Source organism: Microbacterium sp. P5_E9, from assembly GCF_054049175.1.
The window spans coordinates 56,871-140,835 of the sequence record NZ_JBFUMV010000009.1; the positions used below are offsets into that span (position 1 = coordinate 56,871).

The 83,965-nt window shown below is 66.8% G+C and carries 83 protein-coding genes, 2 tRNA genes and 4 pseudogenes (1 of these 89 running past the window's edge); 46 read left to right on the forward strand and 43 right to left on the reverse strand.

From position 1 onward, the window contains the following. Positions 1 to 737 carry the 3' portion of an ABC transporter substrate-binding protein gene (locus tag ACXJ3V_RS12550; RefSeq protein WP_457100648.1) on the forward strand. The gene continues 1,027 nt to the left of window position 1, outside the view, so only the last 737 of its 1,764 coding nucleotides appear in the window; its start codon lies off the left edge, out of view; its stop codon occupies positions 735 to 737. 51 nt (positions 738 to 788) lie between these two features. Here ACXJ3V_RS12550 and ACXJ3V_RS12555 read toward each other — a convergent pair whose 3' ends face one another. From ACXJ3V_RS12555 to ACXJ3V_RS12565, 3 genes are read right to left on the reverse strand one after another with little or no spacing between them, the layout of a single operon-like run. After that, the gene (locus tag ACXJ3V_RS12555) at positions 789 to 1,397 is read right to left on the reverse strand and encodes a DUF624 domain-containing protein (RefSeq protein WP_457100649.1); all 609 of its coding nucleotides are present in this window, start codon (positions 1,395 to 1,397) and stop codon (positions 789 to 791) included. Between the two features lie 10 nt (positions 1,398 to 1,407). Continuing rightward, on the reverse strand, positions 1,408 to 2,403 hold the full coding sequence (locus ACXJ3V_RS12560; protein WP_457100650.1) for a LacI family DNA-binding transcriptional regulator: 996 nt from the start codon (positions 2,401 to 2,403) through the stop codon (positions 1,408 to 1,410). Then, complete coding sequence (locus tag ACXJ3V_RS12565; protein WP_457100651.1) at positions 2,397 to 4,781, reverse strand: glycosyl hydrolase family 95 catalytic domain-containing protein; 2,385 nt, start codon at positions 4,779 to 4,781, stop codon at positions 2,397 to 2,399. Before ACXJ3V_RS12565 ends, ACXJ3V_RS12560 begins: the two co-directional genes overlap by 7 nt. A 70-nt stretch (positions 4,782 to 4,851) precedes the next feature. Between ACXJ3V_RS12565 and ACXJ3V_RS12570 the strand changes: the two genes are divergently transcribed. Beyond that, positions 4,852 to 6,912 carry a beta-galactosidase gene (locus tag ACXJ3V_RS12570; RefSeq protein WP_457100652.1) on the forward strand — a complete coding sequence of 687 codons (2,061 nt, stop codon included), beginning with the start codon at positions 4,852 to 4,854 and terminating at the stop codon, positions 6,910 to 6,912. Continuing rightward, positions 6,909 to 9,413, forward strand: a complete 2,505-nt coding sequence (locus ACXJ3V_RS12575) for a glycoside hydrolase family 3 C-terminal domain-containing protein (RefSeq protein WP_457100653.1) — start codon at positions 6,909 to 6,911, stop codon at positions 9,411 to 9,413. Before ACXJ3V_RS12570 ends, ACXJ3V_RS12575 begins: the two co-directional genes overlap by 4 nt. Before the next feature lie 116 nt (positions 9,414 to 9,529). Here the strand turns inward: ACXJ3V_RS12575 and pgm are convergent, their stop codons facing one another. Both pgm and ACXJ3V_RS12585 read right to left on the reverse strand, forming a co-directional pair. Next, complete coding sequence (pgm, locus tag ACXJ3V_RS12580) at positions 9,530 to 11,173, reverse strand: phosphoglucomutase (alpha-D-glucose-1,6-bisphosphate-dependent) (RefSeq protein ID WP_457100654.1); 1,644 nt, start codon at positions 11,171 to 11,173, stop codon at positions 9,530 to 9,532. A gap of 45 nt (positions 11,174 to 11,218) precedes the next feature. Continuing rightward, positions 11,219 to 11,737, reverse strand: coding sequence for a flavodoxin domain-containing protein (locus tag ACXJ3V_RS12585; RefSeq protein ID WP_457100655.1), 519 nt, complete (start codon positions 11,735 to 11,737; stop codon positions 11,219 to 11,221). A gap of 104 nt (positions 11,738 to 11,841) precedes the next feature. On the opposite strand from ACXJ3V_RS12585, the gene pheA reads away from it, so the two are divergent. Then, on the forward strand, positions 11,842 to 12,801 hold the full coding sequence (gene pheA, locus ACXJ3V_RS12590; RefSeq protein WP_457100656.1) for a prephenate dehydratase: 960 nt from the start codon (positions 11,842 to 11,844) through the stop codon (positions 12,799 to 12,801). Positions 12,802 to 13,049: 248 nt separating this feature from the next. Here the strand turns inward: pheA and ACXJ3V_RS12595 are convergent, their stop codons facing one another. Continuing rightward, the gene (locus ACXJ3V_RS12595; protein ID WP_457100657.1) at positions 13,050 to 14,111 is read right to left on the reverse strand and encodes an MsnO8 family LLM class oxidoreductase; all 1,062 of its coding nucleotides are present in this window, start codon (positions 14,109 to 14,111) and stop codon (positions 13,050 to 13,052) included. A gap of 108 nt (positions 14,112 to 14,219) precedes the next feature. Between ACXJ3V_RS12595 and ACXJ3V_RS12600 the strand changes: the two genes are divergently transcribed. The 5 genes from ACXJ3V_RS12600 to ACXJ3V_RS12620 all read left to right on the forward strand — a co-directional run bounded on the left by ACXJ3V_RS12600 (position 14,220) and on the right by ACXJ3V_RS12620 (position 20,707). Next, positions 14,220 to 15,227 carry a LacI family DNA-binding transcriptional regulator gene (locus ACXJ3V_RS12600; RefSeq protein ID WP_457100658.1) on the forward strand — a complete coding sequence of 336 codons (1,008 nt, stop codon included), beginning with the start codon at positions 14,220 to 14,222 and terminating at the stop codon, positions 15,225 to 15,227. A gap of 252 nt (positions 15,228 to 15,479) precedes the next feature. After that, positions 15,480 to 17,189, forward strand: coding sequence for a glycoside hydrolase family 13 protein (locus ACXJ3V_RS12605; RefSeq protein WP_457100659.1), 1,710 nt, complete (start codon positions 15,480 to 15,482; stop codon positions 17,187 to 17,189). Between the two features lie 31 nt (positions 17,190 to 17,220). After that, complete coding sequence (locus ACXJ3V_RS12610; protein ID WP_457100660.1) at positions 17,221 to 18,639, forward strand: ABC transporter substrate-binding protein; 1,419 nt, start codon at positions 17,221 to 17,223, stop codon at positions 18,637 to 18,639. A gap of 137 nt (positions 18,640 to 18,776) precedes the next feature. Next, positions 18,777 to 19,748 (forward strand): carbohydrate ABC transporter permease, encoded by a 972-nt coding sequence (locus ACXJ3V_RS12615; RefSeq protein WP_457100661.1) that lies wholly within the window; start codon positions 18,777 to 18,779, stop codon positions 19,746 to 19,748. After that, entirely contained in the window at positions 19,745 to 20,707 is a 963-nt protein-coding gene (locus tag ACXJ3V_RS12620) for a carbohydrate ABC transporter permease (RefSeq protein WP_457100662.1), read from the forward strand. The genes ACXJ3V_RS12615 and ACXJ3V_RS12620 overlap by 4 nt, the downstream gene beginning before the upstream one ends. Positions 20,708 to 20,713: 6 nt before the next feature. On the opposite strand, the gene ACXJ3V_RS12625 is transcribed toward ACXJ3V_RS12620, so the two are convergent. Next, a complete protein-coding gene (locus ACXJ3V_RS12625) occupies positions 20,714 to 21,712 on the reverse strand; it encodes a diacylglycerol/lipid kinase family protein (protein ID WP_457100663.1) in 999 nt (332 codons plus the stop codon). Between the two features lie 54 nt (positions 21,713 to 21,766). On the opposite strand from ACXJ3V_RS12625, the gene serS reads away from it, so the two are divergent. The 6 genes from serS (at position 21,767) to ACXJ3V_RS12655 (ending at position 26,909) form a co-directional block, all read left to right on the forward strand. Then, positions 21,767 to 23,032, forward strand: a complete 1,266-nt coding sequence (gene serS / locus ACXJ3V_RS12630) for a serine--tRNA ligase (RefSeq protein WP_457100664.1) — start codon at positions 21,767 to 21,769, stop codon at positions 23,030 to 23,032. Beyond that, positions 23,029 to 23,937, forward strand: coding sequence for an HAD family hydrolase (locus ACXJ3V_RS12635; RefSeq protein WP_457100665.1), 909 nt, complete (start codon positions 23,029 to 23,031; stop codon positions 23,935 to 23,937). The genes serS and ACXJ3V_RS12635 overlap by 4 nt, the downstream gene beginning before the upstream one ends. A 116-nt stretch (positions 23,938 to 24,053) precedes the next feature. Then, a tRNA-Ser gene (locus ACXJ3V_RS12640) sits at positions 24,054 to 24,138 on the forward strand. A gap of 52 nt (positions 24,139 to 24,190) precedes the next feature. Then, complete coding sequence (locus tag ACXJ3V_RS12645; protein WP_457100666.1) at positions 24,191 to 25,456, forward strand: LCP family protein; 1,266 nt, start codon at positions 24,191 to 24,193, stop codon at positions 25,454 to 25,456. Between the two features lie 2 nt (positions 25,457 to 25,458). Beyond that, complete coding sequence (locus ACXJ3V_RS12650) at positions 25,459 to 26,748, forward strand: LCP family protein (protein ID WP_457100667.1); 1,290 nt, start codon at positions 25,459 to 25,461, stop codon at positions 26,746 to 26,748. A gap of 72 nt (positions 26,749 to 26,820) precedes the next feature. Further along, positions 26,821 to 26,909, forward strand: a tRNA-Ser gene (locus tag ACXJ3V_RS12655). Between the two features lie 166 nt (positions 26,910 to 27,075). Here ACXJ3V_RS12655 and ACXJ3V_RS12660 read toward each other — a convergent pair. The 5 genes and pseudogenes from ACXJ3V_RS12660 to ACXJ3V_RS12680 all read right to left on the reverse strand — a co-directional run bounded on the left by ACXJ3V_RS12660 (position 27,076) and on the right by ACXJ3V_RS12680 (position 31,032). Then, positions 27,076 to 28,320 (reverse strand): NYN domain-containing protein, encoded by a 1,245-nt coding sequence (locus ACXJ3V_RS12660; RefSeq protein ID WP_457100668.1) that lies wholly within the window; start codon positions 28,318 to 28,320, stop codon positions 27,076 to 27,078. A 179-nt stretch (positions 28,321 to 28,499) separates the two neighbouring features. Beyond that, entirely contained in the window at positions 28,500 to 28,943 is a 444-nt protein-coding gene (locus ACXJ3V_RS12665) for a DUF4333 domain-containing protein (RefSeq protein WP_457100727.1), read from the reverse strand. A gap of 162 nt (positions 28,944 to 29,105) precedes the next feature. Beyond that, a pseudogene (locus ACXJ3V_RS12670) lies at positions 29,106 to 29,216 on the reverse strand (DUF2510 domain-containing protein); the annotation flags it as partial. A gap of 99 nt (positions 29,217 to 29,315) precedes the next feature. Next, positions 29,316 to 30,437 carry a tyrosine-type recombinase/integrase gene (locus tag ACXJ3V_RS12675; RefSeq protein WP_457100669.1) on the reverse strand — a complete coding sequence of 374 codons (1,122 nt, stop codon included), beginning with the start codon at positions 30,435 to 30,437 and terminating at the stop codon, positions 29,316 to 29,318. Next, on the reverse strand, positions 30,430 to 31,032 hold the full coding sequence (locus tag ACXJ3V_RS12680) for a hypothetical protein (RefSeq protein ID WP_457100670.1): 603 nt from the start codon (positions 31,030 to 31,032) through the stop codon (positions 30,430 to 30,432). Before ACXJ3V_RS12680 ends, ACXJ3V_RS12675 begins: the two co-directional genes overlap by 8 nt. 112 nt (positions 31,033 to 31,144) lie before the next feature. On the opposite strand from ACXJ3V_RS12680, the gene ACXJ3V_RS12685 reads away from it, so the two are divergent. The 5 genes from ACXJ3V_RS12685 (at position 31,145) to ACXJ3V_RS12705 (ending at position 33,756) form a co-directional block, all read left to right on the forward strand. Beyond that, positions 31,145 to 31,396: a hypothetical protein gene (locus tag ACXJ3V_RS12685; RefSeq protein ID WP_457100671.1), complete on the forward strand. Its 252-nt coding sequence runs from the start codon at positions 31,145 to 31,147 to the stop codon at positions 31,394 to 31,396. Next, positions 31,393 to 31,668, forward strand: coding sequence for a glutaredoxin domain-containing protein (locus tag ACXJ3V_RS12690; RefSeq protein WP_457100672.1), 276 nt, complete (start codon positions 31,393 to 31,395; stop codon positions 31,666 to 31,668). Before ACXJ3V_RS12685 ends, ACXJ3V_RS12690 begins: the two co-directional genes overlap by 4 nt. A 285-nt stretch (positions 31,669 to 31,953) precedes the next feature. Then, positions 31,954 to 32,712 carry a hypothetical protein gene (locus ACXJ3V_RS12695; RefSeq protein ID WP_457100673.1) on the forward strand — a complete coding sequence of 253 codons (759 nt, stop codon included), beginning with the start codon at positions 31,954 to 31,956 and terminating at the stop codon, positions 32,710 to 32,712. Beyond that, on the forward strand, positions 32,709 to 32,996 hold the full coding sequence (locus tag ACXJ3V_RS12700) for a hypothetical protein (protein WP_457100674.1): 288 nt from the start codon (positions 32,709 to 32,711) through the stop codon (positions 32,994 to 32,996). Before ACXJ3V_RS12695 ends, ACXJ3V_RS12700 begins: the two co-directional genes overlap by 4 nt. A gap of 541 nt (positions 32,997 to 33,537) precedes the next feature. Next, complete coding sequence (locus ACXJ3V_RS12705) at positions 33,538 to 33,756, forward strand: hypothetical protein (protein ID WP_457100675.1); 219 nt, start codon at positions 33,538 to 33,540, stop codon at positions 33,754 to 33,756. A gap of 37 nt (positions 33,757 to 33,793) precedes the next feature. Here the strand turns inward: ACXJ3V_RS12705 and ACXJ3V_RS12710 are convergent, their stop codons facing one another. From ACXJ3V_RS12710 to ACXJ3V_RS12720, 3 genes are all read right to left on the reverse strand, one after another. Next, entirely contained in the window at positions 33,794 to 34,810 is a 1,017-nt protein-coding gene (locus tag ACXJ3V_RS12710; RefSeq protein ID WP_457100676.1) for a zeta toxin family protein, read from the reverse strand. Then, positions 34,807 to 35,064, reverse strand: a complete 258-nt coding sequence (locus ACXJ3V_RS12715) for a hypothetical protein (protein WP_457100677.1) — start codon at positions 35,062 to 35,064, stop codon at positions 34,807 to 34,809. Before ACXJ3V_RS12715 ends, ACXJ3V_RS12710 begins: the two co-directional genes overlap by 4 nt. 447 nt (positions 35,065 to 35,511) lie before the next feature. Beyond that, positions 35,512 to 35,667 (reverse strand): hypothetical protein, encoded by a 156-nt coding sequence (locus tag ACXJ3V_RS12720; RefSeq protein WP_457100678.1) that lies wholly within the window; start codon positions 35,665 to 35,667, stop codon positions 35,512 to 35,514. 319 nt (positions 35,668 to 35,986) lie between these two features. Here ACXJ3V_RS12720 and ACXJ3V_RS12725 point away from each other — a divergent pair, with 319 nt between their 5' ends. Continuing rightward, positions 35,987 to 37,621, forward strand: a complete 1,635-nt coding sequence (locus ACXJ3V_RS12725) for an N-6 DNA methylase (RefSeq protein WP_457100679.1) — start codon at positions 35,987 to 35,989, stop codon at positions 37,619 to 37,621. After that, positions 37,614 to 38,723, forward strand: coding sequence for a hypothetical protein (locus tag ACXJ3V_RS12730; RefSeq protein WP_457100680.1), 1,110 nt, complete (start codon positions 37,614 to 37,616; stop codon positions 38,721 to 38,723). The genes ACXJ3V_RS12725 and ACXJ3V_RS12730 overlap by 8 nt, the downstream gene beginning before the upstream one ends. Before the next feature lie 89 nt (positions 38,724 to 38,812). Here ACXJ3V_RS12730 and ACXJ3V_RS12735 read toward each other — a convergent pair whose 3' ends face one another. Then, positions 38,813 to 40,831: an ATP-binding protein gene (locus ACXJ3V_RS12735; RefSeq protein WP_457100681.1), complete on the reverse strand. Its 2,019-nt coding sequence runs from the start codon at positions 40,829 to 40,831 to the stop codon at positions 38,813 to 38,815. A 142-nt stretch (positions 40,832 to 40,973) separates the two neighbouring features. Then, positions 40,974 to 41,441: a hypothetical protein gene (locus ACXJ3V_RS12740; protein ID WP_457100682.1), complete on the reverse strand. Its 468-nt coding sequence runs from the start codon at positions 41,439 to 41,441 to the stop codon at positions 40,974 to 40,976. A 363-nt stretch (positions 41,442 to 41,804) separates the two neighbouring features. Here ACXJ3V_RS12740 and ACXJ3V_RS12745 point away from each other — a divergent pair, with 363 nt between their 5' ends. From ACXJ3V_RS12745 to ACXJ3V_RS12760, 4 genes are all read left to right on the forward strand, one after another. Further along, on the forward strand, positions 41,805 to 44,849 hold the full coding sequence (locus ACXJ3V_RS12745) for an AAA family ATPase (RefSeq protein WP_457100683.1): 3,045 nt from the start codon (positions 41,805 to 41,807) through the stop codon (positions 44,847 to 44,849). Between the two features lie 326 nt (positions 44,850 to 45,175). Further along, positions 45,176 to 45,772 (forward strand): hypothetical protein, encoded by a 597-nt coding sequence (locus ACXJ3V_RS12750; protein WP_457100684.1) that lies wholly within the window; start codon positions 45,176 to 45,178, stop codon positions 45,770 to 45,772. Between the two features lie 969 nt (positions 45,773 to 46,741). After that, positions 46,742 to 47,380, forward strand: a complete 639-nt coding sequence (locus tag ACXJ3V_RS12755; protein WP_457100685.1) for a hypothetical protein — start codon at positions 46,742 to 46,744, stop codon at positions 47,378 to 47,380. Next, a complete protein-coding gene (locus ACXJ3V_RS12760; protein WP_457100686.1) occupies positions 47,377 to 47,886 on the forward strand; it encodes a hypothetical protein in 510 nt (169 codons plus the stop codon). Before ACXJ3V_RS12755 ends, ACXJ3V_RS12760 begins: the two co-directional genes overlap by 4 nt. A 666-nt stretch (positions 47,887 to 48,552) precedes the next feature. On the opposite strand, the gene ACXJ3V_RS12765 is transcribed toward ACXJ3V_RS12760, so the two are convergent. Genes ACXJ3V_RS12765 through ACXJ3V_RS12815 form a run of 11 tightly spaced genes read right to left on the reverse strand, consistent with a single transcriptional unit; the run spans position 48,553 to position 59,256 of the window. Then, entirely contained in the window at positions 48,553 to 49,005 is a 453-nt protein-coding gene (locus ACXJ3V_RS12765) for a single-stranded DNA-binding protein (RefSeq protein WP_457100687.1), read from the reverse strand. 34 nt (positions 49,006 to 49,039) lie between these two features. Beyond that, on the reverse strand, positions 49,040 to 49,516 hold the full coding sequence (locus ACXJ3V_RS12770) for a hypothetical protein (RefSeq protein WP_457100688.1): 477 nt from the start codon (positions 49,514 to 49,516) through the stop codon (positions 49,040 to 49,042). Next, positions 49,513 to 49,905, reverse strand: coding sequence for a hypothetical protein (locus ACXJ3V_RS12775; protein WP_457100689.1), 393 nt, complete (start codon positions 49,903 to 49,905; stop codon positions 49,513 to 49,515). Before ACXJ3V_RS12775 ends, ACXJ3V_RS12770 begins: the two co-directional genes overlap by 4 nt. Beyond that, positions 49,902 to 51,707, reverse strand: a complete 1,806-nt coding sequence (locus tag ACXJ3V_RS12780; RefSeq protein ID WP_457100690.1) for a type IV secretory system conjugative DNA transfer family protein — start codon at positions 51,705 to 51,707, stop codon at positions 49,902 to 49,904. Before ACXJ3V_RS12780 ends, ACXJ3V_RS12775 begins: the two co-directional genes overlap by 4 nt. Before the next feature lie 12 nt (positions 51,708 to 51,719). Beyond that, on the reverse strand, positions 51,720 to 52,997 hold the full coding sequence (locus tag ACXJ3V_RS12785; RefSeq protein ID WP_457100691.1) for a nucleotide-binding protein: 1,278 nt from the start codon (positions 52,995 to 52,997) through the stop codon (positions 51,720 to 51,722). Further along, on the reverse strand, positions 52,994 to 54,595 hold the full coding sequence (locus ACXJ3V_RS12790) for a hypothetical protein (RefSeq protein WP_457100692.1): 1,602 nt from the start codon (positions 54,593 to 54,595) through the stop codon (positions 52,994 to 52,996). Before ACXJ3V_RS12790 ends, ACXJ3V_RS12785 begins: the two co-directional genes overlap by 4 nt. Continuing rightward, positions 54,595 to 56,085, reverse strand: a complete 1,491-nt coding sequence (locus ACXJ3V_RS12795; protein ID WP_457100693.1) for an SCO6880 family protein — start codon at positions 56,083 to 56,085, stop codon at positions 54,595 to 54,597. Before ACXJ3V_RS12795 ends, ACXJ3V_RS12790 begins: the two co-directional genes overlap by 1 nt. Further along, positions 56,082 to 57,581, reverse strand: coding sequence for a hypothetical protein (locus ACXJ3V_RS12800; RefSeq protein ID WP_457100694.1), 1,500 nt, complete (start codon positions 57,579 to 57,581; stop codon positions 56,082 to 56,084). Before ACXJ3V_RS12800 ends, ACXJ3V_RS12795 begins: the two co-directional genes overlap by 4 nt. Continuing rightward, positions 57,581 to 57,880, reverse strand: a complete 300-nt coding sequence (locus ACXJ3V_RS12805) for a hypothetical protein (protein WP_457100695.1) — start codon at positions 57,878 to 57,880, stop codon at positions 57,581 to 57,583. Before ACXJ3V_RS12805 ends, ACXJ3V_RS12800 begins: the two co-directional genes overlap by 1 nt. A gap of 22 nt (positions 57,881 to 57,902) precedes the next feature. Then, entirely contained in the window at positions 57,903 to 58,514 is a 612-nt protein-coding gene (locus ACXJ3V_RS12810) for a M23 family metallopeptidase (protein ID WP_457100696.1), read from the reverse strand. A 1-nt stretch (position 58,515) separates the two neighbouring features. Further along, positions 58,516 to 59,256 carry a hypothetical protein gene (locus tag ACXJ3V_RS12815; RefSeq protein ID WP_457100697.1) on the reverse strand — a complete coding sequence of 247 codons (741 nt, stop codon included), beginning with the start codon at positions 59,254 to 59,256 and terminating at the stop codon, positions 58,516 to 58,518. Between the two features lie 218 nt (positions 59,257 to 59,474). On the opposite strand from ACXJ3V_RS12815, the gene ACXJ3V_RS12820 reads away from it, so the two are divergent. From ACXJ3V_RS12820 to ACXJ3V_RS12840, 5 genes are all read left to right on the forward strand, one after another. After that, entirely contained in the window at positions 59,475 to 59,792 is a 318-nt protein-coding gene (locus ACXJ3V_RS12820; RefSeq protein WP_457100698.1) for a winged helix-turn-helix transcriptional regulator, read from the forward strand. Between the two features lie 267 nt (positions 59,793 to 60,059). Beyond that, positions 60,060 to 60,482, forward strand: coding sequence for a hypothetical protein (locus ACXJ3V_RS12825; RefSeq protein WP_457100699.1), 423 nt, complete (start codon positions 60,060 to 60,062; stop codon positions 60,480 to 60,482). Positions 60,483 to 60,546: 64 nt separating this feature from the next. Next, the gene (locus tag ACXJ3V_RS12830) at positions 60,547 to 61,011 is read left to right on the forward strand and encodes a hypothetical protein (RefSeq protein ID WP_457100700.1); all 465 of its coding nucleotides are present in this window, start codon (positions 60,547 to 60,549) and stop codon (positions 61,009 to 61,011) included. Further along, positions 61,008 to 62,009, forward strand: coding sequence for a hypothetical protein (locus tag ACXJ3V_RS12835; RefSeq protein WP_457100701.1), 1,002 nt, complete (start codon positions 61,008 to 61,010; stop codon positions 62,007 to 62,009). The genes ACXJ3V_RS12830 and ACXJ3V_RS12835 overlap by 4 nt, the downstream gene beginning before the upstream one ends. Continuing rightward, complete coding sequence (locus ACXJ3V_RS12840) at positions 62,006 to 63,151, forward strand: alpha/beta hydrolase family protein (protein ID WP_457100702.1); 1,146 nt, start codon at positions 62,006 to 62,008, stop codon at positions 63,149 to 63,151. Before ACXJ3V_RS12835 ends, ACXJ3V_RS12840 begins: the two co-directional genes overlap by 4 nt. A gap of 258 nt (positions 63,152 to 63,409) precedes the next feature. Here the strand turns inward: ACXJ3V_RS12840 and ACXJ3V_RS12845 are convergent, their stop codons facing one another. Beyond that, complete coding sequence (locus ACXJ3V_RS12845; protein ID WP_457100703.1) at positions 63,410 to 64,081, reverse strand: TetR/AcrR family transcriptional regulator; 672 nt, start codon at positions 64,079 to 64,081, stop codon at positions 63,410 to 63,412. A gap of 86 nt (positions 64,082 to 64,167) precedes the next feature. On the opposite strand from ACXJ3V_RS12845, the gene ACXJ3V_RS12850 reads away from it, so the two are divergent. The 3 genes from ACXJ3V_RS12850 (at position 64,168) to ACXJ3V_RS12860 (ending at position 65,670) form a co-directional block, all read left to right on the forward strand. Beyond that, a complete protein-coding gene (locus tag ACXJ3V_RS12850; protein WP_457100704.1) occupies positions 64,168 to 64,368 on the forward strand; it encodes a helix-turn-helix domain-containing protein in 201 nt (66 codons plus the stop codon). 93 nt (positions 64,369 to 64,461) lie between these two features. Continuing rightward, positions 64,462 to 64,917 carry an organic hydroperoxide resistance protein gene (locus ACXJ3V_RS12855; protein WP_457100728.1) on the forward strand — a complete coding sequence of 152 codons (456 nt, stop codon included), beginning with the start codon at positions 64,462 to 64,464 and terminating at the stop codon, positions 64,915 to 64,917. After that, positions 64,918 to 65,670: a 2-oxo acid dehydrogenase subunit E2 gene (locus tag ACXJ3V_RS12860; RefSeq protein ID WP_457100705.1), complete on the forward strand. Its 753-nt coding sequence runs from the start codon at positions 64,918 to 64,920 to the stop codon at positions 65,668 to 65,670. A 197-nt stretch (positions 65,671 to 65,867) separates the two neighbouring features. Here ACXJ3V_RS12860 and ACXJ3V_RS12865 read toward each other — a convergent pair whose 3' ends face one another. From ACXJ3V_RS12865 to ACXJ3V_RS12885, 5 genes and pseudogenes are all read right to left on the reverse strand, one after another. After that, positions 65,868 to 66,116 (reverse strand): lipoyl domain-containing protein, encoded by a 249-nt coding sequence (locus ACXJ3V_RS12865; RefSeq protein ID WP_457100729.1) that lies wholly within the window; start codon positions 66,114 to 66,116, stop codon positions 65,868 to 65,870. Then, positions 66,109 to 66,387 (reverse strand): transketolase C-terminal domain-containing protein, encoded by a 279-nt coding sequence (locus ACXJ3V_RS12870; protein ID WP_457100730.1) that lies wholly within the window; start codon positions 66,385 to 66,387, stop codon positions 66,109 to 66,111. Before ACXJ3V_RS12870 ends, ACXJ3V_RS12865 begins: the two co-directional genes overlap by 8 nt. Next, positions 66,376 to 66,822 (reverse strand): annotated as a pseudogene (locus ACXJ3V_RS12875) (alpha-ketoacid dehydrogenase subunit beta); the annotation flags it as partial. The gene ACXJ3V_RS12870 and the pseudogene ACXJ3V_RS12875, both read right to left, overlap by 12 nt. Positions 66,823 to 66,857: 35 nt before the next feature. Next, positions 66,858 to 67,145 (reverse strand): hypothetical protein, encoded by a 288-nt coding sequence (locus ACXJ3V_RS12880; protein WP_457100706.1) that lies wholly within the window; start codon positions 67,143 to 67,145, stop codon positions 66,858 to 66,860. A 134-nt stretch (positions 67,146 to 67,279) separates the two neighbouring features. After that, positions 67,280 to 67,789 (reverse strand): hypothetical protein, encoded by a 510-nt coding sequence (locus ACXJ3V_RS12885; RefSeq protein ID WP_457100707.1) that lies wholly within the window; start codon positions 67,787 to 67,789, stop codon positions 67,280 to 67,282. A gap of 159 nt (positions 67,790 to 67,948) precedes the next feature. Here ACXJ3V_RS12885 and ACXJ3V_RS12890 point away from each other — a divergent pair, with 159 nt between their 5' ends. The 8 genes from ACXJ3V_RS12890 (at position 67,949) to ACXJ3V_RS12925 (ending at position 75,763) form a co-directional block, all read left to right on the forward strand. Continuing rightward, entirely contained in the window at positions 67,949 to 69,025 is a 1,077-nt protein-coding gene (locus tag ACXJ3V_RS12890; protein ID WP_457100708.1) for an amidohydrolase family protein, read from the forward strand. 26 nt (positions 69,026 to 69,051) lie between these two features. Next, complete coding sequence (locus ACXJ3V_RS12895; protein ID WP_457100709.1) at positions 69,052 to 70,203, forward strand: amidohydrolase family protein; 1,152 nt, start codon at positions 69,052 to 69,054, stop codon at positions 70,201 to 70,203. Next, on the forward strand, positions 70,200 to 70,613 hold the full coding sequence (locus tag ACXJ3V_RS12900) for a Rieske (2Fe-2S) protein (protein WP_457100710.1): 414 nt from the start codon (positions 70,200 to 70,202) through the stop codon (positions 70,611 to 70,613). Before ACXJ3V_RS12895 ends, ACXJ3V_RS12900 begins: the two co-directional genes overlap by 4 nt. A gap of 29 nt (positions 70,614 to 70,642) precedes the next feature. Continuing rightward, positions 70,643 to 71,560 (forward strand): alpha/beta fold hydrolase, encoded by a 918-nt coding sequence (locus ACXJ3V_RS12905; protein WP_457100711.1) that lies wholly within the window; start codon positions 70,643 to 70,645, stop codon positions 71,558 to 71,560. After that, the gene (locus ACXJ3V_RS12910; protein ID WP_457100712.1) at positions 71,553 to 72,458 is read left to right on the forward strand and encodes an alpha/beta fold hydrolase; all 906 of its coding nucleotides are present in this window, start codon (positions 71,553 to 71,555) and stop codon (positions 72,456 to 72,458) included. Before ACXJ3V_RS12905 ends, ACXJ3V_RS12910 begins: the two co-directional genes overlap by 8 nt. Before the next feature lie 183 nt (positions 72,459 to 72,641). After that, positions 72,642 to 73,934 carry an NADH-ubiquinone oxidoreductase-F iron-sulfur binding region domain-containing protein gene (locus ACXJ3V_RS12915; RefSeq protein ID WP_457100713.1) on the forward strand — a complete coding sequence of 431 codons (1,293 nt, stop codon included), beginning with the start codon at positions 72,642 to 72,644 and terminating at the stop codon, positions 73,932 to 73,934. A 1-nt stretch (position 73,935) separates the two neighbouring features. Beyond that, positions 73,936 to 74,223: a ferredoxin gene (locus ACXJ3V_RS12920; protein ID WP_457100714.1), complete on the forward strand. Its 288-nt coding sequence runs from the start codon at positions 73,936 to 73,938 to the stop codon at positions 74,221 to 74,223. After that, a complete protein-coding gene (locus ACXJ3V_RS12925) occupies positions 74,210 to 75,763 on the forward strand; it encodes a CoA-acylating methylmalonate-semialdehyde dehydrogenase (RefSeq protein WP_457100715.1) in 1,554 nt (517 codons plus the stop codon). The genes ACXJ3V_RS12920 and ACXJ3V_RS12925 overlap by 14 nt, the downstream gene beginning before the upstream one ends. Before the next feature lie 377 nt (positions 75,764 to 76,140). On the opposite strand, the gene ACXJ3V_RS12930 is transcribed toward ACXJ3V_RS12925, so the two are convergent. The 5 genes and pseudogenes from ACXJ3V_RS12930 to ACXJ3V_RS12950 all read right to left on the reverse strand — a co-directional run bounded on the left by ACXJ3V_RS12930 (position 76,141) and on the right by ACXJ3V_RS12950 (position 78,978). Beyond that, a complete protein-coding gene (locus ACXJ3V_RS12930; protein WP_457100716.1) occupies positions 76,141 to 76,392 on the reverse strand; it encodes a hypothetical protein in 252 nt (83 codons plus the stop codon). A gap of 273 nt (positions 76,393 to 76,665) precedes the next feature. Further along, positions 76,666 to 78,073: pseudogene (locus ACXJ3V_RS12935) on the reverse strand (IS1380 family transposase). Between the two features lie 94 nt (positions 78,074 to 78,167). Next, positions 78,168 to 78,608, reverse strand: a complete 441-nt coding sequence (locus ACXJ3V_RS12940) for a hypothetical protein (protein WP_457100732.1) — start codon at positions 78,606 to 78,608, stop codon at positions 78,168 to 78,170. Positions 78,609 to 78,679: 71 nt separating this feature from the next. Then, a pseudogene (locus tag ACXJ3V_RS12945) lies at positions 78,680 to 78,808 on the reverse strand (hypothetical protein); the annotation flags it as partial. Then, the gene (locus tag ACXJ3V_RS12950; protein WP_457100717.1) at positions 78,748 to 78,978 is read right to left on the reverse strand and encodes a hypothetical protein; all 231 of its coding nucleotides are present in this window, start codon (positions 78,976 to 78,978) and stop codon (positions 78,748 to 78,750) included. The pseudogene ACXJ3V_RS12945 and the gene ACXJ3V_RS12950, both read right to left, overlap by 61 nt. Here ACXJ3V_RS12950 and ACXJ3V_RS12955 point away from each other — a divergent pair. Both ACXJ3V_RS12955 and ACXJ3V_RS12960 read left to right on the forward strand, forming a co-directional pair. Beyond that, positions 78,929 to 79,078 carry a hypothetical protein gene (locus ACXJ3V_RS12955; RefSeq protein WP_457100733.1) on the forward strand — a complete coding sequence of 50 codons (150 nt, stop codon included), beginning with the start codon at positions 78,929 to 78,931 and terminating at the stop codon, positions 79,076 to 79,078. The genes ACXJ3V_RS12950 and ACXJ3V_RS12955 overlap by 50 nt on opposite strands. Positions 79,079 to 79,143: 65 nt before the next feature. Next, positions 79,144 to 79,755 carry a hypothetical protein gene (locus ACXJ3V_RS12960; protein ID WP_457100731.1) on the forward strand — a complete coding sequence of 204 codons (612 nt, stop codon included), beginning with the start codon at positions 79,144 to 79,146 and terminating at the stop codon, positions 79,753 to 79,755. Positions 79,756 to 79,972: 217 nt separating this feature from the next. Here ACXJ3V_RS12960 and ACXJ3V_RS12965 read toward each other — a convergent pair whose 3' ends face one another. Genes ACXJ3V_RS12965 through ACXJ3V_RS12975 form a run of 3 tightly spaced genes read right to left on the reverse strand, consistent with a single transcriptional unit; the run spans position 79,973 to position 81,672 of the window. After that, entirely contained in the window at positions 79,973 to 81,142 is a 1,170-nt protein-coding gene (locus ACXJ3V_RS12965; protein ID WP_457100718.1) for an NAD(P)/FAD-dependent oxidoreductase, read from the reverse strand. Next, positions 81,139 to 81,342 carry a ferredoxin gene (locus tag ACXJ3V_RS12970; RefSeq protein ID WP_457100719.1) on the reverse strand — a complete coding sequence of 68 codons (204 nt, stop codon included), beginning with the start codon at positions 81,340 to 81,342 and terminating at the stop codon, positions 81,139 to 81,141. Before ACXJ3V_RS12970 ends, ACXJ3V_RS12965 begins: the two co-directional genes overlap by 4 nt. A gap of 9 nt (positions 81,343 to 81,351) precedes the next feature. Next, positions 81,352 to 81,672: a hypothetical protein gene (locus tag ACXJ3V_RS12975; protein WP_457100720.1), complete on the reverse strand. Its 321-nt coding sequence runs from the start codon at positions 81,670 to 81,672 to the stop codon at positions 81,352 to 81,354. 88 nt (positions 81,673 to 81,760) lie between these two features. Between ACXJ3V_RS12975 and ACXJ3V_RS12980 the strand changes: the two genes are divergently transcribed. Continuing rightward, positions 81,761 to 82,231, forward strand: coding sequence for a hypothetical protein (locus ACXJ3V_RS12980; RefSeq protein WP_457100721.1), 471 nt, complete (start codon positions 81,761 to 81,763; stop codon positions 82,229 to 82,231). Here the strand turns inward: ACXJ3V_RS12980 and ACXJ3V_RS12985 are convergent. Beyond that, complete coding sequence (locus tag ACXJ3V_RS12985; protein WP_457100722.1) at positions 82,215 to 83,492, reverse strand: TetR/AcrR family transcriptional regulator; 1,278 nt, start codon at positions 83,490 to 83,492, stop codon at positions 82,215 to 82,217. The two genes, ACXJ3V_RS12980 and ACXJ3V_RS12985, sit on opposite strands and share 17 nt — an antisense overlap. Positions 83,493 to 83,742: 250 nt before the next feature. Between ACXJ3V_RS12985 and ACXJ3V_RS12990 the strand changes: the two genes are divergently transcribed. Further along, on the forward strand, positions 83,743 to 83,965 hold a 223-nt coding region (locus tag ACXJ3V_RS12990; protein ID WP_457100723.1), incomplete at its 3' end, for an alpha/beta fold hydrolase.

The window sequence follows — 83,965 nt, forward strand, 5'->3', positions numbered from 1 at the left end:
CGATCTTCTCGTACGGAGCATCGGTCTACGGCGGCAAGCAGATCTTTGCGATCGGCTCGAAGGCCAAGGACCCGCAGCGCATCGCTGCGTTCATCGACTGGCTCTACTCGGCCGAGGGCACGTACTCGAACAACAGCCAGACGCAGGGCGCCGCGGGTCCCGAGGGTCTGACGTGGGACCTCAACTCCAGCAACGAGCCTGAGCTCAGCGACTTCGGCCGCGAGGCGCTTCTCGGCGACGGCAGCGCGAAGGTTCCCGAAGAGTGGGGCGGCGGCACCTACAAGGACGGCGCATCGGCGCTCAACGTCACCACCGTGCTCCCGATCCAGGTCGACGAGGCGACGGGGCAGCCCTTCAGCTATCAGTTCTGGCCGACCTACCAGGAGTCGACGGCGAACCCGGTGTCGACCGACTGGTCGAGCAAGATGGATGACGCCACGAGCACGATGGACTATCTGGTGAAGGCCGATCAGGTCGCGGTGGCGCCCGGTTCCGGCTATGTCGCCCCGGCCGACAGCTCGGAGATCTCGACCCTGCGCAATCAGATCAAGGCGAGCATCGTCGAGCTCTCTTGGAAGATGTCGTTCGCATCGAGCGACAGCGAGTTCGACTCGCTGCTCAAGCAGCTGCAGGACACCGTCAACGGCCTCGGCTACGACAAGGTCCTCAAGGTCGACATGGACAACGCCAAGGCGCAGGACGCGGCCCGCGTCGAGGTGGCCACGAAGTTCGGCTGACCTCAGGTCATTGTGAGCGGGGCCCGGAGATTCGATCTCCGGGCCCCGCTTTCACTCTTCGACGTGGCGCGCGTACACACCGCGGAAGACGAAGGCCGCGCCATACGCGCCGAACGAGAACGCGATAGTGAGGAGGATGACGATGAAGACGGGGAACACGGCCGTGATCGCCACCACCGCGAGCGGGATGAGCACGAGCGCACCCGTGCGCAGCGGCTCGGCGGCCGGCAGCAGCAGGGCGTTCTTCAGCGTCCGCGGGATCGTGGTGTGAAAGTTCGCGACCAGGCCGAGGCCGTGCAGCAGGGCGGCGAACAGGTACAGCGCGCCGAGGAACGCGACGATCGCCGCCGCACCCGAGACGACGCTCGAGGCTGCGACCCAGAACGTCCCGGCGAACAGGAGCGCCGTCATGGGCAGCCCGAGCGCGAGGAAGACGACGGTCCCGCGCAGCGCGTTGCGGCCCATGGCGGGGAAGAAGTCCTTGACGATGCTTCCGCGCTCGTCGTCGGAGTAGCGCAGCATCACCTCGAATAGGGCGCTCGTGGCCATGCCGATCGTGACGACCGGGAGGCAGCACACCAGGTAGACGACGTTCAGCGCGACGAAGGCGATGAAGGCGCTCGCTCCGCTCAGAGCTCTGCTCTCGGGATCGATTCTCATGCGGATGCCGTCACTTCGGGGCGATCGCCAGACCGCCGGAAAGCGCGGGCGGCAGCAGGCGGACGGTCGGCTTGGCGGCGTGCGCGAGGATCTCGCAGATCATGTCGGTCGCCGCGGCGCCCATCGCTTCGGCAGGCACCGCGATGCTGTCGGCGAGCCCCGGCACGGACTTCGCGACGTCTTCGGGGCAGAGCGCGACGACCGAGATCGCGTCGGCGCGCCGACGAGCGTATTCGGCCAGGTGTGGGGCGACGTGCGGCAGCGCGCCCTCGTTGTGGACGAAGAAGCCCGTGATGCCCGGGTCGTCGGCGATCACCTCGTCGACGACGGCGGTCGCCTCCGCACTGCTGGGGCAGGAGTGCACGATGCCGGTGACCTTGTTGGCCTCGCACGCGGCCAGGAAGCCGCGGGTCAGGCGGTCGGCATACGAGGTGTGCCGGGCGATCACCTCGGGCGGCGACCCGATCAGGGCGAGCTTGCGATGGCCGAGCGCGACGAGCCGGTCGACGGCCAGCCAGCCCGCCGCTTCGAAGTCGAAGTCGACGCACGGGATCGCGCGCCGCCCCGACGGGAGGCCGATCAGGACGCTCGGATGACCGAGGCCGATGAGCGTATCGATGCGCGGATCGTCGGACTCGACATCCATCAGCAGCAGGGCGTCGACCATCGACCCCCGCGCGGCGCGCTCGAGCGCCTTCGCGTCGTCACTCGCGAGCAGCAGGATGTCGTAGCCGTGCAGGCGCGCCTGCGTCACCACGCCGGTGACGATCTGCATGATGACGTGCACATCCACGCCAGAGCGCAGCGGCGCCTGCAGCCCGATGACGTTGGTGGAGCGGGAGGCGAGCGAACGCGCTCCGGCGTGCGGGCTGAAGCCCAGCTTGTCGATGGCGAGCTCCACGCGGTCACGGGTCTGCTGCGAGATCGCCCGCTTGCCGCTCATGACGTACGAGACCGTCGAGATCGACACCCCCGCCGCCTCAGCAACGTCCGCGATCGTCACCATGTGGATCTCCGCTCTGCTTCGTCGATCTCGACCATCGCCCCAGGTGCGAGCTCGTAGGTGCCGATCGCCCCATCCGGATCGGTCACCTTCATTGTCGTGGCTCGTGCCGTCGCCTTCAGCCGCGCGCGAGAAAGTCGTCCCTCGTCCCAGTCGATGTCGACCAGCACGCCGTCTCGTGCCCGGAGGCCCCGCACCGAACCGCGCGGCCACTGCGGGGGCAGCGCCGGGAGCAGGGCGATCGTGCCGTGGTGCGACTGCATGAGCGCCTCGGCGATCGCCGCCGTCAGCCCGAGGTTGCCGTCGATCTGGAACGGCGGGTGGGCGCTGAAGAGGTTGGGGTACACGCCGCCGCGGTGCGCGGCCGCGCTCGGCTCGGACGGACGCAGCGCGAGCCGCAGCTGGGCGTGCACGGCCTCGCCGTCGCGGAGCCGGGCCTGCATGGCGGCGCGCCACGCGAGCGACCACCCGCTCGATTCGGGACCGCGCAGCCGGATCGAGTTCGCGGCGGCCTCCGCGAGCACGGGCGTGCCGGTCGGGGTGATCTGCGCGTACGGGAACAGGCCGACCAGGTGCGACAGGTGACGGTGCAGCGGCTCGGACTCGACCCTGGGCCGATCCCACTCGAGCAGGTCGCCGCGTTCGGACACGCTCGGGTCGGGCAGGGCCTCGGTGCGCGCCTCGAGGGCGGCGACCCACGGTGCGTCGTCGCCCAGCACGGCGGCGGCCTGCCGGCACACCGCGGCGAGCTCGCGCAGCAGGGCGACGTCCATCGTCGCGGTCGTGGCGACCCCCCGGACGTGGCCATCGTCGTCGACGTAGTGGTTCTCCGGGGAGGTCGACGGGCTCGTCCACGCGCGCGAGTCGTCGCCGCTGATCCACGACATGGCGAACTGCGCCGTCGAGGTCAGCACCGGCCACGCCTGGTCGCGCAGATAGTCGAGCTCGGCCCCGAAGGCGTAGTGATCCCAGAGGTGCAGCGCGAGCCACACCCCGCCGAGCGACCAGTTCGCCCAGGCCGGGTCGCCGTGGCCGGCGCCCACCGGCGCGGCGTGGGCCCAGGCATCCGAATTGTGATGGGCGACCCAGCCATCGGCGCCGTAGAGCTCCCGGGCCACCGCCGTGCCGGTGGGGCCGGCGAGGCGCTGCACGAATCGCAGCAGCGGCTCGTGGCACTCCGCCAGCCCCGTAGTCTCAGCAGGCCAGTACGCCATCTGCGTGTTGATGTTGACGGTGTAGGCGCTCGACCACGGGCCGGGCAGCTCAGCGTTCCACAGCCCCTGCAGGGTCACCGGGAGGCCCCCCGGCTGCGACGACGCGATCAGCAGGTACCTGCCGTAGTGGAAGGCGAGCGCCGCGAGTCCCTCGTCGGGGCGCTCCTGGGCGCGGTGCACGCGCTCCACGGTGTCGAGGTCCGCGGCGCCTTCGGGAGAGGGGAGGTCGAGCAGGCAGCGCGAGTACAGCGCGCCGTGAGCGGCCGCGTGCGCATCGTGCAGTCCGGCGGCGAAGGCGGGCACATCGGCGTCCGGGAGGATGCTGTCGAGCAGGGTTTTCGCGCGGCCCGCGGCATCGCGCTCGTCGTCGGGGTCACCAGGGAGCGATGGCGCGGTGGCGGTGGCGATGGTGAGCACTTGGGCCGTCGCTGCGGCCGTGGTGAGCGTGCCGTCGGCGATGGCGCCCGTGACGAAGCTGCGCACGACGATCGCGCCGTGGCGGCCGCTGCGCTCGTCGTAGCGGACCGGCTCGGGCGGGCTCTCGTGGCCGGGTGCGACATCCACCGGAAGGAGCCACTCGGCCACCAGGTCGCCGTCGTTCCCGTACGCCGCGGCGCGCCGCCGCAGGAGCGAGTCGATGCGCACGCGCAGCCGCACCGGCGTGGCGGCGGTCACCTCGTGCACGATCGCCCCGGTCACCAGGTCCGCCCAGGTGCGGTGGCGCACGGTCTCGCCGCCGACGCGGTACTCATGGCTCGCGACGCCCGTTGCGAGGTCGAGGCGGCGCTCGGCCGACGGATCTGCGGTGACCTCGGCACCGCCCGCGTCGAGCACGCCGATGTCGATCCCGCCGAGCGGCAGATAGGCCTGTGTCCAGGGGGTCTGCATCCGCATCAGCAGCTCTTCGGCCGTGGCGATGTCGCCATCGGCGATCGCGGTGCGCACATTCTCGAGGGCTGTGGGCCCGCGGTCCGCGGCGCCGTCCAGCGGATCGGCATCGGCCCGGCCCGACCATGCGGTGGTGTCGTTGAGCCACAGGCGCTCGCCGCCCACCAGGCCCGCGCACATCGCGCCGCGAATGCCGTTGCCGACCGGGTAGGCCTCGATCCAGCGGTGCGCGGGCGTCGACGCGCGCAGTTCGTGCAGTTCGCGACTCTGCGTGGACATCCTCACAACCCGAAGTATATGGTCTTGGTGTTGAAGCGCTTCGAAACCACAATGAAGAGGTTCCCGCTCCATGTCAACCCCTACGACACCGTCCCATGACGGCGCACTGGCGACTCTGACGCGCGATCTCGGGATCTGCTTCGGCGGCGACTACAACCCCGAGCAGTGGCCGCGGGAAGTCTGGCGCGAGGATGCCGAGCTCATGGTGCGGGCCGGCGTCAACCTGGTGACCGTCGGCGTGTTCAGCTGGGCCCGCATCGAGCCGACGCCGGGCGCGCGCGACTTCGGCTGGCTTGACGAAGTGCTCGACCTGCTGCACGCGCACGGCATCGCCGTCGACCTCGCGACGCCCACCGCGTCGCCCCCGCCGTGGCTCGGCATCGACCACCCCGAGACGCTCCCGGTCGACCGCGACGGCGTGCGGCTGATCCCCGGGTCGCGCAACCAGTTCACCCCGGCGTCGCGGGTCTACCGCGAGCACGCGCTGGCGATCACGACCGACCTGGCCCGCCGGTACGTCGATCACCCCGCCGTCCGGATGTGGCATGTCGGCAACGAGTACGGCCAGATCGACTTCGGCGAGGAGGCTGCGCGTGAGTTCCGGCTCTGGCTGCGGGCGCGGTACGGCACGATCGACGCGCTGAATGAGGCGTGGAGCACCCTCGTCTGGTCGCAGCGCTGCCGGGACTTCGACGACGTGCTGCCGCCGCGGCGCATGCCGTACCTGGTCAACCCGGCCCAGTCGCTCGACTTCCGCCGGTACACCTCCGACCAGCTGGTGCGCTGCTTCGCCGAGCAGCGGGACGCGATCCGCGCCGCCGGCGCGACCCAGCCGATCACGACGAACTTCATGGGGTTCCAGCCGCTCACCGACCTGTGGTCGTGGGCCGACGAGGTCGACGTCATCGCCGACGACCAGTATCCCGACCACGCATCCGCCACGGTCTCGTCCGACACCGCGCTGATCCAGGACCTGATGCGCTCCCTCGGCGGCGGGCGGCCGTGGGTGCTCATGGAGCAGGCGATCAGCGCCACGAACTGGCGCCCGCACAACCTGCCGAAGACCCCCCCGCGCGCACGGCTCGATTCCCTCCAGGCGGTCGCGCGCGGTGCCGACGCAGTGTGCTTCTTCCAGTGGCGGCAGGCCCGCACCGGCGCCGAGCGGTTCCACTCCGCGATGCTCCCGCACGCCGGCGCCGACACCGAGGTCTTCGAGGGCGTCTGCGCGCTCGGGGCCGATCTGCAGCGCCTGCGGGAGATCACCGGTGCCCGGGTCGAGGCATCCGTCGCCCTGCTCTTCGACTGGCCGTCGTGGTGGGCCGGAACGGAGCCGGGGATGGTGACGGAGCGACTCGACCCCCTCGAGCAGGCGCAGCGGTGGCACCGTGCACTGTGGCGGCGGGGCATCGCCGCCGACGTCGTGCGCCCGGGCGATGACCTCTCCCGCTACCGGGTAGTGCTCCTGCCGCAGTCGTACATCGTCGAGACGGATGCCGCGGCCGCCGTCCGCGCCGCGCTGGAGGATGGCGCGAGCGTCGTTATCGGCCCGTTCTCCGGGGTCGCCGACGCGAACGCGGGGATCCTGCAGGGACGATCGCCTGTCCTGCTGCGCGACCTGGTCGCCGTCAGCGGCGAGGAGTGGGTCGGGCTGACCGACGAGCCGACGGCGCTGACGGTGGAGCCGGACTGGGCGTCGGGGCCGACGATCGCCGTCGACGCGCGCTCGGCGAGCATCCTCGGCGAGCGGCTGCGCGCCGAGGGCGCCGACGTGCTCGCGCGGTTCGGGCCCGGGCATCTCGAGGGTGCGCCCGCCATCACCCGGCACCGCGTCGGAGCCGGCACCGCGTGGTACGTCGGCGCGGTGGTGTCGGACGATGTGCTCGCCGCCGTGATCGACGACGCGCTCGATGCCGCGGGGGTGGTCGGCGTCGCGGCTGACCGCGTGCTCCCGGACGACGTCGAGGCGGTGCGGCGCGGACCGGCGCTCTTCCTCCTCAACCACGGGCCGGAGGTCAGGCACGTGACAGTGTCCGGGCCTCTGCGCGATCTCCTCACGGACGCGGACGTCGACGGCCAGATCACCCTGGCGCCCACGTCCGCCGCTGTTCTCATCGAAAGGCTCCCAGAGTGACGTTCACGTTCCGCCAGATCGACCAGCCCCTCGCCGTTCGCGCCAAGGATCTGCTCGACCGGCTCACCCCGGACGAGCGCCTCGCGATGCTGCATCAGGCGGCCCCCGCGATCGAGCGGCTCGGCCTCGCCGAGTTCCGCACCGGGTGCGAGGCGCTCCACGGCGCCGCGTGGCTCGGCCGGGCGACGGTCTTCCCGCAGCCGGTGGGGCTCGCCGCAACCTGGGATGCCGACCTCATCGCGAAGGTCGGCGAGGTCGCGGCGATCGAGGTGCGTGCGAAGCACGCCGAGAACCCCCTGGTGAGCCTGAACGTGTGGGCTCCGGTCGTGAACACGCTCCGGCATCCGGCGTGGGGACGCAACGAAGAGGGCTACTCGGAGGATCCGCACCTCACCGCGTACTTCGGAACGGCATACTCCCGCGGCCTGCGCGGCGACCACCCGCGGGTGTGGCGCACGGTGCCCGCGCTCAAGCACTTCCTGGGCTACAACAACGAGACCGACCGCTCGGTGACCGACTCCGAGCTCTCGCTGCGCACCCTCCACGAGGAGGAGCTGCCCGCGTTCCGCGGCGCGATCGAGGCCGGGGTCGGCGGCGGGCTGATGCTCGCCTACAACCGCGTCAACGGCGCGCCTGCGCACACCCAGCCCGAGCTCGTGGCCGAAGCTCGGACGTGGAGCGACGAATCCATCGCCGTGGTGTCGGATGCCGGGGCCCCGACTTTCCTCGTCACGACACAGCGCGCCCAGCCCGACCATGTCGCGGCGACGGCGGCCCTCGTCCGCAGCGGTCTCGACTCGTTCACCGACAACGACGCGAATGCCGCCCCGACGATCGGCTACCTCCGCGAGGCGCTCGCCGCGGGGCTGCTGACGACGGACGACATCGACGTCGCCGTGACGCATCTGCTCGAGCTGCGAATCCGCACCGGCGAGTTCGACGGCGACGACGACCCGTATCGCGGGATCGACGTCGATGCGATCGACCTGCCCGCCGCCCGCGAGCTCGCCCGGGAGGCGGCGACGCGCTCGGTGGTCGTGCTGCGCAACGATGCCGGGCTGCTGCCGTTCGCGTCGCCGGCACGGGTCGCTGTCGTCGGGCCGCTCGCCGACCTCGTCCTCACCGACTGGTACGCGGGCACACCGCCCTACGCGATCGGCATCGGCGCGGCGCTCGCCGAGCGGTACCCCGAGGTCGAGGTCGTGACCGGCGCCGACACCGTCGCGCTGCGCGCGTCCTCGAACGGACGCCATGTCGTCGTCTCCGAAGACGGCTCGGTCGTCGAAGCCGCCGCCCCGGCCGCGGGCGAGGAGACCTGGTTCGACGTCACCGACTGGGGCGACGGCATCCTGACCCTCCGCTCCCACGCGAGCGGGCGCCTGCTGACCGGCGGCGCGTGGCCGGTGCGCGCCGACGCTGACCGGGTGGGCGGCTGGGTCGTGCAGGAGAGCTTCCGCCGGCACGTGCACGCCGACGGCACCTGGTCGCTGCTGCACCTCGGCTCGGGCCGCTGGCTGCGGGTGATGCGCGACTCGGGGCTGCTCGCCGCGGAGGCGGTGACCCTCGAGGCCGCCGAGCGCTTCGGCGTCCGCACGATCCGCTCGGGGCAGGCGGCCGTCGCCGAGGCGGCGGCTCGCGCCGATGTCGTGGTCGTCGCGGTCGGCAACGACCCGCACCTGGCGGGCCGCGAGACCGAGGATCGTCCGCACCTCTACCTGCCGAACGCCGCCGTCGGCCTGTGGCGCGCGGCCCGAAAGGCGAACCCCCGCTCCGTGCTGACGATCGTGTCGAGCTACCCGTATGTGCTCGGCGATGGAGTGGCGGATGCCGAGACCGTCGTGTGGTCGAGCCACGGCGGTCAGGAGCTCGGGCACGGTATCGCCGACGTGCTCTCGGGCGACGCTGAGCCCACCGGTCGTCTCGCCCAGAGCTGGCCGGACACCGAGGCGCAGGCCGGTGACCTCTTCGACTACGACACCCTCCGCCAGGGCGCGACCTACCGGCACCAGCCGGAGGCGCCGCGGTTCGCGTTCGGGCACGGCTGCACCTACGGGCGCATCGAGTACGAGTCCGTCGCGCTCGCCGAGGCCGAGGTGCCGGCACCGCCGGCGACGCACCGCCACGCCGGGTTCGAGCCCCGCGCGGACGACGAGGTCGTGCGCGTCGCGGTGCGGGTGCGCAACACCGGCGATCGCGAGGTCGACGAGCTCGTGCAGGTGTACGCGCAGCCGCTCGAGGCGCTCCCGATCCCCACACCGCAGCGCCTGCTCGTCGCGTATCGCCGGGTGCGGCTCGCGCCGGGCGAGAGCCGCGATGTCGAGGTGGTGTTCCCCGTCGCCCGGCTCGCGGTGTGGGACGACGCCGTGCGCCTCGACGGGGCCACCGATGACTGGCTGCACGCCGGCGCGCTGCGCGTGCAACCCGGCGGCTACACCCTCGCATCAGGCCCGAGCGCCTGGGACCTCCCGGTGCGCACCGACCTGCGCGTCACCGCACCCTGACTCGCCCTCCCCCGGCCCACCCCACGAGCCGATACGGATTTGTCGAGCTGATACGGTACTGACGGTTCGGAACGTATCGGCTCGTCAGAAACGTATCGGCTCGCGGCCCGTGAGCGTCAGACTCCGCCGAGGGCGGCGGCGACGACCGCGCGGGCCTCCTCCTGCACCTCGGCCAGGTGCTCCGGGCCGCGCAGCGACTCGGCGTAGAGCTTGTACACGTCCTCGGTGCCGGACGGGCGCGCGGCGAACCAGGCGTGCTCGGTCTGCACCTTGAGCCCGCCGATCGCGGCGCCGTTGCCCGGCGCGTGCGACAGCTTGGCGGTGATCGGCTCACCGGCGAGCTCGGTCGCGGTCACGGCATCCGGCGACAGCTTTCCGAGCGCGGCCTTCTGCGCGGGCGTGGCCGGCGCGTCGACACGCTGGTAGGCGGATGCCCCGAACTCGGCCTCGAGCTCCGCGTACCGCTGCGACGGCGTCTTGCCGGTGACGGCGAGGATCTCCGAGGCGAGCAGGCACAGCAGGATGCCGTCCTTGTCGGTGGTCCACACCGTTCCGTCGAACCGCAGGAACGACGCCCCGGCCGACTCCTCGCCGCCGAACGCGACCGACCCGTCGAGCAGGCCGGGCACGAACCACTTGAACCCGACCGGCACCTCGAGCAGGCGCCTGCCCAGCGACTCCGCGACCCGGTCGATGATCATCGAGGAGACGAGGGTCTTGCCGATCGCGGCATCCGCCGGCCAATTCGGACGGTGCGAGTACAGGTAGTCGATCGCGACCGCGAGGTAGTGGTTCGGGTTCATGAGCCCGGCATCGGGCGTCACGATGCCGTGCCGGTCGGCATCCGCATCGTTGCCGGTCAGGATGTCGTATTCATCGCGTCGAGCGACCAGCGACGCCATCGCCGACGGAGACGACGGATCCATCCGGATCTTCTCGTCCCAGTCCAGCGTCATGAACCGCCAGGTGGGGTCGACGTCGGGGTTCACCACCGTGAGGTCGAGTCCGTGCAGCTCTGCGATCAGGGCCCAGTAGTCGACGGATGCCCCGCCCAGCGGGTCGGCGCCGATGCGCACACCGGCGCGCTTGATCGCATCGATGTCGATGATGTTGACGAGGTCCCGCACGTACGCGTCGCGGAAGTCGTACTGCCCCAGCGTCTCGTCGTCGAGGTCGGCGTAGCGGGTGCGCTGGACGCCGTCGAGGCTCGCGGCGATGTAGGAGTTCGCCTTGTCGGCGATCCAGCCGGTGGCGTCGGTGTCGGCCGGGCCGCCGTTCGGCGGGTTGTACTTGAATCCGCCGTCGCGCGGCGGGTTGTGCGAGGGCGTGACGACGATGCCGTCCGACCGGCCCGGATCATCCAGCGGACGGCCCCGGTTGTAGGCCAGGATCGCGTGACTGAGCGCCGGGGTCGGCACCCACGCGTCGCGCGAATCGACGCGCACATCGACCCCGTTCGCGACCAGCACCTCGATGGCCGTGCGCTCCGCCGGCAACGACAGCCCGTGGGTGTCGCGGCCGAGGAAGAGGGGTCCTGAGATGCCCTGGCTGTTGCGGTAGTCCACGATCGCCTGGGTGGTGGCGAGGATGTGGTCCTCGTTGAAGCTGGTGCTCAGTGCGGATCCGCGGTGGCCGCTCGTGCCGAAGGCGACGCGCTGCTCGGGGACCGAGGCATCCGGCTTTCTGTCGTAATAGGCGGCGATCAGATCATCGATGTCGATGAGGTCGGATGCTTCCGCGGGCTGTCCTGCTCGGCTCATGTGCTCAGTCTGCCCGCTCTCGCCGCGCCGCGACAGCCGAAGTCGTCACGCGTGCGCCGGCTGCAGCTGCTCCGCCACCTCGTCGGCCCACCGGCGGATAGCGTCCCAGTCCCGCGAATCGCGGAACTCCTCGGGGGTGTTGCGCACCATCGAGGTCTCAACGAATCCGTGGGGATCAGTGGGAAGCCGGCCGGCGAACGCGATGTGGCCGCGCACACCGGCCGATTCGGCGAGTTCGAGAATCCGGTGCGGTTCGAGCCACTTCGAATTCTGCTCGATCTCGTCGTCGGCCTTCTCGCCCACCGGGCCTGAGCTGAAGATCCAGAACGGCATCGTCGCGAGGGCGTCGCGGTGCTTCTTGAGGAAGTGCCGCGCTTCGCTGCGCCACCGCCCCATGTAGACGGCACTGCCCAGGATGACGGCGTCGAACGCGCCGAGGCTGGCATCCCCGACGCCGACGCAGTCGGTGTCGAGGTTGCGCTCGCGAAGTTCGTGCGCGATCGCTCGCGCGATCTCCTCGGTGGAGCCGTGCTTGCTGGCATAGGTGACCAATACGCGTGTCATATCTGCACTGTCTCTCCGTCGGCCGCACCGGACAGGGTCGAAGGTCCCCCGGGTCCGGGGATTCCGCTCGCGGGCGCCGACACCCCCGCGGCTAGGCTGATCGGGTGACTGACCAGCCCGACGAGCCCGCCCGCCGCACTTACAGCTACCTCGGGCCCGCCGGCACCTTCACCGAGGCGGCGCTCGCCCAGGTGCCCGAGGCGCGGGGCCACGTGTGGCACTCGGTCCGCAACGTCGGGGAAGCGCTCGCGGATGTCGTCGAGGGCCGATCGGATGCCGCGATGATCGCGATCGAGAACTCGATCGACGGCGGGGTCTCGACCGCGCAGGACGCCCTCGCCACGATGCCCGGCCTGCGGATCGTGGGGGAGTACCTCGTCCCCGTCGAGTTCGTGCTCGTCGCAAGGCCCGGCACCAAGCTCGAGGACGTCTCGCTCATCGCAGCCCACCCGGTCGCCTACGCGCAGTGCCTGCAGTGGCTCACCCAGGCGCTCCCCGCCCACGCGCACATCCCCGCGGCGAGCAATGTCGCCAGCGCCGTCGGACTGATCGATGGGACGAGTGATGCGGATGCCGCGATCTCGCCCCCCGGAATCCTCGACCACCACGAGGTCGAACTGCTCGCCTCGAACATCGGCGACAACCCGAACGCGGTCACCCGGTTCGTGCTGGTTAGCCGCACGGTCGCCGCACCCCCACCGACCGGCGCCGACAAGACCTCGCTCATCGTCGAACTGCCCGATGACCACCCGGGTGCCCTGCTCGAGATGCTGGAGCAGTTCGCGACGCGCGGGATCAACCTCTCGCTCCTGGCGTCGCGGCCGATCGGCGATGCGCTCGGTCGGTACCGGTTCGTCATCGACGCCGACGGGCACATCGAGGACGAGCGGATGGCCGACGCCCTGCTGGGCCTGCGCCGCTTCAGCCCCAAGGTGATCTTCCTCGGGTCGTACCCCCGCGCCGATCGCGCCGTCGTGCGCTACCCCGACCGCTACTCCGACGACGTCTTCATCGAGGCGCGCGACTGGCTGCGCGGCCTCGTCAGCGGCGAGCCCGAGGCCTGATCAGCAGCGGGGCCGGCTCGCGCCGACGCCGCCGCTTATCTGGTCACTCCGCCCTGAGCGACCACGTTGCGAACGGCCGTCATCGTGAGGCCCGGGTTCACCCGGGCTATCGGCGTTTTCGGGTTTGATGTTCTCTCAAACCTCATTGAACTTCGCGCTCACACGAGTGCAGCGAGTCATGTGAACGTGAAGTTCAATGAGGAAAGCGAAGGTATGCCGAGGGGTGGATGGCCCGCCCCGACCGGAATTCAGCCCATCGCCGCGGCGAGCAGCTCGAGCGTCTGCGCGCGGCCGGGCGCGGCATCCGTCGTCTCCCCGTCGTAGGCGCCCGCGATCGGCGAGATCATGACCTCGTCCACACCGTGCCGCGCGGCGAACGCCGTGAGCTCCGCCGCGACGGACTCGCCGGTGCCGACGAACCACTTCGCCCGCGTGCCCGCCATGATCTGCGCGCCGAGCGCGTCGAAGTCGGATGCCCCGGCCTGGGCCTGCTCGACGGTCTCCAGTGGGAGGAGCGGCTTGTTCTGGCGCAGCCGCGCCATCACCCGCAGCTGCGGGAGCACGCGCTCCTCGGCCTCCGCGGCCGTCGGTGCCGCGGCGGCGTTCGCGGTGAGGAACGTGCGCGGATCGGGATTCGCCTCGCTCGGGCGATACTCGCCGCGGTACAGGTCGAGCGCGCGCTCGAGTCCCTCGCCGGAGAAGTGGTTCGCGAACACGTACGGCAGTCCGAGGGCCGCGGCGAGCTGCGCCGAGTAGTCGCTCGATCCCAGCAGCCAGATCTCCGGGGTGCCGATTGCGGCGGGCGTCGCGTGCAGGTCGTAGGTCTCACCGCTGGTGAAGCGCACGGCCGCACCTTCGGCGCTGAGCAGCGAGCGGATGTCGCGGATGTGCTCGGGGAACCGCTCGACGTCGCTGGTGGTGCCCGACATCCGCAGCAGCTGGGTGATCACCGGGTCGCTACCGGGCGCGCGCCCGATGCCGAGGTCGATGCGACCGGGGGTGAGCGCCTCGAGCGCGGCGAACTGCTCGGCCACGACGAGCGGGGAGTGGTTCGGCAGCATGACCCCGCCCGACCCGACCCGGATCCGCGTCGTGCGTGCGGCCGCTGCTGCGATGAGCACCGGCGGCGTCGTCGAGGCGACCGCGGGCATGTTGTGGTGCTCTGCGAACCAGTAGCGGCGGAACCCGAGCCGGTCGGCGATCTGGGCGAGGGCGAGGGATGCCGCGACCGCCTGCACGCTCGTCTGCCCGGCGCGCACCGGCACGAGGTCGAGAACGGAAAGGGCCGGGGTGGGGAAGGCGGTGTTCATCGCTGAGGGCAACCGTCGCTGCACCCCGGACATTCCGAATGCAGTCGATCGCGTGATCGCTTGCAAGGGCTTGCGTGATCTTGCAAGAAGATTGCGTACACTGAGCGCATGTCGAAGCGTCTCGCCGAAGTGGCGCGCAAGGTCGGAGTCAGCGAAGCCACCGTCAGCCGGGTGCTCAACGACAAGCCGGGAGTGTCGGATGCCACGCGCCAGGCGGTGCTGACGGCGCTCGACGTGCTCGGCTACGAGCGGCCCACGAAGCTCCGCGGCGAACGGGCCCGGCTGGTCGGCCTGGTGCTGCCCGAGCTCACCAACCCGATCTTCCCCGCGCTCGCCGAGATCGTCGGCGGGGGGCTCACCCAGAACGGCTACACGCCCCTGATGTGCACACAGAACGCCGGCGGCATCACCGAGTCGGACTACATCGACCTGCTCCTGCAGCAGCAGGTGTCTGGTGTGATCTTCCTCGGCGGCAACTACAGCCAGGCCGAGGCCGTCCATGATCACTACGAGCGACTCCGCCAGGTCAACCTTCCCACGGTGCTGGTGAACGCGCGCATTCCGGAACTGCGGTTCGCGACGGTGTCGACGGATGACGCGGCCGCGGCCGAGCAGGCCGTGCTCCACCTGCACCAGCTCGGCCATCGCAGGATCGGCCTGCTGCTCGGTCCGCATGACCACATCCCGTCGCAGCGCAAGCTCACGGCCGCGCGCCGCCTGCTCGAGCGACTGGGCGCCCCGCTGGATGACGCGATGATCATCCGCGGGCTGTACTCCCTCGAATCCGGCCAGGCCGGGGCAACCAGGCTCTTCGCCGCCGGCGCCACGGCGATCGTCTGCGCGAGCGACCCGCTGGCGCTGGGTGCGGTGCGGGCAGCCCGCCGTGCGGGGCTGCGCGTGCCCGACGACATCAGCGTGGTCGGCTTCGACGACTCGGCGCTCATGAGCTGCACGGAGCCGCCGCTGACCACTGTTCGCCAGCCCATCGAGTCGATGGGCCGCACCGTGATCGAGCTGCTCCTCGCCCAGATCGCCGGCTCGGCCGACGCCGGCGACGAACTGCTGTTCGAGCCCGAGCTGGTGCTGCGCTCGTCGACGGGCCCCGTCCCCGCCTGAGCTTCGGCACCTGAGCCGAGCCTCGGTCCCTGAGCTTGTCGAAAGGTCCGATGCGTGACGCCGGACGCTTCGACAAGCTCAGCGACCGCCTTCGTGCTCGAGCGCCGGTCCCTGAGCTGCGCATCGGTCCCTGAGCCTGTCGAAGGGTCCCATTCGGCGCGCCGATGCACAATCGTGATCTTGCGCGCAACTGTCAAAGACTTGCGCACTACTCACGCCGAAGATACATTCATCGCACGAAGACTTTCCCCGATGACGAGGAGCCCCGTGGACAGCGACGTCCTCACCCGCGATGGTCAGGCCTCTGGGCGCCGCTCGGCCGTGCACCCCTCGACCGCCGACCCGCTGTGGTGGCGGTCCGCCGTCATCTACCAGGTCTATGTCCGCAGCTTCGCCGACGGGAACGGCGACGGCACCGGCGACCTCGCCGGGGTGCGCAGCCGCCTCGGCTACCTCAAGGATCTCGGCGTCGATGCGATCTGGTTCAACCCCTGGTACCCGAGTCCAATGGCGGACGGCGGCTACGACGTCGAGGACTACCGCGCGATCCACCCGCAGTTCGGCACGCTGGCCGAGGCGGAGGCGCTCATCGCCGAGGCCCTGGCCCTCGGCATTCGCACGATCATCGACGTCGTCCCCAACCACATCAGCCACCGCCACGAATGGTTCCAGGCGGCGCTCGCCGCCGGACCAGGGAGCCCCGAGCGCGCGCGATTCTGGTTCCACCCCGGCAAGGGCGAGCGCGGCGACGAGATCCCCACGCACTGGGTGTCGAGTTTCCAGGGCTCGACGTGGACCCGCACGACCGACCCCGACGGCACGCCGGGGGAGTGGTACCTGCACATGTTCACCCCCGAGCAGCCCGACCTGAACTGGAACCACCCCGACGTGCGCCGCGAGCACGAGGAGATCCTGAGGTTCTGGTTCGACCGCGGGGTCGCCGGCGTGCGCATCGACTCGGCCGCCCTGCTCATCAAGGACGCCGACCTCCCCGAGGTGGGCGAGAAGCCCGACCACCCCACCGAGGACCGCGACGAACTGCACGACGTCTACCGCGCGTGGCGGGCCATCGCCGACTCCTACCCCGGCACGCGCGTGCTGGTCGGCGAGATCTGGGTGCCCGACATCGAGCGGTTCACCGCCTACCTCCGCCCCGACGAGATGCACACCGCGTTCAACTTCGACTTCCTCGCGCGGCCGTGGGGCGCGGCATCCTTCCGCGAATCGATCTCGGCGACCCTCGCAGCGCACGCCCCGGTCGGGGCACCGAGCACCTGGGTGCTGTCGAACCACGACGTCACCCGGCCGGTCACACGCTACGGCCGCGAGGACTCCGCGTTCGCGTTCCTCAAGAAGCGGTTCGGCGTGCCGACCGACCCCGACACAGGCCTGCGCCGCGCCCGCGCGGCCGCGCTGCTGGTCGCCGCCCTCCCGGGCAGCCTCTACATCTATCAGGGCGACGAGCTCGGCCTCCCCGAAGTCGAGGACCTTCCGCTCGATCTCATCCAGGACCCGATGCACTACCGGTCCGGCGGCATCGATCCTGGGAGGGACGGATGCCGCGTCCCGCTGCCGTGGTCGCAGGATCGGCCCCCGTTCGGCTTCAGCCCCGCCGGCACCAGCACCTGGCTGCCGCAGCCCCCGGAGTGGGCCGCGCTCACCGTGGCGGCGCAGAAGCGCGACCCGCACTCGACCCTCAACCTCTACCGTGAGGCGCTGCGGCTGCGCCGCGAGCTGCCCGGCCTGGGCGACGGACCCCTCGAGTGGATCGACGGCCTCGGCCCCGACGTCCTGGCCTTCCGCCGTGGGGCCGACGTCCTGTGCGTCGTCAACACCTCCGATGTGCCGATCGCGCTGCCCTCCCACGAGGCGGTGCTGATCTGCAGCGCACCGATCGAAGGGTCGCAGCTGCCAGCGAACTCCGCAGCCTGGCTGCGCGCTGCACCCACGCCCGAGTCCTAAATCCCCACCACCCACACCCCGAGGAGCTGACGTGTCGAAGAGAGAGGCCGACACGACATCCCTCACCAAGAAAGGAAAGACGATGAAGTCACCAGCAAGGGTCCTGCTCGCCGGTGTCGCAGTCGCGGCATCGGTCGGAGCGCTCGCGGGATGCGCCCCGTCCGGCGGAGACAGCAGCGACGGCAAGCTCGAACTGCGCGTTGCGACGTTCCCGCCCGGAGCGGATGCCGCGGCCTACACCGCCTTCGAGGCTCAGGAGAAGCAGTTCGAGAAGGAGAACCCCGACATCGACATCATCGGCGAGGAGTACCGGTGGACCGGCCCGACCTTCGCCGTGCAGCTCGCCGGAGGCAGCCTGCCCGATGTGTTCACGGTGCCGTTCACCGACACCAAGACGCTGATCGAGAACGGACAGCTCGCCGACGTCACCGCCGAGGTCAAGGAGCTCGGCTACGCCGACAGCTTCAACCCGATCCTCCTCGACGGCGTCACCGACTCCGACGGCAACGTCTTCGGGTTCCCCCGTCAGGCCTATGCGATGGGCCTGCACTACAACCGCGAGCTGTTCGAGGCTGCCGGGCTCGACCCTGACTCTCCGCCGACGACGTGGGACGAGGTCCGCGAGTACGCGAAGCAGATCCACGACGCCACCGGCAAGGCCGGCTACGCGCAGATGGCGACCGCCAACACCGGCGGCTGGCAGCTCACGGCCCAGACCGTGGCCCGTGGCTACCGCACGCAGACCGACAACGAGGACGGGTCGGCCACGTCGACCGTCGACAACGACGGCACGCGGGCGACGCTGCAGTTCCTGCACGACCTGCGCTGGGAGGACGACTCGTTCGGTGCCAGGGCCGACCTCGACTGGGGATCGATCAACCAGGAGTTCGCGGCCGGGAACATCGGCATGTACACGACCGGGTCGGACATCTACACGGCGCTCGTGCGCGACTTCAGCCTCGACCCAGCCGTCTACGGCCTCACGGTGATCCCGACGGAAGGTCCCGAGCCGGGCACGCTCGGCGGCGGTGACATCGCGGTCATCAGCCCCACCGTGGACAAGGACACCAAGGCGGCCGCAGTGAAGTGGATCGACTGGTACTACATGCAGAAGCTGCTCGATGAGGACGCCGCCGTACTCGACGCCAAGACCCTCGCCGAGTCCGACCAGGCCGTCGGCACCCCGGTGCTGCCGATCCTGAACCGGGAGCTGTACGAGGAGTCCCTCACCTGGATCGAGCCGTACATCAATGTGCCGCGCGAGCAGATGACCGGCTTCACCGAGGGCATCTGGGACCAGACGCCGGTGGGCGAGCCGAAGAAGGCGACGCAGGCGATCTACGCCCTGCTCGACAACGCCGTGCAGGCGGTCCTGACCGACGAGAACGCCGACATCGACGCTCTCCTCGCGCAGGCGCAGACCGACGCGCAGGCGGAGCTCGACAAGTAGCAGGACGGATGCCGCGGCCCGGCCGGGCCGCGGCATCCACCCGCCGGTCCCTGAGCTTGTCGAAGGGCCGTTTCCCCGACAACCCCGACGCTTCGACAAGCTCACGCTTCGACAGGCTCAGCGACCGGAGATCTGACATGACCATGACCACTCCGGAGCGGCCGGCCGCGGCATCCGTCGCTCCCACCGCTCCGCCCGCGCGGCGCCGCCACCGCCGCCGGACGCCCCTGACGTGGTACCGCGGCGGCGGGCTCGCGAACCTGCTGTTCGTCGCGCCGATGGTCTTCGTGTTCTTCTTCTTCTCGTGGCGGCCGATCTTCCAGTCGGTGATCATGAGCCTGCAGAAGACGAACCTGATCGTCTCGGAGTGGGTCGGCTTCGACAACTACGTCGTCGTGCTCACCGACCCCGCCCTCGGCAAGGCGGTGCTGAACACTATCTACTTCGCGCTGCTCGCGCTGCTGTTCGGCTTTCCGCTGCCGCTGTTCATGGCGGTGCTGATGAGCGAGGTCAAGCGCGGCAAGGGGCTGTATTCGGCGCTCGCGTATCTGCCGGTCGTGATCCCGCCGGTCGTCGCGGTGCTGCTGTGGAAGTTCTTCTACAGCGCCGACCCCTCCGGCGTGTTCAACACCGCGCTGGGGTGGTTCGGGATCCCCCCGCAGCCGTGGATCCAGTCGGCGGCGCAGGCGATGCCGTCCCTCGTGATCGAGGCGACCTGGGCGGCGGCGGGCGGGTCGATCATCATCTATCTCGCCGCGCTGCTGTCGGTGCCGCCGGAGCTGTACGACGCGGCCGAGGTCGACGGTGCCGGCATCTGGCGCAAGATCTGGCACGTCACGGTGCCGCAGCTGCGCGGCATCCTGTTCATCATGCTGATCCTGCAGGTCATCGCGACCGCGCAGGTGTTCCTCGAGCCGTTCCTGTTCACCGGGGGCGGACCGGTCGGTGCGACGCGGACGATCCTGCTCTATATCTACGACAAGGCGTTCCGCAACAGTCTCGGCGGCGACCTGGGCGAGGCCACCGCCGTGTCGGTGCTGCTGGCGATCGTGCTCGCGGTGCTGTCCTGGCTCTACTTCAAGCTGACCGACCGCTGGAGCACGACATGACGACGATGACCACAGCCCAGGTCAGAGAGGGCATGCGGGGCTTTCTCACTCGGCGTCGCAAGCGCGCGTCGCTCGACGACATGTCCGAGCGCACGATCATCTCCGGATCGGAGCGGCGGCGCCGCGGAACACGGTTCGGGATGTCGGTCACGCACGTGTTCCTGCTGGTCTCGCTCACGATCGCGGGGCTCGGACCGATCCTCTGGCTCGCCAAGTCCGCCGTCACCCCGACGCAGGACACGATCTCGCAGCCGTTCGCGCTCTGGCCCAACGGCATCGACTGGGCGAACCTGTCCACCGCGTGGAACGACGTGCACATCGACCAGTACTTCTGGAACACGATCGTCATCGCGGGGGGAGCCTGGTTCTTCCAGCTGTTCGTCGCGACGACCGCCGGCTACGCGCTGTCGGTGCTGCGTCCGAGGTATGCACCGGTGCTGAACGCGCTGGTGCTCGCGACCCTGTTCATTCCCGGCATCGTGCTGCTCGTGCCGCTGTACCTCACGATCGTGCACCCGCCGCTCATCGGCGGTTCCCTGCTCAACAACTACCTGGCCGTGTGGCTGCCGATGGCCGCGAACGCGTTCAACATCCTGCTGGTGAAGCGGTTCTTCGACAATCTGCCGCGGGAGGTGTTCGAGGCGGCGAAGACCGACGGCGCGGGCCCGTTCCGGCTGTTCTGGTCGGTCGTGCTGCCGATGTCGAAGCCCATCCTCGGGGTCGTCTCGGTCTTCGCGATCATCGCCGCGTGGAAGGACTATCTCTGGCCGATGCTGGTGCTGCCCGACCCCGCGGTGCAGCCGCTCTCGGTGCGCCTGCCGGCCATTCAGCCGTCGACCGAGCTGGACGTCTTCCTCGCGGCGCTCGCGATCGCGACCCTGATCCCGATCGCGATGTTCCTGCTCTTCCAGAGCGTGTTCCTGCGCTCGGCCGGCCTCGGCGGCGCGGTGAAGGGCTGACCGGGGCTACAGCGCCGAGGTCTTGTGGCCGGCGGGCACGGCGAGCACCAGTCCGCCGTGCTCGATGCGGCAGACGATCCGCACGGCGTCGCCGAACTCGTCGCCATCGAGTTCGATCGGCTGCGCCGGCGTCGTCGCGGTCTCGACGGAGGGTCCGCGGAAGTAGTGGATCGAGGCATCCCGTCCCCGCCGCTGCAGCACCAGCCGGCCGGCGCGGGAGCGCCGCAGCACGCTGTTGTCCCACCACACCTTGCGGCCCACGCCGAGCCAGCCGAACGGGCCGGAGGGCTGGATCACCATGACGTCGAGGATGCCGTCCGAGATCGAGGCATCCGGAATCAGGGCGATGCCGGCCGGCAGCGCCCCGCAGTTCGCGAACAGCATGCTCTGCACGCGGGCGGTGTGCAGGCGGTGGCCCTCGATCTGGTACATCACCCGGAACGGCTTCGCGTTCGGCAGGGAACGGGCCGCGCCCTCTACATAGGCGAACCAGCCGAGCGACTTCTTCAGCTGGGCGCTGGTGTTCGCGATCATCGCCGCGTCCAGGCCGATCCCGGCCATCACGACGAAGCCGTGCTCCTCGGTCGTGCCGTCGGGGCGCGTGATGTTCGCCACCCCGATGTCGGTGGGATGGATGTCGCCCTCGAAGGTCGCCTGGATCATCGCCTCCGGATCGGTCAGCGGCAGGTTGACGTTGCGCGCCAGCAGGTTGCCGGTGCCGCTCGGGACGATCGTCAGCGGCACGCCGGTGCCGGTCATCGCCTCCGCGACGGCGCGCACCGTGCCGTCGCCGCCGGCGACCAGCACCGCCGATGCGCCCTCCGCGATCGCCTGGCGGGTGGGACCCTGACCGAGGTCTTCGACCGTCGTCTCGTAGAAGTGCGGTTCGCCCCAGCCCGCGTCGGCCGAGAGCCGCTCGACGCTCGCCCGCAGCACCGGGGCGTCGACCTTGATCGGGTTGTACACGAGCGCGGCCCGCTTCAGAGGGGCGGCGGCGTCGGTCATGGAGCCACGATAGTCCTCGGGATGCCGCCCAACGGCCCCGACTAGGATTGACGGGTGATCGATCCTGTGCTTCTTCGTGAGAATCCCGAGCTGGTCAAGCGCTCGCAGCAGGCGCGCGGCGAGTCACCCGACCTGGTCGACGAGGCGCTCGCCGCCGACAGCGCACGGCGGGCCGCCATCACGGCGTTCGAGGAGCTCCGCGCCGCCCAGAACGCCCACGGCAAACGCGTGGCCCAGGCGCCGAAAGACGAGAAGGCCGCCCTCATCGCCGAGGCCAAGGGGCTGAGCGAGCAGGTCAAGCAGGCGCAGCACGCCGTGACGGTGGCGGAGACGGATGCCGATGCCGTCGTCTCCCGCATCGAGAACGTCGTCATCGAAGGCGTCCCCACAGGGGGCGAAGACGACTTCGTCACCCTCCGCACACACGGCGAGCCGGTCGCCTTCGACTTCGAGCCCCGCGATCATCTCGAGCTCGGCGAGCTGCTCGGCGCGATCGACATGGAGCGCGGCACGAAGGTCTCGGGGAGTCGCTTCTACTTCCTCACCGGCATCGGCGCGCGCCTCGAGCTCGCGCTCATGACCCTCGCCCTCGATCGGGCGCTGCAGGAGGGCTTCATCCCGATCGTGCCGCCCACCCTGGTGCGCCCCGAGGTCATGCGCGGCACCGGATTCCTCGGGCAGCACTCCGACGAGGTCTACCACCTGCAGGAGGACGACCTCTATCTCGTGGGCACGAGCGAGGTGCCGCTCGCCGGGTACCACATGGACGAGATCCTCGACTTCGCGCGCGGGCCGAAGCGCTACGCGGGATGGTCGACCTGCTACCGGCGCGAGGCGGGGTCGTACGGCAAGGACACCCGCGGCATCATCCGCGTGCACCAGTTCAACAAGCTCGAGATGTTCATCTACACGACCCTCGATGACGCCGAGGCCGAGCACGATCGCCTCGTGCAGCTGCAGGAGCGGATGATGCAGGACCTCGGGCTCTCGTACCGCGTGATCGACATCGCCGCCGGCGACCTCGGTTCGAGCGCGGCGCGCAAGTTCGACATCGAAGCGTGGGTTCCCACGCAGGGTGCGTACCGGGAGCTCACCAGCACGAGCAACTGCACGACCTACCAGGCGCGGCGGCTCGACATCCGTCATCGCCCCGACGGCGGCAAGACGGCCCATGTCGCGACCCTCAACGGCACGCTCGCGACCACCCGGTGGATCGTCGCCATCCTCGAGACGCACCAGCGCGCCGACGGCTCGGTGACCGTGCCCGAGGCGCTGCGACCGTACCTCGGCGGTCTCGAGGTCATGGAGCCGATCGCGTGACGGACGCGCACCTGCCGGCCACCGGCAGCGTCAAGGTCGTCAAGCCCCAGAAAGCCGCCAAGCTCGTCGAGCAGGTTGCCCGCGACACCGAGAATCCGGATGTCGCGACCGAGCGCCTCTTGATCGTGCTCGACATCGACGGCACGGTGCTGCTCGAAGACGAGTCGCTGAGCCCTGGTGTCGTCGAAGCGGTCGAGCACGCGCACCGCGCCGGACACGAGGTGATGCTCGCCACCGGACGATCCTGGGAGGGCACCCGCGGCATCCTGCACGTGCTCCAGATCGCGCCCGAATTCGTGGTCTGCTCGAACGGCGCAGTGATCATGCGGCGCGTCGAGGGCGACGAGGCGCGGTACGAGCGCTTCCACATCGAGACGTTCGACGCGACCGAAGTGCTGACGCTCCTGCGCGACCACCTGCCGGACGCGCATTACATGGTCGAACTCGCCGATGGGCGCCGCCTCTACACCGAGTTCCTCGAGGACTGGAACCTCACCGGCGCCAAGCGCGTGCCCTTCGAAGATCTCGCCCACCAGCCCGTCTGCCGCGTGGTCGTGGTGTCGCCGGGCAAGACCGAGAGCGAGTTCGTCGACCTGGTCGCCCGCATCGGGCTCAACCATGTCTCGTACGCCATCGGGTGGACCGCCTGGCTCGACATCGCCCCGATGGGCGTCGACAAGAGCACCGCGCTCGAGCGCGTGCGCGACTGGCTCGGCGGCGACCCCGAGCATGTCCTCGTGATCGGCGATGGTCGCAACGACGTGGGCATGTTCCGCTGGGCGCGCGAGCACGGCGGTCGGGCGGTCGCGATGGCACAGGGTCCGAAAGAGGTTCGGGATGCCGCGGGCGAGACCACCGCGTCGGTGCAGGCGGGCGGCGTCGCCGACGTGCTGCGCAAGCTCTAAGCGCTGATCGGGCCGTTCAGGACCTCTTCAGGCGCCCCTGAAACAATGGCTGGCAGGCCCGTCGACTAGACTCGGTGCCGGTTCGTTGGATGCCGCAGCAGTGCGGTCGTCCTTCGGGAGGGTTGTCCGAGCGGCCGATGGACCTGGTCTTGAAAACCAGTGGGCAGCAATGTCCCGTGGGTTCGAATCCCACACCCTCCGCCGATGCGGGCACCCCGGATCGGGGTGTGATCCAACCCCCGAGAGGACCCGAGTGAGCCAGCCGACCAAGCCCGCCAGGCGTGGCCGTCGCACGGTTGCCCGCCACGGGGCGCTCAAGTCGCCGAATCCCTTCGCCCAGATCATGACGATCATCGGCGTGATCCTGGCCGTCGTGCTCGTCTCCGGGTTCTCTGTCGCCGCGTATGCCGCGTACGACATCACCAGCAGCTACGCCAGCGGCGCCATCGAGATCGAGGGGCAGGACGCCGTTCCACCCGACATCGGGGCGATCGAGGGCGGCGTCAACCTGCTGCTGGTCGGCACGGATGCCTGCGAAGCGGCGTACGCGTCCATCTTCGGCGACCGCTGCACCGGCAAGGACGCCGCGGGCGAGCTCAACGATGTGAACATGCTCCTGCACATCTCCGACAACCCGCGCCGGGTGACGGTCGTCTCGTTCCCGCGCGACCTCATGATCCCGATCCCGGAGTGCACCGACCCCGAGACGGGCAAGACGTCGTCGGCGATGAGCAAGCAGATGCTCAACAACTCCTACTACTACGGCGGGCTCAACTGCGTCGTGCAGACGGTGCAGAAGCTCACCGGCGTGCCGATCCAGTTCTCGGCGAAGATCACCTGGGGCGGCGTGATCGAGATCACCAACGCCATCGGCGGAGTCGACGTGTGTCTCGCCAAGGGCATCAAAGACCCGTACACGGGCATCAACTGGCCCGCCGGCACGCGCACGATCCAGGGCGTTGAGGCGCTCCAGTTCCTGCGCACTCGGCACGGCGTCGGCAACGGCGGCGACCTCGGGCGCATCTCCAACCAGCAGCAGTACATGTCCCGCCTCGCGAACAAGCTCGTCAGTGAAGAGGTGCTCACGAACCCGGGCACGCTGTACAAGCTCGCCACCACCGCGGTCGACAACATCACGCCGTCGCAGAGCCTCACCAACCCGCTGACGCTCGTGCAGATCGCGCTCGCGGTCAAGAACGTGCCCTTCAGCGAGATCGTGTTCATCCAGTACCCGGTGAACGACGACCCCGCGGATCCGAACCGGGTGGTTCCGAACTACGACGCCGCCGAGGCGCTCTGGGCCGCGCTGGCGACCAACCAGCCGCTGCAGCTGACCGGCGAGGTGAGCCAGGGCGACGGTGTCGTCGTGGTCGAGCCGGAGACGCCCGCTACGCCTGACCCGGCGGCAACCACGGGGGCGACGCCGGCTCCGACCGAGACCGCGATCGAGCTGCCTGAGTCGATCGCCGGGCAGACCGCGGCCCAGCAGACCTGCTCGAACGGCAACGTCAAGGGCTGAGCGTGACGGCACCTTCCCGGGCGCCCAGGGCGCAGCCCACCCTGGCGCGCCACGCGGCCGCGGAGGCGCGGCATCCGATCCTCCGGCTGCTGTCGATGCTGGTGATTGCGTTCGCGGTCATCGTCGTCAGTCTCGGCGGCATCGCCGCGTTCAGCGTGTGGGACGCGACCACGGCCCTCGGCGACAACGCCGTCGAGCTGCATCCCGACGAGGTGATCCCGCCGTCCCTGGGCGCGATCGAGGGCGGCGTCGATCTGCTGGTGGTGGGCACCGACTCGTGCGAAGGGCAGGACCTCGCCCTGTTCCCGCGCTGCGCGAACAACGATTCGCCGGGGGAGCGCAACGACGTCACGATGCTCGTGCACATCACCGACAACCCGCGTCGCGTCACTGTCGTGTCGTTCCCGCGCGACATGCTCGTGCACGTTCCCGCCTGCCAGGATGCGGACGGCAAGCAGTACCCGGCGTCGAACGCGACGATGCTCAACGCCTCGTACTTCCGCGGCGGGCTGGCCTGCACAGCGCAGACCATCGAGGAGCTCACCGGCGAAGCCATCGAGTTCGCCGCGGCGATCCGGTGGACGGGCGTCATCAACATGTCCGATGCGATAGGCGGCGTCGATGTCTGCGTGGCGGGCGACATCAGCGACGGCAACACCGGACTGAGCCTCACCGCGGGCCATCACACACTCCAGGGAGCCGAGGCGCTGCAGTTCCTGCGCATCCGGCACGGCATCGGCGACGGCTCCGACCTGGGTCGCATCTCGAACCAGCAGCAGTTCATGTCGTCGATGGTGCGCAAGCTGCAGTCCGAGTCGGTGCTCGCCGACCCGACCGTGCTGTTCCGGCTTGCGACGACGGCGATGAACCAGGTGACCAGTCGCCAGCTCGTGCTGAGCCAGTCGCTCACGAGCCCGACGCTCATGGTGCAGATCGCGATGGCCCTCAAGGATGTCGCGTACGAAGACATCGTTTTCGTCCAGTACCCCACGTATTACCGCCCCGGCATCGGCCGCAGCGATGTGATGCCCGTCACGGCGGCCGCCGAGGCGCTGATGCAGGCTCTGCGCGACAACCAGGCCATCACTCTCACCGGCGATACAAGTCAGGGCTACGGCGTCGAAGTCGAGGGCGAAGCGGCCCCACCTGCTCCCTCGTCGACTCCTTCGGCGACTCCGGATGCCGCGGCTACGCCGTCTGCGACCTCCGCCGCTGAGGAGCGGGTCGAGCTGCCCGACTCCATCGCCGGGACCACCGCGGCACAGGTGACCTGCACGGTGCCGCAGCGCTAGCGCGTTCGTTCCCTCAGGCGCGAGCGGTTATGATTGCTGGGCGCATTCAATCGCTTCGGCGACAGGATGCCTGGAGACGTCGCATAGTTCGGCCTAGTGCACCACCCTGCTAAGGTGGAGACCCCTCACGGGGTCCGAGGGTTCAAATCCCTCCGTCTCCGCTCACTGTTTTGGCCCTCGATCCCTTGAAAACACTGGGATCGCGGGCCATAGCTTTCTCATAGAATCGCCGTTTGCGTAAGGAATGCGTAAAGTCGCGGGCACATCGCTCGTGGCCAGTCGCGCATGCGATCCCGAATGGTGTTGAGGACTTGGCGGTACGACGGGTTACTCCTCGCTCGAGACAAGCTCTACGAGCCCACCGCTCACCCAGCTCGCGACCTCTTCGAGCTCGGCGGGGCTGAGCTCGATCCGGGCGCCCCGGCATAGCCCGAGCACGTTCTCTGACCAGATCGCAGCTAGATCGGAGGCCGTCGGCTCGCCTTGAAGGTCGGCGCCTGCGAAGAGCAACCCATTGATGACGAAGTTGATCGATGCACGCCCGATCGGGGAATCGCTCTGGGCACACTCGTCGCGGACACGCTTCGATGTCTCTGTGCGACTGAACGGGAACAGTGCGAGGTCGAAGGCGAGCTGTTCCAGCAGCGCACGGTACGCCGACTGGCTGAGAGGTGGGACCTCGGTGATGCTGCTCACCTGACGTTGCAGTTCGTCCGGCCCCGGAGCCGGGGCGGCGCTGGTGGGGGTCGGCTCAGGGATGTCTGCCTGGCTGAATCGCGTCGCATCCCACACATATCCGGGAGTGCGGGTGTCGACCGACAGATCCGGGAGAGTGCGCTCGAGCCATGCGCTGAAAGAACCCGAGTCATCCCAATTGGAATCGCGAAGGTATGGCTCAACACGGAGAGCGGCAGCTGCCGCCGCTGAGAGGGCCACAGGACGGGCTGCGGACTCGGCGAGATGGCGAACCGCATTGGCAGCGGCTCCTGGATTCGCGGCTGCGGCCGTTGTTGGCTCGGCAGAGTGGCCGGTACCTGACGTCGTCTGACCCTCCACCGCAGGGGCGGGCTCATGCGGCTCCGGTCTGGTCAGGAGGGCAATCAGTGCGTCCGCTCCCAGGACCGTGTCTGCAGAGGCCCGATAGGCGGCCGCTGCTGGCCCTGAAGTGATGATCGTCACATGACGGTCCGCCGCTCGGCAACGCGCAATGAGCGGGGTGAAGTCGGCGTCCGCGCTGAGGAAGATGAACTCATCGAACGTGGTCCGCGCGCTCAGTGCGTCCACGGCGTCGAGCACGAGGTTGATGTCTGCACTTGACTTGCCCTGCTGCGTGAGTGAGGGGCAATCGACCACTTGGAATCCGGCTCTGGTGAAGTTGGGTCGGTAGCGAGAGAACGGTGCCGGGTTCAAGTAGCACTTGCGAATCAGGAAGCGGCGGGTGAACGGCCCATCCACGTCGGACCCTGTTGCAAGGATGTCGACCCAACGCGCAGGATCTTCAGCGAACGACTTTGCCGCGTCGGCATCGAGGCGCTGGAGTCCTGAGTAGACGTTGTCGAAGTCGACGAACATGGCCGAGCGGAGTCTGCGCGATCCGAGCGGCCCAGCTTCACCATGAGTCACGATCACCATCTTGCCCGGCGAGATCCGATGTGAGGCTGAGCCGAGCCGGTTGACGGCTCAGGATCGCGTAACGCCCTTGTTCTGCACTTCTTCCGTTTGCAGCGCACGTAGACGTTGACCTCGCAGGGTTACGGCTGGACCATCTCCCACGTCACGTTCGAGTCGTCGAGCATGGTCACGTTGATGACGTAGCTGGACCCTGACGCGCCTGTCGCGGTACACGAGAACACATCGCCGACGCCAGATGACGGGTTCGGGGGACACGTGACGACTACCGCCTCGCCCGTCTGTGCGGTCGCCCAAGTCCCGATCTGCGATTCCAAGGCCGGGACGTCGAGCTGGTTCGCGTTCACGATCATCGTGCCGCCGATCAAGACGAGGAAGATGGACGACACCACGAGGGCGAAGATCGACTCCCGCTTCTTCGTGGGTCGCCGTATGGCGATCACAAGGCCGATGATCGCCAGAATGAACGCAGCGACCACCATGAGGATGTTGAGCGCGCCGAAGACGAGTCGCATCACTGGATCTGCGCCCGTCAGAAACCACAGGATGGCGCTGACGCCTAGCACGAGCAGCAAGATCAGAATGAGAGATGCCTTCGCCGGGCCGTTTGTCGACGTCAGCGGTGCTGAGGCGTATGAAAAGGAGCCGTACGGCTGGGGTTGCCCGTAGTGCGGACTCGTCGCGCTGGACCCTGAAGCGGTGCGGGCTGGCTGGCGCACGGGTTCGGCAGGGCGAACGTGCTCTGTCCAGCGAGTGCCGTCCCACCAGCGCGTTTGCTGGGTGTTGCTGTCGTGCAGCCAGCCGGGCGGGGGTCCGCCCGCGCTCGTTCCATCTGTCATCGTCTCCCCAGTCACATGAGCGGCGCCCCCGCGCCTGGCCTAAAGAGAAACGTATCGGGTCGTGACGACAGACTCGCGACACGTATCCCCGCCACTCGGTCAGGCGTCATCGTGGCTACCCATCTGCCACACGCCAACCTTTGTCGCTGCTCGATCAAGAGCGCTGGCCACCGCGTCGAGGTCCTCTTCAAACAGGTCCGAGTACACGTCGAGCGTCATGGCCGCAGACGTATGGCCGAGCATGCGCTGGATTGTCTTCACGTTCGCGCCCGACTGCACGGCCAATGACGCAGCCGTGTGCCGTAGGTCATGAATCGTCATCAGCGGCAGGTCAGCTTTCGCGAGCGCGGTCTTGAACCATGACTTCGAGCCATCACTCGTCCGGGTGCGCCGCATGAAGCCGCCGTCCCGAGCTGAGAACACCAGCCCGTCGCTCGAACTACCTGCGGTTGCGACCAGGAGCTCCTCGACGAGAAACGCCGGAACCGGGACGAGCCGGCCCTTGTGTGACTTCGTCGTACCGACGTGGATCTGACCGTGCACCTCGACCGCATTCGCGTGGATGTGGAGCCGACCCTTGGCTGCGTCGATGTCTTTCACACGTAGCGCGGTCGCCTCGCCCCACCGGATGCCGGTGTACGCAAGCAGCAGCACGAGCAGAGCACGATCGCCGGAATGCCGCGCGAGCCGCATGACCTCCTCGTGGGTGAGGTAGCCGTGCCGACCTCGGGTCTTCCTCGGCAGTCCGATCCTTCCCATACGCGCAGGGTTCGATGCAATTCGGCCGTCATAGACGGCGTCATCGAGGATGCTGGCGAGCACCCCGAACGTCCGGATGGTGACCGTCGCCCCGAGCTCGCCCGTCAGCTTCGCGACCCAAGCGCGAACGTCGGTGTGTCGAATGTCCGCCACTTCCCAGCGTCCCCAGATCGGCTTCACCCTCAGACGCCACGCGGTCTCTACCGGAGCAAACGAGGATGGCTTCATCGACGCCCGCTTCGCTTCGAGCCAGATAGGCCCAAGCGTCTCGATGGTGACCTTGGCAGCCTGAGGGTCGATGTACGCACCCTTCGCACGCGACGTCTCGATCTCGGCGAGCCAGACCTCGGCATCCCGCTTGCGAATGAAGCCACGCCTGCCGCCGTGCGAACCGTCGGGCTTCTTGTAGCGGACCTCGTACCGCTTGCCCTTGGCCGTCGTGTAGGCCTGGACGCTACCCACCCGCCGGTCGACCGGCGTTGTAATTCATGCCAACGAGGCGGCCCGCCTTGCGTGCGTCGATGATCCACTGCGATGCGGTGCGGTGGGGGATGCCGAGCTCATGCTGGAGCAACTTCGCCGGCGGCAGTCCAGCCAGCGCCGCGCTGCCGTAGAGCAGCTCGACGACCTCCATGCGAGCATCTCCTCCACCGCGCTTAACGACTTCGGCTGCGACAAGCGGCGGGAGGATGCGCCCTGCAGCCGTCGTCAGCTGATCCACGGACAGCCATTCCGCGAGCGGATCGTCCTCGTCCTCGAGCGTCAGGAAGATGCAGCGCGGGGCCGCCGTCTGCACGATCGCCTGCATTCCCACCTTCGCGACGGTGGGGTAGTTGAGTTCGACGTCGTCGCGCGTGGCGGTGTTCGTCACGCCCTTGATGACATAGCGACCCTCGCTGCGCACGTAGCGGGCCGTGACGGATGTCTCGACCCCCACAGCCGCATCCATCGTCGTTGCCACGAATGCGGGCGCGATGCGCAGTGCGGACCCGATGGGCTGGGTGGCTTCACGCCACGTCACCTTCCGACCATCGAGTGTCTTCACGTCGACCTTCACCTCCCTAGTCTGTCTAACCGCACGGCGCTTCTGCATTACCTCTTGCATAGGGTATCAGAAAGTGCTTCACTCAGGTTAAACCTACTGGAGGATATGCAACGGAGGGTCAATCGTGTTCACACTCACACCGATCGACTGCACTGATCCGGACCACACCTACCTCAGCCCCTTCGAGCTGGCCGAACGCCTGAGGTGCCCGCTCAGCCGGCTAACAGGGTGGCGAAAGTACGGCGGTGGCCCGGAGTTCACGAAGTTCGGCAAATCGGTCGCATACAGCGTTCGCGCCATCCACGACTGGGAGAAGGCGAATACCCATCGGCAGATCGGCGATGGTCGGCTGAGCATGGGGCGGCGGTCGAGATGACCAGGGTTGTCGTCTACACGACAGGTGACGCCTGCATGCAGTGCAAGCTGACAAAGCAGGTGATGGATGCTGTCGGCCTCGCGTTCGAGAGCATCGACATCACCGAACCCGCCCACGCCCGTGATCGCGACCATGTGACGCGCGACCTCGGCTACGCGAGCGCTCCGGTCGTGGAGATCGATGGATGCGAGCACTGGTCGGGATTCGAACCCGAGCGCATTCGGGCGCTCGCCGCACGTTTCCAGCTTTCATCGGGCATCGAGGAGCGCTGAACCATGGCTGAGGCCTTTCGGGAGGGCCGGGGCCGGGAGGCGGCCTCCGAGGAGGAACGGATTGAACGGAAGCGCGCGAGCGCTCTGCGATACAGCGAAAAGCACGCTGACCACATTCGACAGAAGAGTCGGCAGTGGAAGGCCGCGCATCCGGAGAAGGTGAAGGAGTACAGAGACCGGTTCAATGAAGTACACCGAGATCGCGTCCTCGCCGAGAAGCGCGATTACGCCCGCCGACGTGTAGCTCAACTTCGCAAGGAGGCGGCAGAGAAGGAAGGCCGTCGCGTGAAAGCGCGGAAACGCTACGCGGCCAACCCGGAGGCGCACCTCGAGTATCAGCGGGAGCGCCGCGCGGCTCAGCGAGCAGCCGACCCGGAGGGATACCGCGAGGCGAAGCGGCTGCGCAACAAGCGGTGGCACGACACTCACCGCGAGCAGGAGAACGCGAAGCTGCGCGCCAAACATCGCGAGAATCCCGAGGCGAAGCGCGAGGCGGCGCTGCGCTACTACGCCGAGCACGGTGGAGAGGTGAAAGAGCGGCGCCGCGCGTACTACTGGGCGAATCGGGAGAAGCAGCTGGAGACGCAGAGGCAGTGGCGGGCGCGGGAGAAACGTCGGCGCGAGGTCGGGCTTCCCGCGCGCCGGATCCACCGGCTCCCACAGCAAGAGCTCGCCGCGAACCGCGAAGCGGCCGACGACTTCTTCACCCGTCCTCGCAGCCCAGGAGATCTTGCGGTTCTCCGCAGTGAGCCGAAGCCCACGCCCAAGGAACTCGCCGTGTGGGCGCGAGACTGCGAGCGTGCTCGCATCGCATCAGCCATCGCCGAAGACGCTGACCGCGCGCGTCCGGTTCGCACGAGCGAGCAGCGGGCGCGAGAGGCGACTGCACGGGCCAAACGAGAAGCGGATGCCGCGGAGCAGGCTCGCATGGACGCGATCGCCCGCCTCATCAACGACCGACTCCGCCACGAACCGCGCCGCACTGCGCCGGTGCATGCGCCGCGTCCCACATTCACGATGACATCTGGAGGACTATCGCTATGAACATCCTGACGAGAGGAGCCGTCGTGTTCTTGGAGCCCGAGGTCGTCGACACCGTCCTCGCCCGCGTAGCCTCGGCGACATTCGCCTACTACCCCGGGAAGAACGTCGAAGAGGACGGATACACCGTCTACGAGGATGTCGACTGGGCGATGGCTCCGGCACGAGGGCTGGACCCGCTCGTGCGCGCGGAATGGCGTCGGCGAATCGCCGAGGTAATCTCGAACCCTGACGCCGATCGTCGTGCCTTCATCGCCGATCTCAGGGCGCTGGCAGGGCCGCGATGACCAGCCCTCCGAGCGCGAGAGTGTGGCGGACGTGTCCGGGTTCGCGCCGGGCTTTCGATGCTTCTATGTGTGTCAAGCGGTCCGTGATGAGTGGTCGTCGGGGTGGTTTCCTTCCTCCGACGGCGAGAGGGTAGCGGGGAGGTGACGACTCCGTTCCTGTCGTTCGCTATTTGCAGACTCCGCTCTCCGCTGCGCTCCGAGCTCCGCTTATCAACCGCTCACTCGGGCACTCCGTCCTCACCTCCCCGCGTGATCAGCCGATTGTCGGAGCGAAGGTGACGCTCGAGGAGGATCCATCGGGTGCGCTTCCATAGAGCGGTCAAGAGTCACAGACGGCATATGCTCGGCTCTCCGCTTCGCTCCGGGCCTCCGCTATTCCACGACCCGGCACTCCGCCACCCCCAACCGCTTGATGCGCCAATGTCGGAGGGATGGACGGAACTGGGCTGAGGAATGTGGATACCGAGGAGCGCCGTAACTGAATGTCTGTGCCCCGGATCACACTGGCCCCAACAAACCCCTCCGAGAGTCTGAGGTTGCCATGAACACGCAGACCGTCTTCGTCATGGCGTTCACTGCGCTCGCGGTGTGCAGCGTCGCCTTCATGCTCGTCCTACCCGCGCTGGCGTCGGCAGCTGTGCACGGCAACGGTCGCGGAGGGCTGAGACTTGCAGTCCTGTTGGGGGTGCTCACTGCCGCCGCGGTCGCGATCTCCATCGCGCTCGGCGCGAATCCGGAGGCTTACTCGACCCTGGCTTGATCGCTGCTCAGCAGCTTTCTTGGCTGGGGGTCGTGGCTCAAATCGAGATACCGCGGTCAGGTTGCGGCGCCGGAATGACCGGCGTGGGCGCCGGTGCGGGGCTGGGCGGACGCGAAACCGAAGTTGCCTCCCTAATCGCAACCAGTTGGCGGACAACGTTCGCCTCGACGGTCGGCCGCGCGACCGAGTCCTGCGGCAGCCCGAGCTCGGGAAGAACCTCCCGCAATGCGAGCTCATGCAACTCGATCAGCACCTCTGCCAACGGCTCTGCGATCGAGCGCAGTGACAAGGTGTAGTCCGTCATCGCTCGCAGCTCTGAGAGCCACCGCATCGCCTTCGAGGCAGACATCGGCGCAGACTGCTCTAGTTCGAGTACGCGTCCGGCCCCGACGAAGCTCGTTTCATCGGTGCGAACAGCATCGAATCGCAAGAGACCTTCACGGTCCAGGACGGTGACGCGATCAACGCTCGGCTTTGCCTCAAGTGCGGCGATTAGCTCACGCGTCTCCGCGAACCTCGTGTCGTGCTCTGCAACGCCCGTGAAGGGCGTCGACCGTCCGGCCTTCGCGTCGAGAAGGAACTTGGATGCTGTCGACAGCAGGCTCTCGGGCCTCGGTGTGGCGACCATGACGACCCGGGTGGTGAACCCGCTGTTCGAGAACAGACGGATGGCGGTGAGGCTGGTCTCCACCGCGCTGCGTGCTCCGTCGAGCAATAGAGATCGCCGTGTCGTGCGCGCGTGCCGGAGAGCGCCTTGCATCCAGGTTGCAGCCGATGTGGCAAGTAGGCGCGGAGCCTCCGGAGAGCGCGAGCGCGAGAGCTCAAGAAACTGCGGATGGAATGCGCGAAGTTCAGCCGCGGAGACCCTCGCCATCCCGTCAGGCGTTTGACGCACCAACTCGCTCGCAGCGCGGAGCGGCGCAGCGCCGGGCTGACCGACGAGGAGCACCATGACCGGTGAGCCGGCCGAAGGGGGATCGGCGAAAACCACCGGGGCGATCTTCTCGTCAAAGAGCCTCTGAAGCTCCTCGTCGCTGAGTGTCCCGTTGGTCACCGCAGAAGTCCTGAGAGTTCGGCGACGCGCTCGTTCAACCGCTCGAGGAGAGCATCGACGTCTGCGCGATCGAATGCATTGATGCTGAGCAGGTCGAGTTGAATGCGTTGGGCTTCGATGATCGCCAGTGCTGGCTCGAGAGCGTCAGCGTCGGACACGGCAAAGAGAAGCGCTGTCAGGGTGTTCGCGGCGTCCCGCGCAGCTTCGTACGCAGCTGCATCACCTGCGCGCCACGCCGAAGATTCGTGCCCCATTCTGCCTCCAGCCGAATTCTATCGAGCCGCTGACCGGGTCAACGAAGGAGTGCGGTGTCGCTGGAAGACCCGCGCGGCGCCAGGCTACGGGCACAATCGCAACAGTGACGATTAGCCACCGTGGATGCTCGGTCCATCGAAATGCACTGGTTGCTGCTGCTGTTGCACAATCGTGGGTGTGTAGACGTGTCCGCAAGCCGGGCAATTCCAGCCCCCGGGAATGTCGCGCATCACGATGCCGTCGTTCGGGCACCGGGGCTGCGCGCCGTCAAGCATGTCGCTCACATCAGGAGCGTATCCCGGCGGTCTGTCATTCGCGGCCCGAAAGGTCGTCCCTACAGCTGACCGGTTCGCTACCTGCCTGGAGCTCGCAAGGGATCCCTCAACGGGCAAGTCCGAAAAGACCGCTAGCYGGCTACATCTGGCGTTGAGATCAGATGGTGGGGCTCAGTCATCGTCATCGACGTAGACGAATGCCTCGACGCCAGAGGCGAGCACGACAACACGACAAACGTAATCAGCGACTTCGTATCGGTCCGTTGCTTCCAATTCCTCGTCGTTCAGCGTTCTGCGAACGATGCCCTTCAGCAACGCTTTACGCATCTCGCGAGGGAATCTCGATCCTCGCGTCGTCGGGGAGGGACGAGGAATCTCGGGGTGACCCGGACGGGCCGAGCGACTTCACCCGAGAGGTCGTCGCGTGTCTGAATGCGGGGTCGCGCCGGTCCACCATCCTTGATATCTACTCATGGGCGAACGAGAAGGTGCCGACTCAGGCACCAGTGCTTCGCACGTTCGGTTCACGCCACTCCGCGATTCGAGCGATCGACAGGGCAACGACAGACCTCGATCTCTTGTAAGGCGGGGCGGCTCTTTGCGCGCCTCCCGTCGACGTCGATGGCAGCGCCTAACCTAGTGGTTGATGGCGATACCGACCTCCGACACCCCCACCCTCCGCAAGGCTCGTGGTGCGTTCTTCACCCCAGATGGTGTGACGAGGCACCTGGCCGAGTGGGCGGTTCAGAGCGCTGAGGACGCGGTGTTGGAGCCTTCTGCGGGCGAGGCAGCCTTCCTCGTGGCGGCGGTCGATCGCCTCCGCCAACTCGGTGCAGCAGAACCCATAGTCCATGGGGTCGAGTTGCACCATGAGTCAGCGCGCGTCGCTCGCGAGCTCGTAGCCGACGCTGGTGGCATTGCCAGAATCCGGGTGAGCGACTTCTTCCTTACTGAGCCCCGAGGCACCTACGCGGCAGTCATCGGGAATCCGCCCTTCATCCGTTACCAGGACTTCGCTGGCGAGGCGCGCGATCGCGCGCGCTTCGCGGCGCAGGCGCAAGGAGTCGCACTCACCGGGCTCGCCTCGTCGTGGGCTGCGTTTGTCGTGCATGCCGCCGCGCATCTTCGTCCAGGCGGCCGACTCGGAATGGTGCTCCCTGCGGAGCTTCTTTCAACCAATTACGCGGCACCCATTCGGCAGTTCCTCCTCGAGCGATTCAGCAGCGTGGAGTTGGTTACTTTCGAGACGCAGATATTCCCAGATGCCGAGGCTGACACGGTGCTCGTGAAGGCTGCGGGCTGGCTGAGCGAGCCCGCAGGCGTTGCGACCCTCCGGCAGACCCGAGATGCGACAACGCTTGAGTCCCTGTCCGTGGGTACGACCTGGTCGACCGTCGACCCGGCGGCACGCTGGACGCCATTGCACATCCGGGATGAGACCGTCGAAGCCATTGCGGAGCTCATTCCGTCGGGCGCCTTTGTCCCCCTGCAGGAGTTCGGCGACACCACGCTGGGTATGGTGACTGGCGCAAACAAGTACTTCACCCTCTCTCCGCAGCGCGTTCGCGAGCTCGGGATTCCGAAGCGCGACCTTCTCCGGGTATCGCCTCCAGGCTCTTCGCACCTCCGCGGGCTCGCGCTGACGGATTCGGCGATGACGCGCCTCGGTCGGACTAATCAGGCAACGTGGCTTCTCTACCCAAGCGACCGCCCGGCGCCTGCGACGCTCGCGTACATCGAGAGCGGGCATGCAACTGGCGTCGACACTGCGTACAAGTGCCGCGTTCGGAAGCCCTGGTGGCGGGTTCCAGTGCTCGCTCCTGCCGACCTGCTCCTCACCTACATGAATGCGGACACCGCTCGCATCACGACCAACCAGGCACAAGCTCGCCACCTAAACAGCGTCCACGGGGTTTACCTCAAGCCAGAGATCCGCGACCTCGCCCGCGAGGTGCTGCCGATTGCGTCCCTGAACTCGCTCACCCTCCTCAGCGCCGAACTAGTCGGCCGCAGCTACGGCGGCGGCGTGCTAAAAGTCGAACCTCGCGAGGCCGACCGCTGGTGGATGCCGAGCGCGGCTGCGTTGGTGAGACACCGCGACGCCCTTGTCGAGCTCAAGCCGAGGGTTCAGCGGCTACTGCAGGCCAAGAATCTGCGGGGTGCCGTCGCCCTCGTCGATGAGATCCTTCTTGACGACCTACGTGACGCACAGCTCCGCGGCGTGCGCGCAGACCACGATTCATTTATGCGGCGACGAGTGACTAGAGGTAAGAGTGGCTGAACCAAGCCTGAAGCAAAAAGCATGGCCGCTGTTCGACCGCATAGTCGCGGATGCCGCGGATGCTCCGCTCTTCGAGCAGGGGCCGTGGAACGGCGACGCCTACTTCCCCGACATCCCGACGCTCCAAAAGCTCCTCGGAGTGCCCCGACACCTGAACGCGAACAGTCAGAGCGGTGTGCCGGCATTGGCACTCGATGTATGGGTCGCCTACGAACTCCGCCGCGCCGGGTTCGCCCCGGACGCAGTCTGGCCGCGGGCGGCTCACCCTCGGGTGATGCCGGCCCCGGTGGCGAACTACATCACAGGGACGACGAAGGAGCTCCGCGGCAAAGTCGGGGCGCAACTCACACGCTTGACGCCGATGAGAGGCGTCGTCGCGACTGATGCGAAGGTGCTCGGCCGCCACTACATCAAGCAAGTCGACGTTGTCATGAGCGCCTGGGAGACCGGCCCCGAGGTATTGATCTCAACCAAGCGCATGGACTCGTCGTTTGGAAAGAATGCGGCCAACCGCATCGAAGAGGCCTACGGCGATGCGAAGAACTTGCGATCGCGTCACCCACTCGCTGCTCACGGTTTCGTCTATGGACTCCGCTCGACCATCCTCGAATCGGAGCCTGACAAGGCTCGCTGGCTCATTGACCTCCTCGGCAAGCTGTCTCAGGAGGACGACGCATACGACGCCGTCTGCCTGTTGATGCTCCACTACGAGGGTGCAGCGCCAGAAGGTTCGGAAGGTGGCCATGAGGATGAAGAGGATGCTGTTGCGGCGGAGCTCACCACCGAGATCGCGGTAGATGAAGACGATGGCGGGGAGCTATTCGCTGACGAAGACGTCGTTCTCGGTGACATCGACGAGGTGATCGATGGGCTCCCTCATGTGAGCGTCATCGACCATCCCGACGTGCCGCCGTCTCTCGGCGCGGCCGCGTTCCTCAAGAAGACTGTCGAGCATGTGCTGCGGGCAACACCCATCACGATGCACCGAGGCGCTCGAGAGCTCCACGGCTGGCCGGTCGGCGAGGACCCCGCCGAGAAGAAGCGGCGCGCGGCCAAGAGGGCCGCTGGTAAAACTGTTGGTCCCATAGACATCGTCGTCTAAGCGGTCGCTCACCGGGAGCACCGCGCGATCGCTGATGACGGCCCGATGCGCGCAGAAGGCCCGGCCGACGCTCGCCGATAAGGCTAACGCTAGGCGGCGCCTTCGCTAGCAATTGGGGTCAGGTCACTCTCGGAATCTGGACCCTCCTGCATAGCGGCCGCCTGTTCGAAAACATCGTGTGGGAGATATGCGGCGTACTTGTCGCGTAGCGACGCAAGTCCTACGTCGTGGCTCGATTCATACTGCAGTGATTTCTGCACGAATTTCAGGCGGTGGTCAGCGTCACCAATCACCTCGGCCCAAGTGCGAACTATGAGCCGATACTTCTTACTCTGCTGCACCACCCCGTAGGGCAGGTTCTCCTGACTCCGCTGCTCCTCCACTGTCTTCGACACCTCGTTACCTACCAGCCAAAACTCCCAGGTCGCGTTCGGCTGATCGAATCGCTCGTCGTTAGTTATGGCGCTGGCATAGCTCCGCAGCTGAGAGACGTCTTCGTCGTTCAGTCTGTGACTCGGGCGCTTTAGCTCGACGACAAGGTGGGCGTAGTGATTGGCACGCGTTTCCAGTTGCCGACCAAGTACGAGGTCGGGAATTGCGTCGGATCCGTCCTCCCGCAGAACCGGCTTTCCGCTTGCGAGTTCGACATCGAGGCCCAGCTTTGCGAGGTACTTCTTGAGCACCTCTGTCAGTCGCTCGTCATCGCCAGTCAGGGACCACTCCTCCCCGAATAGCCATGTCTCGTGCGCGAGGATGCGATGTAGCTGACGTCGTTCMAATAGCCGCTTCTTGGTCTGTCTGTCGAAAAGGAGAGCGTTCAAGCCGTTGATGAAGTCGATCCGGTTTCCCACCTCCTTGCCCATGGCAATGAGTTGCGTCAGGGTGGTCCGCTCGAGAATCTCACGCAACTCATCGATCCGCGCGGCTGGAAGCTGCGAGAACTGACGGAGAATCGGCAGGAGCGCCTCAGGGTCATTCTCGAAAGTCTCCTTTAGGAGGCCGAGCGCAAGTGCCTTCGAGGATCGAGTCTTCGACTCGTCAACCGTGCGCGATGCCGCGAGCGCCACCACGTTGAAGGTGTCGCGGGTTGCGCGTTCCACGTCTGACTTCGGCTCGCCTTTATAGGGATACACGCCTTCTGCCCGCCATCGCTGGACCGTTTCTGCCTCTCGTCGACGGGAGGACGCGGCGAGGTGCTCCTTGAGGGCCGCTCGGCCAACTTCGACGACTCTTCCGGCGGACGATTCCGTTTCACCTTCGAGAATCAGTTGTTGGTCGTGGTCGAACCCGTTCCACTCGAGGTAGGCGGTGAACTCCGCTCCAATTGCTTGGACCGCTGGTGGCATCTCGCCGACGATGGCGCCACCGTGCTTGCATAGATACAGCCGCCGCTCGACGTTCGCCAGGTCCCACTCGATAATCGTCAGAGTCGCGCTTCCGGCCACACCGACGGGCAACTGAAGCTGAACCGGCGTCCTGGCCGTGATTACGGTGGACGGATCGATGTCGGTCCCGAGAAAGTTGATGTGGAAGTCGGGGTGCCGGTCCAGGTGCAGCGCGAACTCCATGAGGAGACGTTGACGAAGCCCGCTGGACTCCTCCAACGCTGCTACTGCCTCCGGCGTCACGCCGATCATGTCAACGGTGGTGCCCGGCGTCGTTTGATTAAGAGGTATCTCGTCGATCTCGAAACCGTCTAGGTCGGACTTGGCACCCGTGACTCGTATAGATGCAAGCGCGCCACCGTCGGTCGCTGCGCTGGTCGACGTCCATTGCACGACCGACCCCAGAGAAAAGGCCGCGTACCGTCCGCGGCCATACTTACCGTGCACAGGCCGGCCGCCGTCGCTCGTTGAGCCTGGCGCGAGCTTCCAACTGTCGCCAACGTGGGAGAACGCTACTTCGGCCCGCTCGCGATTCATCCCATTGCCGTCATCAGCAACCCTGACGATCTCGACCCCACCTATCGGACCAGCATCGACCGAGATGGAGACCGTCGTTGCATCCTCGTCGAACGCATTCCATACAAGTTCGCAGAGCCCAACGGGCGGCGTCTTGACATAGCTCTCGAGAAGGCTCTTCCCGGCCGAAACTTGGATGCGCACCACTCGCTCATCGTTGCATGCCATCCAGGCGGGATGGTTTCAACATGCTCTGCGATTGACGAGTTGCGGGCTGCCACCCGGGTCCGCGATGACGGTTCGAGAACCGGCCGCCTCGTCCGGAAGCCGATCCATCAGAGCCCCGGCCTCAGGGCTTGTGAATCTCCGCCCAGACATGGCCACGCCTGAGAACGGCTTGAAGGGCGACTCGGACGATCGCAAAGTCCCGCCCGCGGTCATGAACGATGTGATGCCCGCGAACTGTGAACTCGGACATGTTGATCCGCAGGAGTCGGAACCCTTGCGCGGGAATCAGTTCATCGCGTCGCAAATCGTAGCGGCGTCGTTGACCGTCAGGTCCGCCACGCGGAACCCCGGACACTGTCAGTACATCGAGCTTGTCGAAGTGCGCCACGCTCTCCGTATGTTGGCGTTCGTTGAACTCCATAACGAGCCCAAGCGACTCCCAATAGGCGTCAACCGGCAACATCACTCCCCGCGGGTTCTTGGGGAAGGGGTCGCCGCGAAGCCAATCGAATCGATGCTCCCGCGAAGCGGGGATTTCGAGCACTTCGTCGCAGAGGTCCGTCACATAGTTCTGGTCTTGCCGAGTCATAGTCCAAGTCTGTTGGCACAGCTCTCCCCTGGCGCGATCTTTGCGTCATTCCAAGGCGCGTGCCGCCCGCGCCACCAACCATCGCAGCCCGCATGCCGGTCCCTGGGCGACGCTGGTGCGACAGTCATTGCTGCGACCGAGTTCCGCGACATTGCTGCGGTGATGAGTTGCAGTAGGCCCACTCGCGAAACGGCCCGATGAGCGCACCACTAATGAAGCCGGCGAACGGAATCCCGCGCAAGAGCCCCCGCGAAGCCCCCGCGCAGAGCGAAGACCCCCCGCGAAGCAACGAGAGAGCAATGCACGCAGGCACTTGCTGTGTAAGCACTCGTAAGTTAGACACATTCGGCGTACCCTGAACCCATGCGCGGTGGCCTCGAACGCTGGAAGCGGGGTGTCGAATCGCAGGGGGTTCGGCAGGCGCTGGCGTACGCGTTCAAGGGCAGTTGCGACTCGCACCTTCGCAGCGTCACGGGCGTCGAGGCGCTCGCCGCTTACAGCGGCGGCGATGCTGCCCGCGTCACTCGGTTCGCGGTCGCGGCCGGCTCCATCACGATCGACGGCCTCGATGCGGACGAACTGCGCCGCTGGGTCGACGGCCACGACCCGCTCACCGACGAGCCGCGCGGCCGCGAACTCACCTCTCCGCACGCTGACCTCATCCTCGACGGCACCATCAATGCCCCGAAGTCCTACAGCATCGCCGCACTGATCAACGAAGAGCTCGCAAGCGAGTACGAAGCCTTGCAAGACCGCCTGCGCACGCGCATCATCACGACCTGGCAGCGCGAGCTGAACGCTCGGCGCGGCGCGGGCGGCAGCGTCCGGGAAGCACTCAAACGTATCGAGGTCGTCGAACTGCAGCACAGGCGGTCGCGGGCGCTCGACCCGCACATCCACCGGCATCTGTGGCTGAACGTCAAGGTGCTCGGCGAGGACGGCAGGTGGTCGAACGTCGACTCCCGCGTCGCGATGAAGCTGCACACGCTCATCAACGCCGAGGGGGAGCTCGCGGCTCGCACCGACCCGGCATGGCTCGACGCGCTCGCCCGCAACGGCTACACGCTCAACGACGCGGGCGAGATCACCGAGCTCGCGGATGCCGTGCGGCCGCTCTCGCGGCGCTCAAACCAGATCGAGGCGAATCGCGCCAAGTTGCTGCTCGAGTGGCGGTCGGAGCATCCGGGACAGGAGCCCGACCACGACATCCTGCAGCACATCGATCGGCTGGCGTGGGCGAAGAATCGGCCGAACAAGCCCGGTGTGGTGGACGAGTCCGAGTGGGAGCAGCTCATCCGAGACGAGCTGCGGGCGATCGACCCCGATCTGCTGCGGACGCGGCCGGCGACGCGTCCGCGGGCGGTGGCAATCGAGGACGTCGACCCAGATCTGCTCGCGGCGCGGGCGATCGTGGATGCCGACTCCCGCTCGACCGCGTGCGGCGGAAGGTTCAGCCGCTACGACCTGCGGGCCGGGGCGACGCGTGCGGTCGCGGCATCTGGAATCGTCGCCCACCGCGACGACCTGCAGGAACTCATCGATGACGTTGTGGAGCGCGGCCTCGCTCACATCGTCGACCTGCTCGAGGCGGAAGGCGAGCGGCCGGAGCACATCAAAGGCTTGATGGCCGCGACGACCGCGGGTATGAAGGTCGCGCTCGCCGCGCGGTTCGATGCGCTGACAAGCGCGGGGGAGGCGGTCAGTCGCGAAGACATCACCGACATCGCGGATCAGATTCTGGATGCCGACCTCACGCTCGACGCAGGCCAGGCGGATGCCGCGGCCGCGATCGCCGGCACCGACCGGCTCGTGTCGGTGACGGGGCCTGCGGGTGCGGGCAAGACGACGATGCTGCGCGTCGCGCGCGCGGCGCTGCAGCGGCAGGGACGACAGTTGATGGTGGTCGCGCCGACGAAGAAGGCTGCTTCGGTCGCGGGTCGCGAGATCGGCGCGACCGCACTGAGCCTTCACGCGCTGCTCGCCGACCACGGATGGCGCTGGGGTCGCGATGAGGCCGGCGCCGAGATCTGGGCGCGGCTGCGCGTGGGCGACATCGATCCGCGTACCGGTGCGGTGTTCGCGGGGCCGCGTCGGTTTGCGCTCCGGCCCGGCGATCGGGTCGTCGTCGATGAGGCCGGGATGGTCGACTTGCAGACCGCTTCTGCACTCGCGGCGGTCGCCGGCGATACGGGTGCGGGCATCGCGATGGTCGGCGATCACCTGCAGGCGATGCCGGTGGGCCACGCCGGTGCGATGGCGTGCATGACCCGCCGCGCCACCGCGGTCGTCGAGCTGACGGCGGTGCATCGCTTCCGCGATCCCGAATACGCTGCCCTGACCCTTCGCATGCGGGAGCCTGCTTCGCGCGACGAGGCCGTTGCGGTCGCTGCCGAGCTCGATGCTCGTGGTGCGATTCATCGAGTGGCGGATGCCTCGCAAGCCCGCGACGTGATGGTCGAGGCCTGGTTTCGCTGGGCCGTGGGGTGTCGACGGGTGGCGTTGGTCACGAGCACCAACGAGGAAGCCGATGCGATCAACGAGGCCATCCAGGAACGGCGCGTGGAGCTGGCGCAGCTACGCGCCGACCGGCTTGCTGTCGGGCAGGGGGAGCAACGCTTGCTGGAGGGCGACGTCGTGCAGACTCGGCGGAACGACCGGGTGGCGGACGTCGACAACAGAGCGTTGTGGACGATCAGGCGGATCGGATCGTCGGATGTCGAGTTGACCGCGCTGGGGGATAGCGGCGACGTGCGGCGGGTGTCGCTCGAGTATGCCGCCGAGTACATGCATCTCGCGTACGCGGCGACCGTGCATGGGATCCAGGGTGAGACGACGGATGCCTCAATCGTCGGTCCGGGCGTGGACGCCTCGGGGCTGTATGTCGGGATGACGCGGGGGCGGGTGCACAACGAGGCGATCGCGATCGCGTGGAATTCGGATGTCGCGCGTGAGCAGATCGCGGACAGCATGATGCGGGGCGTCCAAGAGGTGAGCATCGACGACTCGGTGCGGGCTGCCCGCAGTGAGCTTGGGAGGGCTGCTCGCGTGCAGGCGGCACCTCGTCGTGACGGCGGAGTAAAGGGGGCGGTCCGTGTCCGAGGCTCCGATGCCGCTCGGGCGGATCGGGACGGCGATTGGCTCCCGGCGGCAATCACTACCCTGGTCGCGCTCGAGGCTCAGATCGGCAGCGAGCGCGCGTTGCACCACGCGCGCCGGCCGGTCGACTCAACGCGGCACGAGCGGTTGGTCAGTCAGCGCGACCGGCTCCGTTTGGTCATCAGAGATGTTGCTGGGGCTCAGGAGAGTGCGGCTGAGGCGGCGCTGAAGCCTGAAGCTGTCCCGCGCGACCGTTCGCGCGCTCCGCACGAGGTAAACCACGCCGTGGATGGCGCCTCCCCGGGTCTCTAGCCGGGCGAGAAGGTCGACCCCGCTCAGCACGGCTGACCGCGCGCGTTTGGCGCCCCCATTCGTGCATCTCACCGGGCCGGGTAGGTGGGCAGTCTTGGTCGTCGGTTGACCCTACGGCGTGAGGGCCGGCCAACCCAATGCCTTCTGCCGCCCGCACAAGGACCGGCATTCGTGCGCAGGGATAGGTCCCGGCAGTGTCTGTACGAACATTCGTAGCGAGACGAACGGACCGGCACTTAGCGGGCAGTTGGCATGGTTCGACATCGCCGTGACGAGCGTCCCCCTACACTCGTCATGCGTTGCCCAGATGAAGAAGGCGAGAGTCGATGAGCACTCAAGGCAGACCTCCTCGATTCTGGCCTTGGGTCGTTGCTGCGATCGGGGTGATTGCCGGCGTCTTCGGAATCGTTACATTCCTGACGGGTAACAATCTTCCCGACTTCTTCAACCAGTCCAACTCCGGTAACGCCGGCACGGAAACCACCAATCAGCCCACGTACGAGAAGATCATCTTCCCTGCGACGGTCTTCGACTTCGCACGAATGGACAATCCGACGCGCCAGTCGTACTTGCTGACTGCCTCCGAAGCTGGCGCGACCGCCTATGCCTACAGCTACTGGCAAGATCCAGCTTCCGTGTGGATGGACGCGACTGCCGCCGCAGGCGGAAACACTGCCACAGTTGTGGGTCACATGGTCTCTGAGGCCGATGCGGCCGGCCAGCGCACCGATTCGGATGGCCCGACCACGTGTGTCTGGGATCAGGACAGCGATCCGAACACTCCGATGCACTCTGTCAAATGCTTCCGCATTGACAACTCGACTAACCGCGCGCTGATTATCTGGACCGAGGCCCAAAGCGTCGGGGATCCCAACGCTCGCCGCCTCACCGAAGAATTGTGGAATCAGACAACGTGGGAGTAGGGAGCCAGCAGGTAGGTGCCGCTTCACCCTTTACGAGGCAATCGTCCAGCACATCTGAGTGGCGCCCTAGGCTATTTGTCTCGCGCACGGAAGGCGGCTGCACTCCACCCCGTTGGTCCGCCCTCGTCACCCAATGCGTCCGCTCTGACCATCTGAGCGCGTAATGACCCAGCGCTGGAGTGCGACCGAACGAGGGCGCGCCAATTCATAGCTGTATCGGCATGCACGGCTACGCTTGGCTGATTGTTCGCTTGTTCGTGGGATGGGGAGTCCGTTAGTGGCCGCAGGGGATTGGCCAACCCACGACAACAAGGCGTGGCGGGCTGTACTTGATAGAGCCCGTGCGCTCGGCTGGCCAACGCCTGCGTGGACGTCGAGTCATCCGAAGCTTGTGATGAATTGCCCCGCTGGGAACCCAGCCTGCACAATCACCGCATTTTCTACAGGCAACAACACCGAGCGTGTGGCCATTCAGTCACTCGCTCGCCTCGATCGCTGTCCACACAGGGCAGTCAAGGATGACCTTGCCAAAGTGGATATTGCCCTAGACATGGCCGAGCGGTTTCTCGGCGCGGCTGAGACGTTGCGGCAGCGTGGGGTCGCGGGGGCACGCTTGTCAGAACTTCTCGAACTAGCGAGCACCGAAGTGGACGCGGCAGCCAAAGTACTCGAAAGAGAGTTCGACCATGTCAGCGAGACATACGAGGAATTGAGCGCACTGGCCGGCACTCTCTTGGAGAGTGACCCAGACACGGTTGACTTCTCGCAAGTCACCGCGGAAGCGGACTCCAATCTCCGCACGGCCCGGAAGGTGCTCTCGGAGCTTCCTAAACGGAGCGACGCGGTTGCTACTCGTCGCGAGCGTCTCGATGTACTTGTGGGTCGCCGGGATGCTCTTCAGACGTAGAAGGATGCTTAGTTGGCAAATGCCAACCTGACAGGTAGAGTCAGGCATAGGAGATTGGGCCGATGATGAATATTGAAGTCACGCTGCGCGTGTCCGGGATCGACCTTGACGACCCGGRAACTGCCGACGTGCTTGGCGAACTCTTTCCAAGCTTGCTTTGGCAGGGCGAGGGGCGATGCATAACGGTCTCGTTTGAGGTACGCGAGCAGAACGCGCCGGCCGAGGTTTTGGATGTCGTCCGAGCCCTAGAGACTGCAGTACCCGGCTTTGTGGCAGTCCGAGTTGACCGCGACCTTGTTTCGACGTCTGATATTGCGACTCGGGTGGGCGTCAGCCGAGAGGCGGTGCGCAAGTGGAGCCTAGAGACGGACTTTCCAGTGCCGTTTGCCACAGTCAGCGGAAACAAACACGCTTGGGCATGGGGAGAAGTTCTTGTTTGGCTCGACGCCTCGCGGGGGATGGCACTTGGGGAGCGGCAACCGACCGAAGCTGTTGCAGTTCAGATTGACAACTGCCTTATGAAGAATCCCGATGCGACAACCGTGCGCTGGGAGCGCGTCTCGCGACCCGCTCCCCGCGCGAAGGCCATCTCGGCCACCTTCCGGGACGTCGTGCCGCTGGAGGAATGGCGAGAACAACGCCAGATGACCGGAGTGCGCTCTGCGCTCGAACATAGTCTCCGTCGGATGGCGCAGCGGTGACGCTGCTCACAATCAACTCCACATTCAGCCCAGAGGTAGCGCCACAGGACGTCCAGCGGATCATCGACGCCACGAAGGTGGTTGACGTCCGGCTGGATGAGGTTCACGCCGGGCCAGTCGGAAGCATCGGCCCAGAGATGTCTGTCCACGTGCAGGTCGAAGAACCGCAGCTTGGGCACCTCGACGAGCAGAATCGCGTGCTTGTGCGGTTCTCTCATTCGGTCGAATGCTCACCATCAAATGGCGAGGGTTCCCCGACAAAGATTCAGCTCGCGCACGTGGTGACTTTCGACGTCATCGAAGAACTCGAGACCACTTGGCCAGCTGTTGCCGCATGGATCGAGACGAACGCGTACTTCATCGCCTATCCGTACGTGCGTCAATCGGTGAGCACGCTGACGACCAACCTCGGATTGCCGGCTCTAGTGCTGGACTACTTGGGACGAGACGACCGTCCCTTCTCGTCTTGGGAAGAGTCTGAAGCGGGGCATGATCCCGCCGATTAATTGGTCTGGGCCCGTCCCGCTTGCGAAACGAAATGCGGCATCCGGCGAACGATGGCACGGGGTTCAAACGATCCGAAGGGGCAGCCCCGTCGCTAGATTCGGGCCCCGTGTGAGTCGTTTTCCATTTGATGGGTACATTGCCGAGGGTGGTCGGCTGGTGAGGTGTAGCCGAGCGATGAGTGCCAGCGGTCGCGGTCGTACTCGGTCAGAAAGCGCCGAAGCGCACGCCGACAGCACTGCACCTGACCTCGACTCGATGACGAGTTCTGCCCCATTCGGCGAGGTTGCACTCCCCGCTCGCGTGGCGATCGTTCGTCCCACCCAGAACGTTACGGCTAAGACCTCGCGGCCGGCCAGCTTCGACTCCCTCGGGCATCGAAATCGATCCTTCCAGCTACGAAGGCGAGCATTCGTGTCGAGCTCGGCGGCGACGTCTACGTTGCGTCGTGGACCCCAAACACTGACGGGGACAGGGAACGTTCTGGCGTGATCCGAGTCGGCGGCGCGGTTCTTGGGCGTTACGTGGCCGCGGGCGGACCTCGGACAATTCAGACCACCGCGGACGGCTACAGGATCACCTGACTGGTCGTGCCGGCGACGCTCGATCACACCGAAGAGCGGCGCAGGAGTACCATGACTCCCACGCCGCTCTCCTGTTGCGATGGGTCAGCGAGCAATCCCGGCGTCGGTGTACGAGACCGGCGCTGCTACCGGCCCCGTAGCGGATCTCTCCGCGACGGGGCCGCTAGCTTTTGGGGAACGCTCGACGGCGACCGCGGCATACTTCAGCGACGCGCCGACGCTGTCCGCGACGACGTCGCGCGTCTCGCGAGTCTGACCGGTCTCCTTGTCGGCGTAGGTGCCGAACCGGAGGTCACCTGCGACGATGACGGCGTCGCCCTTGCGGAGCGAAGTCGCCACATTGCGCGACTGCTGGTTGAACACCACGACGCGATGGAACACCGTGCCCGCGTCCTCCCAGCGGTTCGTTGTCTCGTTGAGACGCCGGTCGTTGACGGCGACAGTGAACCGGGCGTACTCGTTGCCCGACTCGCTCGCGCCGTGCTCGGGGTCACCGGTGAGGTTGCCCTCGATCGTGACCGGGATTCTGGTCGTCATCCTTCTTCCTTCCCTTCAGGAGACACGTCGTGTCTCAGCCGGCGTGGTTCTGGTCGATCCACGCGTCCCATTCGGTCTCGTCGGTCTGGCCGGTCCACGAGCGTGGCCTGAGCGAGTCGTGCTTGCTCGAGCAGCCCGAGCCGACGCGGCGAAGCCGATCCTTGGCCTGGGCGAGGCGTTCGTGCCATCCGATGGGGCCGAAGCCTGTGTCGTTCTTGTCGAAGGATGCCTGGTGCAGGATGTGCAGGGCCGACAGCTCCTCGACGAGTTCGCCATGCTTCCACCAGCACGGCGGCACCATGCTGATCGACAGGTCGTACCGCACGGTGAACCACTCCACCCACTCACGCAGTTCCGTCCATGCGGTGCGCGATTCCTCCGTCGTGAGGTGCCGCCAGTCGACGGGCGGCACGCCGGTCGGCTCATCGGGGTGGCTGAGGATCGGCGGTCCGGCGAGCTGCGCCGCGACCATCGCCTCAATCTGTTCGGGAGTCAGTTCGGGCTCGTTCATGCCGTCTCCCGAAGCCGGATCAGCTTCTGCCTGACGATGTTCAAGGCGATCGTCGAGGCGACGCGACGCCCGCGGTGGTGGGCGAGCACGCGATCGTGCTCGATGATCTGGTGAAGCATCCCATGGCAATACGGATGCAGCGGCACGAGGTCGATGTGACGTTCGAACGCTCGCCACGTGCCGCCGGCGAACCGCACGCCGCTGTAGTCGAGGTGGTGCAGCTCGAGCTGGCTCGAGGTTGCCGGCCGCCCGCATCCCGCACAGGCCAGCGGGCGTCCCAGACGCTCCTGCTTGCGGAACCATCGAGCGCGCCGCGCGAGCCATGCGGGCGACGACAGGAACTCCGACCGATAGGCGTTGCGCGTGACGGGCTTGCGGCGGTTACTCATTCCTCGCTCACCGCCTCGGGCTCGGGCGTCAGCCGGGTCCTGTCGAGGAAGACCTCCCGCTGGTCCTGTTCCATGGCGCGCTTCGTGGCCTGGATGTCGCTGGCATCGCGGCGCTCGTCCCACCCGGTTAGGTCGAGAAGCGCGCTGCGGCGATTGCGGTAGGCGAGCAGGCCGACGCTCGGCGGCATCCGTCGGATCTCGTCGACCGACATCAGCGGCAGGCGTTCGTGATGCTCGCTGGTGGAGTGTCCTGCCTCACGCGTCGACCACGAGCGCTGCGTTCTCGTGCGCTGTCGGCTGCCGAGGATGGCTTCGATGTCGCGAAGGTGACTCACGTTCGAGCCGCCGCCGAGGATCACCTTTGCGGTCGCTGCGGCCCAGATGGTGTCGGCCTCAGCGCGCGACCAGGACGTCTCGGCCTGCGACAAAGCCTGCAGCACGATGAACGTGCAGATGCCGCGGCCACCGCCGTCGGCCATGATCCGCGGCAGATTGCCCCAGCGGAACATGTTCGCGATCTCGTCGAGGATGAGACCGAGCGGGTGCTGCAACCGCGCTCCCGGCGACGAGACGGCCCGCGAGCGGGCGACCTCGACGACGTCGTCGAGAAGCGCGCCGATGAATCCGCCCATGGCGCCGGCTCCGGCCGCGGAGCCGATCAGATACAGGGTGTTCGCGTCGTCGAGGAAATCGTGCGGGTCGAAGACCCGGTCGCCGGCGCGGGGCGTGAGCGCTTCTCGAATCTGCGGAATCGCCAGCGGAGCCACCGCGCCGCGGACGCCGAACCAGATGGACGAGACGAGCTTGATGTCGGCCGAGAGTGTCGAGTCCAGCGAGTCACCCCAGCCAGGTGCGCCGTCCGTCCGCAGGATCGAGACCGCAGCGTTCTGCGCGACGGTCGGGTTCGTGCCCCAGCGGTAAAAGTCGTCGATCGAGCAGTTGCCAACGGCTGCGGCGTGCAGCAGCTGGCCGAGCACATCGCCGGCCGCTTGCGCCCACTCGCCGTTGGTCGATGAGACGCCGATCGCGGTGCCGGTGACGATCGCGTTGCCGCGCTGTGCCGCAACGAGCGGGTCTTCGCACCCGGCGAAGGGGGAGATGCGTGTCGGATGCCGCACCCCGGTCAGCTCCTGAGGGTCGAACACGTGCACCTGGCCGCGCCGCTCACGCATGCGCATCGTGGCGGTGAGGTTGTCGTTCGTCGTGGAGGTTGTGATCAGCGGACCCGACCAATCCAGGATCGCGGAGATCAGTACACGGAAGCCCTTGCCCGAGCGGGGTGGCCCCTCGAGCACTACGGAGTCTTCGATCGAGACGAACACATCGGTGCCGCGAGCGCGGCCGACGCGCCAGCCGACGTCCGTCGGCTTGGGGCGGACGACATCGGGTCGAAGCTGCTCGGCGCGCCGCAAGACGGCCTTTCCCGACAAGTCGTCGCGGACCTCGGCGGCGTTCGCGAAGCCCGGCCGTGAGAGCAGGTCGGCGATGAATGCGCGATCCGATTCCTTGTAGCGGCGGTAGGCGAGGTACGCGGCGACCGCGAGCGCCACGACCATGGCGACCGCCACGTAATCGGCGATCATGATGGCCCCTCGGGGAAGCTCACACCCGGCCGGCGCGGTGTACGCCGCCGAGCTGCCGGTGACCGCGAGCCACAGCCCCGAGAAGAAGCTCTCCGCCGTTGGACGGGACCCGCAGGCGACCCACGTCACGAACTCCGCCATGAACGAGAACACGAAGTTGAACACGACGGCGATGGCGACGAGGGCCGCGATCCCCTTGCCGAGCATCCCCTGCCTCATGGCCTTCTCCTTTCAGAGGCCGCGCGCCGCGGATGCGGCGACGCGGATCCATGCGTCTCGAGTGGTCGGCCGGAGGTCGTCGAGACGCAGCGGACCCGACTTGAGGGCAGGGTCGAACGGGATGCGCTCGACTGCCCGGACGTGGCCTGAGAAGCCGTCCGCGATGCGATTGGCGGAACGGGCGTTGGGCTCCGCCTCGGTGACGACGACCACCGCGTTGTCGGCAAGCCATCGCGACCGTTCGTCCCGCTCACGAAGCGCATCGAGCAGGAGCGCCGCCGATTCGGCCGACTCCGGCGCGGCCAGCGTAGGAACGACGAGCTGATACGTGGAGTCGACCATCCGCAGCCAGCGCTCCGCCGACTCGTCGTTGCCCGAGTCGAAGATGACGACGCGGTAGTAGCGTGCGGCGACTTGCATCACCAGGTCGAACTCGGCGGTGAGGATGCGCTGATGCACGGCGAGCAGCTCGGGGTTCGAGCGCAGCACGTCGTACCGGTCCACCGGCTGGTGGTGCACGAACCGTGCGATGTCTGCGACTCCCGCTCCGGGAGCGAGCAGATCGGATGCCGCGGGCAGCAGATCCTTGATCGTCGTGTCGTAGCGCCCCTGCTCGGTGCGCCAGCCGAGAGTGCCGCGGGTGTCGTTGTTGTCCCACGCGAGCACGTTGCCGCCGCCATGGCGGGCGAACACCGCGGCCAGCATTGCCGTCGTCATCGTCTTGCCCACCCCGCCCTTGCCGTTCGCGACCGCAATGGTCCGGCATCCTGCCCACTGCTGCGACACCGCCCGCTCATTGGCCTCGCGCTCGAGCTCGGCAGGCGACGGTCCGACCCCGAGACGGGCGAAGAACGCCCGCCACCCCCGGACGGTCTGCTCAGCCGGAGTCGCCGTCTCGATGAACGATGGGCGCCGGGGAGGCTCCGGGGCGCGGTGGTTGCGAATCGGCTCGTGCCCCGGAGCTTCGGTGTTCACCTCCTCTCCCTGTTGCGATGGGCCGGCGGTTAGTGGTTGCTCGGTGACCGGCATGGCAGCCGCGCTCGCCGCGGGCGAGGCGATCGTGCCGTCAGCGGCGATGAGCATGTGATGTTCACCTCGGTCGCCCGTGGTGACGAGTTCCACCGGAATGCCGGTGCGCCGCGCTTCTTCCGCAGTGCGGCGCAGGATCATCTGACGGATGTCGGCGACCGGCGTTGCGGCGAGGGGTTCGACAAGTCCATCCGGGGTGGTGAACATCGCGGTGGGACCGGTGACCGAGGCGAACGCGCGCGGCGTGGTGTCGAGACTCATTGGGGTGTCTCCTTCCAGGGCGGTGAGAGCCAGCCCTCGAGGCTGGTGTCGGTGGGAGAGTCGTCCGGCCAGAAGCGGTCGAGTTCCGCGGGGTCGAAGACGCGCAGCATCCCGTCGTCCTCGTCGTGCTGAAGCGCGCTGTCGGTCGCGAAAATCTCGTACTCCCACGCCGTCGAGGTCGCGAAGCAGTCGACCGCGTACGCGTACTGACCGACGTAGGCGAGGAAGACGCCCATGCGCAGCCGGCGCGCGTCTTCGACGTGGGGCGCAGGGATGTTGAGGCGCTCGCGCAGGGCCGCGGCCTCTTGATGGTTGGCGCGGAAGATGAACTTGTTCTCGATGTCGCCGACGATCGAAAAGGCGAGGTTGCGTTCCTTCGATCCGGCGTCGCCGACGGCATCCAGATCGCCCATCTTGTGCAGGATCACGATGTTGCTGATGCCGTAGTGGCGCGAGAGCTTGAGCCATTGCTGGAACATCTGCAACGCGGCGAGCGAGGTCATGTCACGCCAGCCCTCTTCGCGGATCAGGTAGCGCGTCCGCTTGGCGGAGCGATCCGAGACGACTGCCTGGATCCACGCCGTCGTGCACACCTGGGTGAGCTGCGCGACGAGTTCACTGCGCGAGAACAGTTCACTCGTGTCTACGACCACGATGGGCGCGTCGGCGTCGAACGCGACGGTTGACTCGTCCTCGAAGAGGCCAGACAGGTCGCCGTCGACGAATCGGCGCAACACGAACCGCGGCTGCACCGCTCCGTCGGCCAGCCGGAAGTCGGTGCCAGCATCCTCGACGATCGCGCCGAGCTGCTCGTAGACGCTGCGGAGCGTCGGGTGATCCGCGGTGATCCGGATGCTGCGCTCCAGCGCTTCATGGATCGCCGCGTGCTCGACCGCCGTCAGCCGGGTCGAGCCGAGCGCCATCTCGACGACGGAGACGAGCGTTGTGATGCGGCGCTGACGCACCATCTTCTCGTCCTGTTCGTCGTCGGCATCCGCACGTCGCGGTCCGCGGTCGAGCGGGTTGAGGCGTGCCGCGCTGCCGCCGCCGATCCGAATGACTACGCCGCCCGGCACGGCCTCGGCGACCGCCACCCACTCGCCTTTCGGGTCGGACGGCACGACGGCCTGGTGCCCGAATGCGAGCGAGCGGGTGACGAGGGTCTTCACTGTGGCGGACTTGCCCGCGCGATACGCGCCGAGTACGAGGATGTTGGTCGAGAAGGTGCCGCGATCGGTCGAGTCGGCGTAGGCCTCCCACGGCGAGAAGTGCCAGAGCGCGTCGGCGTTGAGGTCGACGCCCAGAATGGGGCCGCGGTGACCGAGTCCGGCATCCGCCACGAACGGATAGATTCCCGCGATCTGCCGTGAGGTCGCCTGATGGGCAGGGACGCTGGGACGCGCGAGATTCCAGTACCCGCCCTCGGTCAGCCCGGGGCCGAACGGCCCGGGTACCGCGGCCTCGGGGAGCGCCCGGTCGCGGCGGCGCGTCTTCGGCGGGCGTTCGTTGTCTTGCGCGCGGGCGAGCTCGTGTCGGAGTTCGCGCTTCTCGCGGTTGGTGAGGTGACCGGGTTCGAAGACGGCGACGCGGCGGACCATCAGTTCATCCCCAGTCCGATGGGCAGCACGTTGACCATCAGCGCCTCCGCCTGCTGGCAGTACAGGATCTGCGGCTCCATGCCCGCGCGCGCGAGGGCATTCCGCATTCCGGCGATCGCCTGGTCGAGCCGCTCCTCGTCGGGAGCGGTGACGGTGAGGTAGGCGCCGTACCGGAACTCGCCGTGCCCCGCGACGATCTCCTCTTCTTGGCGCTCGAGGGCATCCCAGTCCGCGGCATCCGCAGCCGAGCCATCGACACCGCGCTTCGCGCGGAGCCGCTCGTTGCCGCGCCACACCTTCTTGTCGTCTTCGATGCGACGCATCGCCTTCTTGACCGAGACCGGAGTCAGGACGATCGAGAGGATGTGGGTGATCGCCTCGCCAGTGGACGGCATGCGGGCGAACACGATCGGCTCGACGAAGCCCACCACGGTGTCGGAGCGGGGCCACTCGTGGATCCACATCGTCGTGTGCACGCCCGAGTCGGTGTAGACGATGCCATTCTTGCCGCGCGGCTCTTCCATATACATCGGGCCGATTGCCACCGGATCGACGCCGGCGTGCCCGTCGTCGCGGTTCTGCACGTTGGAGGCGAACTCGGGGTCGAATCCGACGCGCGTCAAGGCCGCGACATCCCGTGCGTTCAGCCACCGGCGCACGTTCATGCGTGCCGCGCGCAGAGAGTCGCCGAGGTTCCGCGCCTCGAGGTAGGCCAGGGCCTTCACGGCATCCTGCCCGCCGCCGAGCGACTTCAGCTGCGGCCCGAGCGCGATGAGATCAAGCGTGAAGGTGAGGTAGTTGCGGTGCGCCACGGCGAACGGTTCGGACTTGTTCATGACCTCGTCGTAGTTGCGGGCGAGAACGGAGTCAGGGTCAAGCCCGCGCCGAAGCGTGACCGACTCGTAGTGATCACGCGCGGCGCGGATCGTGGTCGGCAGCGTGCGCTCCTGGAGCACTGCGCGCTTGATGCCAGGGCGCTGCGTGAACGACGCGAGCACCGGCGACCACTGCTGGGCGAGGTCATAACGCTCGGCGGTGTCCTTCATGAGGAACCCCTGCACCTCGACCTCCGCGGTCACCGACACCGAGTGGTCGTGCGGGTTGTAGATGCACGCGACGCCGTCGACATCCCACAGCTGGATCGACGCGCGGATGCCGGGAAGGTTCAGCGTGCCCGCGAGTTGGGTGCGCTCGGGACGGTAGACCTGCTTGGTCGCGCCCATTGCGTGGCGCACCTGCTTCATCAGCCAGAGCCCGACCTGGCGAGGAGCGGAGTCGCCATGCACGGTGACGAGTGCGAACACCCCGATGGGTAGGTAGAGGGGTGCGGCGTAGAGGAGCCCCGGAGGACCGAAGCGGTTGACGGCGATGAGCACGATGATCGCGGCGACCGCCATACATGTGAGCTGCCAGGGGTCCATGCCCATCACGACGCCCTGCCGTGAGCGGCGGGGGAGCCGTACCGGGCGGGCCAGATCCTGCGTTGTCATTGGGCTGTCCTCTCAATGCCGGACCGTGGTGGCGCGGCCGGCGCTTGCTGCCTTGTCGCGGTCGTGCCCGGGCTGGTGGCGCCCGAGGGCTTCGGGGCAGCGGTGGGGGATGCTGCGCCGGAGGAGCCGGGAGTGCCAGGGGTTCGTGGCGGGCCGGATGAACCTGCCGGACCGCGCGTGCCTCCGCCATTCGGAGTGGAGCCGCCGGAGCCGGGCGAGCCTGGGCGCGGAGACCGTGACGGTGCGCCGGCCGGCGTCGCGCCGATCCGGCTGGGGATGCGCGAGACCGAGCGCGCAGCACCCGAGGTGGCGCGGCCGGCGCTGGACCCCACACTCGAGCCGACAGAGTCCGCGGCGACGGCGCCGACGAAGCTGAACAGGCCGAAGAGAGCGAACGGGGCGAAGGCAACGAGAACTAGGCCGATGAGCAGAGGCCACGACTGCGGGTCCCAGATCGTGTGGATGTTCGCGAGGCCGTTGATGATCAGCGTGACGAACCCGATCGTCAAGGGACCCGTCAGCAGGAGAACGACGACCGCCGACACGTAGCGCACGACCCACTGGGGCCCGACGGAGCKGGTGGGATACAGCATCCAGGCGATCGGCCCTACAGCGATCAGGGCGGCCAGCACGATGTTCCGGAAGGCGAACACGAGCATGAGGAGCAGCATTCCGAGCATCAGAAGGCCGTGGATCAGGAAGGCGAAGAAGTAGTTCGCCTGGCCCCCGGCCCACATCACCGACTGCAGGGTGGCGAACAGGCCGTCCCGCCCGTCACGGTTCATCACGTACCAGGTGAGGTCGTCGACCGCGTTGAGGAGGTGGCCGGTGGCCCACAGCGACACCGCGACGGCGGGGAAAGCGATGAAGCTGCGAATCAATGCACCGACCAGCTCGGCGCGATCGCCTGACACCATGGCCGCGCCGATCGCCCACACCATCGATCCGAACAACACGGTGAGAACCGCCCAGTGCCAGAACGACCACTCCGCCGTCGCGGCGGACCACAGTACCGACGATGTGTCGAAACGCATGTTCTGGGCGACAGCGAACATCATCGCCGTTGCAGACAAAGCCATACCGCGGCCCGCGTTCTCAAACGTGATGCAGACGACATCGCCGATCGAGCATCCGTACTCGACGAGAAGCGGCTTGCCTCCGCTCGTCTTGATCGCCGGAACGTGCGCTTCGTACGTTGTGCACACTGTCGCCTTGCCGCCATCGACGAAGACGTTGATGAAGCACTGCTGCGGCTTGATATCTCCGGTGTTCTGCGGCGTGCAGGTGATCTGCTCATCGACGCGGGAGCAGTCGACCGGGTAGGCGGGGGCCGACCACGGCTCGCCGGTAACTGGGGTGGCGTTCGTTGCTGCAACGGATGCTGTCCCCGCCGTTGTAGGCGGCGCGGAGGCCGCCGCACTCGCGGGACCGACCGCACACACCGCCAGACCGAGACCGACGACGGCCCCGGCGAGCAGTGAGCGGAAGGTGGACATCAGAATCCGAAGTCGAAGTTCACGAACCACTGGAAGAGGCCGGATGCTGCGCCCAGGACGGCGGCGGCGATGAAAATCCAGAGGATGTTCTCGCCCGCCCAAGTTCGGACCCGGTCCGACGCAAGCCCTCGGAACGCCAGTGAGGCGCCGGCAATGATCAGCATGATCAGGACGACGAGCATTGCGCCGGCCAGGATGTACGAGGCGACGACCTGGAAGCCCTGGAAGAAGGGCGCCGAGAAGTCCGGCTGAATGTCGGGAACGTCGACGTCCGACGGCATGGACTGGGTGAATTGCATGACAGCTCCTCGGTTTCGTTCGTCACTTGAGCGGAAGGCCGTGTGCGGCCATGAACGGCTGCGGGTCAATAGGGGTGCCGCCTTGCTGGACCTCGAAGTGCAGGTGGCATCCGAAGGAACGTCCGGTGTTGCCCTCGGCGCCGAGCGCGGTGCCGCCGGCAATGGCGTCGCCGACGGCGACGCGGAGCGAGTTCCACTGCATGTGGCCGTAAAGCGTGACGAGACCGCCGCCGTGGTCGATGCGAACGGCGTTGCCGTAGCCATGGAAGGAGCCTGCTGTGATGACCTTGCCTGGTCCCGCGGCATAGACCGTGGCGCCGCATCCCTGTGCCATGTCGTACCCCTTATGGTCTGTCGAGCAGAAGCTGCACCCCTGAACGGGGTGGTATCCGAAGCCGCGGCCCTTCGAGTAGTAGCCGGCGAGGGGGTATCCCCAGTCGCCGCTCGCGATCGGGGCCCCGCGAGTCTGGATCTCTGCGGCGGCAGATTGCCCCGCGACCGCGAAGGGTACGGCGATGAGCGGTGTCAGGATGAGCGCGCTGCTAAGCACGCCGAAGAGGAGAACCCCGATTGCGATCTTGCGGCCCGTCCTCGTGTTCGCGAGGGCTGCGGCTGCGGCGACCGGGACTCCCATGTCAGGGCTCCAATGACCCCGAGAAGTATCGGACCACCTTGCAGTCGCCTGCTTGCTGGGCTGAATCCGGAGTGGGCACCGAGCCCTTACCGCACAGAACTTGGACGCTCACGCGCACCGTCTCGTCATACGACGTCTCACCGCCGTCGCTATCCGATCGGGTATAGGTGAGCGTGACATCCGCCGTGCCGATGCTCATGTCGCCTGACACGTCATCGGGGACAGCGCTGAACGTGACGTCGCCCGGCACCGCTGCCGACACGCGTCCGTCTTCGTTCGCGAGCGAGTCCCACTCTTCTTCCGGAAGCACCACGGCCTGGCGAAGCTCGAGCTGCGATGCGCGCATGTCGTCTTCGCGATCCTCCTCCGAGGTGTACCGGATGTCGGGCGTGAACCAGGTGTCGAGGTAGGCAAGCCAGTCGTCGCGACTGCTCTTCTGGGTGTCGAACGTGGATGCCGCAGCCAGCGCCGCGCGGGCGTATGCGTCTCGGTCGGTGGTGATCGGCTCTGGCACCCACCCCTTCTCTGCGACGGAGGAGTCCACCACTTGGTCCACGGGGGAGGTGGTGGCTGTGGCGACCGAGGAGGGGCTCGACGTCGTGGCGGGAGTCGCTCTCGGTGCGGACTGCGGCGAGAAGAGCGCAGTCAGGACGATTGCGATCATTCCGACGATGAGCACCCCGCCGCCGGCGATCGCCCAGACGAGCCCGCGTCGGCTTTTGTTCCGAGATGGAGTGGTCATCTGCCCGCCCGGATATCGAGCGTTGCCGGCGTGCATCGAGCGATCTGCCCAATTGAAAGCCGCGGCATCCGCGGGCGCTTCATCGCCAATCTCCGGGGAGGGGAGGAGCGGTGCGTTCCCTTGACATGAGGGAAGCATATAACGCTACACTCCGTTTGTGAAGCATTTTTTGAATCGGTCATCTGGACGACCGTTGAACAGTGCGCGACACTGGGCAGGTGCCCCGCTACGCCCGCCCCGCGAACAGTGACTACGCGGAGGATCCCATCAAGGCATTCGGGAACATCATGCAGGCGACCATCATCGGTTACCTGCGGAAGAATCCTGGCCTGACGAGAGGCGAGATCGCCGAGGCGATCGAGCTTCCGAAGATGACGATCGCCAATGGGATCGAAAAGCTGATCGACGCGGGTCTGATCATTGCGGATCCGCCGCGCGACGTCGCAGTGAGGGGCCAGCGGGTGCGCTACATCGTCGATGATGCTCGCGTCACCGAGATGGTGATGCGCCTGGAGCAGGTGCTGGGCGAGTTCTAGCCTGCTTGGCCGCCCCGTTGCGCGGTCGTGGCGAGTGTTCGGCTCTAGCATGTCGAACCCTCCTTGAGGACACCCGGGTTCACTTAGCTCGATCGTTGAGCATGCTCAAACCGGCGTGGCGCCCAGCCTTGCACTCCGGTGGGACGACGCGCAACCGTTGTTTTGAGCATGATCAACGGGTATCGTGAGCCTTCACCATGGGCGACGTTGGGCATGCTCAATCGATGACGCCTCCCCTTGCCCGAGGGCGAAGAACGGTAAGTGGAAATGACCGAGGACGAGAACACGGCGGCCGCCGAGGACTTGGCCAGGCGCCTTCGGCTGCTCCTGGATGTCTCGATCGCCGAAACAGGCACCGAACCTACGTACTCCCAGATCGCGGCCTTTGTGCAGAGTCGCGGCCTCAATCTCTCCCGGTCAAGATGGACCTACATGGTCAACGGTCATCGTTACGTGAAGGATCGCCCCCTATTCGAGGCTTTGGCGGAGTTCTTCGCCGTAGACGCCGCATTCCTGGTCGGCGACGGAGGTGCGGCGATGCCCGCAAAGGTCGCTGCGCAGCTCAACCTCGTGCGCTCGATGAGGGCGGCGAAGGTCAAGTCGTACGCCGCGCGCACCTTGGGAGACATCTCTCCAGACGCGTTGCAGGCGATCAGCCGATTCCTGGACGAGGAAATGACTCACAAGTAGCAGTAGCCCCGGCGAGCCCATCAAGGAGAAATCGCCAGCGCTTCCGCGGGGAGGTGACGACATCGTGAACACTGAATCGATCGCAGCGGCGGTCAGGTCGGAGCTGCGCCTCGGGGATGTCTTCTCTTTCGACGACCTCGTCGGCGCGGTTGAGCGACGCAGACGGCGCCCGCTTCGGATCGTCGAACTGGCGGACTTGAATGAGCGCGACGGCATCTGCGCGGTGTGGTTGGTAGCGGAAACCGAGGATGTCGTCCTCCACGCGCATAGTGACTCGACACTTCACCGGCAGCAGTTCGTCTTGCACGAGCTGGCCCACATGATCCTCGGGCACGGCGACGACGAACGTCTGGAGACCCCAGAGTCTCTGCTGCCGGACATCCCTCCGTCGACCCGCCGTCGTCTCCTCAGCCGCAAGGATCTCGACACGGTGGATGAAATCGCCGCCGAAGCGCTGGCAGATCATCTTGCGGCCGCGATCCGCGGTTGCGCCTTCCACCAGTCGAGGTTCTTGGAGATCTTCGGTTGATTCAGGTCCTCGTCTCCGTCCTGATGTGGCTGCTTGTTGCGAGCCTGCTCATCTTGCGTCGGGACCGAACGGACCACAGCATCACCTACTCTGCGGTGACGATCGCGGTCGCGATGACGCTCAATATCGATGCCGTCTACACCTGGGTAGATCCGATGCTCGGCGGCACGAACATCGTGACGCTTCTCGCCGACCTTGCCCTGATGATCGGGATCTTCTTCCTCGGTCGAGGAGTCGCCAAAGCATCGGAGTACACGCCGCGCGTGATTAAGGTCACGCTCGGACGAACCGTACTCACCGCTGCGCTCGTCGGTGCGGTGGTCTCGTTCGCGCTCATCGATCGGGGCGCGACGACGACGACTTTCATGCTGGACTACGGCGCCCAGCCGGCAGCTGGGGCGTATTCGATCGTCCAGTACGCGTACGACGGTGCGATCATGACCACCATGGCGGTCGTCGCCGCGGGGCAGATCGGCCGAAGTACCGGTGCGGCACGGCTGCCAGCTGTCTCGCTTCTCCTCGGAAGCCTGATCGGCCTCACGTTGGCGATCGTGATCATCGTCATGGATATCGCACATGTCACCGGGAACCTCACGTTGATGTCCACGCTCGGGGTCGCGTATGGACCGCTGTTCCTCTTGACGTTCCTCTTCCTCTGTTCGGGGTTGGCCGGTCAGCCCGCCATCGGCTGGGCACGAGCTCGCTCACGGATGGCGAACACGAGCGCGCTCGTCGCTCGCGTAAACCCGATCTGGCAACGGGCCAGCGCTGTGCGGCCGGGCATGAGTCAGCAGCTGGGTGGTGGGTTCCGGGGCGAGGACGCAGAAGCCCAGCTGCATCGACAGGTCGTCGAGATCCGGGATGCCGTCATCGACCCTCGTGTCACGTTCGAACTGAGCGCGTCCGAGCGTGAACTGCTCGAGGAAGCGGAAGCGCACCTGATGGGTCGCAACGTGTCGCCGCGCGCTGTCATTGCGCAACCGAAGGAAGCGCATTGAGGTGGATCGCCGCGGCTGCGGCCGGCGCTTGCGCCACTGCTGTCGGAGCCGCGGCGGTCGGTTTCGTGATCGCGCGCCGACTAACCGCGCCCACCGTCGGACGAGTGTTCGACCTCATCGTCCGAGACGTAGTGCGGCAGGAGGGTCGCGACGCGGTGGTTCTCGACCGGAGTGCGCGGACCTCGGCGCCAGGGCTCTACAACCTCTGGCTCGAGGACGGCGGATGGGTGCGGGTCGGACCGGTCGTGGGGGAGGTGGGGGATAGAGTCACCCGTCTCGTTGAGTCGATCGCGCCGGATGGGGCGTTGCGCGCGGGTAGCCGATTCTCTTGGAGCGGCATCTACTACCGGGACCCGGCGGATGCAGGACTCGAGACGGTCGATGTCGTCGTCGAAACGCAGGTCGGGCCGGCGCCGGCGTGGCTGATCCGTCCGTCGGACGGCGAGGGCGATCGGTGGGCGATCCACATCCACGGGCTGAGCAGCCCCCGGGCCGGCACGCTCCGCGGCGTAGAGGTGGCTGCACAGTGCGGACTCACCTCCCTCGTCGTGACGTACCGGAATGACGGTGAAGGTCCCACAGTGCGGACGGGTCGTTCCACGCTTGGCGCAAGGGAGACGGAGGACGTTCGCGCGGCGGTGCACTACGCGCTGGATAACGGGGCGCGACGGATCGTGCTGTTCGGCTGGTCCATGGGCGCGGCGATCGCGCTCCAGCTGGCAGCGGATGCAGAGTTCCGCGGCGTGGTCGACGGACTCGTGCTCGAATCGCCTGTGCTGGATTGGCAGTCGACGATCAACGCGAACTGTGCTCGCGCCGATTTGCCGGCGTGGTTCGGGGTGTTCGCTCGGCCTTGGCTGGGGTATCGGGCGCTCGCGCGGCGGATCGGGCTCGAGTCTGAAGTGCTCCTGGACCGCTTCGACTGGATCGCGCGCGCCGATGAGCTTCGTGTCCCGACGCTTATGCTGCATGGCACTGGCGACACTTCCTCACCACATGCCGCATCGAGCCGACTGGCTGGCCAGCGGCCACTCGTTGTCCGTCTCGCCTCCTTCGATGCGGATCACGCCATGGCATGGAACTCGGATCCCGAGCGTTGGCGGGCCGCCGTCCGCGAATGGCTAGACGGCCGGACCAGGTGAATCCGGGCACTAGGTCATCTCTGAACTCGCTCGGGTAACGCGTAGGTACCGCAACATCCTGCCAGGCGACCCTCCCGGGCGAGCCAGATCAGATGTCACCTATCCGTGCAGCAGTCCCGTTCGTGGTGCGGAGGAGCTCACAGATGTGAGTCACCGGAGCTCGCTCCGAAGTGTCGAGCGTGTCCGACACCGTGAGCTTCCGCACGACGTGTCAGCTCACCGGGAACTAATTCGCGATGACGGATCAGCGCGGAGCGTTCAAGAATCCAGCCAGAGTTCCGATCCAAGTTCGACTGGGTTGGTCCCTCGCGGAAAGTTTATCGAGGCGGCGAAGGACAGGGACTGCAGGGCGAAGCGAGCGATCCGCGCATCGGACCGCGAGGCGCCGGCTGTCGATGCGAGCGCATTGAGGGTTGAGCGCCACTGGCGGTCCAGTTCGGGAACGTTCCGCTTGACAGTGTCTCGAAAACCAACCGTTGCCACTGTCGGCGGCTCGTATGCAAGAAGGCGTACAGCCCCAGCGTGGCGGTAGCTGACGGCCATCACCTCAGATACCAACCGCGCGAGCTCGTCTTCCCGTGACTCGAGCGCGTCGCCGGCGAGTCGTTGCCGGAGTCGCTCGAAGTCGTCCTGAACCAATTCGAGCAACTCGATCGCGATGGCTTCCTTCGACTCGAAGTGGTGGTAGAGGCTCCCAGGAAGTACTCCGGCAGCCTCCGCGATGTGAGCCATCGTGGTCCCCGAGTAGCCGCGCTTCTCGAAAAGTCCCGCAGCGATCGAGCGGATCTCGTCTCTCCGTGACCAGATGGCGACGCGCTGCGCGTCATCGGTGGGCTGGGTAGTCGTACCACGAGTATGGCGTCGTCGGGGGCGCACGTTTCGGTCCTTCCTGGTTGGCCCGCATATCGGAGCAAAGATTCGGGTTGCCACTTGCGGGATGAGGGCGAGCGCCCTAATCTCGGAGCAAGTGTTTGGTTCAATGATGAATCCCAGACAAGCGAGAGGACAAGACGCTGATGTCTGCCGATGAAGTCAAGACGTTCTTGACCAGGCTTCTCAAGGAGGCGCCTGGGCATGCCTCGGACATCGCAGCGGCGATCCGAATACCCAATCGACTTGTGGAGCGGTCCCTCGAGGAACTCTCCAATGACGGATTGGCGGAACGAGTCACGGACACCAGCGGCACCTGGTATCGATGGGCCGCTGACCCCATGTAGCACCCCGCCGCGGAACGAGGAGTGGCATTCGAACCGCGACGCCCGAAACGTCCACTGCGCACTCGCCGCAGTGAGATCAAGGAGACGAACATGATCAAAGCCCTCTACACGGCATCGGCGACATCGACGGGAAACGGACGCAACGGGAGGGTTCGTTCCGACAACGGTCGGCTCGACTTCTCGGTGGCGATGCCGGTCGAGATGGGCGGCAGCGGCAACGGCACCAACCCGGAGGAGCTGTTCGCCGCGGGATACTCCGCGTGCTTCCACAGCGCACTGTTGATGATCGCGCGTGAGGGCGGTGTGTCCCTGGCCAACGCTGCGGTCACCACCGAAGTGGGGCTCGGCTCAGGGGAGAACGGCGGCTTCGGTCTCGCCGTGACGTTGCGAGTCTCGCTGCCGGAACTGGAGATGGACATCGCCGATCAGCTCATTGCACGGGCCCACKAGGTCTGCCCCTACTCTAATGCGACACGGGGAAACATCAATGTGCAGCTGGAGACCGTGGCGACCGTCGCCACGGAACGTGAGTCAGTCGGATCCTTCTGAATGTCGACTACTACGTCCAATCGACTCCCACCCCTTCGCGGCGCCACTGAGAAGCTGTCCCGACTGCGAAAGACCATCGCGCGTCGCATGACGGAGTCGCTCCAGACCACCGCGCAGCTGACGACGGTCGTCGAGATCGACGTCACCGCACTCGCCTCCTTGCGCGAGGCGCACAAGACCGAGTTCCTCGAGCGGGAAGGGGCGAAGCTGTCGTTCCTTCCATTCTTCGCCAAGGCCGCTGTCGAAGGCCTCCAGGTGTTCCCGCGCGTGAACTCGACGCTCGACCTAGACGCCGGAACCGTGACCTATCCGGACAGCGAACATCTCGGCATCGCGGTGGACACGGATCAGGGCCTCTTCGTCCCGGTCCTGAGGAACGCCGGCCAGCTGAGCATCGCCGAACTCGCGCGCGGCATCGATGATCTCGCCACGCGGGTTCGCGAGGGCAGGGTCGCTCCCGACGAGCTGTCCGGGGGCACGTTCACGCTGACCAACACCGGCAGTCGCGGGGCGCTGTTCGATACCCCGATCCTCAACCGCCCCCAGTCCGCGATTCTCGGCACCGGGATCGTCGCTCGCCGGCCGGCGGCCGTGCGGGACGCGGTCGGTGCCGAGGCGATCGCGGTGCGATCACTCGTCTACTTCGCTCTCACCTACGATCACCGCATCGTGGACGGTGCCGACGCCGCGCGTTACCTCGGCTGGGTCAAGGATCGTCTCGAACGAGCCGACTTCGCCGACGAGTTCCACTGACCCCCACGACCTCCGACGCTCTCTTGGTCGCAGAGGCGCTGATGAAAAGGTGAGGACCTGGGGAATACGCCTCCCAGGTCCTCTCCTGCGCGTCGATCGGTGCCGTTTCCTCCAGGGACTCGGCCCTGCCACAGGACGTACCGCTGCCCGTCGAGATGACATCGACGACGTCATCTCACGCGGTCGCTACGTGGTCGTCACGCCGCCTTCTCGATAAGATCGATCTGAGTGCCGACGGAGTAGGTCTCGCCGGGAACGGCCTCACCATGGCGCAGGGTGCCCGACGCAGCGGCCTCGATCTCGAGCGCCACCTTCTCGGTTTCCACCGAATAGATCTGCTCGCCCTCGGCGACCGCCTCCCCGTCCGCGACGAGCCACGCGATGAAGGTCACTTCTTCTATGGCCATAGAGACCTTCGGGATGCTGACCGAGACGTGTTCAGATATTTGCTGCTTTCAGCGTCGAGCGGACTGTCGAGACGATGTCTTCGACGCGCAGCGTGACGACCGACTCGGAGGCGCGTGCAGGGATGGGGGTGCACCTCGCACCGACACGCTGGACGGGCTCGAGGAGCTCGCCGAACATCTTCTCGTTGATCTGGGCGGCGATCTCCGCCCCAGGACCGGCGAAGGCCGTCGCGTGGTGGACGATGACGGCGCGCCCGGGTTGCCGCCTCGATGAACAGGACAGGGTGGGGTCGAAGATCGACGAGAGCAACAGTCCCTTCGCATCTGCCGGAGTGCTGGGGTAGACGACCTTGAGGCCCGGTACGTGCATGAACCACGCCTCGAGCGACTGCGAGTGCGTCCCTCCCGAACGGGTGCCGGCGAAGATGGCCGTGCGCACGGTGATCGGCGAGGTTGTGCGGCCACCTGACAGGTACCGGACCTTGGCGGCGTGGTTCACGATCTGGTCCATCGCGATGCCGATGAAGTCCATGATCATGATCTCTGTGACCGGAGGGTAACCCTCGATGCTGCCGCCGATCGCAGCACCGATGATCGCCGCCTCAGAGATCGGGGTGTTCATCACCCGGTCGTGACCGTGGGTCGTGGGGAGCCCCTGGGTGACACCGTTGACGTCGCCGGCCGGATCAGCGAGGTCTTCGCCGAGCAGGAAGACCCGGTCGTCGGTGCGAAGTGCCTCATCGAGAGCGGAGTTGAGCGTCGCGCAAGCTCATGGTTGTTTCAGACATGGGTGATCACCAATCCATCGGCGTAAACGTTGTCTTCGATCTCTGCCGCGGCGGGCACTGGGGCGGCGACCGTTTCGGCGACCGCCACCTCGATCTCGGCTGCTGCCGTGACGCGGATGGCAAACTCCAAGAAGGCGTTGGAGCAGTAGCGCTCTGCCGGAACGTGCAGCGGGCTGGTCATCGCAAACGGCACCTTCGAGATCACATCGTCTCCATTGGGGCCGATCGGGATGGCCTGCTCGATGAGATCCGCGCTTGTGTGGGGGTCAACGATCGTCATTGCCGCTCAATCTCTCCTCCGACGTTGGAGGCTGGAATACCAAGATTTGCTCTCAACCGACTCAGGTTCGGAGTTCTGCACAATCCCAGTGCGCCCACTGGGACCGAATAGTTGCTCCGGCCAGGGTTGCGATATTAGTTGAGGGCGTGGCTACCGCAGTTGTCAGATTCGTCGTCGATCCCGACGCGGCGCTCAGTGCTGAGTGCTTCGCCACCGCAGTCCGAGCCCTCGAGGTTGAGGGATTCACAGTGCTGGCATCGGCTCCTGAGCACCTTCCCTAGCCGCGGCGCGAAGTCGAGAAAATCGTGGACGACGACGGCGGTCTCGATACGGGGACCCCCTCGGACGCCTGCACTCGCACGTTCGGCGTGGAACCAGAGCTTGGCGTCATCACCTATGTCAGTCGGGGTACCGACGACGACGCGCGCGGCGTGCTTCAACGCTTCGGAATCGGGGGACACGTTCACCGCGAATTCCTGGATGGCAACGATGAGGTCGTCACGGTCACGATTGCGCAGTCCGATGTCCGGCGCGTACCGGAAAGCAGACTGCATACTGCGCTCGAGGCGACTCTGAACTGCGACGTGCGGATCGTCCTGGCCGGCTGACGGGACGCTGACGTCCGCAACCTGCAGACGGAACATCGGCACTCCCTTCAAAATCGTGTGTCTTTCAGTTCGCTGCTCGATCCGGAGCAGAAATTCGGTGAGTCCCTTGTCGCGGGCCCCGCGCGCATGTACCGTTGGAGCAATTGTTTGGTTCGGTCGTACGGAAGCGGCCTCCGGCATACAAAGGAGTAACGGATGACCGGGACGGAATCGTTGAAGATCGACTCCAGCGTGCACGCATTCTTCGAGTCCGATCGCGACCTGCGCACGTACCTGCGGGCGCCGTTCGCAAGCCGAGGGTTCCCTGACGCGGATGTGTCCTGGTTCTCGCCGGAGGGGCCGAAGTACGCGCGGGGCACGGAGAACGCCGACGGATCGCATCCGGGTTCGGATCCGGACAAGGTCGGGGCGCACATCTTCGGCGAGGGCGGCCTCGACTTCGCCGTGGTCCACCCCATGACGGCGGCGGCCATCCTCCCGGACTGGCACCTGGGCACCGCGATACTTTCTGGCACCAACCAGATGCTCGCGGAGCGGTGGCTGGAGCAGGGCACCTTTGCCGACAGATTCCGAGGGACGATCCGGGTGCATCCGACCGACATCGACGGTGCCGTTGCCGAGATAGGCCGGTGGAAGAACCACCCGAAGATGGTGCAGATCGGGTTGCCGACTCAGACGCAGGTGCCTTACGGGCGTCCGCAGTTCCGCCCGTTGTGGCGTGCGGCCGTCGACGCGGGCTTGCCGGTCGCGATTCACCTCGAGAAGGGCGTCGGGGTCACCCACCCGCCGACACCGTCCGGCACTACGCGGACGTATTCGCATCACGCGGCGTACGAGGGGATGACCTACATCTGGCACCTTATGAACATGATCGCCGAGGGCGTGTTCGCCGAGTTCTCGGATCTCAAGGTGATCTTCGGGGATGGCGCAGCGGACATCCTGACTCCGTTCATTTGGCGCATGGACACTTTCGGTCGTCCGCACCTGGAGCAGACCCCGTGGGCGCCGCTCATTCCGAGCGACTACCTCGCGGGGCATGTCTATTTCGTGAACGGCGTGCTCGACGGGCCTCCCATCGATGCGGACTTCGCGTCTGAGTGGCTCCGCATGACGGGGAAGGAAGACATGCTGCTTTTCGGTTCGAGCTACCCCGAGTGGCAGCTCAGCACTCCGGCAGATCTACCTGCCGGCTGGTCCGACGAACAGCGGGCGAAGGTTCTCGGCGCCAATGCCGCGCGGCTCTTCGGCCTGTCTACGCCCGCGTTGGTCTGACGCCATTCAATCGAGAGGAACGACCGATGACTATGCAGATCGAGACGGATCACGTCGCCTCGGAGGTGATGACCCCGGTGCGCGTGGTGGACTGCGACGTGCACCCCACGTCCCGAGTGGGAGAACTTGAAGAGTACTTTCCAGAGCCCTTTCGAAAGATATTCGCCGCTCGCGCTGTGGGCTCAGGCAACCCCGTCTACTACGATGCTCCGGACTACGCCAATGCGATGGCGATGCGCACCGACAGCTTCCCCGACGACGGGAACTTCGCAGGCTCGGACCCGGACCTGACGTTCCGCCAGCTGATCATGGAAGCAGGGTCCGACATTGCCATTCTCGGCCCGCTCGCCGGACCAGCGGCGCAGACACCGGAAGAGGCTCATGCGGTCGCCTTCGCTATCAACCGGTGGCAGGAGACCCACTGGCTCGACAGTCGGAACAACTGGCACAAGCGCTTCCGCGGTTCCATCGTGGCGGCCATGTCCRCTCCTGAGGCTGCCGCGCGCGAGATAGAGACGTGGGCGGGACACGAGTACTACAGCCAGGTGCTGATCGACGCGGAGGGGCGGCCCTCGTGGGGAGATCCTCAGTACGACCCGATCTGGGAAGCGGCGAGCCGGCACGATATCCCGGTCGCGTGCCACCTCGGCCGAGGCAAACACAATGAGCTGCCGATGTCACCGGTCGGTTTCATGACCTATAACCACGACCTCATGGTCACCTACTCGATGCTCGCTGCGAACCAGGTGATGAGCCTGATCTTCGACGGCGTCTTCGACCGTTTCCCGAAACTCCAGATCATTCTGATCGAGCACGCATTCAGCTGGATACTGCCGCTGATGTGGCGCATGGACAGGATCTACGAACTTCGCGGGAACGAAATGGGCCTGCAGCGCAAGCCCTCGGAGTACGTCAAGGACCACATCTGGTTCACGACTCAGCCGTTGGACTATCCCGAGGACAAGCTCGAACTGACTAACGCGCTCGAATGGATGGAAGCGGACAGGCTCCTTTTGTTCTCCTCCGACTACCCGCATTGGACCTTCGACGACCCGCAGTGGGTGGCCAAGCACATGCCGGAAAAGATGCGGGACAAGATCATGTTCGGCAACGGCATCAACCTGTTCCACCTGCCCTCCGAGGTTCCCGCACTTCCCGGTCAGAGGCTCGTGCGATGACCCTTGGGGAGATCAGGAAGACCGGCCCGTCTGCACAGCCCCGGCTGGCTCGCGGTCGCGATCACGTGGTCGCCCAGGTGGGCGAGATCACGCCGGGGGACTCGAAGATCGTGCCCATCGGCCGCCACGGGGTCGGTGTGTACAACGTGGACGGCAAGTTCTACGCGATCGCCAACTACTGCCCCCACGAGGGCGGCCCACTCTGTCTCGGGCGCACGCACGGACAGACGGTGACCGACGAGGACAGCGCCGGCGGTGCCACCGAAGTCCGCCAGGGCGAGTTCATCTACTGCCCCTGGCATCAATGGGGCTTCGAACTCGCCACCGGAACCACCGCGGTCAAGCCCGAGTGGAGCATCCGAACGTATCCGGTGCGTGTCGACGGCGACGACGTCATCGTCACGGCCTGAAGCCGACAGAAGAGACAAGGAACCAGCACATGGCAGAGATCGAGATCAACGGCGGGCGCGTGGTGTACGAACTCGTCGGGCCCGAAGACGGCGAAGTGGTCACGCTCACCCCCGGCGGCCGCTTCAGCAAAGACTATGGCGGAGTGCACGAGCTCGCGAACGCTCTCGCCGCCGGAGGCAAGCGCGTGCTGCTGTGGGATCGGCCGAACTGCGGTGCATCCGACATCCAGATCTACGGCAAGACCGAATCCCACATGCGCGCCGAGATCCTCGGCGAGCTGGTCAGGGCGCTCGGCATTCCGTCCCTGGCAGTGCTCGGCGGATCCGGTGGAGCACGCGACTCGATCTTGTTCACGATCATGAATCCCGACCTCGCCACTCGTCTCTGCATCTGGTCGATCGTGGGCGGCACGTTCAGCACCATGAGTCTCGCGGGCGTCTACGTGCTCAAGGAACTCCGGGCCGTGTGGTCTGGTGGGATCGACGCGGTCGCGCAGCTCCCAGAATGGAGCCGGCTGATCGCAACCAACCCGCGCAATCGGGAACGACTCGACGCGATCGGTGGCGAGGAATTCGAGCGGGTGATGTCCCGCTGGTTCGACGCGTACGTTCCGAAGCCGAACGAGGTGATCCCCGGCGTGCCGGACTGGCAGTTCGCGGATGTCAGGGTTCCGACCCTGATCATCCGGGGCGGCGAGAAGGACCGGGACCACCCCAAGCGGACGTCCTTCGAGGTGCATGCCCTCATCAAGGGTTCGACGCTCATCGACCCGCCGTGGCCTGAGGACGCGTGGGAGCGTGCCGTCGAGGCGATGATGGCTGGGACGGGGAGCGTGTTCGACCCCTGGGTGCAGGCCGCCCCGGCGATTCTCGCCTTCCTGGACGAGACGGCACCGGAACGCGAGTTGATCGGAGCATCTTCAGCACACGGTGGGCAGCGTGCCTGAGGTCGAGATCAACGGCGGACTCGTCGCCTACGATCTCGTCGGGCCTGTTGACGGCGATGCCGTCGTCCTCACCCCCGGCGGCAGGTTCAGCAAGGATTTCCCGGGCGTGAGACCGCTCGCGGATGTGCTCGCTGCCGGCGGCAAACGCGTACTCCTCTGGGATCGGCCGAACACGGGGCGCTCCGATATCCAACTCTTCGGAAAGACCGAATCGCACATGCGGGCAGCGACCCTGGGCGGACTGGTCCGCGAGCTCGACCTGGGTCCCATCGCGGTCCTGGGCGGGTCGGGGGGAGCGCGAGACTCCATCGTGTTCACGCTCATGCATCCGGAACTCGTGAGCAAGCTTGCGATCTGGTCGATCGTCGGCGGAACGTCCAGTTCCATGAGCCTCGCGTGGGTCTACGTGCTGAACGAACTGCGCACCGTGCGGGAAGGAGGCATCGAGGGCATCCTCGAGATGCCCGGCCTCGCGGGCAGCTGGTCCGAGCTCGTCACAGCGAATCCCCGCAATCGCCAACGCCTCGAGGAGATCGGATCCGAGGAGTTCGAACGGGTGATGTCACGCTGGCTCGACGCCTACGTTCCCAAGCCCAACGAGGCGATCCCCGGCGTACCCGACTGGGAATTCGATCAGATCACCGTTCCCACGCTGATCATCCGAGGCGGAGAGAACGACTTCGATCACCCCAAGCGGACATCGTTCGCCGTGCACTGCCTGATCAGGGGCTCACGTCTCGTCGAGCCGCCTTGGCCCGAAGACGCATGGGAACKCGCGCAAAAGGCGCGGAATGCAGGCAACGGCAGCATCTTCGACCCCTGGATCAAGGCAGCGCCGACCCTACTCGATTTCATCGACGAGCCCGTGAACGCACTCGCGGCTCGACAAGGGCTGTGATCGACGGCCCTGGAAGGGAGCAATTCACCACCAGGGGGAACTAAGAATTGTTCCGGCGAGATCGACCCAATCAATCGACATTTGCCCACCCAGCGCACCACTCCACCGACCTCACAGTCCCTCACACGAATCAGCCCGCGGCGGACGTCCACGCCGACCAATCAGAGAAGAGGAGACACAGGAATGAGTCTCATAGCTGATCCCCTTGCGCGCTTGCGAATCGGAGCCCTGGGTACCCTGCCACGTCTCCTACGGGCTCAGCCCGGTCGCGAAACGCTGGAGGATTACCTTGCCCAAGGAGGTTACGAACCCCTCCAGGACCCGGAGGCCCTGCTCGAGGCCATCCGCGAAGCGGGACTCCGTGGTCACGGAGGTGCCGCGTTCCCCACCGCCCGAAAGATCGACTCCGTGCGAAACGGCAGCGGCACTCCGGTAGTCGTGGGAAACGGTGAGGAAGGTGAGCCATCGTCGGCGAAGGACCGATGGCTGCTGCGCAACCGTCCCCACCTAGTGCTGGACGGGCTTCGGCTCGCCGGTGCTCTGGTCGGTGCAAGAGCGCTGCACCTCTATCTTTCGGATGACGCTTCCCACGACAGCGTGATCTATGCGCTGGATGAGCTCGAGGGGACCGGGATCTTCGAGAGTGGGGTGCACGTGACGAAGGTCTCCGCCGCCTACGTCGCGGGTGAGGAGTCCGCGGTCGTGCAGGTGCTCAACGGTGGGCCCGCTCTCCCGAACGAGAAGCCTCCGCGGCCCTTCGAGCAGGGCGTCGGGGGTGCGCCCACACTGATCAACAACGTCGAGACCCTCGCGAACTTCCCGATCATCCACCGCGTCGGTGCGGCGCAGTTCCGGAGTCTCGGCACCGACACTTCTCCGGGGACGTTCCTTCTGACGATCACCGGCATCGACGCGACTGGGGTTTACGAGGCGCCCTACGGGGTCACACTCCGTCGGGTGCTCGAGGAGCTCGGAGAGGATACTGCCGCGATCACCGGGTTCCTGATGGGCGGGTACTTCGCCGGTGTACTCGGCCGTCAGGCGCTGGACATTCCCCTGGACTACGACTCGGTGTCCGCTGCGGGCAGCGGCCTCGGGTGCGGCGCAATCGGGGTGATCACGGAGCGCAGCTGCCCAGTCGCTGTCTCGGCCGGTGTCATGGCCTACTTCGCACGCGAGAACGCAGGCCAGTGCGGGTCATGCTTCAACGGCACGGCCGCGATGAGTGCGGTGCTCGATGCCCTGCATCGTCACCAAGCCGAGTCGTCCGATATCGATCGGCTGCAGCACTGGGCCGGATTCCTGCGCGGTCGCGGGGCCTGCGGCACCCTCGACGGGGCGACCAACGTTGCGGCCAAGCTCCTGCGCGAGTTCCCCCACCAAGTGGCGGACCACCTCAGCGGACGATGCGATATCTGCATCGCGGGAGCCGAGGTCTCGGACCCGCCGTTCGCGATCTCACGGATTGGAGACTGATATGAAGATCAAGCTCGACCGCACGAAGTGCGACGGCTTCGGAACCTGCGCTCTGTACGCGCCGGATGTGTTCTCGCTCGATGAGTGGGGGTACGCATCACTCGAAACGCGTGGCGAGATTCTCCCGGAGCGGGAGGGCGACGTTCGACGCGCCGTGCTGGACTGCCCCGTGCACGCCATCATCGAGCTCCAGGTTCAGAGCGAGACGGTGCGTTCCTTCTCCGTGCCAAAAGAGGCTCAACAACATCAGCGCACCATCGAGAAGGAGACCATCCGTGAGCACAGCTGAAGTCGACCTCGTCCCCGCAGACCCGGAGACGGGAGTCGCAGTGATCTCCCACTGGATCGACGGGGCGGCGCGCGCGTCGACGTCCGGGCGGACGGCTCCTGTCTTCAATCCCGCGACCGGTGCGGTGCGGGCGAAGGTCGCTCTGGCGGACCAGTTCGAGATCGATGACGCGATCGCGTCCGCCCAGCGCGGGTACGCGGTGTGGAGCGGGTTCTCGATCGCGAGGCGTCAGACCGTGCTGTTCGCGTTCCGGGAGCTGCTGAATGCCCGCAAGGGCGAACTGGCGCAGATCATCACGGCCGAGCACGGCAAGGTCGTCTCGGACGCGATGGGTGAGATCCTGCGCGGACAGGAAGTGGTGGAGCTCGCGACCGGGTTCCCGCACCTGATCAAGGGTGCGTATTCGGGGAACGCCTCGACCGGTGTGGATGTGTATTCGTTGAAGCAGCCGCTCGGTGTGGTGGGCATCATTTCGCCGTTCAACTTCCCGGCGATGGTGCCGATGTGGTTCTTTCCCGTCGCGATCGCGGCGGGCAACGCCGTCATCCTCAAGCCCAGCGAGAAGGACCCGTCCGCTGCTCTATGGATGGCGCAGCTGTGGAAGGAGGCCGGGCTTCCGGCCGGCGTGTTCACGGTGCTGCAGGGCGACAAGCTGGCGGTCGATGGGCTGCTGACGAGCCCCGTGGTGCAGTCGATCTCGTTCGTGGGGTCGACCCCGATCGCGCAGTACATCTACGAGACCGCGTCCAAGCACGGCAAGCGGGTGCAGGCGCTGGGCGGCGCGAAGAACCACATGCTCGTGCTGCCGGACGCCGACCTGGACCTCGTCGCCGACCAGGCTGTCAACGCCGGCTTCGGCGCGGCGGGGGAGCGGTGCATGGCGATCTCGGTCGTACTGGCCGTCGAGCCGATCGCGGACGAGATCATCGAGAAGATCACCGAGCGCATCGCGAGGCTGCGCATCGGCAACGGTGCCGGGGTCGACGGTGTCGAGCCCGACATGGGTCCTCTGATCACCGAGGTGCACCGGGACAAGGTGTCCAGCTACGTGGACATCGCCGAGCAGGATGGCGCCAAGATCGTCGTCGACGGCCGCGGCTACACCGTCGACGGGCTCGAGGACGGATTCTTCTTCGGTCCGACCCTCATCGACGACATCCCCACGACCTCCCGCGCGTACACCGAGGAGATCTTCGGACCGGTGCTCTCCATCGTGCGGGTCGAGTCATACGACGAAGGCCTTGATCTCATCAACTCCGGCGAGTTCGGCAACGGCACCGCGATCTTCACCAATGACGGGGGAGCCGCCCGCCGATTCCAGAATGAGGTGCAGGTCGGCATGATCGGCATCAACGTCCCGATTCCCGTCCCGGTCGCGTACCATTCATTCGGCGGCTGGAAGAAGTCGCTATTCGGCGACGCGAAAGCCTACGGCGTGCACGGCTTCGACTTCTTCACCCGCGAGAAGGCCGTCACCAGCCGCTGGCTCGACCCCGCCACGCATGGCGGCATCAACCTCGGATTCCCCCAGAACAACTGAGATCCTCCCCAACGCGGGCCGGATGGTTGCTTTCGGGGGGAGTCAGCCATAGATCAGAGAGCAGGTCTTGTCTTCGATCGGGCGCCGGGGGTCCGGTGATTGTCTGTGCGTACTCATGCTGCGGGAGTTCTATCCCGCCCGCTCGCCGCGCTCGGGGAGGACCTCGCCGGCCGGGACGCTCTGGCGGTGCTCGCCGTGGCAGCCACCCCCGCGGCCGACCGCGCGTTGACCCAGGCCCGGAGGATCAGCGTGCTGCGCCGGGCGCGACCGCAACGCAACCTCTACCGCCCAGCCGTCTCTGCGTTCGATGCTCGCGAATGCGTACATGCCAGCACCGGTTCCGATGACATATCAGCGTGGAATCATGTATCTGCGGGCTACTTCGCTGTGCGTGGAACCGCGATGGCGAGGGCGACGCTCACCGTCGCACCCACGGCCCCGAGAAGCAACGTGAGGCGGAATGCCTCAGGCATCGGGTCACCGGTGGCCGACGTCGTGGCCGAATGCGCGAGGATGCCGGCCACGACCGCCGAAGCGACCGACGTGCCGAGGGCGCGCACGAGCGTATTGAGCCCGTTCGCCGCCGCGGTCTCGGTATCCGGCACCGCCCGCACGATCAGCGCAGGCATGGCGGCCTACCCGAGCCCAATGCCGATGCCCACGACTGTCATCACGACGGCGACCCCCCAGGCAGAGACAGGGACAAGCAAAGCTATGAGATAGGCGACTGTGAGGATGACGCTGGTGATAACGAGGGGCTTAGCCTCGATCCACCGACGCGCCTGGGATAGGCGGCGGGGTCTTCATCGGGTTGGGTTGACGTCGGCGGTGCAGGCGTGAGCTCCGGGCGTCGCATCCCGGTCGTCCACTGAGGTCTTGGTTGTGCCGCGGTGCGGCGGTGGTCAGGTGGTCGCGGCCGGTGGTGGCGCGTGCGTCGCGGTGAACAGTCGCGCGAACGCGTGCTCCCAGGGCCAGGCGTTCGGGAGGTGCAGCGTGATGCGGCGCGCGGAGCGTGCCAGGCGGGCCGGGATGGTGATGAGGGTGCGGCGGATCGTCGCGGTTGTCGCTCTCGCCAATCGCCCGCCGTGGTCGGCGAGGATCCCGGCGGCGCGGGTGAGGTTGAACGCGATCACGGCGAGGACGAGCCAGGCGCTGTTGGCGGCGAACACCCCGGACGGGAGGTGCGCGAGCGGCCCGTTCTTGAGGTCGGAGTGGACTTGCTCGATGATCGCGTGACTGCGGTGGGTCTTGTCCGCCTCGACGGTGTCCATCACGTTCTTGTCGATGGTGGTGAAGAACGCGTGGTGCCGCCAGGTGTCAAACAGCGTGGGCGCGTCGAGGTTGCGCGGGTTCAGGTCAGGGATGCGCCGGACGACCACCCTGCCGGGGATGCGCTCTGCCGTCTTCCGTGAGCGGAACGCGGTGAAGGGGATCTCGGCGACCTCGGCTTTGGAGATCCAGCCCCCGGTGACTTCGTCACGGATCGCGTTCGGGTACTCGATCATTGTCCAGGCGTCATCGCTGATGGTCGCGATGGCTGCTTTCACCGCGGGGTCCATCCGGACGGTGACGGATACATCGGCGCCGGCCTTGAGCGCGGTGCCGATGGTTGCGTACCCGTAAAACGCGGAATCGGCACGAAGCAAAGGCCTGGCCGCGGCCACGACGCTGGTGCGGCGCAGGGTCGCGAGGGCATCGCCGACGATTCTGGCGGCGCCCTTCGGCGACCCGGTCTTGCCCTGCCGCAGCCGCTGGGCGAGGATCGCCGGCGCCGACGATGACGTTGACGCGGTCGCGAGGAGTGCGTTCAGGCCGCGAACACCGGAGTACCCGAACCCGGCGCCCTGCTTCTGATACCCGTGGACCTCGATGATGGTGTCGTCCAGATCGACCATCACCCGCTCACCGCCCCGCGCCTGCAGCAGTACCGTCTGCCCGGCGAGGCTGACCAGGACACGGGACGCGACGGCGTCGAGTTGGCGGACGTGTCCGAACCGGAACTCGCGGAGGAACGATCCCAGCGTCGACGGGGCATACGTCCGGTCGAACAGGCGCCCCATGCCGCCGTGACGGAGCAGGTTCATGTCGTCGATCGAGTCCGCCCCGGCGAGCATCCTCGCGACCAGCGCAGAGACCTTCGCGCCGGCATTGGAGCCCTTGTCTGTCGGGACGCTCAACCCGTCCTGAGCCCGCTCCGCCAGCCCGGCCCGCTGCGCGAGTCGCAGCGTCGGAACCAGGCCCGCGACCGGACACGACATTCGGATCATCGAACACCGCAGACACCGCGGCAGGGGCGTGCTTGAATTGCATCTACGAGATGCCTCTCCGACCAGGCGAACAGAACTCTAAGCAAGCTCTATTCTTCCTGGTCAGAGGGGCATTTCTCTGTCACGACGCCCGACCATCACACCCGCTCATCGGTGGATCGAGGCTTAGGGCCGAATCGGTCGATGAGCCGTCCGCCGATCGGCGACATCACGAGCATGGCCAACCCCGATGGCATGAGGATCAGTCCACCGATCAGCAGCGGCAGGGCGAATCCCCCTGTCGCCGCCGGAAGGCCGAGGAGCTGCGGGAAGGCGATGCTCGGGACGAACATCGAGAAGCCCATCGCCGTCGACGGGATGTTGGTCATCAGGACCGGTCGCCGCACGCTCACGCGCACGTCCACCAGGGGATCGCTCTTTCGCCACTGGTACCAGGCCCACAGGGCGAGGGTCACGGCAGAGATGGCGAAGCACGACAGCGTCCACGGCGACAGCCATCCCCACTCGTTGCCCTTGGCCAGCGCGAGAAGAAGCGCCGTGAGCCAGATGGCGAGACCGACGGCGCCGAGCACGTCCACGCGCCCGCCGTTCCCGGAAGGCTCCGGGGGAGGATCAGGATGCAAAGGGTGAGCACCATGCCCGCCAGGCCGGTCGCGACCCAGAACAGCAGATGCCAGTCGCTGACCGAGGTGATGAGTGCGGCGATCGGGAGTCCGATCACGGCTCCGACGCCCATAGGGGCGCTGACGAAGGCGATCGCCGAGCCGAGGCGTCGTGCCGGGACGGTATCGCGGAGCAGCGCGATGCCCAGGGGAATGACTCCCATGCCCACCCCTGCAGCCCGCGGCCGACGATCAGCGGCACCACGGTGGCCGAGAGTGCACACAGGACGGATCCCATGACCAGCAGCGTGAGCAGGATCAGGATCACCCGGCGCTTGCCAAACATGTCGCCGAGTCAGCCGGAAATCGGGGTGCAGATGCACGACACGACGAGCGTCATCGTGATGACCCATGCGGTCTCGGCGCGCTCTGCGCCAAGCAGCTGAGGCAGTTCCGACTGGATAGGGATCATGTCCGGCTGTTCACGCGGCGCGCGATCCTCTTCGCGGCACTGCTCGGCGGCGTCGGGTACGCGATGTCGGCCACCCTCGGTCAGCTGATCCCGCTTCTCGCCTTGACGTCTCGCGAGGACGGCGTCACGTACGGACTCGGGCTCACCACGGTTCAGTACGCAGGTATAGGGACCCCCCAGGCCCTGATGGCGGCGCTGGCAGGTGTCATCCTCGGAGTCTTGATCGCGCGCGGTCGCTCCCCGCGCATGTTCATGCTGATCGGCATGACGCTGTGGGGAGTCGCCGCGATCCTCCTCGCGACGATGAACGACACGCAGCTGACCCTCACCCTGAGTGCACGAGCCGTCGGTGCGGCCGGTGGCCTGGTCAACGCATCGCTGCCGAACGTCGTCATCCAGGCATCGCCTGCTGGCGATCAGGCGTCGGTAGCAGGCACCGTCCAGCTCGTGCAAACAGGTCTCGGGGCGATCGCTCCGGTCGTGATGTTCGCGCTGATGGCTCCGTACATCGGGCCTTCCTCGACCGGCGGCATCGTCTACACGAGACCGGGTTCCACAGCTGGCTGTATGGCTCAGCAGCGCTCATCGCAATTCTGCTGGTGCTCGCCGGCACTGTCCTTCGTCCTCGTCCGGGCGACGTGCAGTCCGTGAAACAGCAGGAAGCGGCTGCGGCTGCCACCGCGACTGCGGCTGCCACCGGGGGAGCGGTTGCCGCCATTGGGGCGCCGGCGCCGGAATCAGCACCCAGCCTCGCCCGCGACCGCGATTAAGAAAAAGGCGGTCCCGCCTCCAATACTGGAGGCGGGACCGCTTCGTCGTGCGGCAGCCATGCTGCAGTCGTCACACATGCTGGGACTTCCGTTTCGTGTCATCCCACCAGCGAACTCAGACGAGCGGCTTCCGCGTACACCTGCTGCTGCCAGGCGCGAAGGTCTCGCGGCGAAGCGTTCACGCCAACGACCGCGACGAGGCGCCCTCTCGCGCGGTGCGCGACGATGAAGCTGTCTTCGTCCTCCGAGCCCTGCGCGAGCTCGGCCTCGTCGCTCTCGAGCACCGCCCCATGTATTTGCACTCGAGTGTCGTACTGGTGCGACCATGCGTAGGGGACGGAGGAGTAGGGATCTCCGTGGCCCCCGGCGAGCTCGGCGAGGAGCGTCCGAGCCGCGTGCGCGCCCTGCTGGGTGGCATTCGTGCGGTGCTCGACACGCATGGACACGCCGTACGCCGGGTTGAACCATCGGGCGACGTCCCCGGCGGCGACCACCCCCGGAGCGGCGGCGCAGTCCGCTGCGCAGACAACGCCGTCATCAATGGTGAGCCCGCTGTGGGTGAGCCAGGAGGTCGCCGGCCGCGAGCCGGTACAGGCGATCACGACGTCGGCGCGCAGTTCAGTGCCGTCGGCCAAGACGGCGCCGCTGGCATCGACGTGGGCGATGTTCACCCGCGACCGAACGTCGACACCGTTCGCCTCGTGAAGCGCGGCGACGTGGCGTGAGACAGCGGAACCGAGGCGGTCGAGCAGTCGATCGCATCGATCAAGGAGGGTGACATGGCAGCCGAGCTTCGCGGACGCCGCCGCCAGTTCGGTGCCGAGGAATCCGGCGCCGACGATGAGGACGCGCGTTCCGGGAAGAAGCTTTCGACGAAGGAGGACGGCATCATCGCTCGTGCGCAGTGTGAGAAGGTCGGCGCCTTCGGGACACGTGGGGGTTACTCCGCTGGCGATGACCAGGCCGTCGAAGGATAGGGCTTCACCATCGTCGAGGGTGACGATGCGTCGCGTGGAGTCGGCGGCGACTGCATGGCGCCCCAGGACGAAGCGCGCGTTCAGCGTGGCGAGATCACCATCGTTGCGAAGGCGCAGCCGCTCGGCATCCCACGACCCGTCCAACGCCTGCTTGGACAGCGGGGGTCGGTCGTACGGCGCGTGACGTTCGCCGCCGACAATCGTCACCGCTCCGCCGAACCCCGAACGGCGCAGCTCTTCGGCGGCGGCGAGGCCCGCGGCCGCGGCGCCGACGATGACGATGCCCGTCATTCGGATATCAGACGGAGTGCCGCGGCCGGGCACAGCGCAACTGCCTGCCGGACGCCATGGAGGGCGCCTTCCGCCGGTGTGCTCTCCAGAAGGATGGCGATCCCGTCGTCGTCACGTTGATCAAAGACATCGGGCGCCACCATCACGCATAGACCTGATGCCACGCACTTCGGCTCATCGAGTTCGATTCGCATCGTCATGATTCAGGCTCAGGCGAGCGCGTCGTAGGACGCGATCACCGGGGGGTTTCCTGCCAGGTCGAGCATCGGGCTCGCATCATCGAGGTCGGCGGCCCGCATGTCGGCGAGGATCTCCGCGGCAGGACGGGAAATGTGGTACGCGGCGAGGTATCGGACCGGTTGGCCGGGTTCCTGCTGTCGAAAGCGCTCAACGGATTCGACTCCCGGGACGCGCGCCTGGATCTCGGGAAGGTGCGTGTGGTTGTACCAGGTGTTGAAGTCGAGCTCGGAGACACCGTCTCGGGGTGTCGTGGTGACCAGCATCACGCCGGCATATGGCTTCGCATCCATAAGTCGTCCTTCGCGTCGTCAGGAAGTGCCGTCAGTCTATCGCGAACCAATGGTTTGCTCCACACTCGGATCTCTGTACCATTCGAGAATGCCTACCGCTGTCGTCAGGATCCACTTCGTATCCCCGGTCTCACCGACCGCCTTCTCGCGCGGAGTCGCGACTTTGCGTGCCCGAGGAATTCCGCTGGTCGAGTACACAGCGGTGGTCGGCGATGACCCTCTGACGGAGGTCTCGCTCCTGCGGGAGGACGGCGAGCGCTGGACCGACGGCGAGGCGGTCCAGCTGTGCATCGAGGCCTTCGGAGTGGCCGCGCGGCCGGGCGTCGTCACCTACGTCAGCCGCGGAACCGATGCCGACGCCGAATCGGTCCTCGCGCGGTTCGATCTCGACGGGCGTGTCCGACGCGAGACCGGTGAAGAAGGGGAGGTCGTGGTCGTCACGGTCGCCGCCGAAGACATGCGCCGAGTGCCCGAGAGCCGACTTCACACGGCGCTCGAAGCAGCGCTCAACACGGAGGTGCGGGTCGAGGTGACCACCGAGGTCACCGCGTCCCGATGAAGCCTCGGAGAAGCGAGTTGCGCAAGAACCTGTGTGCGCGCTCAGGGCTCGTGCGCGCGTAGTCCTGGTACGGCACCCAGCTGATGAGTCGGATCTGCGGTCCGACCGCGGCGGGAGCACCGACGGTGCGCAGTGAGCCCTTGCGCGCGCCTCGCGCGAGGGTGTCCTCGAGGAGGCGCCCGCGCGCGTGAGTGCTCGACCAGTAGGACTTCAATGCAGGCGTGTCGGGCGAGGTCCATGGGTTCGCGAGCTTGACGATGTCGGTCTCGAGTCTGAAGCGTCGCTTCGCTACCAGAATGACATAGGTGAAGGCGTCAAGCGAGGCGACCTCGGAGGTGCCCACCGTCAGCACGGCGCGGACGGCGGCGTCCATGTGAGCGTCGAAGGTGCTGAGGATCTCGCTCAGCAGATCCTCTTTCGAGCTGACGCGTCGGTATAGCGTGCCCATGCGGACCTGTGCTGCCTCCGCGATGTCGCGCACGGTGGTCGAATCGAAACCGCGGCGGGCGAACTCGGCGCGAGCTACCGCGATGATGTGTTCCCGGGAGTTCGGCTCTGCGGCCGTGTCGGAGGAGCCCCATGCGGCGATCGCATCGCGCGCGGCTGACATGGCTTCGGACCTGTCCAGCTCGTCGTCTGCAGGTACGTCGAGAGCGATGCCGTCCAGGAGCAACCGAAGATGGAGGGCGTCGGTGGAGCGCGGAATCGACGAGTCCATCGTGTTGACGGACGTCTGCATCGTGAGGCTTTCCAATGTGAAGCGCAGAAGGCCGACGTCCTGCGTCTCGGGGGCAGGGTTGGGGACGAGGTCGTCGACGAGGCGCTTCCACAGTCGCGACAGCCCTGGCGTCTTGAACTCCTGCGCCTCACGGAAACGATCAGTGGCAGTCGTCGGCGCCGCGAAGGCGGTCAGACGAAGGGCTGCGCGGTTGTGCACCGACAGTTCCGCTACGGCGTCGGCCATACTCGTGAGGCGGGAGCGAGCGTCGCTTGGGGCATCGGGGTTCAGCCGCGCCGCGAGTGATGCGGCGAGTTCGCCCGCCTCCCGCTCGAACTCGGCCACGATCTCGAGGGCGACGTCCTCTTTCGATGCGAAGTGGTGGTAGAGGCTCCCCGGGAGCACGCCGACGGCGTTTGCGATATCGGCCATCGTGGTCGATGAGTAGCCGCGCAACTCGAACAGCTTCGCAGCTGCGTGTCGGATCTCGTCCGTGCGGCTGCTGGATCGGGCAGTCACGGCGACGGTCTGGGGGGCGTCCATCTGCACATTATCCATGTCGTGACGCCCGGAGTCGCGCGACGCGGTTCATCGAGAGTCACGTTCACCATGCTTGCCCTTCGATTCGGAGCAACTATTAGATTCGGAGCATGAATGGTCGGCACTGAAAGGAATGCTGCAATGGCCCAGATCGAAGTGAACGGTGGCGTGGTCGAGTAGGAGTTGCTGGGCCCGAGCGTGACGATGTCGTCACGGTGACCCGGGCGGGAGGTTCAGCAAGGATTATCCGGGGGTGCGTCTGTTCGCACAGGCGCTCGCAGATGCCGGCAAGCGGGTCCTGATCTGGGACCGACCCAACACCGGACGCTCCGACATTCAGCTCTACGGCGAGACGGAGTCGCACATGCGCGCCGACACGCTCGCCGCGGTGGTGGAGGAGCTCGGCATTGGCACGGTGTCGGCGCTGGGTGGCTCGGGAGGAGCGCGTGACTCTATCGTCTTCGCGATCCGTCACC

Bases quoted from the DNA above. Each gene is read 5' to 3' on its own strand.
- ACXJ3V_RS12555 (WP_457100649.1), bottom strand. From the start codon at position 1,397: ATGAGAATCGATCCCGAGAGCAGAGCTCTGAGCGGAGCGAGCGCCTTC.
- ACXJ3V_RS12560 (WP_457100650.1), bottom strand. From the start codon at position 2,403: ATGGTGACGATCGCGGACGTTGCTGAGGCGGCGGGGGTGTCGATCTCG.
- ACXJ3V_RS12565 (WP_457100651.1), bottom strand. From the start codon at position 4,781: ATGTCCACGCAGAGTCGCGAACTGCACGAACTGCGCGCGTCGACGCCC.
- ACXJ3V_RS12570 (WP_457100652.1), top strand. From the start codon at position 4,852: ATGTCAACCCCTACGACACCGTCCCATGACGGCGCACTGGCGACTCTG.
- pgm (WP_457100654.1), bottom strand. From the start codon at position 11,173: ATGAGCCGAGCAGGACAGCCCGCGGAAGCATCCGACCTCATCGACATC.
- ACXJ3V_RS12585 (WP_457100655.1), bottom strand. From the start codon at position 11,737: ATGACACGCGTATTGGTCACCTATGCCAGCAAGCACGGCTCCACCGAG.
- ACXJ3V_RS12595 (WP_457100657.1), bottom strand. From the start codon at position 14,111: ATGAACACCGCCTTCCCCACCCCGGCCCTTTCCGTTCTCGACCTCGTG.
- ACXJ3V_RS12600 (WP_457100658.1), top strand. From the start codon at position 14,220: ATGTCGAAGCGTCTCGCCGAAGTGGCGCGCAAGGTCGGAGTCAGCGAA.
- ACXJ3V_RS12605 (WP_457100659.1), top strand. From the start codon at position 15,480: ATGACGAGGAGCCCCGTGGACAGCGACGTCCTCACCCGCGATGGTCAG.
- ACXJ3V_RS12615 (WP_457100661.1), top strand. From the start codon at position 18,777: ATGACCATGACCACTCCGGAGCGGCCGGCCGCGGCATCCGTCGCTCCC.
- ACXJ3V_RS12620 (WP_457100662.1), top strand. From the start codon at position 19,745: ATGACGACGATGACCACAGCCCAGGTCAGAGAGGGCATGCGGGGCTTT.
- ACXJ3V_RS12625 (WP_457100663.1), bottom strand. From the start codon at position 21,712: ATGACCGACGCCGCCGCCCCTCTGAAGCGGGCCGCGCTCGTGTACAAC.
- ACXJ3V_RS12660 (WP_457100668.1), bottom strand. From the start codon at position 28,320: ATGTTCGTCGACTTCGACAACGTCTACTCAGGACTCCAGCGCCTCGAT.
- ACXJ3V_RS12690 (WP_457100672.1), top strand. From the start codon at position 31,393: ATGACCAGGGTTGTCGTCTACACGACAGGTGACGCCTGCATGCAGTGC.
- ACXJ3V_RS12700 (WP_457100674.1), top strand. From the start codon at position 32,709: ATGAACATCCTGACGAGAGGAGCCGTCGTGTTCTTGGAGCCCGAGGTC.
- ACXJ3V_RS12705 (WP_457100675.1), top strand. From the start codon at position 33,538: ATGAACACGCAGACCGTCTTCGTCATGGCGTTCACTGCGCTCGCGGTG.
- ACXJ3V_RS12715 (WP_457100677.1), bottom strand. From the start codon at position 35,064: ATGGGGCACGAATCTTCGGCGTGGCGCGCAGGTGATGCAGCTGCGTAC.
- ACXJ3V_RS12720 (WP_457100678.1), bottom strand. From the start codon at position 35,667: ATGCGTAAAGCGTTGCTGAAGGGCATCGTTCGCAGAACGCTGAACGAC.
- ACXJ3V_RS12725 (WP_457100679.1), top strand. From the start codon at position 35,987: ATGGCGATACCGACCTCCGACACCCCCACCCTCCGCAAGGCTCGTGGT.
- ACXJ3V_RS12740 (WP_457100682.1), bottom strand. From the start codon at position 41,441: ATGACTCGGCAAGACCAGAACTATGTGACGGACCTCTGCGACGAAGTG.
- ACXJ3V_RS12745 (WP_457100683.1), top strand. From the start codon at position 41,805: ATGCGCGGTGGCCTCGAACGCTGGAAGCGGGGTGTCGAATCGCAGGGG.
- ACXJ3V_RS12750 (WP_457100684.1), top strand. From the start codon at position 45,176: ATGAGCACTCAAGGCAGACCTCCTCGATTCTGGCCTTGGGTCGTTGCT.
- ACXJ3V_RS12765 (WP_457100687.1), bottom strand. From the start codon at position 49,005: ATGACGACCAGAATCCCGGTCACGATCGAGGGCAACCTCACCGGTGAC.
- ACXJ3V_RS12770 (WP_457100688.1), bottom strand. From the start codon at position 49,516: ATGAACGAGCCCGAACTGACTCCCGAACAGATTGAGGCGATGGTCGCG.
- ACXJ3V_RS12775 (WP_457100689.1), bottom strand. From the start codon at position 49,905: ATGAGTAACCGCCGCAAGCCCGTCACGCGCAACGCCTATCGGTCGGAG.
- ACXJ3V_RS12780 (WP_457100690.1), bottom strand. From the start codon at position 51,707: ATGAGGCAGGGGATGCTCGGCAAGGGGATCGCGGCCCTCGTCGCCATC.
- ACXJ3V_RS12785 (WP_457100691.1), bottom strand. From the start codon at position 52,997: ATGAGTCTCGACACCACGCCGCGCGCGTTCGCCTCGGTCACCGGTCCC.
- ACXJ3V_RS12790 (WP_457100692.1), bottom strand. From the start codon at position 54,595: ATGGTCCGCCGCGTCGCCGTCTTCGAACCCGGTCACCTCACCAACCGC.
- ACXJ3V_RS12795 (WP_457100693.1), bottom strand. From the start codon at position 56,085: ATGACAACGCAGGATCTGGCCCGCCCGGTACGGCTCCCCCGCCGCTCA.
- ACXJ3V_RS12805 (WP_457100695.1), bottom strand. From the start codon at position 57,880: ATGCAATTCACCCAGTCCATGCCGTCGGACGTCGACGTTCCCGACATT.
- ACXJ3V_RS12810 (WP_457100696.1), bottom strand. From the start codon at position 58,514: ATGGGAGTCCCGGTCGCCGCAGCCGCAGCCCTCGCGAACACGAGGACG.
- ACXJ3V_RS12815 (WP_457100697.1), bottom strand. From the start codon at position 59,256: ATGACCACTCCATCTCGGAACAAAAGCCGACGCGGGCTCGTCTGGGCG.
- ACXJ3V_RS12825 (WP_457100699.1), top strand. From the start codon at position 60,060: ATGACCGAGGACGAGAACACGGCGGCCGCCGAGGACTTGGCCAGGCGC.
- ACXJ3V_RS12850 (WP_457100704.1), top strand. From the start codon at position 64,168: ATGTCTGCCGATGAAGTCAAGACGTTCTTGACCAGGCTTCTCAAGGAG.
- ACXJ3V_RS12860 (WP_457100705.1), top strand. From the start codon at position 64,918: ATGTCGACTACTACGTCCAATCGACTCCCACCCCTTCGCGGCGCCACT.
- ACXJ3V_RS12880 (WP_457100706.1), bottom strand. From the start codon at position 67,145: ATGACGATCGTTGACCCCCACACAAGCGCGGATCTCATCGAGCAGGCC.
- ACXJ3V_RS12885 (WP_457100707.1), bottom strand. From the start codon at position 67,789: ATGTTCCGTCTGCAGGTTGCGGACGTCAGCGTCCCGTCAGCCGGCCAG.
- ACXJ3V_RS12890 (WP_457100708.1), top strand. From the start codon at position 67,949: ATGACCGGGACGGAATCGTTGAAGATCGACTCCAGCGTGCACGCATTC.
- ACXJ3V_RS12900 (WP_457100710.1), top strand. From the start codon at position 70,200: ATGACCCTTGGGGAGATCAGGAAGACCGGCCCGTCTGCACAGCCCCGG.
- ACXJ3V_RS12905 (WP_457100711.1), top strand. From the start codon at position 70,643: ATGGCAGAGATCGAGATCAACGGCGGGCGCGTGGTGTACGAACTCGTC.
- ACXJ3V_RS12915 (WP_457100713.1), top strand. From the start codon at position 72,642: ATGAGTCTCATAGCTGATCCCCTTGCGCGCTTGCGAATCGGAGCCCTG.
- ACXJ3V_RS12920 (WP_457100714.1), top strand. From the start codon at position 73,936: ATGAAGATCAAGCTCGACCGCACGAAGTGCGACGGCTTCGGAACCTGC.
- ACXJ3V_RS12930 (WP_457100716.1), bottom strand. From the start codon at position 76,392: ATGCCTGCGCTGATCGTGCGGGCGGTGCCGGATACCGAGACCGCGGCG.
- ACXJ3V_RS12955 (WP_457100733.1), top strand. From the start codon at position 78,929: ATGACCAGCAGCGTGAGCAGGATCAGGATCACCCGGCGCTTGCCAAAC.
- ACXJ3V_RS12950 (WP_457100717.1), bottom strand. From the start codon at position 78,978: ATGTTTGGCAAGCGCCGGGTGATCCTGATCCTGCTCACGCTGCTGGTC.
- ACXJ3V_RS12965 (WP_457100718.1), bottom strand. From the start codon at position 81,142: ATGACGGGCATCGTCATCGTCGGCGCCGCGGCCGCGGGCCTCGCCGCC.
- ACXJ3V_RS12970 (WP_457100719.1), bottom strand. From the start codon at position 81,342: ATGACGATGCGAATCGAACTCGATGAGCCGAAGTGCGTGGCATCAGGT.
- ACXJ3V_RS12975 (WP_457100720.1), bottom strand. From the start codon at position 81,672: ATGGATGCGAAGCCATATGCCGGCGTGATGCTGGTCACCACGACACCC.
- ACXJ3V_RS12980 (WP_457100721.1), top strand. From the start codon at position 81,761: ATGCCTACCGCTGTCGTCAGGATCCACTTCGTATCCCCGGTCTCACCG.
- ACXJ3V_RS12985 (WP_457100722.1), bottom strand. From the start codon at position 83,492: ATGGACGCCCCCCAGACCGTCGCCGTGACTGCCCGATCCAGCAGCCGC.